Raw genomic sequence first — 110,854 nt, 5'->3', positions numbered from 1 at the left:
GGCCTTGACCTCCTCCCAGAGGTGATGGCCGCCCTCGGCCCGGTCGCCGAAGATATGCGGGTGGCGACGCTCCATCTTGTCACTGATCGCGGCGGCCACGTCGGCCAGCGCGAAGGCACCGTCCTCCTCGGCGATACGGCTGTGGAACACCACCTGGAGCAGCAGGTCGCCAAGTTCGTCGCGCAGTTCGTCGACCGCGCCGCGCGCGATCGCGTCGGCGACCTCATAGGCCTCCTCAATCGTATAGGGTGCGATCGACGCGAAGGTCTGCGCGCGGTCCCACTCGCAGCCGCCGGGGCCGCGCAGCTTTGCCATGATCGCCACCAGCCGATCGATCTCGGCGCTCGTTCGCTGCTCGCTCATGCCGACGCGGCTAGCAGCGGATGGCGTCCGGGGCCAGCGTCAGCGCGGCGGGCGGTCGGCGGCGTCGTTGACCTCTACCCAATAGCCGTCGGGATCCTGCGTGAAGATCTGGCGGACGCCGTCGGTGCGCGTGCGCTTGATCGCCCCCACCTTGCCGGCATAGTCGGTCCAGGTGCGGCCGGTGTTTCGGAGATAGGCGAGGACGGGATCGAGGTCCTTCACCGTCAGCGCGAAGTGGATGATCCGCGGGGGCGGAGTGAAGGGCACCTTGATCGCCTGAATGTGCAGCTCGACCCCGTTGCCCAGCCGCAACCAGCGCGGGCCGCCCGGCGCCGCGTCGAGCGGCGCTGGGATCTCGCTGAGCCCGAACGCTTCCTCATAATAAGCGACACTGCGCGCCTGATCGGTGACGTTGATCGCGACGTGGTTCATCGTCGCCTGTGCCGCCGCCATGCTCGGCACCAGGCCTGCGACCGCGACGAGCACGGCCAACGACACTCGCATCATCCTCTCCTCTGTCTTCCGAACATCGCGCTCCTGCGCGCGCACGAGCCGAGAGCAACAAGCGTGGCGGCTAGCGCCCGAAGGCTCCTGCCTCGACAGGAGCCTATGATCCCCTCACGCCCCGCTCGCCTGACCTGGCTTGAGCAGGTCGAGCACCGCGGCCGTCATCGCGGTGGCACCGGTGGTCACCACGGCGCGCGGGTCGACCTTGAACAGGGGCGAGTGATGCGAGGGCACGGGTGGGCCGCCGTTGGCAGCGGCGTCGAACGCCGCCTGCTGGGTGCCACCGACCGCGAAATAATAGCCCTTCACGCCGAGCTCGGGCTGGACGAAGGCAGCGAAATCCTCCGCGCCCATGCCTTTCTGCTGGAACGGGATAACCTTGTCGGCGCCGAGCGTCGCCGCCATCACGCCGTTGAGCCGGCGCGCCAGCGCGGCGTCGTTGATCGTCGTCGGCGTGCCCTCGATCACCTTGACCACCGGCATCTTGTCGGCGGGCATGCCGTTGAGCTCGCCGATCCCGTGCGCGACCCGCTCGATCCCGGTGAGCAGCTGCTTGCGCGTCGCCTCGTCGTTGGCGCGGACGGTGACCTGGAGCTTGGCCTCGTCCGAGATGATGTTGTGCTTGAGCCCCGCGTGGAAGCTGCCGACGGTGATCACGCCGGGGCGCAGCGGCTGGCGCTCGCGGCTGATCAGCCCCTGCAGCGCGATGACGAGCTGGCTCGCCATATAGACCGGGTCCTTGCCGGTATGCGGACTGGCGCCGTGCGCACCGATCCCCGGCACGGTGATGTCGACGCTGTCGGACGAGCTGTACTGGATGTCCTCGGACGCCGAGACGGTGCCCGCCAGTCCCTCCGAGTTGGAGTGATAGGCCAGTGCGTACTGCGGCTTGGGAAAGCGCGTGTAGAGCCCGTCGCGCAGCATCGCCGTCGCGCCGCCGACGCGCTCCTCGGCGGGCTGGACGACGAACACCACCGTTCCCGTCCAGCGCTCCTTGAGCGCGGCGAGGCGTCGCGCGGTGGCGAGCAGCCCGACGATATGCGTGTCGTGCCCGCATGCGTGCATCACCGGCGCTTCGACCCCGTCGACGCCGACCTGGCGCACCGTGCTCGCGTTCGGCAGCCCCGATTTTTCCGCGACGGGTAGCCCGTCCATGTCGGCGCGGACCAGCACCACCGGCCCCGCGCCGTTGCGCAGCACGCCGACCACGCCGGTGCCGCCGACCTTCTCGGTCACCTGCATGCCAGCGACCGCGCGCAGCGCCGCCGCCATCCTCGCCGCGGTGCGCACCTCCTTGAACGACAGCTCGGGATTGCGGTGGAAGTCGTCCCACATCGCACCGAGCGACTTGTCATAATCAGCGTCGATCGCCGCCGCATAGTCGGGCGCGGCGATCGCGGGCGTGGTGACGAGCGACAGCGCGGTCGCGGCGAGCAGGTAGCGCATGTGATTTCCCCTTCGCGCCCAGCGTAGCGACCGCGCGGTGCGACGCAACGCCGCTCAGCGCCCGGCGGGCCGCGGCGCCAGCCAGCCGCCGTCGGCGAGCCAGTCGTACAGCCGGTCGGGCCAATGAAGGACCGAGAGCCGCTCGGACTCGTCGAGATTGAAGGCGTGGCCGCTGTCGGCGTACATGTGCAGCTCGGCCGAGATGCCCGCGCGGCGCAGCTGCTCGTACAAGGCGACGGTCGGCGCGGCGCAGCACGCGTCGCGGCTGCCGGCGACGAGGAAGGCGGGCGGCGCGGTCGCGATCGCCGGCGCCGGTACGCCGCGCGGACCGGGGAAGACGAGCACCTGGAAGTCGGGTCGGGCGGACAGTGAGTCGATCGCGTCGGTGTGCGGCCGCCCCGCGGGTTCGGGATGATCGGCGACCTGCGTGACGAGTTCACCTCCCGCGGAGAAGCCCATCGCGCCGACCCGCGCCGAGTCGATCCCGTATTCGGCGGCGTGCGCGCGCACCCAGCGGATCGAGCGACGCGCGTCGTCGGCGGCGTCTCCCTCGACGGTGTAGGTCGAGCCGGACTCGTTCGCGAGGCGGTATTTTAGCACGAAGGCGGTGATGCCGGCGCGGTTCAGCGCGGTCGCCACCCTGGTGCCCTCGTTCGTCCACACGAGTAACTTGTGGCCGCCGCCCGGCAGGATCACGATCGCGGCACCGTTGCGCTTGGCGGCGGGCGCGGGGAAGGGGATCAGCGACGGATCGTGGATGTTGCGCACCCAATAGTCGCGCGCGACCTCGGGCTCGACGCGGCGGCGCCCGACGCCCGGCGCGCCGTTCGGCCACAGCGGGATCCGGTCATAATGCGCCGTTTGCTCGGGCAGCGGATCCTGCGCAGCGGCGCCACCGACCGTCACCATAACCAGCGTGGCCGCCGCCAGCAGGACTCTCCCGTTCCGCCACCGCATCTTTATTCCTTGGTAAGTGACAATTACTTATCAAGCATGGCTGGGGAAAAGTGGCAATCCGATCCGGGAACCCTAGCGCATCACGCTGAGCAGATCGTCGACGCTCCCGGTGGCGAAAGCGGTATGCTCGTCACCGATCGCATAGGGCAGCAGGATGCGGCGGCGGTGCAGCAACGCGCCGCAACTATAGGTGACGTTGGGGACATAGCCGCCGCGCTGCTCGGCGCTGGGGAAGAGCAGCGGGGAGGGGGTGCGCGCCAGCACCCTGCTCGGATCCTCGCGGTCGAGCAGGCAGGCGCCGACGCAATAGCCGCGCACGAGCCCGACGCCGTGGGTGAACACCAGCCAGCCCTCGTCGAGCTCGATCGGTGAGCCGCAATTGCCGATCTGGACGAACTCCCACGGATATTCCGGGCGCATGATGATCTCGCCACGCTCCCAATGGTGCAGGTCGTCGGAGCGGAGCAGCCAGATATTCTCGTTGTCCTGCCGCCCGAGCATCACGAAGTCATCGCCGATCCGACGCGGGAACAGCGCCATGCCCTTATAGCCCGCCATCGCGCCGGTGAGCGGGCGCATCTCATAGGTACGCAGGTCGATGCCGCGCAGCAGCTCGGCGCGCGCGACTTTCCCGTCGAAGGCGGTGTAGGTGCCGATCACGCTCTGCGTGCCGTCGTGATCGGTGAAGCGCACCAGCCGCAGATCCTCCACGCCGCTGCGCTGGCTCGGCAGGATCGGAAAGATCACAGTCTCGGAGATGTCCTCGCTGTCGTCGGAGCGGAGCCGCACCCAGCCGGCATCGTCGTCGCGCTCGATCCGCGGCGGCACGCCCTGCGCGCTCGGCGGATCGACGGTGAGCCGGGTGCCGCCGTCCCAGCTGCCGGAGCGGAACGTCACCGAGGAGATATGGCCCTCGCCGACGCCGCGCAGCGACAAAAGGAAGGAGAGGCGGTCGTCGTCCGGATCCTGGTCCGGCACCGCCACGATCGAGGGATTGAACAGGGCCGCGCTCTCGAACGCATATTCCTGGCTGAAATAGGCGCCGATCAGCAGCCGATCGCGCTCGGCGGTGACGTCAATGCCGATCGCCTCGCGCACCTCGTCGAAGCGGCGCAGGAAAGCCTGGTCTACGTTGCGGTGACGCGGCCGCATCGCCTCGTGGAGCAGGCCGAGCATACGCTCGCGCATCGGTTCGCCCAGCGCCATCAGCCGCGCCGCCACCGCGCCCGCCCGGCTCGGCTTGCCCGCGGCGAACGCCTCCGGATAGTCGAAGCTGAACGGCCGAACCACCGTTCGCGCGGGATCGGGTTTGAGCTCGAGATCGAGCGTGGTGAAGACCTCGGCGGCGTCCATATCAGCCCTCATGCTGGTTGCGCAGCCGATAGCGCGCAGGAGGTTGCTAATATCCATTAGGAATGATTGCCGACGTGTTCCGCTCCGCGATCCATTGTTGCCGCCAGTTAGAAAAGACACATTCTCCGCTAGATAGAAATGACACCGCCTCGTGGCAGCGGGGGCAGCGTGGAGCCCCCCAAGCAGCGCAGCGCTGCCCCCGCTAAGGCGGTGGACTCTCGGCTCTTGCGCCCCTGGACCCGCTGCGACAGCAGCGGGCTCGGTCACGCGGTGGACGGCCGGAAGCGCCCCGAACTAGACCTTCACCTGCGATCGGGTTCGTACGCGATCCGGACACCGGAGACCTCGCTCTCTCGCTTGAAGAACCTCGATCCAGCGGAGAATCGAACGAGCAATTGGCGAGGTCCAACCCACTTCATGTCGGCCCAAGGGCCGCCCCATTCGCCCGCCCGCGCGACGCCATGATCGTCATCAGCGATAAGGGTGTTCCCGCTGCCCGAGAGCTCCTCCGCGTCGTTCAAAACCGAGACCTGAGTGGAGAAACTCGTGGTAGCTCCGCAATCACGTTGGAACAGCACCGCCTTGTGCCGCCCGTCTGGAGCTGCGGCCTGGCTCAAAACTTCGTTAGCGCAGCCGTCAGAACACGCGGTTTGCACTAGGAGGGCGAGCATTGGCGATATGATCTTCAGCATGAGCAAAGGGTACCCTCGCGCTACCGCCCGTCAACGCGAGCCTGGCTCCACATGCGTCGTCGCAGCGAAGCCAACAATCGCCGCAGTCCTCCAGCGAAGATGTCCGCTACCGCCCATTTGCAGACATCCCGAGATTCGTTACTCCCGCCTACATGGACGCTTGGTACGTCGCTGATGCGCTTCTGCGCGGGAGCGACATCCCCTCTGAGAAGCTGCGCACGATCGCGAGAAACGGCGACCACGCTGACGCGCTCTACGTCCTTCTTTTCAAGGAGGTTTCGGGACGTTCGTCGGTAGCCGACGTCCGGAAGGCAGTTTCAGAGACTTGCCCAGTTGAGCTCGTGGAATCATGGGTTCGCGTCATTAAGTATATAAGAGCACCTAACCGACGCAGCCTCGCCAGTTTGGTCGATGCTATACATGCCTGCAACCCAACATCCGGGATCGTTATGCGCCTTTCGAGGCTTGCCATCGTTGGAAGCCATAGGCGGACGTTCGCCAACGTGATTGAAAGCGCAGCTATCGACAATCCATTTTTGGCGGCCGGGCTGGGCGCTGTCTTGTCGGATCTGAGGTCGCAAGTTGGGCCGACGCGGCTGATAGCGAAACGCGATAGACGCCGCCATCGCCGCCACACGTACGTCCGCTAACCTGCCAATCGGGCCAGCGGGACCGCTGCGCGGAGCTCCCGGAAGGCTCGAGCGGCGTGATGAACGGACGGCCGGAGTTGGGAAGCGGGTAGGGGTCGCTGAATGACTGCTTCTGGGTCTCGGCTCGCAAGGAGAGGGAGCCGCAAGCGCCTAATTGCGAATAGCGCCCGGGCGTGGAACTGTGGGCACGTGAAGCCGCCCTTACTGTCGCTCCGGACCGATTAGTGCGGCTTCGATCGATCCGTTCTACCATGAAAGGTCGACCATGAGATTGTTAGCCGTCGCACTCGCCGTGTGCATGACGTGGGAGGCGCCCGTGGTCACAGCTCAGACCACGGCTCTGCCGGAATGGGCGGTGCCGACCGATTACCCAGTTGAACAGCGCGCGATTGTCTTTGAAAACCGTGGTGCCCGCCTGGCTGGAACCCTCTTTATCCCCACGGGCACCAAGCCGCGCGCCGCCGTGATCGCCCTGCATGGTGCACAGGTACCGCTCCGAAGCGATCCCTTGTACCGCCACCTGACGGAGGCGTTGCCACGTCTCGGCATTGCGGTTCTGCTCTACGATCGACGTGGATCAGGCGCATCGACCAGCGGTGGCGCAGCGCCGGGCAACTTCGACTTGCTGGCCGACGATGCAGTCGCCGCTTTTGCCCGATTAAGCGGGGAACGCGACATCGATCCGCGGCGCATCGGCTTCTGGGGCCTGTCACAGGGCGGCTGGCTGACCATCCTCGCAGCGCGCAAGGAGCAACGCGCGGCTTTCGCCGTCGCTGTGTCCGGTCCGATAGCGGCCGCTGACGTTCAGATGAATTATGCGGTGTCCAATATCCTCCGCATACAAGGCAAACCTCAGGCGGTCGTCGACCGTGCGATCGCGGCGCGCACGGCCGTCGATGACTATGTGCGCGGCAAGGGGGCACGCGCTTCCGCCGAGCGCGCTGAGGCAGGCATTCGGAGCGAGCCTTGGTACGCTGACACTTGGATCAAGGGAAACATCGACGACCCTGAGTGGCGGCAGCAGATTGGCAACGACCCCATGCGAGCCTTGGTCGGCTCTCGTGTCCCGACACTGGTGATGTTCGGCCAAGCCGATCCATGGGTGCCAGTGGCAGCGTCACTCGCAGCTCTGCGAGCCCACTCGGCCGAGCTGCCACAGGTCACGGTGCGTGTGATCGACGGCGCGGACCATGCGATGATGCTGGGCGTGCCGCCCGCCCGCCAAGTCGATGCGCAGTTCGCCACTTTAGCGGCGCCTGACGCGCCGGCCTATTTCGCTCTTCTGGGAGCCTGGCTGCAGAAGACCATCAATCCCTGATCGTCCATCCGCGGCAGGTCGCTTCGATAACGTGGTCCCGTAGCTGCACGTGTGATCCACTCTCAGCCGGCGAGCCCAGCCGCTCTCCGAAACGCTCAAAGGCCTCAAATGCCGAGATGAATGAGCGGCCGGAGTTGGGAAGAGGGTAGGGGTTCCTTATTGACCGACTCTGGGTCCTCGGCACAAGGGGGCAGGGGGCCGCGAGCGCCCACAGTCAGTCACATCGGAGCCAATGGCTCTTTACCGCTTTCGGTCGCTCGTTAAGTTGTCTCTAATGCAACCCGGCCCCACTCCCGTATGACCGCCGACATAACCTCTGCGGTGATGTCCTCGTTGATCCTGGCAGCTCTGCTGCTCGAGCTGTTTGGGCAGGCTGAGGCGTGGCGCCGCGTGCGGTTCGCATGGCTGCCGTTGGCTCTGGCCAAGGTGGCTGGCGTAAAGATAATCGCTCCCATTACACCAAGCTTCGTCGACACCGTTGATTGGGCGCTGCTCGTGGCCAGTGGCATCGCGGCAGTTTCGCTGGTTGGCCGATGGCTTCTAAGACGAAGCAGGTTCAGCCGATTTGCAGAAGCTCGCTAGCCGATCGACGCCGGTCGGCCCTGCAGTCCTGGTGGGGGCTGCCTACCAAAGCGGCCCTTCCGCTAATGGCAGGAAAGCGGACATTGTTTAGATCGGCACTGCTGCTACAAAGGAGTATGAAAGCTACCGTACCCGTGATCGCTCTAGGAGCGGCCCTCTTTTGCGGGAGCGCAGGAGCGCAACTTAGAACTGAAGAAGAGTGTGCCCGCTTGCATCCAGAGATCACATCGCCAGTCGAATATGCAAGCTGCATGTACGACAGTGCGCAAGCCGACAACGCCTTAAAGGCTGCGTTTTCAAAGCTTTGGTCTCAGGTCCACGGTGAGTCACGTGGCCTTTTGTTGAAAGCAGAGCAGGCTCGGGTGAAAAATCGCGATGCTCAATGCGCGTATGAAGCAGATGGCTCTCCCCACAACACCGCTTTCGACGCCTCGGTAATGGCGTGCGTGGCTGAGGCGAACCGAGCAAGGGCAAAGTATTTAGAGGACGACCTCAAGCGCTGGTAGCTTTGGACGTGGCTGGGTGCCCATGTCCGCTAATGGGCGCTTTCGGACGCTAGAGGGCGTACTCACCAAGGCCGCGCGCAACCAACTCCTCGTTGGAGAGGCGTGGACCTCGCTTGAGCCTTCTGTTGCCCAGCGTTCGGCGGTCCAGCTTCTGACCGGAAGAAGCCGGCGAGGGCGCCTTGAACGGCCCGACGGGCTGCGCGGTGCGCGCCGGCTCGTTGTTGTTGCGCTTTGCATGGTGTGGCTGAGCCTGCTGTATCGCGCGGGCAAGCGCCAGCGCGGCATCGAGGTGCTTGTTGTCGACCACCGCGGCTTGGTTCACCCGGCGCATCTTGTCGAACATGCGATAGGGCAGGACCGTGCCCTCGTGCTGGATCTCGAGCCGGCCATCCGGGTATTCGCACACGTCCACCTTCTTGCGCGCGAGCGCCTGCGAGGCAGGGGAGAGCTCGAGGATGAACATGGCCTTGTTGTAGTGCAAGGTAAGGGCGCCGGTGACGGTGCGCTGCTCGCGCCACACCAGCTCCGCCTCAAGGTTCTCGTGAATGGCCAGCGCGCGATGCAGATCGCGCGGATCGAACGGCGTCTTGGCGAACCGTTGATTGTGCTGCGCCATATAGGAGGGGAGGAAGGCGTTGGCTTGGTCGATGGTGGAGATGCGATGTAGCCGCATCGCCTTGACCAGGCGGTCCTGCAGCGTCGCATTGACCCGCTCGACGCGTCCCTTCGCCTGCGGCGAGTTCGCGCAGATGAGCTCGATGTTGAGGCGGTCCAGCGCACGCCCGAGGTGGGTCATGCCGTCGCCCTTTGCCGAGGCCGTGTTGTTGCGAAAGGCGCTGTGCTTGTCGGTGTAGAAGGCCACCGGCTTGCCATGCCGCTCGAGGTAGGTCCGGGTGGCGCGCATGTAGGAGAAGGTGCTCTCGCTCTCGACCATCTCGACGTGCATAAGCTCGCTGGTGGCATCGTCGATGAAGACCAGGAGCGTGCATTGCGGACCGCGGCCCTCGAACCACCAGTGCTTGGAGCCGTCGACCTGGACGAGCTCGCCGCGGCAGTCGCGCCGGTAGCGCGGCTGGTACGGGCGAGGGCGCTTGGCCGCACGGTCCTGCCACAGTCCCGCCTCCAGCATGATGCGGCGCAGGGTCTCGCACGACAGGCCGATGCCATGGCGCTCGGCGAGGTACTCGCGCGCGAGCGTCGGTCCGAAGTCGGCGTAGTGCTCGCGTACCAGCGCGACCACTTGGGCGCGGAAGGCGTCGCTGTAGCGCCGGTTGCTCGGGCGTCCTCGCTTGCGCGACATCAGGCCGCTGGCGCCGTCCTCTCGCAGGCGGCCCAGCAGCCGGTACACCTGCCGCCTCGCAAGGCCGAGCAGCTCCATCGCGTCCGTGACCCGGATCTCGCCGCGGTCGAGCCGCATCAGCGTGTCGAAGCGGGTGATCTCAGCAGCACTCATCGCCAGCACCGTCATACAATGCGCGTCCTCGTTGCCGAGAACGGCTATGACACCGGCGACCCGCTGAGAGCACCGCAGAGTGCCATTTCTATCTAGCGGGCTGGTGTCATTTGTACTTAGCGCTGCGGTTTCAAGCCGAAGTGCGACACACTTTGTGGCAGCGGGGGCAGCGTGGAGCCTCCCAAGCAGCGCAGCGCTGCCCCCGCTGAGGCGATCACTTCTCGGCTCTTGCGCCCTTGGACCCGCTGCGACAGCGGCGGGCTCGGTCACACCGCGCGCGCTTTCCCACGAGGATCGTTAGATGGAAACGCGCAGGCGTTCCCAAATCCCATCTCGAAGCCGATTTTGAGAAATCTGAAACTGGCTCAATCCAACCGAACAGGTAGCGCGGAACCATATATCTGCTATGCTGGATATATGGAAAAGGATTTGGCTATAGCTGCGCTTGGTGCGCTGGCGCAGGGAACGCGCCTTGATGTGTTTCGCCTGTTGGTGCGGCACGAGCCGGACGGCATGGCTGCGGGTGATATTGCCCGTCAGCTCGACGTGCCGCAGAACACCATGTCCTCGCATCTCAGCATTCTCGCCCGCGCGGGCTTGGTCCGCTCCGAACGCCATAGCCGATCGATCATCTATCGCGCCGATCTAGACGGCCTGCGCGCGCTGACGCTGTTCCTCGTCAAGGATTGCTGCGCGGGCAACGCGGAGCTGTGCGCGCCGCTCATAGCCGAACTCGCCCCCTGCTGCTGAAAGGACGCCCCGTGGCCGTTGATATCGTCATCTATCACAACCCTGAGTGCGGCACGTCGCGCAACACCCTCGCCATGATCCGTAATGCCGGCATTGAGCCGCATGTGGTCGAGTACCTGAAAACTTCGCCCTCGCGCGGGCTGCTGGTCGAGTTGATCGATCGCGCCGGCATGACGCCCCGCGAGCTGCTGCGCGAGAAGGGGACGCCCTATGCGGAGTTGGGCCTGGGCGACACGTCGCTGTCCGATGACGTGTTGGTGGACGCGATGATGGCGCATCCCATCCTCATCAACCGACCGCTGGTCGTCTCGCCGCTCGGCGTGAAGCTGTGCCGCCCGTCCGAAGCCGTCCTCGATCTGCTGCCGAGCGGCCAGCTCGGCGCGTTCGCGAAGGAAGACGGCGAACAGGTGGTTGATGCTTCGGGCCAGCGCGTCGCCTGATGCTTCTTGCCGTCCTGATCTTCGTCGCGACGATCACGCTCGTCATCTGGCAACCCAAAGGCCTCGGCATCGGGTGGAGCGCGATGGGCGGGGCCGTCGTGGCGCTGCTCGCGGGCGTCGTCACGCTGTCCGACGTGCCGGTGGTGTGGGGCATCGTCTGGAACGCGACTGCCGCGTTCGTTGCGATCATCGTCATTAGCCTGCTGCTGGATGAAGCCGGGTTCTTCGAATGGGCGGCGCTGCACGTCGCGCGCTGGGGCGGGGGACATGGTCGCCGGCTGTTCGTCCTTATCGTGCTGCTCGGCGCGGCGGTGTCCGCGCTGTTCGCCAATGACGGCGCGGCGCTGATCCTGACGCCGATCGTCATCGCCATGCTGCGGGCGCTGGGGTTCAAGGACAAGGCGACGCTGGCGTTCGTCATGGCGGCGGGGTTCATCGCCGACACCGCCAGCCTGCCGCTGGTCGTGTCGAACCTCGTTAACATCGTGTCGGCCGATTTCTTCAGGATCGGGTTTGGCGAATACGCGGCCGTCATGGTGCTGGTCGATCTCGTGTCGATCGCCGCGACGCTGGGTGCGCTGCTGCTGTTCTTCCGGCGCGACATACCGGCAGACTATGACGTGAGCGCTCTGCGCGCGCCGCGCGAGGCGATCCGCGATGCCGCGACGTTCCGCGCCGGATGGATCGTTCTCGCGCTATTGCTCGCCGGCTTCTTCCTGCTCGAACCGCTCGGCGTGCCGGTCAGCGCCGTGGCCGCAGCCGGCGCGATCCTGCTGCTGGTGATCGCGGGGCGGGGCCATGTGATTCAGACCGGCAAGGTGCTGCGCGGCGCGCCCTGGCAGGTCGTGATATTCTCCCTCGGCATGTATCTCGTCGTCTATGGCCTGCGGAACGCCGGCCTGACCGACCATCTGGCGGCGCTGCTCGATCGTACCGCGCAAGGCGGCGTATGGGGTGCGGCGCTGGGTACGGGCGTCATCGCGGCGGTCCTGTCGTCGGTGATGAACAACATGCCGACCGTGCTGGTGGGCGCGCTCTCGATCGACGCCACCCACGCCACGGGCGCGATCAAGGAAGCGATGATCTACGCCAACGTGATCGGCTGCGATCTCGGCCCCAAGCTGACGCCGATCGGGTCGCTCGCGACGCTGCTCTGGCTCCACGTCCTCGGGCAGAAGGGCGTTCGGATCGGATGGGGCTATTACTTCCGGGTGGGCGTCACGCTTACCGTGCCGGTGCTGCTCGTCACGCTCGCGGCGCTCGCGATCCGGATCAGCCTCGGGTGACGGGACTGACCATCACGGCGCTTGAACCCGCCGAGCTGGTCGGGCTGGCATGGTTCCTCGATGCCGCCAGCCTTCCGAGCGCCGATCTCGCCGATCCCGGCCGCCTGTTCTTCCGGTTCGAGGCCGATAGCCTAGTCGGTTATGGCGGCTTGGAGGGGGAAGGGGCCGACCGCCTGCTCCGCTCGATCGTCGTCCTCGCCAATCGTCGGGGGCATGGCCTAGGGCGGGCATTGGTCGCCACCCTCGAACGACAGGCGCGCGACCTCGGGGTGCGGCACCTCCATCTACTGACGACCACGGCCGCACCATTCTTCCGGACGCTCGACTATGCCGACGCCGATCGCGGCACGGCTCCCCCGGCCATCGCCGCATCGCGCGAGTTCATCGCGCTGTGCCCCGCGTCGGCCGCCTATCTCGTGAAAGCCCTCTGATGCCGCTCCGCACGCTCGCCGATCCCGATGCCCTGCCGGCACTCGATCCCGCCTATGCCATCCAGCGGCCGGCACTGGGGCTTGGCCCGCTCGATCCCGCGCCGCGTATCCTTCTGCTCTATGGTTCGCTGCGCGAACGATCCTTCTCCCGGCTGTGTGTCGAGGAAGCGGCGCGCCTGCTCCGCTTCTTCGGGTGCGAGACGCGCATCTTCGATCCATCGACCCTGCCGCTGCCCGACCAACATGCCGGCGACGATCATCCCGCCGTCCACGAGCTGCGTGAGCTGTCTTTATGGTCGGAGGGTCAGGTGTGGTGCAGCCCGGAACGTCACGGCCAGATCACCGGCATCATGAAGCTGCAGATCGACCATCTGCCACTGTCGATGGGCGGGATGCGTCCGACGCAGGGACGCACGCTGGCGGTCATGCAGGTGTCGGCCGGATCGCAGTCGTTCAACAGCGTCAACACGCTGCGCGTTCTGGGTCGCTGGATGCGAATGGTGTCGATCCCGAACCAGTCGAGCGTCGCCAAGGCGTTCAGCGAGTTCGATGACGCCGGGCGCATGAAGGCGTCGAGCTATTACGACCGGATTGTGGACGTGATGGAGGAACTCGTGCGCTTCACGGTGCTACTGCGCCCGCACACTGCTCAACTCGTAAATCGCTATTCGGAGCGCAAGGAAGCCGGGGTGCCGATCGACACCGCTAAGGACCTCTCCAGCATCGCGACAGTGCCGCAGTCCTGACGGGCTTCGCCAGGAGTTGCGTACATGTAGCCTAGACCCGCCTTCCGCGGTCCAAATCGGGCGGCGACGTGATCGCTTCCATAACCCGGCAATCGGCGATCCTGCCGCCTTCACAATCCCGTGTCGCATCCGCCAACGCGTCCCTAAGCGCCATTAGGCGGGCAATGCGGTCTTCCACGCTCGCAAGGTGCCGGCGAGCGAGCGAGCCTGCTTCCTTACAATCCTGATCGGGGTTGGCCGACAAAGCGATCAAAGATCGAATTTCGTCAGTCGAGAACCCCAGATCACGGGCATGCCGGATAAAGGCGAGCTGGCGAACCTCCGCATCACCATAGGTGCGGCGCCCGCCTGCCGTTCGCGCAGCCTCCGGCATCAAGCCAATATCTTCGTAGAAACGGATCGTGTTGACCTTTGTCCCGGTCCGTTTCGCTATGTCGCCAATCATCAGCACCCTGCGACCCTCGCATTTTTGCGCTTGCTCCTACAGTGACTGTAGATCGTAACGGAGCGGGATGAGCGCAAGCGAATCCTCCACGTGCGGCTGCACGGGCGATACGAAACGTGCGGAGCGCGACCCTGCTTATCGGCGTGCCCTATGGATCGTGGTCCTCCTGAACCTCGGCTTCGGGCTGATCGAAATCGTCGGTGGGTACATCGCCGACAGCCAGGCGCTCAAGGCCGATGCCCTCGACTTCATCGGCGACGGCACCATCTCGTTGTTCGGCCTCATCGCGCTGCGCTGGACTGCGGCAGCCCGCTCAAGGGTCGCTCTCGCCCAAGGCTTGTTCCTCGGAACATTGGGGCTGGGTGTCATCGGCTTTGCGATCTGGCGCGCGATGAACGCCGTGGCACCCGACGCCGATCTGATGGGCGGCATCGGGATCGTCGCCCTTATCGTCAACGTCAGTGCGGCGCTCGTCCTGTCGCGGTTTCGTGAAGGCGACGCCAATGTACGGGCTATCTGGCTGTTCAGCCGGAACGATGCGCTCGCCAACATCGCCGTCATCATTGCCGCCGGCCTGGTGGCGTGGACCGAAAAGGCATGGCCCGACCTCGCGGTCGCCGGCGTCATCGCGATCCTGTTCCTGCACTCCGCTTGGGAGATCACCCGCGGTGCGTTGGCAGAATTGAGTGGCCGCTCATGAAGGTCGAAAGCAACGCTAGCCCGGTAGCGTCCGATGATCGCGGGTTACGCAGTGCTCATGGAATGATAAGGAGCAAGCTCATGCGCAAGCTGCTGCCCTTTCTCGCCTGTCTGATGCTGGTCCTGACCGGCTGGGCGGGCATGGCGCAGGCTACGGAAAGCGCCGGGTGCATCGAGACCTCTCAGGTCAACACGATCATGCACATGGCCGGCGACTGCGACGAGGTGCCCGCCGATGCGGACAAGGGCTATCCTCATCATCACACCGTCTGTCACGGCCACCATGTCGCCGCACCGGCTGAGCATAGTGTCGACGTCGCCCTGATCGACAATTGGGCCGAATTCGCGAGCCACAAGGCTCCGCTCTGGCTTGCGCATCAGAGCGACCCGGCGCTTCGACCGCCACAGGCCTGACGACGCATCGGGCGCCTTCCGGCGCCTGAGACTGGTTCGTCAGGAGCATCTAAAATGAAGCGCATGATAGCGGCCGTGCTGGTCGCGACAGCCTGTGCGTCGAGCAACTCGGCACAGGCACAGGACACGGAGGCGTCGGCACCGCCGCTGACCCTTGATGAAGCACTTACCGCGGCCGGCGCGGTGTCGCCGGCGGTCGAGGTCTCCCGATCGGGCATTCAGGCGGCGCAAGCGCAACGCTCGATCGCCGGATTGCGGCCTAATCCGTCGCTCGACGCGATGAGCGAGAACGTCGCCGGCACCGGTATCTACAAGGGGCTGCGCTCGGCCGAAACGACGGTCGGCGTATCCTTGCCGCTCGAACTCGGCGGCAAGCGGTCGGCGCGCGTCGCGGTCGCCAATGCGCAACTCGACCGCGCGTCGCTCGAAGCGGCGATCATACAGGCCGATCTCCGGTTACGGGTCACGCAGGCCTATAACGATGCCGCGGCGTCGCAACGCCGGGTAGTCACCGCCCGCGAACAGGTCGGGATCGCGAATGAGGTACTGCGTGCAGCGCGGGTCCGCGTGGCAGCCGGTCGCGCCTCACCGCTCGAAGAGCAACGCGCCGACGTCGCCCGGCTGAATGCGGAAGGCGCGGCCGAGCGCGCGGAGCGATCCGCACAAGTGGCGCTCGGCAATCTTGCCCGGCTGATCGGGCGCGGCGCCGGCTCGCTGGATACAGCCTGGTTCGCCCGGATCGAAGGCGCAGGGCCACGGTTGCCGGTGCGCAGTGAAGGCACGCTGACGGCCGCGGCGGTTCAGGCCGATCTCACCACGGCGACGGCGCAGGTCCGCCTTGCCCGAAGCCAGCGGATTCCGGACGTGACGATCAGCGCGTCCGCACGCAGGCTTGCGATGACCAACGATACGGCTGCGGTGTTCGGCGTATCGGTGCCGTTGCCGCTGTTCAACAATGGCCGCGCGGCCGTTGATCTGGCTTCTGCCCAACGCACCCAGGCGGACGCCCAGCGCCGCCTCGCGCTGCTCGATGCGGAACAGGCCATCGCCTCGGCGCAGGGGGACGTAGCGAATGCGGCGACGACAGCCCGCAATGCGACCGGACCGACGCTTGCCGCGGCGCAGGAAGCCGCCCGAATCGCGCGTATCGGCTACCGTGAGGGCAAGTTCGGACAGTTGGATCTCCTGGAGGCTGAGCGCACGCTTGCCGACACCCGAACGGCCGCGATCGACGCGCTGGCCGCTTATCATGACGCACAGGCCCGGCTGGAACGGCTCGCCGCCCCGGCGCCTACCGATGCGAAGGATGCACGATGAAAACCAATCATGCGCGGACCCTGCTGTCCGCCTTGCTTCCGCTCGCGCTCGTTGCGTGCGGCGGGGCCGAGAAGAAGACCGACGACATGGCCGGTATGGAGGGCATGGAGAAGGGCGAGGGGGCCGAGAAGAAGGCCGACAAGGATGCGGTGACGCTCACGGCGCGGCAGATCGCCGATGCCGGCATTGAGGTCGCCCGCCCGACGGTGGGCGGGGTCGCCGGCGCGATCGAGTTGCCCGCGCTCGTCCAGGGCGATCCGCAAGGCGTTCAGGTCGTCTCCGCGACCATCGGCGGTCGCTTGGTCGCGCTCACGCGCAACCTCGGCCAGCCTGTCCGGCAGGGTGACCCGCTGGCGGTGATCGAGAGCCGCGAGGCCGCTTCGCTGAAGGCCGAAGTCGAGGCGGCTCGCGCCCGCGCCGCATTGGCGCAGTCGAACCTTCGGCGCGAACAGCGTCTGTTTGCCGAGCGTGTCTCGCCCGAACAGGACCTGGTGGCGGCGCGGACCGCGGCGACGGAGGCGGGGATCGCGCTGCGTCTCGCGCAGCAACAGCTCGGTGCCACGGGGGGCGGTGGTGGTGCCCTCAACCGCATCGCCATGCGCTCGCCGATCTCAGGTCAGATCATCGCCCGTCCGGCCGTCCTTGGCCAGACCGTCGATGCGAACGCCGAACTCTACCGGGTCGCAAACCTCTCGCGGGTGACGGTCACCGCCTCGGTCTCGCCCGCGGATGCAGGCCGTATCCGGCCGGGTACGCGGGTTGAGGTAACCGCAGCTGGTCGTAGACAGGAAGGACGGGTGTCGTTCGTGTCCCCGGCGCTCGATGACAGCACGCGCCTCGTGCCTGTCATCGCCACGCTCGACAATGCGGGGAATACCTGGCGGGTGGGCGAGCCGGTGACGGCGAGCTTCATGCTGCCCGGGAGCGGCGATCGTAGCGTCTCGGTCCCATCCACCGCGGTGCAAAGCATCGAGAACCGTACCGTCGTTTTCGTCCGCACCCCGACCGGCTTCCACGCGACCCCGGTCACGGCCGGTCGCCGCAACGGTGATCAGGTCATCATCAGCTCCGGCCTCAATGGCCAGGAGCGGATCGCCACCACGAACTCGTTCACCCTGAAAGCCGAACTCGGCAAGGGTGGCGGGATGGACATGGACTGAGCCCATGATCTCCCGCCTTGTCACCTTCTCGGTCGAGCGGCGCTGGCTGGTCCTGCTGCTGACCCTTGTCGCCGCGCTCGCGGGCGTCTTCGCCCTCCAGCGTCTCCCCATCGATGCCGTCCCGGACATCACCAACAATCAGGTGCAGGTGAACGTCCTCGCACCCTCGCTGTCGCCCGACCAGATCGAGCGGCAGGTCTCGTTCACGATCGAAACGTCACTCAAGGGTATTCCGGGTCTTGCCTATACCCGGTCGCTCAACCGCAACGGCTTTGCCCAGATCACGGCCGTCTTCACCGACGCGACCGACATCTACTTTGCCCGCCAACAGGTCGCCGAGCGGATGCGGATGGCCGAGGAACGGCTGCCGCAGGGCGTCATGCCCGAGATGGGGCCGATCGCGACAGGTCTCGGCGACATCTTCATGTGGACCGTCGAGTTTCAGGAACTGAACCGCGTGAAGCATCGGGATGGCGAACCCGGGCTCCAGCGCGACGGCAGCTACATCACCCCCGAAGGCGAACACCTCGTCAGCGAACGCGACAAGGCGACCTATCTCCACACCGTTCAGGAGTGGATCGTGTCGCCGCAGCTCCGCGGGACCGAAGGTGTCGCCGGCGTAGACTCGCTGGGTGGGTTCGACCGCGAATATCTGGTCATTCCCGACCTCCAACGCCTGGCATCGATGCGGCTGACGGTCCAGGACCTCGCTACCGCGCTCGAGCGCAGCAACACCAGCATTGGCGCAGGCACGGTCGATCGGAACGGCGAAGGGCTGTTCGTCCGCTCGGACGCGCGCGTTCGCACCGCTGATGAGCTGTCACGCACCGTCGTCGCGAGCCGCGAGGGCGTACCGATCGTGCTCAATCAGGTGGCGACCGTGAAAGCTGGGCAAGGCATCCGCACCGGCTCGGCATCCGAGAACGGTCACGAAGTCGTCGTCGGCACAGCCGTGATGCGCATCGGCGAGAACAGCCGCACCGTCGCGACCGACGTCGGTGAACGGCTTCAGGCCATCGGCCGATCGCTACCTACCGATGTCGTGGTCAAGCCGGTCCTGGATCGTACCAAGCTCGTGAATTCCACGATCGCGACGGTTGCCCGCAACCTCGCTGAAGGCGCGGTGCTGGTCATCGTGGTGCTGTTCGTGCTGCTCGGCAACTTCCGCGCGGCGCTGATCGCCGCGATGGTAATTCCGATCACCATGCTGCTCACCGCTACGGGGATGCTACGTGCCGGCGTTTCGGCCAATCTGATGAGCCTCGGCGCATTGGACTTCGGTCTCATCGTCGATGGTGCGGTCATCATCGTCGAGAACGCGCTGCGCCACCTCGGCACGCGCCAGCACGAAACCGGGGGTGTCCTCCCTCTGAAGGAACGCCTCGCCATCGTGGCGGCGTCCGCCCGCGAGATGATCCGGCCATCGGTCTATGGGCAGGCGATCATCATCCTCGTCTACGCACCGTTGCTCACCTTTAGCGGCGTGGAGGGCAAGATGTTCGAGCCGATGGCGCTCACCGTCATCATCGCGCTCGTCCTTGCCTTCGTGCTGTCCCTGACCTTCGTTCCGGCGGCCATCGCCGCCTTCCTCGCCGGCAAGGTCGAGGAGAAGGAAAGCCGGATCGTGGTTTGGCTCAAGCGCCGCTACGAACCCGGCCTCGATGCCGCGATGCGGCGTCCGAGCGTCACCATCGGCGGGGCGCTTGCCGGCGTCTTGGTGGCGGCACTCGCTTTCACGACGCTGGGTCAGGAGTTCCTGCCGCAGCTCGATGAGGGCGACATCCTCGTCCAAGCCTGGCGACCGCCCGGCACGTCGGTCGAGCAGAGCCAGCGTATGCAGTTCGCGGTCGAGAAGACGATCAGTCGTGAGCCCGAAGTGCAATATGCCTTCTCGCGGACGGGCACGTCTGAGATCGCCAGCGATCCGATGCCGCCCAACGCGACCGACACGTTTGTGATGCTGAAACCTCGCAAGGAATGGCCGGACCCCAGCCTCCCCAAGGAGGAGCTGGTCGAGCGTATCGAGAAGAAGGTCTCGACCATCCCGGGGAACGGCTACGAGATTACGCAGCCGATCCAGATGCGCTTCAATGAACTTGTGGCCGGCGTGCGCGGGGATATCGCGGTCAAGGTGTTCGGCGACGACTTTGCCAGCATGAATGCGACCGCGGTCCAGATAGCGGACGTGATACGCAAGGTGCCTGGTGCAGCGGATGTCCGGGTGGAGCAGACCGAAGGACTGCCGCTTCTCGACATTCGTCCCAACCGGGACGCGATGGCGCGGGTCGGTGTTTCTGCCGGCGATGTCCAGGACGTCGTTGCGGCAACCGTAGGTGGCAAGCAGGCCGGCGTGATCTTCGAAGGCGACGCCCGCTTCCCGGTCGTGATCCGTCTCAGCGAGACGGCACGCGCCGATTTGCAGACCCTTGGGCAGATTCCGGTGCCAACGGCGAGCGGATCGTTCGTGCCGCTCGCCAGCGTTGCGGACATCGGGCTCGGCGATGGGCCGAACCAGATCAGCCGGGAGAACGGCAAGCGGCGTGTCGTCGTCCAGGCCAATGTGCGTGGGCGAGACGTTGCAGGGGTCGTCGAGGAGGCGCAGGCCAGGATAGCGCAGCAGGTTGCCTTACCGGCCGGCACCTATCTGACCTGGGGCGGCCAGTTCGAGAACCTCGCAAGCGCCCGGGCACGCCTGACGATCGTGGTGCCGATATGCTTCGCCGTCATCATGCTGCTGCTTTACGGTGCGCTCGGATCGGTGCGCGACGCGGCTCTGGTCTTCACCGGCGTGCCGCTGGCGTTGGTCGGCGGTATCCTCGCGCTCCTGCTCCGCGATTTGCCTTTCTCCATCTCGGCCGCGGTCGGGTTCATCGCACTGTCCGGCGTAGCGGTGCTCAACGGACTGGTGATGGTGTCCTCCATCCACGACCTTATGCGGGAGGGAATGGACCGGGCGCGTGCCGCCCGCGAGGGGGCTCTGCTCCGGCTTCGCCCCGTTGCGATGACTGCGCTCGTCGCCAGTCTTGGCTTCGTGCCGATGGCGCTGGGGCACGGCGCAGGGGCCGAGGTTCAAAAGCCGCTCGCGACCGTGGTGATCGGGGGACTTATCTCAGCGACCCTGCTCACCTTGTTCGTTCTGCCGACGCTATACGCGCGGTTCGGTTCGATGGTCACGGCGTCGCAACACACCGAGACACACGACAAACAGGAGACGCTTCATGGCGCGTGACTGCGAGGATCGATCACCCCTGCATCGATGATGCAGGGGTACGGAAAGCTCAGGCTAGCCGTTCCCGATTGGGAACGGCCAACGAGACGGCCGGCACAGTCTCGTTTGGGATGGTATTTCGGGATTATGGAAGTAGATCGGTTAGCCGGTTCCACCTGAGACATCAGGAGCCACTTTGGGGTCCGGGTCCTGCGCCTTGCCGATCGCGGGTGCCACCTTCTGGCTCGGCATAGCGGTGAGATAAGCAACGATCGCATCGACGTCCTTCTCGGCCACTGGCGCCTTATACACCTCACGCATCTTGGTGACGGTCGCCTTCCACTGATCCGCCGATAGCGCAGGCTGGGTCAGCGCCATGCTGGCTGAGTGGCACGAGGTGCAATTGGCATTGATGACGTCGGCGTGCGGACCGTCGGGGTAGGTCGCGTCGTCGGCCGGCAGGTCGACGCTGGTCGAGGCAAGCGAGAAGCCGCGCGCTGACACGCTGGCGGCCGGTGCCGGCTCAGACATCTCGGAGATCGGAACGGGCGCCTTGCGGCTGCTCGGCGCGCCGATCAAGACGAGGATGATGCCGGTCAGGCCGATCAGGCCAGCAGCCATCATGCCGGGAGACGGAGTCTTCATGATTTGCTCGCTCCTCAGGCCGCGATGATGGTGGTGGTTTCAATGTTGCCGCGCATGAACCCGCCGGGATTCCAGATCGGCTTCATCGGCTGAGCGACACCGTTGGTGTTCCAGCAGCGCACCATGATGGGGTTAGGCCCGCGTCTCAGCGGCACCCGCCCGTCCCAGCGCCGGAAGCTGTACCTGCCCTCGTCCGCTCCGAGCGTCGTCCTGTACCAGGTGCGGCCACCGTCCGACGACACATCGACCTTGGCGACGCCGCAATCGCCGCCCATTGCGATGCCGCCGACCGGGATCGACGCTTCATAGGCGATCGCCTGACCATCGGGCAGGCTGGTCATCCAGCTACGCGGGATCATGCGATTGATCGGTACGGTCGGGAAGTCCTTGGCACCGGGCGCGACATTCGCGCCGGGTGTCGCGGGGATCTTGTAGGCCTTGGCCATCCAATACTGGTCGTCAGGGCCGGGCAGTACCTCGATCGCGTTCAGCATCTTGACCCAATAGGTCGAGTACCAGCCCGGCACGATCAGCCGGCAGGGAAAGCCGTTGAGGAGCGGCAGTTGCTCGCCGTTCATGCCGAAGGCGATCATGACCTCGCCGTCGCGGGCATGGTCGATGTCGAGTGCCTTCTCGAAGTCAGGAGCGCCCGCCACGACCGGCTGATCGAGAGCGCCGAAGCGCACCTGCACCGCGCCTGCCTTGACCCCGGCGAGGTCGAGCACGTCGCGCAGGCGAACGCCGAGCCACTTGGCGTTGCCCATCGCGCCATTGCCCCATTGCGCGCCGGCGACGCGCGGCTGGAACAGCCCGCGGCTGTTGCCCGAGCACTGGTTCACCGCCGCCATCTCGACCCGTGGAAGGCGCAGCAGCTGAGCGAGGCTGATCGACAGCGGCCGATTGACGTGGCCGAAGACGTTGAGGCGGAAACTTTCGACGTCGATCGAGGTCGGTATGTCGGCCCAGTGCCAGCGGACGAAGAACTGGTCGTTGGGCGTGAACACCGACTTGTCGAAGACCTCCATCGGCGTCTCCAGCAAGGGTGGATGGACGCGCTGGAGGATCATGCTGCCCTTGCCGGGAAAGGCGCTGGTCATCGGCCGCTCGGCATTGCCGCCGGGCAGCTTCAGGTCGACGAGCTGCTGCGCCAGTGCCGGCGCGGCGGCAAGGCCGGCGGTGCCGAGCGCGGCATGGCTGAGGAAGCGGCGACGGCTGGTCTCACTCGCCAGCCCGGCGTCGAAATTGTCCATGACAAGGCTCTCCTGTGGCCAGTCACGCTGGCGGATCGAAGGGGCATTCTGCAAGTGATCGGACCGACTGATCCGATCATCATGGCGGATCAGTTCGGGGTGGCGATGCAGGGCGAGACGAACAGGTTGCCCCGCCATGCACCGGCTAGCGTCTTGGCACCGACCAGCAGCCACATCGCCGCGAGCGCAACCGTCAGCACCGTGCCGACGATACCGAAAAACATAAGGTTCAGCGTCGTGCCGAGGCGGAAGGTGGCGACGGTGTAGACGCCGAGCGGGAAGGTGTAGCCCCACCAGCCGAGGTTGAACGGCACGCCCGCGCGCCAGTAGCGGATGGTGATAAGCGTCGCGAGCGCCAGCCACCACAGGCCGAAACCCCAAAGGCAGAGCCCGGCGACAACGCCGATCCCCTGCGCGACGGTGCCGACGCCGGCTAGCCCGTGCGCGGTGAGGATCGCCGGCGCATCCGCGCCGAGCACCAGCATGCCCAGAGCACCCGTGCCGATCGGCCCCAGCGCCAGCCAGGAAGATGCCGCCATGCTTTCATGCGGCAACTTGTGGAGTGCCATGCGCAGGATGAGGATGGCGAGGATGCCAAACGCGACCGGCACCGAATAGGCCCACAGCACATAGGAGGTCGCGAGCGTCACTATCTGCGCGTGGGGATCGGTTAGATGCGGCGCGAGCAGCCCGCCGCTGGCGCCCGCCACTTCGGCAGCGACGACCGGCAGCAGCCATACGGCGGTCATGCCGTCCAGGCTGTGCTCGTGGCGGGTAAACATCAGGTAGGGGATCAGCACGCCGCAGGCGAGCGACATGGCGACGTCGATCCACCACAGGATATGCGCGACCGGCACGATGCCATTTCCGAACCGCGCGATGCCGAAGGCGAGACAGCCGTTGATGATCGTCGCCAGCCCCATCGGAATGGTCCCGATGAACATCGACACGGTGTTGTGCCCGAAGATGCGCCGCGCCTCGTGCCCGAACATCACCCAGCGCGCGCCATAGAGGCCGGCGAACAGCGCGAAGAGCGCGATATTGAAGAACCACAACACCTCGCCGACAGGTTTAAGCGAAGGCCCGATGCCGGGCACCTGCGGCAGCGCGAGGGCAAGGATGCCCGTGCCCATCGTCGCGGCGAACCAGTTGGGCGTGAACTGGCGGATCATCTCGCGGGGGTGATCGAGCCGGCTGAGCGGCTTGAGGCCGCTGAGAACGGAGTGCGTGTCGGCAGTCATGCGACCTGCTCCTTGATGAGATCCGTCAGCGCGTCGGCCGCGCGGGTGCGATAGCGTTCCTTGTGGCGCAGCGCGTGAAAGGCGCGGTCGGGCAGCCCGAGCGGCAGCTCGACGAGATCGCCAGCCTTGAGCGCGCGCGCGACGACCAATCGCGACAAGACGGCAACGCCGGCACCGGCCTCAACGGCGGTGCGCACCGCCTCGTTGGACGGCAGCGTCATCGCTATCGTCAGCTGGGCCGGATCAAACCCGCGCGTTCGCAGCACGTCCTCGAAAGTCGAGCGCGTACCCGATCCCTGCTCACGGACGATCCAGCGTGTAGTGCGCAGCCAGGCCTCGTCGATGCGTTCGGCTTCCTCGCGGCCGACCAGCACCATTGGGTCATGCCCGACATTCCAGTGGGCAAGCGCCGGTTCGTCCACCTCGCCCTCGACAAAGCCGAGTTCCGCCGCGCCGCTCAACACCTGCGCTGCCGCGCCTTCGGTGTTGTCGATCGCCAGCTCGACCGCGATCTGTGGGTGGCGTTCGTGGAAGGCGGCGAGCTTTGCCGGCAACCAATAGCTCGCGATCGTCTGGCTGGCGACGATCCGCAACGAACCACGCGCGAGCCCGGCATAGTCCGCGAGCATCGTCTCGGCATGCGCTGCCCGCCCCAGCACCGCGCGCGCTTCCTCCAGAAAGCCGCGGCCTGCCTCGGTAAGCTGGATGCCACGCCCGACGCGGTGGAACAGCGGAACGCCGTAGCGCGCTTCGAGGGCCGCAACCGCCCCGGAGGCAGCAGACTGCGTGACGTTCAGCGCCTCCGCTGCCTTGGTGACGTGTTCGCGCTCCGCGACACCGACGAATATTCTGAGCTGCTCCAAAGTCATGCAGCATATATCGCGTACTTAGATCGATACGACCAACCGTTTGATATGGTCATTCCAATCTGGATATCGGAATGGTCGGCAGCCTTTCGTCTGCGATGGTCTCGAAGACTTGAAGCGTTACGCGTGCCCGCGACGTTTGATCGTCCATGACCGATATGATCGAGCGCAGTTCTGATCCCTACAATGCCGAGCCGACGCCCGGTGCGTTGATCGAGCGGTTTCTGACGCCGCAGGCGCTGTTCTACGTGCGCAGCCACGGGCCGGTGCCGGATCTGCCCGCCAATCATCGGATCGAGGTGAGCGGGAGGGGCATGGCGAGCCGCTTCTTCTCGGTGCAGGAACTGAAGAGCACGTTTGCCACGCGCACGGTAACGGCGGTTCTCCAGTGCGCCGGCAACCGGCGTACCGATCTCCAGCAGGTCGCCAACACCTCCGGCGATCCGTGGGACGTAGGCGCGATCGGCAATGCGGAGTGGACCGGCGTACGCTTGGCCGATGTGCTCGATGCGGTCGGCGCGCCGGATGCGTCCGAGCTGTTCGTGGCGTTCACCGGCGCGGACGAGGTGGACGTGGAGGGTGAAGAAGCCTTGTTCGGGGTATCGATCGCCATGAGCAAGGCGCGGGAGCCCGACGTACTCCTCGCCTGGGCGATGAATGGCGAGCCGCTGACGCCCGAACATGGCGCCCCGCTCCGCATGGTGGTGCCTGGCTATGCCGGGGTCCGCAGCGCCAAATGGCTGACACGGATCGAGGTGCGTGAAACGCCCTCCGAGGCACCGATCCAGGCGCACGACTACAAGCTCTTCCCCGCCGCTGTGACGAGCGACACCGTCGACTGGAGCCAGGGTCTGACGATCAATGCCATGCCGCTCAACGCCGCGATCTGCTCGCCCGGTGCGGGCGAGAGTTTGGCCGCCGGAGAGGTGCGGATTGAGGGATATGCCATTGCCTATGACCGCCGTATTTCTCGGATCGAAGTGTCGGTGAACGGCGGTCGCGACTGGCAACAGGCGACCTTCGCCGATGATCCGGAGACGCGCTGGGGCTGGCGGCGCTGGATCCTTGACGCCACACTTGCCAAGGGACGCCAGCACCTTGTCGCCCGTGCCTTCGACGAGACCGGGCAGGGACAGCCCGAGCGGCCGGATACGATGTGGAATTTCGCCGGCTATCTGTGCACCGCCTGGCATCACGTTCACGTGCTGGTCGAATGATCGAAGCATCAGCGGCACCGGACGTCGCTTTCTGGATCGATGCGATTGGCCGGCTGGTGGTGGCGACCGCGGCCGGGATGGTGCTCGGCTGGGAACGCTCGCGTGAGAACCGGCAGATCATGGGCCTGCGGACGCTGGGTCTGGTCGGTCTGGCGAGTTGCATCGCCGTTCAGGCGATCGTGCATAGTGGCTTGCCGAACGTGAACGCCGATGCCGCAGGACGGGCGATGCAGGGCATTCTGTCCGGCGTCGGCTTCATCGGTGCCGGTGCGGTGCTGCGGGTCGGCCAGGGTCAGGAAGTGCATGGATTGGCGACCGCCGCGTGCATCTGGGTGACAGCCACGATCGGCGCGGCAGCAGGGTTGGCGGTGTGGCCGCTCATCATCGGCGGGGTGAGCCTTGCAATGCTCGTCCTGTTCGTCGGCGCGCCGCTGGAACGCCGCATCCGCGAGCGAGCCCGTCTGACGCCGGCCGAGACCGACAGGAAGGATGTCGAGCGCAAGCCGTGATCGCGCTGGACCGCCCGGTGCCCGTCGGCGCCGGGAGGCGGCAAGGCGCTATCAGGACACAAGCGCGGCATCTGCCTGACGCCGGACTTCATCGGCGATCGGATGCAGTTCGGCCGCGGGTCGCTCGCCCACCACACTATAGCCGATCCCGTCGACCGCCCATGTGACCCGGCCCATGGTCCCGCTGGACGTGCTGGTCATGCTCGCGGTCTTGTCGATCTGCATGGGCCTCGTCAGCACCGCAAGTTTCGACGCTTGCGGTCCGTCGTAGAGGAGCAGTGCCGCAGGGCCGTGGGGCGTCGCGACCAGTCGCCCCCCGCCATAGCGATAGCCGGCCGTGCTGAGGTCCGGGATCGTGACGCGCTCACCCAATCGAGCGGAGGTCCATCGGATCAGCATGGCGCGCTGGTCGGGGCCGATCTCCGCCGGTCGTATCCGGTCGGCGGCATAGACACGGAAATTATCACTCGCCTCGTTGGCCAGCGCCGCGATGCCCGCGCGGGGTTCGCCGCTCCACCGCGCGCTCGACCAGCCACCGCCAAACCCCAACGCCAGCAGAAGTGACGCGGCGATGGCGAGCTGCCAACGCGGTTGCCGTTGCCGTCCCCTGATCGCTGCCACGCGCATCGTCGCCGGGATCGGTTCATCCGCGACGGGGGCGAACAGGGATGCAAGGGCTCGCGCCTGCTCCGCCTGCTCTCGCACACGGGCATGCACGTCCGGCTGGCCTTCAAGATAGGCGTCGACCAGGCGCTGCCGCTCGGGCGACAGCCTGCCATCGATCCATGCGGCCAGATCGTCCTCGCCGATCGGGCTGGTCATTGCACGCTCCTCAATCGCGGCCGTTCACCCTCCCGGAGGAGGGTCGCCAGACGGTCGCGCCCCCGCGATATGCGCGACATTACCGTGCCCAGCGGCACGCCGACTACGGCAGCGACCTCCGCATAGGGCAGGCCCTCGACCGAGACCAGGAGCAGCACCGTTCGCTGTTCTTCAGGCAACGCATCAAGCGCGCGCAGCAGGTCGCGGTGGTGCAGGCCTGTGTCCTGATCGGCCGGGCGGCCGAGCGCGGCGTCGTCCACGAGGTGGAGCGGAACCGCCGTACCTCGCCGGCTATGCTGCCGCTGATGATCGACCAACAAATTGTGCAGGATCGCATAGACCCACGGGCGGACCTCCGCACCCCGTCGCTGTCGCCAGCGCCCGACCGCGCGCTCCAGGCAATCCTGCACCACGTCATCCGCCATCACCCGGTCGCGCAACCACGACCGGGCATAGCGGCGCAGCCCGGGGATCAGCGGTTCGATCGCGGCGGCAAGCGGGTCCATCTCAGTCGCGCTGCACCTGCACGATGCGCCCCGGCGCGCCGTTCACCACCTCCGCAACCGCCAGAAAGCGCCGGGGTGTCGCGGTGCTGCCCTGAACGATCTGGCGGATCGGACCCGATGCGTTGACGATCGCCGCACCTGCCGGGTTGCTCATGAAGTTCGCAAGCGGCTCTACAGCGCCGCTGCCGTCCGCATTGGCGGTCAGTACGAGCATGTAAGGCTTCTTGGGCTGCAAACCGGTAACGGCACTCTGCACGACCTGAATGATGCCCTGGTCGAAGAGGGTGATGCTGCTTGCCGTACCTTTGCCGCCAATCGGCCCCATGGTCAGATGCAGCGCCTTGCCCGCTGTGCCGAGCGGCTGGAGATTGTCGGTGCCGGGGCCTGTCGGAACTGCGTTCGACACATAGGCGATCGCCTGCGGTGCCTGTCCGACCGGCACGGTAGCGACGACCGTGTTGCCGGCAGTGTCGATCGCGGCCAGCTCATCGGAATTCTCTAGCCCGACATAAACGCGCCGGCCGTCGCCCGATGGCCAAACACCGTGCGGCATCTTGCCGACCGGAATTGTTGCCACCGGCGTGAAGTCGGACGTGCGGAACACCTTGACCACATTCTCTCCGCCGACCGTCACATACGCGAACTGCCCCTTGGCCGTGCGGGCGAAATTGACATGGTTCGTGATAGGCCCGGTATCCAGCACCTTCAGGATCGCGAAGGGTGGCCGAGCATCGAATGCGACCGTCTTGCCGATGTCCTTCAGCGTAAACCACACTTGCTTGCCGTCCGGCGTCGCGGCGATGTTGGGGCAGAAGGGGCTTGGCTGCGCCACCTGTCCGACCTGCGCGTGGGTCGCGACATCGAACACAGCCAATACCGGATTGAACGAAGAGCAGACATAGCCGTACCGGCCATCGGGAGAGAAGATCGTCATGCCCGGACCACCGGGCGTCTTGATGCGCCCCGTCTCCTTGTACGTCGTGGGGTCGAGCACGGCGATATAATCCTCGCCGCGGACCGTGACCCACACCTCCTTGCCGTCCGGCGTGAAGAACGCCTCGTGCGGACTGCGCCCGACATAGGTCGTGTGCTTGACGGTGTTGGTGGCGGTGTCGATCCACGACACGGCGTTTGATCCGATCGACACGACCGCCAAGGTCTTCCCGTCCGGCGAGAAGCCCAGGCCGTGAACCAGCACCTGTCCCTTGTAGAGCGGGGAGAAGTTCATCGGCTGGGGATCGCCAAGTTTGATGACGCCGAGCAGCCGGTTGTCGGCCGGGTCGGTCACCGACACCGTGTTGGAGAATTGTTCAGACGCATAGACGCGGTCGCGGTGGCTGACGGGCATGTCCTTAGCGTTCCACGGCGCCTGCTGGGCCATGGCGAGGCCCGGTGCGGCGCTCATCAGCAAGGCGGCCGAGCGCAGGATGGTCCGGATCATGTCAGTGCTCCATAGGGCTATGGTGGTCGCCGCCCTGCGTCGGGGCTGGCGTCGAAGGCGGTAGCGGCTGGCCGATCGCCAGCTTCATGGCGGCGATCTCCTGCTGCTGATCGATGATGATTTCCTGCGCGATGCGCTTGAGCTGCTCGTTATGGCCGTAGCGCAGCTCCGCCACCGCCATATCGATGGCACCCTGATGATGCGGAAGCATCATCGCCACGAAGTCGCGGTCGACGTCACCGGACGGCTTGACCATCATGCCCGCCATCATCCGGTCCATCGCGACAGACATCATGGTAGCGTAGCCATCGGCGGGGGCGGCCGCGACTGCGCCGGTAAGTAGGGCCGAAGCCGTCAGACCCAGCATCCAATCTCGTCTACGCATAAGCCTCCAGCGCATCGGTCTCGAAAGCGTAGACGATGCTCGTCGGGGTTTATTCCGTGGCCAAAGCCATTTTATCGGTCCTCACCAAAACGATAGTCTCATGCTTCTGCGGTTGGTTGACCGGGTCGCGGTCGGACAGCATATGCGCAGGCACGGCGATGGATTTCCGCCGGGCCATTCGGTCGAACCGCCCTCGCAAGGGCCGATGATTCCTACCAGGCGCCGCAAGGCAGCAAGGAGGAATCGTGCGCGCGACATTTCGCAATCTCTATGACCAGTTCAACATGGCAGCGTTCATTCGCGATCGCCGCACCCATGCCACGTCGGTACTGCGGTGGGCTTTGATCCTGGTCCCGATGGCCGCAGCGGTGGGAACGCTCTGCGCGGCCTTCCTGCGGAGCCTCGACGCCGTAACCCGGCTTCGCTTCGCCTTTCCCTGGCTGCTCTACCTGCTGCCGATCGGCGGGTTCGTGGTCGGACTGCTCTACCATCTGACAGGGCGCTCGGTCGAAGGCGGCAACAACCTCATCGTCGAGCAAATCCACGAACCGGGGGGCGGCGTGCCGCTGCGCATGGCTCCGCTCATCTTCTTCGGCACGGTCGTGACACATCTGTTCGGGGGATCGGCGGGACGTGAAGGCACCGCCGTGCAGTTGGGCGGCAGTCTTGCCAGCGGGTTTGGACGCGCGCTCAGATTGGATGCGGAAGCGACACGCACCCTCCTTATGACCGGGATCGCGGCTGGGTTCGGCGCGGTCTTCGGGACGCCGATTGCGGGCGCGGTCTTTGCACTGGAGGTGCTGGCGATCGGTCGGGTCGAGTATCGCGCGCTGGTGCCATGCCTGGTCGCGGCGCTGGTCGGTGACTGGACCTGTCTTGCCTGGGGCATTCATCACGGCGTCTACCATGTCGATGCGCTGGTGCCGGTCGACGCGCTGCTCGTCGCCAAGGCCGGTGTCGCCGGCATTGCCTTCGGTCTGACCGGGCTGACCTTTGCCGAGGCCAATCACGCGCTGGGCGGATGGTTGAAGCGCGTGATCCCCTATGGCCCACTACGACCCGTTATCGGCGGGCTGGCCGTGATTGCGCTGGTCTGGCTGCTCGGAACCCGCGACTATCTTGGCCTGGGTACGCTCGCCGCGACACCGGACAGCCTGACCATCGCCAGCTTCTTTGGTCCCGATACGCACTCGTGGAGCTGGGCGCTGAAGCTGCTCTTTACCGTCGTGACCCTGAGCGCGGGCTTCAAGGGGGGCGAGGTCACGCCGCTGTTCTTTATCGGCGCGGCGCTCGGCAATGCGCTCGCGCCGATGTTCGGAGTACCGTCGGGGCTATTCGCAGCGATCGGCTTCGTCGCGCTGTTCGCGGGCGCGGCCAACACACCGCTGGCTTGCACGTTCATGGGGATCGAGTTGTTCGGCGCGGCCTATACGGTGCCGATCGCAGTCGCGTGCTTCGTCGCCTACCTCTGCTCAGGCCACAACGGCATCTACCTGTCGCAGCGCGTCGCTGTGCCAAAGGTACCTGCCGCACACCTCACACCCGACGCGACCCTGCGCGATGCCCGCACGCACCGCGCTTCTCGCCGGCGCACGCGCGCCTGATCCTGTTTCCTGTCGAAAGCCCGTCATGCCCAATCGTTTCACCGTCCATCACCGCGAAGTCGGGATGCTGCGCATCTATCTGAAACCGTCCGACAAGATCGGCCCGCGTCGCTTCTGGGGGGCAAAGCCGCTCTATCGCGAGCTGATTCGCACCGCGAAGGCGGACGGCATCATCAACGCCGTCGCGCAAAATACCCATTACGGCTTCAGCAATCACGAACCGATCCGGGAGAACGGCTCGGAAATTGCCGATCCGCATCTGACGATCTGTGTCGAACTGGTCGGCGATCGCGATCAGCTCGACCTCTTCTGTCGCCGGCATGGAGATCTGATCGGCGACAAGGTGATCGTCTACAAACGACTGGAGCATTGGACTATCACGCGCAAAACTGAGCTAACCAGAGCCTGATCGGCGTTCCCGTAAAGGAACCCGTAGCGGGAAGGCGGCACTGCCGATCGCGCCGAAAGGCGTCCGAGACGTCCGCTTTCCCAGAAGCTGTTCCCGATTGCTCTTTCCCGAAACTAGCCGTTGAGGATGGGGAAACGGGAATGATCGCGCTGAACGAATGGCTGCTTGCGGGAAGCGAGTTAGCCCGCCTGAGCGTCCGGGTCTGGCAGGAAAGCGGACGGTCCGCTTCGGGCCATGCGCCTGTGATTATCAGCCGCTTGCTCTCCTAACCTCTGTTTGAAACGCTGGCGCATGCCGCTAGGTACGACCCACCGGCCGGGAGCGGGTTGGCGATAATCAAGGTCGAGGAAGCGACGGCGGGGATGGTGAGCAACGGTGAGGGCGACGCCGGAGGCCACGTGCATGACGCACCGCAGGCATCCGACATGCTGTCGACGGTCGACTGGAACACGACGGCCCTTGGGCCGCGCAGCGATTGGCCAGCTTCGTTGCGCACAGCGGTCGACATTATGATGGCGTCGGGACATGCCATGTGTCTGGCATGGGGGCCGGAGCGCACGTTCCTCTACAACGACGCCTATGCTCCAATCCTCGGCAAGCGGCATCCGTTCGCGTTCGGCGTGACGTTCGCAGAGGCATGGCCTGACGTGTGGGACGAGATCAAACCGCTCGTCGAGAGGACGTTCGCCGGAGAAACCTCAACATTCCGCGACATGCCGCTGCTGATGACGCGCAACGGCTACCCCGAGGAGACGTGGTGGAGCTTTTCGTATTCGCCAGTTCGCGGTGAGAACGGCGAGGTAGCCGGCCTGCTCAACGTGACGCTAGAGACGACCGACCGCGTCAAGGCGGAGCGCGAGCGCGATGCCGCCACTGCCGAACTACAGCGCAGCGAGCTCAAGTGGCGTCATCTGTTCGAGACGCTTGAAGAGGGCTTCATCCTCGGCAAGGTCGTGCGCGATGCCGCAGGCCACATCATCGACTGGTGCTACGAAGAGGTGAACGACGCCTGGTACGATCTGGTGGGGATCGAACGAGGCTGCGCGGTCGGTCGGACGATCCGCGAGGTCTTTCCCGGCATCGAGGACGAATGGGTGCTGGAGTTCGCCCGCGTCGTGGAGACTGGTCAGGCGATTCGCTTCACTCGACAGGTCGGCAATCTTCAGCGCTGGTATGATGGCGTGTGTCAGCCCGCGGGCGGCGACCTATTCACGGTTCTGTTTTTGGAAGTCACCGATCGCGTTCAATCGGACCAGCGCCGAGAAGCCTTGGCCGAACTCGGCCGGGTCCTGACGGCCATCGATGATCCCGAGGACATCGTTCGCGCAGCGACCGGCATCATCGGCCGAACGTTGTGCGTCGGCCGTGTCGGCTATGGCACGGTGGGAGAGGACGGCGAGACGTTCGTCGTGCCGAACGACTGGACGGCAGAAGGTTACGCAAGCCTGGCCGGCACCTACCGCATGGACGATTACGGCGGCTACGCGGAAGACCTGCGGGAGGGTCGCATGGTCGTCATTCCGGACGTTCGCCTTGATCCCCGCACGGCGGAGGACACCGGGCCGCTAGAATCGGTTGCGGTGCGCAGCCTCGTCAACCGCCCGATCAAGGAGAGAGGGCGCACGGTCGCTATCCTGTACGTCAACGACAGCGTGCCGCGCGAGTGGACGTCGGAGGAGCTTCAGCTCATCGCGGACGCCGGCAATCGCACCTGGACCGCGCTCGAGCGGCGTCGCGCGGAGAAGGAGGCCAGGGAGACGGCTACGTTCCTGAGCAGCGTGCTTGCCGCCTCGACCGACTGCATCAAGGTCGTCGAGCTTGATGGCCGCCTCTCGTTCATGAGCGAGGGCGGCATGAAGGTCATGGATATCAGCGACTTCAACGCCGTGAAGGGTTGCCCGTGGCCCGACCTCCTGAAGGAGAACGGTCCCGCATACGTCAGAGAGGCGATCCAAGCTGCCAAGCTCGGGGAAACTCGGCACTTCGAGGCGCCGGCGGATACCTTCATCGGCACACCCAAGCACTGGTCGATATCGGTGTCGCCAATCCCCGGCCCCAATGGCGAGGTCGCGCGCATCCTGTCCGTCTCACGAGACATCACCGAGCTGCACCAAGCGCGAGAGCAGCAGCTGCTCCTCAACGGCGAGCTGGCCCACCGTATCAAGAACACGATGAGCGTCGTGCAAGCTATCGCGCATCAGACGCTTGGCAGAGCAGAGGACCAAAAGGCCGTCGAAGCGTTCGGCAAGCGGCTCGGCGCGCTTGCCTCGGCCAACGACGTGCTGACGCGCGACAACTGGTCGAGCGCCAAGCTAGAGGAGGTTGCGCACGGAGCGCTATCTACATTTGGCGAAGATCGCTTCGTTCTGACCGGCCCCGATGTAACGATTGGCCCGCGTGCCACGCTGGCGCTCTCGCTCATGCTTCATGAACTTGCGACTAACGCCGCGAAGTACGGCGCGCTCAGCACGCCCGAGGGAACGGTGTCGGTCACCTGGGCTGTGCGTAGCGACGGCGGAAAGGATGCGCTCGATCTCAGCTGGATCGAGCGTGGCGGGCCACCGGCACTCGAACCGACACGCAAGGGCTTCGGCTCGCGTATCATTCGCATGGGTCTAAGCGGGTCTGGCGGCGTTGAGCTTCGGTATGAAACGGAGGGTCTGACAATGCGGGCAACGGCACCGCTCTATCAGATCCAAGAGGCGTAAGCGTAGAACATGGGACAGTCTCAACCCCTTAAGCGATGGCCGGTGCTGGTGGTCGAGGACGAGCCGATCCTGCGGCTCGACGCTATCGACATGGTCGAAGAGGCAGGGTTCGAGGCGGTAGAAGCGCTAAGCAGCGCCGACGCCATTCAGCTGCTGGAAGAGCGCCTGGACATTCGCCTCGTGTACATGGACCTGGACATGCCGCGTAGCCGCAGCGGCATCGAAATAGCAGCCGCCATTCGAAAGCGCTGGCCGCCGATCGAGATCATTTTAACGGCAGCGTACTTCACTCGCGACAGCGTCAGACTGCCAGAGCGCGCGGAATTTTATGCGAAACCTATCAATCGGTTTGAAATCATAGAGGCAATGCGTCGTTTGACCGAGGGTGAGCCCGAAGCGTCCGCCTGAACAAACGGCAGCTTACGGCGGTCGACGTGGTCAATCTCGCGTCCGCGAATTGGGCGGTTCCGGACGCTAGCGAGCGTACTCACTAAGGCCCCGCGCAACCAGGTCCTCGTTGGAGAGACGCGGCCCACGCTTGAGCCTGCCGTTGCCGAGCGTACGACGGTCGAGCTTCTGGGCGGATGAAGCCGGGGAGGGCGCCTTGAACGGTCCGACGGGCTGCGCGGTGCGCGCCGGCTCGTTGTTGTTGCGCTTGGCATGGTGTGGCTGAGCTTGCTGTATCACGCGGGCGAGCGCCAGCGCCGCGTCGAGATGCTTGTTGTCGACCACGGCGGCCTGGTTCACCCGGCGCATCTTGTCGAACATGCGATAGGGCAGGACCGTGCCCTCGTGCTGGATCTCGAGCCGGCCATCCGGGTACTCGCACACGTCGACCTTCTTCCGCGCGAGCGCCTGCGACGCAGGGGAGGGCTCGAGGATGAACATGGCCTTGTTGTAGTGCAAGGTGAGGGCACCGGTGACGGTGCGCTGCTCGCGCCACACCAGCTCCGCCTCAAGGTTCTCGTGAATGGCCAGCGCGCGATGCAGATCGCGCGGATCGAACGGCGTCTTGGCGAACCGTTGATTGTGCTGCGCCATATAGGAGGGGAGGAAGGCGTTGGCTTGGTCGATGGTGGAGATGCGATGTAGCCGCATCGCCTTGACCAGGCGGTCCTGCAGCGTCGCATTGACCCGCTCGACGCGTCCCTTCGCCTGCGGCGAGTTCGCGCAGATGAGCTCGATGTTGAGGCGGTCCAGCGCACGCCCGAGGTGGGTCATGCCGTCGCCCTTTGCCGAGGCCGTGTTGTTGCGAAAGGCGCTGTGCTTGTCGGTGTAGAAGGCCACCGGCTTGCCATGCCGCTCGAGGTAGGTCCGGGTGGCGCGCATGTAGGAGAAGGTGCTCTCGCTCTCGACCATCTCGACGTGCATAAGCTCGCTGGTGGCATCGTCGATGAAGACCAGGAGCGTGCATTGCGGACCGCGGCCCTCGAACCACCAGTGCTTGGAGCCGTCGACCTGGACGAGCTCGCCGCGGCAGTCGCGCCGGTAGCGCGGCTGGTACGGGCGAGGGCGCTTGGCCGCACGGTCCTGCCACAGTCCCGCCTCCAGCATGATGCGGCGCAGGGTCTCGCACGACAGGCCGATGCCATGGCGCTCGGCGAGGTACTCGCGCGCGAGCGTCGGTCCGAAGTCGGCGTAGTGCTCGCGTACCAGCGCGACCACTTGGGCGCGGAAGGCGTCGCTGTAGCGCCGGTTGCTCGGGCGTCCTCGCTTGCGCGACACCAGGCCGCTGGCGCCGTCCTCTCGCAGGCGGCCCAGCAGTCGGTACACCTGCCGTCTGGCCAAGCCGAGCAGCTCCATTGCGTCCGTGACCCGGATCTCGCCGCGGTCGAGCCGCATCAGCGTGTCGAAGCGGGTGATCTCAGCAGCACTCATTGCCAGCACCGTCATACAATGCGCGTCCTCGTTGCCGAGAACGGCTATGACACCGGCGACCCGCTGAGAGCACCGCAGAGTGCCATTTCTATCTAGCGGGCTGGTGCCATTTGTACGTTGCGTCTACATCCATGCCGAGCGATAATACGTATTATGTAAAATAGGTGGCGACCAGGATGAGCGCGATGAAGACCCCGCCCCAGACCAACGTGTAGCGGAGCATCGTCCGCGCCGGCATGCGTCGTGCGACCAGCGCCGCGAGTGCCAGCACCAGCACCAGCAGCAGGATCACCGCGTTGCCGAGACGCTCGCTCACGGCGTGACCTTCCAGCCGTCATAGCCCGGCTCGACGCCGCCGGGCAGCTCGGCACGCAGGCCCGCATAGTCCATCGACTGGTCCATATGCACCAGCACCGTCCGAGTAGGACGCAGATCCTCGACCCAGCCCAGCACGGTGGCGAGATCGGGATGCGTCGGGTGCGGCCGGCGCCGCAGCGCGTCGACGATCCAGACGTCCACGCCGCGGTACAGCTCGCGCATCGCCGCCGTCATGCCGCTGATATCGGTGGCATAGCCCACCGAGCGCCCGGCGGCGGTAAAGCGCAGTCCGGCGGAGCTGATCGACCCGTGCGGCTGATCGACGACGTCGATCGTCAGACCGCCGAGCGCGAGCCGATCGGGCAGCGGTGCGAGTTCGACCGTCGGTGGATAGCCGTCCGCACCTTTGAAGACGTAGGCGAACTGTTGCCGGAGCGCCGCCGCGCAGCCCTCCCGCGCATAGCCTGGCACGGGATGGCCGAGCGCGTGATAGACCTGGCGCAGATCGTCGATGCCGAAGACGTGATCGGCGTGCTGGTGCGTCCAGATCACCGCGTCGACCTGCCCGATCCCGGCGGCGAGCAGCTGCTCGCGCATGTCCGGGCTGGTGTCGACCAGGATCCGCACGCCGTCATGCTCGACCAGCAGCGAGGAGCGCGTTCGGCGGTTGCGCGGCTCGGCCGGGTCGCACTCGCCCCAGTCGCCGCCGATGCGCGGCACCCCCGAGGACGTGCCCGAGCCGAGGATTCGAACCTTCACGCGGGCCGTGTCTTGCTGAAGAGCGCGTGAAAGTTATCGGCCGTATAACTCTGCAATGCCGCGATTTCTTCACCGCGGAGCTGCGCCAGGAAGGCGGCGGTATCGGCGACGAAGCTCGGCTCGCCCGTCTTTCCCCGGTGCGGCACCGGCGCGAGGAAGGGCGCGTCGGTCTCGATCAGCAATCGCTCTCGCGGTATGCGTGCCGCCGTCGCGCGCAGGGCCTCGGCGTTGCGGAAGGTGACGATGCCGCTGATGGAGATGTACATCCCGATCTCGAGCGCTTGATCGGCGAAACTGTCGCTCGCCGTGAAGCAGTGTATCACCCCCGTGAAGGCACCCTGCTCCATCTCCTCGCGCAGGATCGCGGCGGTATCCTCCTCGGCGTCGCGCGTGTGGACGATGATCGGTGTGCCGCTCTCGCGCGCGGCGGCGATATGCGCGCGGAAACTCGCCTGCTGCCGCTGGCGGTCGGAATGGTCGTAATGATAGTCGAGGCCGCTCTCGCCGATCGCGACCACGCGCGGGTGGCGCGCGCGCTGGACCAGCGTGGCGGTGTCGACATGTGGATGCTGGTCGGCCTCGTGCGGGTGGATGCCCACGCTGGCCCAGACGTCGGGCTCGCGCTCGGCGGTGGCGAGCACCGCGTCCCACTCGCGCTCGCGCGTGGCGATGTTGAGCATCGCGGTGACGCCGCGCGCGCGTGCGCGATCGAGCACCGCGGCCTGCTGCTCGAACACGCCCTCATAATTGAGGTGGCAGTGGCTGTCGGCGAGCATCAGGCGGGCTCCGTCTCGGCGGGCAGCTCCAGCCGCGGGAAGGCCGGCGTCGGCGGCGCGATCGTGGCGCGCGCGTCGGCGCGGCGCTGGTACCAGCCGTCGTCGTCGATCGCGGCATGGTCGCGCTCGTCGGCGCCGATCTGATCGAGCACCCTGCCCGCACCCTCTGGCACCACCGGCAGGATCGCGATCGCGAGCATACGGATCGCGCGCACCAGCGTGCCGAGCACCGCGTGCATCCGCTCGGGATCGGTCTTGCGCAATGTCCAGGGCGCCTGCGCGTCGATATATTGGTTGCACGCGAACACGCCGCGGAGCCACGCCTCGACGCCCTGGCTCAGCAGCAGGTCGGTGAAGCCCGCGCGCAGCCCGGCGCAAGCCACGACGACCTCCTCGATCAGCTGCGCGTCCGCTTCCTCGGCTCGACCCGCGTTCGGGAAGGCGCCGCCGAGGTTCTTGGCGATGAACGACAGCGTCCGCTGCGCCAGATTGCCGAAGGCGTTGGCCAGCTCGGCGTTGACTCTCGTGACGATCGCCTCGGCCGAGTAGCTGCCGTCCTGACCGAAGCTCACCTCGCGCAGCAGGAAGTAGCGCAGCCCGTCGACCCCGAACGCCTCGGCGAGATCGAGCGGGTCGACCACGTTGCCGAGACTCTTCGACATCTTCTCGCCGCGGTGGAGCAGGAAGCCGTGACCGAACACTGTCTGGGGCAGCGCGATCCCGGCCGACATCAGGAACGCGGGCCAGTAGACCGCGTGAAAGCGGACGATGTCCTTGCCGATCAGGTGCAGGTCGGCCGGCCAGTAGCGCAGCTCGCCGTCGGGATAGCCGGCGCCGGTGAGGTAGTTGGTCAGCGCGTCGACCCAGACGTACATGACGTGGCCTGGGCTGCCCGGGACCGCCACGCCCCAGTCGAAGCTGGTCCGCGACACCGACAGGTCGGACAGGCCGCCCTCGACGAAGCGCAGGATCTCGTTGCGCCGCGCCTCGGGGCGGATGAAATCGGGCTCGGCGGCGTAGAAGTCGAGCAGCGGCTGCTGATACTTGGAGAGGCGGAAGAACCAGGTCTCCTCCGCGGTCCAGGTCACCGGCGTGCCCTGCGGCGACAGCTTGGCGCCCCCTTCCCCGTCGACCAGCTCCTTCTCGTCGTAGAAGGCCTCGTCGCGCACCGAGTACCAGCCCTCGTAGCGGTCGAGGTAGAGGTCGCCGGCGTCCGCCATCGCCTGCCAGATCGCCCGGCTGGCGCGGTGGTGATCCGCGTCTGTAGTGCGGATGAAGCGATCGTAGCTGATCGCAAGTCTGTCGCACATCTCTTTGAAATAACTCGACATTTCATCAGCGAGCGCGCGCACCTCGACGCCGCGCTCGCGCGCCGTCTGGACCATCTTGAGCCCGTGCTCGTCGGTGCCGGTCTGGAAGCGGACGTCGCGCCCGGCCTGGCGCTGGAAGCGCGCGATCGCGTCGGCCGCGATCGCCTCATAGGCATGGCCGATGTGCGGGCGGCCGTTGGGGTAGCTGATCGCGGTGGTGATGTAGAAGGGATGGCCCATGCCGCGCCTCCTAACGCTCTCCCTCGCGGGATGCCAGCCGCGCGACGATGCCGGCGAGCTCGTACACCGTGCCCTGCTGGTCGAGCGACAGCGCGCGCGCCGCGGCGGCGACCGAGCGCGCCTCGTCATAGCCGTCGAGCGCGGCGCGCAGGTCGGCCCCGACGCGCGTCGCGGCGGCGCGCGCGATCAGCGTCGGCACGCGGTCGAGGAAGGCCTCGTAGCGCGGCTGCGCCGCCTTGAGCGCGAGCGCTTTAGCGAGCGCGGCGCGACGCGTCAGCGTCGGGTCGCCGTCGCGCGCGATGCCGGCGAGCGCCTGCTCGATCGCGCCGAGGTCGAGGCCGGCATAGCCGAGCGCGCGCCCCGGCGAGCCGTCTCCCGCGGTTACCAGCGACGCGATCTCCTCGGGCTCGGCCTCGGGCAGCGACCCGCGCAGCACCGCGGTCATGTCATCGTCACCGAGCGGCTCGAACCGCAGCACGCGGCAGCGCGAGCGGATCGTGGCGAGCAGCCGACCCGGCGCGTGGCTGACGAGCAGGAACACCGTTCCCGCGGGCGGCTCCTCCAGGCTCTTGAGCAACGCGTTGGAGGCGCCGGGGCGCTCGAGATCGTCGGCGGCGTCGATCACGATCGCGCGGCGCGGCGAGAGCGACGGCATCGTGCCGAGGAACGGGCCGAGCGCGCGCACCTGGTCGACCGTGATCGAGCGTGCCAGCTCGTCGTCCTTGTCCTTCTTCGGCAGCCGGCGCAGCTCGCGATAGTCGGGGTGCGAGCCGGCGGCGAGCAGCGTGGCGGCGCGATGGTCGGGGGGCACTGCCAGGCCGGGGGCGAGCGCGGCCGGAGTCATCCCCTCTGCGAGCAGCCGCGCCGCCGCGGCACGCGCGAACATGGCCTTGCCGACCCCCTCGGGACCGGTCAGCAGCCAGGCATGGTGGACGTTGCCGCCGCGCAGCGCCGCGGTGAAGGCATCGACCGCGGCGCGGTGGCCGCGCAGGATCGTCACGGCAGCCAGTCCGCCAGCTCGGCGAGCATCGCGGCGGTCACTGCCTCGGGCGCCTGCGCGGCGTCGATGCGGCGGAAGCGCTCGGGCTCGCCCTCCGCAAGCCGGTCGAATGTCGCGAAGGCCGCGGCGACGGCGACGTGGAATGCGTCGTCGCGCGACGCGAAGCGATCGGTCGCCCCGCGATCTCGCTCGGCGGCCCGCGCCGCTCCGATGTCGGGCGCGACGGTCAGCAGGAAGGTGCGCTCCGGGAACAGTCCCTTACTCCCGAAGGCGTGGAGCGCGAGCACGTCGGCGTCGGCGATGCCGCCCGCCACACCCTGATAGGCGCGCGTCGAGTCGACGTAGCGATCACAGATCACCCAGCGACCCGCGTCCAGCGCCGGCCCGATCACCTTCTCGACGTGATCGGCGCGCGCCGCAGCGAACAGCAACGTCTCCGCGCGAGCGCTCCACCGCCCGGCCTCGCCCTCGAGCAGCAGCGCGCGGATCGCCTCGGCGCCCGCACTGCCGCCGGGCTCGCGCGTCACCACTGTCTCCACGCCGCGCTCGCGCAGCGCAGCGGCGAGCGCGCGCGCCTGGGTCGATTTGCCGGCCCCTTCCCCGCCCTCCAGGCTGAGGAAGCGCCCCCGCGGCATCAGAACAGGCCGCGCAGGCCCGCCATGGCGCGCCCGAAGAAGCCCGCCTGACCGACGTCGCGCGCCGCCACCAGCGGCATGCGCTGCTCGGGCAGGCCGGGCGCGGAGACGACGAGATCCGCGATATGCGCGCCCTGCTTGATCGGTGCCTTCACCGGACCATCATAGACGATCTTGCCGGAGAGCTGCGGGCGCGTTCCCGAGGGGACCGTCACCGCCAGCGCCTTGGGCGCGACCAGCTCGACCTCATTCGAGTCACCCAGCTGCACCGCCGCGGTGCCGACGGTCTTGCCCGCCTTCACCACCGGACGTGCCTGCCAGGCACGGAAGCCCCATTCCATGAAGCGGATGGATTCCTGCGCGCGCTGGTTGAAGCTGGTCAGCCCCGCCACGACCATCACCAGCCGACGCCCGTTCTGCTCGGCCGAGCCAGTGAAGCCATAGCCCGCCTCGTCGGTGTGGCCGGTCTTGAGGCCGTCCGCGCCGGCGACGCGGCCCAGCAGCGGGTCGCGGTTGGCCTGGGTGATGGCCTGGCCCGCGCCCATGGTCTTGCCCCAGGTGAAATCGCGACGCGAGTAGAACTGCTTGTAGAGCTGCGGGAACTCGGTGATCGTCGCGGCGGCGAGCTTAGCGAGATCGCGCGCGGTGACATAGGTCACGCCGCCGTCGGGCCAGCCGTTCGAGGTGCCGAAATGGCTGTTGGTGAGCCCGAGCTTCTGCGCGTTCTCGTTCATGCGCTCGGTGAAGGCCTGCTCGGTCCCCGAGGCACCCTCCGCCAGGACGACGCAGGCGTCGTTCCCTGAGAGCGTGACGATCCCGTACAGCAGGTTCGCGACCGAGACGCGCTCGCCGACCGAGAGGAACATGGTCGATCCCGCCGCGGGGCCGTGCCAGCGCTGCCACGTCTCGGGACGGACCTCGTACTCGGTCGACAGCTTGAGGTCGCCCGACTTGATCATCTGGAAGGCGGTATAGACCGTCATCATCTTCGCCATCGACGCCGGCGGCATGCGGCGGTCGGCGTCCTTGGCGTAGAGCACCGCGCCCGAGGAAAGGTCCTCCATGAAGGCGACCGGCGCGGGCGTGTCGAACTGCGGCGCCGCGGCCAGGGCGGGATAGGCGACCGCGAGGACGGCGGCGGGCAGCGCGAGGACGGTCAGCAGCTTGGTCATGGGTCGGGATCCGGTTCGATGGCAGGCGTGGGGAGAAGCGTGGAGGCGCGTCGAGGTTCGCGCCCTAGCGCGCGATCGCGTCGGCGAGCAAGCCCACCGACAGAGCGTAGAAGTTGGAGCAATTATAGTCGAGGATGACGCGATAGTTGCTGGTCAGCAGATAAGCGGTGGCGCCGGGGCCGTCGGGCTCGATCAGCACCGCCTGCACCTGGTCGCCGGGCCAGCGCCCGTCGAGCGGCGCCAGCCCCATCGCGCGCCACTCCGACATCGTGCGCCAGCCGCTGTGGCGCTCGAACACGCGCGGGCATCGCGGCGAGACGAGGCGGTTGGCGACGCTCGCGCGCGAGAAACCCGCGGGCACGCTGACCGCGACGCCCCAAGGCTCGCCCGCGCGCCAGCCCGCCTGGGTGAAATAATTGCCGATCGACGCGAGCGTGTCGGCGGACGAGTTCCAGATGTCGATGCGCCCGTCGCCGTCGCCGTCGCGCGCGAGGCGGAGGTAGACCGAGGGCAGGAACTGCGGGTTGCCCATCGCGCCCGCCCAGCTGCCGGTCAGCTGCGCGCGCGGCACGCCGCGGTCGATCATCTTAAGCGCGGCGATCAGCTCTCCCTCGAACAGCGGCCGGCGCCGTCCCTCATAGGCGAGGCTGGCGAGGCTGCGCAGCAGGTCGAAGTTACCGGTGTAGGAGCCGTAGTTGGTCTCATGCCCCCAGATCGCCACCATGATCTGCTCGGGCACGCCGGTCTCGGCCTCGACGCGCGCCAGCCTGGCGCGATTGGCGGTGTAGGCGGCGCGCCCGCGCGAGATCCGCGCGGCGTCGACGTGAGCGGTGCGATAGGGCGCGAACAGCGGCACCGGCGCGTTCGGGCGCGCCTCGGGCTGCTGCTGGTCGAGCGCGACCACGCGCGGGTTGAAGCTGAGCCCCGCGAGCGCGCTGCCGGCGGTGGCGGGGCGGACACCCGCGGCGACGGCGCGGGCGCGAACCTCGGCGAGATAGGCCTGGAAGCCCGACCCCTCTGCGTCGACCGCGGCCGTCGTGACGTCCTGCGCCGAGGCGGCGGGGGTTGCTAGCAGGAGAAAGGCGGCGGCGATGCCGCGGGCGAGCGTTGCGACCGCTGTCATGGTCGGGGCGTTCTGGCACAGCGGAACGGCGCACGGAACCGCAAATCGCGCGAGCGCTTGCACTCGCCGCCGGGTCGCGTTTAAGCGGGTGGCCTGCGGAGAGGTGGCCGAGTGGTTTAAGGCAGCGGTCTTGAAAACCGCCGTGGGTTCACGCTCACCGTGGGTTCGAATCCCACCCTCTCCGCCACTCCTCGACCTCACACAGCCACGCTGCGACCCGATCGAGGTTGCCGAGCTAAGTCACTGTATTTGCTCGATACTGCCTTTGCTGCGTCGACGTTCGTCGGGCGACAAACCAAGGAGACAGGTGTTGGCACAGAAGGGCGATGGCGGTAATTCGGGGGCGGTGACCACCGAGGGCGGCGATCGCGCGCGCGGCAGCCTCGGAACGGGGCGCGGCGGCAGGACGGGGACGGGCGCGAAGAAGGCCGCGACGAAGAAGACGCCGGGCGAGTCCGACGACAGCGGACAGAAGATCAGCGGCGCGTGACGCCACGCCGATGGAGTGGCCCAGAGCCGCGACACATGGCCCGGCTACGGCGGCCGAACGAGAATAAGCGATGGCGCGCCCGGAACGATTCGAACGTCCGACCCTCAGATTCGTAGTCTGATGCTCTATCCAGCTGAGCTACGGGCGCATCGCGGTGCGGCGTGATGCCGTCCGTCTGCCCCACCTGGCGGTGGGTAACCATTGGCGCGCCCGGAACGATTCGAACGTCCGACCCTCAGATTCGTAGTCTGATGCTCTATCCAGCTGAGCTACGGGCGCGCAATGGAGCGGCGCTGTTAGACGCCGCCGTGCGGGGGCGCAAGAGCGTTGCGGTAAGTTTTTCGCCCCTCTACGCAGATCGCATGCCACGCCCACCGCGCGCCCCGTCGCCGCTCGCCACCCTCCCGCTGACCGTCGCCGCCCTGCTGTCACTGGCCGGCTGCGGCGCCGACATGAGCGGCTATCCCTCGCTCGCGCCGCGACCCGTCGAGAAGCTGGGCTTCGAGGAGCCGGCGACGCCGCCGCCCGCCCCGGTCGCCGCGGATCCGGCGCTCGACGCGCGGCTCGCCGCGATCGCGACGGCGCGTGCCACCGCGGCGCGCGACTTCGACGCCGCGGCCGTACGCGCCACCGCCCGCGCCACCGCGGCACGCGGCGCGGCGGCGGGCAGCGAGCGCTGGCTCGATGCGCAGAGCGCGATCGCCGAGCTCGACTCGCTGCGCTCGACCCATGCCGACTCGCTCAACCAGCTCGAGGAGCTCGCCGCCGCGCGCGCGCAGGCGCTACAACCCGACTATCCCGCGCTCGAGCAGGCGCTGGACGCGGCGCGCGACACTGCCGCGAGGCAGACGAGCCGCATCGACACGCTCGCGGCCTCGCTGCCGAGCGGCTGAGCCGGGGGCGTCGCCTGCCCTTTCCAGGACAGACGCTCGATCCAGGACCACGTGGCGGAATGGAGACGCGCGATGCATGTGCCAAGGGCTTCGCGGTCGTGACCCCGTCTATCTTCGCTGACCGCGCGCCCGACTACGTTCGTTTCCTCGAGGCAGCATTCGGCGCGCGCGAGATCGGCCGCAGCATCGCGCCGGACGGTCGCCTCGCCGATTGTCAGCCTCACTTCGACACGACGACGATCATGGTGAGCGAGGCCTCGGACGCCTACCCCGCGACGCGCGCGGCCTCTTATCGCCACGTCGCCGACGCGGACGCCGCGATGGTCCGCGCCGAGAAGGCCGGTGCCGAGCCGATCATGCCCGTCGCCGACATGCCCTAAGGTGACCGGCAAGGCGGCGTGCGGGATCCCGCCGGCACCATCTGGTGGGTGTCACAGCGGCTCAGCGACGAGCCTTATCTTTGACTGGTCGCTGCTCCTCCGCCGTCGTCCTCCGAGGGTCCAAAGCGCCGCCCCGTCAGAACCGCAGCAGCGGCAGGATCGACGCGTAATCGTCGGTCCAGGGCGCGAAGCCATGGCGGCGGCGCAGCACGTGCCAGTCCCCGTCGTCCCCGGCCAGCAGCGCCTGGGTCCAGGGATCGCGCGTCAGCACGATCCAGGACGATGCCGTCCCCTCCTCTTCCCCGTCCGCCGGGACATGATTGAGGATGAGCGCGCGCCACCCGCCACCGCGCGCTGCCGCGGCCACGACGGGTCCGAGATCGATGAAGCGGTTGGAGATATGCACCGCCAGCACGCCGTTGTGTGCCAACACGCGCGCGTAGACCGCGAACGCCTCTCGCGTCAGCAGGTGCATCGGCACCGCGTCCGAGGAGAACGCGTCGAGCGCGAGCAGGTCGAGGCTCGTCGTCGGGGCGCGCTCGAGCGACACGCGCGCGTCGCCAAGTTCGATCGCGGCGCCGGGCGCGCAGGCGGCGACGAAGGTGAAGCGGTGGGCGCGGCTGAGCGCGGCCATGGCGGGGTCGATCTCGTAGAAGCGCCAGCGCTGGCCCGGCCGGGCGTAGCAGGCGAGCGTCCCAGTCCCGAGACCGACCACCCCGATCCGCGCTCGATCCCCGAACAGCAGCGGCGCGGCGCGCATGGCGCGGCCGATGCCGCTCGCGGGCGTGTAATAGCTCGTCGGCATGCGCTCGCGCGCGGGCGAGCCGGTGAGCTGCACGCCGTGCAGCGTGGTGCCGTGGACCAGGGTGCGTCGGCGCGGCTCCTCCACCAGCGTGTAGACGCCGAAATAGCTGCGCAGCCGGGCCCCCGGCTCGAGCGAGAGCGACAGCGAGCGGAAGCCGCCGAACAGCAGCAGCGCGCTCGTCAGCACCATCAGATAGGGCGCACGCGCGCCGAGCGTCAGCAGCCCGACCGCGGCGACCACCGCGAAGGTCGCGCCGGTGTGGCGTACCGCGCGCAGCCCGCCCGCCTCGTGCGCGAACACGCCCGCGATCACCGCCAGCGCGAGCGCGATCGCGGCGACGGCGGCCCAGCGCGCCCCGCGCCGGGCCCAGAGCCCGCGCAGCCCGGCGGCGAGCGGCGCCTGGGGCACCAGCGCGCCCGCGGCTAGGATCAGGATGGGATACTCCCAAGTCCAGTCGAACAAGGTCGGCGCCACCAGACCGGCGAATACCCCGCCCAAAGCGCCGCCGACGGAGGTGGCGAGATAGAAGCCGGTCAGGCGCGCCGGCTCGGGACGCAGCCGGTACAACCGCGTGTGCAGCGCGACCGAGATCATGAAGAGCAGCAGCAGTGCCATCAGCGTGCTCGCGGTCGCCATGTCGGCGAAGCCCCCCATCATGATGCCGCCGAACAGCAGGATCGTCACCGGTGCCGCGCGCGTCAGCGAGTCCGCCGGCCAGCGCCGCGCGGCGAAGGCGATGGAGAAGCTCAGCAGGTAGAGCGCGAGCGGGATCACCCACAGCAGCGGCATCGCCACCAGGTCGGTGCTGATGAAGGTCGAGGTCGCCAGCATCATGCCCGATGGCACCAGGCCGAGCACCACCCACAGCAGCACGCGCGATCGCGGCGGCGCGGGCGCGCTCGGCGCGACGTCGGCGGCGGAAGTGGCACGCGACGGCAGCCGCGTCGCACACAGTACGACGAGCGCGACCAGCACCAGATAGCCCCCGCTCCACAGCCAGCGCTGCTGCGTCACCGGCAGCAGCGGCTCGACCAGCAGCGGGAACGCGATCAGCCCGGCGAAGCTGCCGAGATTGGAGGCGGCGTAGAGCGGATACGGGTCGGTGCCCGGCCGCGCCAGCTCGTACCAGCGCTGCATCAGCGGCGCCTGCGACGACACCGCGAAGAAGAGCGGCCCGATCGAGAGCGCGAAGAGATAGGGTACCCAGAGCGCCGGCTCGGCGCCCGCGGGGAGCACGCGGTCGCTGAGCCCGATCGGCAGGAAGGCACAGGCGACGAGCAGCAGCGTGAGGTGGATCGCGCGCTGCCGCCGCGGCGCGAGCCGGCTGATCAGATGCGCATAGCCGTAGCCGCCGAGCAGCAGCGCCTGATAGACCAGCATCGCCGAATTCCACACCGCCGGCGCGCCACCGAGCCGCGGCAACGCCAGCCGCGCGATCATCGGCTGCACCAGGAACAGCAGGAACGAGCCCGTCAGCATGGTCGCGACGAACAGCGGCGCCACGCCGCCGCGCCGCGACCGCGGCTCAGTCACGCGTCGGCCGGGCGATGCGATACAGCAGGTGGCGCCGCAGCGGGTCGCCCGGGTCGAGTTCGGGATGGTCGAAGTCGCCGCCGATCACGCGAGACATGCCGAGCCGCTCCATCAGCATGCGGCTGCGCGTGTTGCCGGGCACGGTCACCGCCGCGATCGTCGGCACGTCGAGATGCTCCCACGCCCATTCGAGACAGGCCGAGGCCGCCTCATGCGCATAGCCCCGCCCCCAGTGCGCGCGGCCGAGCCGCCAGCCGATCTCGACCTCGCCCGCGACCGGACGCGGCAGCGGCAGCAGCCCGCACAGGCCGATGAACGTTCGGTCGGCGCGGCGCTCCACCGCCCAGAAGCAATGGCCGTAGCGCGCCTGCGCCGCCGCCATGCGCCGCCACGCGCGGCGGCTCTCACGCCGCGTCTCGGATGGGCCGATATGGCGCATCACCTCGGCATCTTGTGCGATCGCGTGGAAGGACGCGACGTCCTCGGCGCGCCAGCCGCGCAGCGTGAGCCGCTCGGTCTCGATCATCGCGGCCGGTCGATCGCGTAGGTCACCGTGGCGCGGCGCGGGTCGTCGACGGCGAAGTCGGGATGGTCGAAGCCGCCGTCGGCGAGCCGGCGCATGCCGAGCCGCTCCATCAGCCGCTGGCTCGCGGCGTTCGCCGCCGCGGTGATCGCGACGACGCGCGGCTCGGCGCGGTGCGCCCAGGCCCAGTCGAGCCAGGCCGCGGCGGCCTCGCGCGCATAGCCCTGCCCCCAGGCGGCCTGCGCGAGCATCCAGCCGATCTCGAGCTCGCCGCGGATCGGCGTCGTCGGCGCGCCCGGCTTGAGCCCGCAGAAGCCGATCACCTCGCCCGCGTCGCGCCGCTCGACGACGCCGAAGCCCAGCCCATGGCCGGCACGGTAGCCGGCATGGCGCTCGATCGCGGCATCGCTCGCGGCCGCGTCTTTCACCGGGCCGAGCTCGACCATCACGCGCGGGTCGGCCCACATCGCGTGGAGCGCGGCGCGGTCGCGCGGCTCGGCCGCGCGCAGGATCAGGCGCTCCGTGACGATCACGCGCCGAGCAGCCGCGCCGCGTGCACCGCATGATAGGTCAGCACGCCCGCGCAGCCGGCGCGCTTGAACGCGAGCAGCGTCTCGAGCACCATCGCGTCGCGGTCGGCGGCGCCGGCGGCCACCGCCGCCTCGATCATCGCGTACTCGCCCGACACCTGGTAGGCGAACACCGGTACCGCGAAGGCGTCCTTCACCGCGCGGACGATGTCGAGATAGGGCAGGCCGGGCTTGACCATCACGCTGTCCGCGCCCTCGGCGAGATCCAGCGCGACCTCGCGCAACGCTTCCTCGCGATTGGACGGATCCATCTGATAGGTCGTCTTGTCGCCCTTGAGCAGCCCGCGCGTGCCGACCGCGTCGCGGAACGGGCCGTAATAGGCCGACGCATATTTGGCGGCGTAGGCCATGATCTGGACGTTGACGTGCGAGTCCCGCTCCAGCGCGGCGCGGATCGCGCCGACACGCCCGTCCATCATGTCGCTCGGCGCGATGATGTCCGCGCCGGCGCGCGCCTGGTTGAGGCTCTGGCCGACCAGCAGCTCCACCGTAGCGTCGTTGCGGACATAGCCCGCCGTGTCGATCACCCCATCATGGCCGTGCGCGGTATAGGGATCGAGCGCGACGTCGGTGAGGATGCCGATGTCGGGCACCGCGTCCTTGATCGCGCGGGTGGCGCGGCAGATCAGATTGTCAGGATTGAGCGCTTCCGCACCGTCGTCGCTGCGGCGGTCGCGCGGCGTGTTGGGGAAGAGCGCGAGGCACGGGATGCCGAGGTCGTGCGCCTCTCTGGCGCGCGCCACCGCGAGGTCGATCGACCAGCGCGACACGCCCGGTAAGGTCGCGATCGGCTCTTCCGTCTGCGCGCCGTCCGTCACGAACATCGGCCAGATCAGGTCGGCCGGGGTGAGGATGTGCTCGGCGTGGAGGCGGCGGCTCCAGCCGGCGGCGCGGGTGCGGCGCAGGCGCAGCGCGGGATAGGCAGCGTGCATGCCAGCGGCTTTCCCGCAATCGGACGCGCCATGCAAGCGTTACGGCAGCGGAACTGCCGCTCGCGCGTTGGCCCGCGTATGAGAGAGATCCGCTCCGCCGCGCTCGTCGTCAATGCCAAGTCGCGGCGCGGGCGCAAGCTGTTCCGCCGCGCCTGCCGCCGCCTGCGCGAGCTGCCGTTCAAGGTGGAGCCGCACGCGGTGAAGGATCCCAAGCACCTCGACCGCACCGTGCGCAAGGCGCTCGAGAAGAAGCCGGACCTGCTGATCCTCGGGGGCGGTGACGGTACCATCAGCGGGCTGGTCGACCTGATGGTCGGCCACGACGTCGTGCTCGGCGTGCTGCCGCTCGGCACCGCCAACAGCTTCGCGCGCACGCTCGGCCTGCCGCTCGACATCGACGGCGCGATCGAAGTGTTCCGCACCGGCGCGCCGCGACGGATCGACCTCGGCATGATCGACGACGATTATTTCGCCAACTGCGCCGCGATGGGGCTGAGCCCGCAGATCGCCGAGACGGTGCCGCACCGGCTCAAGAAGGTGGCGGGGCGGCTCGGCTATCTCGGCTGGGCGGGCTACCAGCTGACCCGCTTTCGGCCCTTCACGCTCTACGTCGACGCGGGCGATGGTCAGGGCGAGCAGAAGCTGAAGGCGGTCGAGGTGCGGATCTCCAACGGCCCGTATCACGGCGGCACCTGGCTGGTCGACGAGGCCGCGGTCGACTCGGGCAAGATCGTCGTCCAGGTGGTGAAGGGACATTACAAGCGCCGTTTGGTGACCAACTGGGCGGCGAGCTGGCTCGGCCGCGACGAGCGCCACCACGAGGTGGTGACCTTCTCGGGCACGTCGATCCGCGTGCGCAGCGACCCGCCGCTGCCGATCTCGATCGACGGCGAGGTGCTGGCGCACACGCCCGTCACCGCGCACGTCGCCGCCGGGGTGATCGAGGTGATGGCGCCGCGCGAGTCGTCCTCGGCAGGACGCTGAACCTCATCAAAGGATCGATCGTGCCCCGCGCCGCGAGGGGTGGGCGCTCGCGCGACAGCGGCCGCTGGCCCATCCGACAGTGACCGCTCGCGATGAACGCTCCTCGCGGCCCTCAACGTCGCGCGAACAGCTTCTCGATGTCGGGGAAGTCGAGCTTCACCCAGGTCGGGCGGCCGTGGTTGCACTGGCCCGAATGCGGCGTCGCCTCCATCTCGCGCAGCAGCGCGTTCATCTCCGCCAACGACAGCGAGCGCCCCGCCCGGACCGAGCCGTGACACGCCATCGTCCCCGCCACCGCGTCGAGCCGCTCGCGCAGCGACAATGCCTCGTCATAGGCGGCGAGCTCGTCGGCGAGGTCGGTGACGAGCGCGCTCGGGTCGCCGCTGCCGAGCAGCGCGGGCGTGGCGCGGACCAGCATGGCGCGCGCGCCGAACCGCTCCAGCTCGAGCCCGAAGTCGGCGAGCTCGGCGGCACGCGCCTCGAGCCGGTCGCAGGCGGGTTCATCCAGCTCGACCACCTCCGGGATCAGCAGGGCCTGGCTCGCGACGCGCCCGCCGGCGAGCGCGGCACGCATCCGCTCCAGCACCAGTCGCTCGTGCGCGGCATGCTGGTCGACCAGCACCAGCCCGTCCTGCGCCTCGGCGACGATATAGGTCTTGTTCACTTGTCCGCGCGCCGCGCCGAGCGGGAAATCGTCGCGCTCGGGCGGCGGCGCCCAGCTCGCCTCCGCGCGCGCCTGCGGCGGTGGCGTCAGGAAGGTGGTGCGATGCTCACGCAGCAGCGTGCCGCCGAGCGCCGCCGCGGCCGATGACGTGGCACCGAGGCCGGACGGCGGTGCCGCGAAGGCGGCGACCGGCTCGGGCCGCCACAACGCGCCGATGTCGGCCGGCGCCGAGTGCGCGACGCGGTGGCCGGCGGCGTCGAGCGCGCGGCGCAGTCCCGAGACGATCATGCCGCGCACCAGCGCCGGGTCACGGAAGCGCACCTCGGTCTTCGCGGGGTGGACGTTGACGTCGACCTCACTCGCGGGGACGTCGAGGAACAGGGCCACCACGGCGTGGCGATCGCGCGGCATCATCTCGGCATAGGCCCCCCGGATCGCGCCGATCAGCAGCCGGTCGCGCACCGGCCGCCCATTGACGAAGAGATATTGGTGATCGGCGACCCCGCGGTGGAAGGTCGGCAGCCCCGCCACCCCACCGAGCACATGGCCCTCCCGCGCCAGGTCGACCGCGACCGAATTGTCGGCCAGCGCGCGGTCGGTCAGCGCGGCGACTCGCGCCGGCCGCCCCTCTGCCGCGACCACCCCCATCACCCGACGGCCGTCATGCTCGACCGCGAAGGCGATGTCGGGCCGTGCCATCGCGAGCCGTTTCACCACATCGAGGCAGCTGGCATATTCGGAACGCGGCGACCGCAGGAACTTGCGGCGTGCCGGCACCCGCGCGAACAGCCCCTCCACCACCACGCGGGTGCCGGGCGGCAGCGCCGCGGGCCCGTCGCGCTCGACCGCGCCATTGTCGACGGTGCGGGCCCAACCCTCGGCGCCGCGCGGGCGGCTCTCGATCGTGAGCCGTGCCACCGAGGCGATCGACGGCAGCGCCTCGCCACGGAAGCCGAGCGTCCGCACCGCCTCGATCGCGTCGTCGGGCAGCTTGGAAGTGGCGTGGCGCTCGAGCGCGAGCGCGATCTCTTCGGGGGTCATGCCGCAGCCGTCGTCGGCCACCTCGATGCGCTCGACGCCCCCGGCAGCGAGCACCACCGCGACCCGAGTGGCGCCGGCGTCGATCGCGTTCTCGACCAGCTCCTTCAACGCGCTGGCCGGTCTTTCCACCACTTCGCCCGCGGCGATGCGATTGACCAGATGCGAGGGGAGCCGGCGTATTGACACAGCGCAGCACCTAGCCCAAGCCGCCGCTTCCCGCGACCCCGCAGATAGAATTGCACGCATGATTCACGGCGGCGGCGCGCGGATCGGATATAGACGAACATGGCCGGTCGTCCCGCCCGGCGCGCACAGCAACGGACCACAACCTCAATGGTATTCTCGCGCTTGTTCAAGATGACCTCGCACGACATGGCGATCGATCTCGGCACCGCGAACACGGTGGTGTACGTGCGCGGACGCGGCATCGTGCTGAACGAGCCGTCGGTGGTCGCGGTCGAGACGATCAACGGGCAGAAGCGGGTCAAGGCCGTCGGCGAAGACGCCAAGCTGATGATGGGCAAGACGCCCGGCTCGATCGAGGCGATCCGCCCGTTACGTGACGGCGTCATCGCCGACATCGACGTCGCCGAGCAGATGATCAAGTATTTCATCGAGAAGGTGCACGGCCGCCGCCGCTTCATGCGCTGGCCCGAGATCGTGATCTGCGTGCCCTCGGGCTCGACCAAGGTGGAGCGCCGCGCGATCCGCGACGCCGCGCAGAACGCGGGCGCGAGCGCGGTCTATCTGATCGAGGAACCGATGGCGGCGGCGATCGGCGCCGACATGCCCGTGACCGAGCCAGTCGGCTCGATGGTCGTCGATATCGGCGGCGGCACCACCGAGGTGGCGGTGCTGTCGCTCCGCGGCCTCGCCTACACCACCTCGGTGCGCGTCGGTGGCGACAAGATGGACGACGCGATCGTCAGCTATGTCCGCCGCAATCACAACCTGCTGATCGGCGAGGCTACCGCCGAGCGGATCAAGCAGGAGCTGGGCTGCGCCAAGCCGCCGATCGACGGCATCGGCAAGACAGTCCACATCAAGGGCCGCGACCTGGTCAACGGCGTGCCCAAGGAGATCCAGATCAACCAGGCGCAGATCGCCGAGGCGGTGAGCGAGCCGGTCGCCGCGATCGTCGACGGCGTGCGTATCGCGCTGGAGAATACCGCGCCCGAGCTCGCCGCCGACATCGTCGACCAGGGCATCGTCCTCACCGGCGGCGGCGCGCTGCTCCAGGGGCTCGATGAGGTGCTGCGCGACGAGACCGGGCTACCGGTCACGGTCGCCGACGACCCGCTGATCTGCGTCGCGATCGGCACGGGCCGCGCGCTCGAGGATCCGATGTTCCGCGCTGTTCTTCAGAACGGGTAAGCTCGAGGCGAGGAGATGGCGGCAATGGCGCCGTCACGGGATCGGCGTCCGGGCTTCTCGCGGCGCGCGCAATATAGTCTGTTCCTCACCTACATCCTCGGCATCGCCGGGGCGGTGGTCGGCGGGGTGTTGCTCGCGCTGTCGACCTTCAATCCGGTCGCCTTCAACGCGCTGCGCGCCGCGGTGGCGGAGCTGACCGCGCCGCCGGCGGCGCTGCTGGCGGGCGCGGGCAGCCAGCTCGCCTCGGTCCCCGACGCGATCGCCAGCCACTTCCAGGTGCGCAGTGAGAACCGGCAGCTGCGCGCGCGGCTCAACCAGGCGCGCGGCGCGCTGCTCGCCGGGCGTCAGGCGCAGATCGAGAACGCGCGGCTGCGGCGCCTTCTCGTGCTGCGCGACCGGCTACCCGAGACGATCGCCGCGGCGCGGATCGTCAGCACCAGCGCGTCGAGCACGCGCCGCTTCGGGCTGCTCAACGCGGGCAGCTTCCAGGGCGTGGCGGACGGCCAGCCGGTGACGGGGCCGGAGGGGCTGATCGGCCGCGTGCTGTACGTCGGCCCCGACACCGCGCGCGTGCTGCTGATCACCGATCCGGAGAGCGTCGTTCCGGTGCGCCGCACGCGCGACGGTCGGCCCGCGCTGGCGGCGGGCCGCGGCGACGGGCTGGTGGACGTGCGCACGATCGACACCGCGGACGGGCGGTTCCGCCCCGGCGACCTGTTCGTCACCTCGGGCACGGGAGGTATCTTCGTCCCCGGCGTGCCGGTCGCGCGCGTCCTGCGTGCCGGCACTGACAGCGCGCCGGCGCGGCCCTTCGCCCGCCCCGACTCGCTCGACGTCGCGCTGGTGCACCGCGCCTTCATGCCGCCGCCCCCCGCCCCGCCCGCCCCCGCGCCCGAGCCCTCGCCTACGCCCACGCCCGAGCCGTGACGCTCCCCGCGCGCCCGCTATTCCAGGAGCCGCTGCCACCCGGCCGCGCGCGCCTCCTCCCTTGGGCGAGCGTGCTCGCGGGCTCGCTGGCGACGACGCTGCCGTGGAACGCCTCGCTGGGGCTGCTGCCCCCGCTGGGGCTGCTCCTGATGCTGGCGTGGCGGCTGCTCGCGCCGCTGTCGCTGCGCGTCTGGGCACCGGCGTTGCTCGGCCTGTTCGACGATCTCGTCTCCGGCCAGCCGCTCGGCAGCGCGATGCTGCTGTGGACGCTGGCCTTCTTCCTGGTCGAGGCGCTGGAGGCGCGCTCGGGCATGCGCGACTTCGCGCAGAGCTGGGCGATCGCCGCGGTGGCGATCGCGCTCGTGCTGGCGGGAGGACGGCTGTTCGCGAGCCCGCTCTCCGCCTATGTCGACGGCGTGCTCGTGCTCCAGATCATCCTCTCCGTCCTGCTCTTCCCCGCCGCCGCCCGGCTGGTGGCGTGGATCGACCTCAAGCGGGCACGCTGATGGCGCGGCCGCCGCGCGTCATGACCGAGGCCGCGCAGGCCTACAGCTTCTCGCGCCGCGCCTGGCTGCTCGGCGCTGGCCAGATCGGGCTGGGCGGGCTGCTGATCTCTCGGATGGGCTATCTCGCGATCACGCAGAACGAACATTACAACCTGCTGTCCGAGCGCAACCGCGTGAGCATGACGATGATCCCGCCGCGGCGCGGCTGGATCGTCGACCGCAACGGCCAGCCGATCGCGAGCAACCGCACCGACTTCCGCGTCGACGTGATCCCCGACCGGCTGGAGGACAAGGACCGCACGCTCGCGCGGCTGCGCGCGCTGCTCGGGCTCGACGACGAGGAGATGGCGCAGATCGAGGCCGAGCTGAAACACTCGCCCGGCTTCCGCCCGGTCGAGATCGCCGAGAACATCGACTGGGACCGTTTCGCCGCGGTGCAGGTGCGCCAGCCCGAACTGCCCGGCGTCGCGCCGTCGCGCGGCTTCGCGCGCCACTATCCGCAGGGCGCCGCGGTGGCACATCTGATCGGTTATGTCGGCGCCGCCACGGCGGAGCAGTATAAGAAGGTACGCGACCCGCTCTATCTCACTCCCGGCTTCAAGCTCGGCAAGGACGGGCTGGAGAAGACGATGGAGCCGCTGCTGCGCGGCACCGCCGGCGCCAAAAGGGTCGAGGTCACCGCGCGCGGCAAGCTCGTCAAGGAGCTCGCCACCCGCCCCGACGTGCCCGGGCGCACGCTGCGGCTCACGATCGACGCCGGGCTGCAGGAATATGCGGCGCGGCGGCTCGGCACCAACTCGGGGTCGTGCGTGGTGTTCGACTGCACCAACGGCGAGATGCTCGCGATGGTGTCGATGCCCGCCTATGATCCCAACAGCTTCTCCGAGGGGATCAGCCAGCTCGAGTGGAAGATGCTCAGCGAGAACGACCACGTCCCGCTGATGAACAAGGTGACCCAGGGGCTGTACCCGCCGGGCTCGACGGTGAAGCCGATGAACGGGCTGGCGCTGCTCGCCGCTGGCGTCGACCCCAATGACCGCGTGTTCTGCTCGGGCGCGTTCCAGGTCGGCAACGGCGTGTGGCACTGCCACAAGCGCCACGGCCACGGCCCGCTCGATCTCAAGAACGCGATCATGCAGAGCTGCGACATCTATTTCTACGAGATGGCGCGGCGCGTCGGCTACGACAAGATCGCGCCGGTGGCGCGCGCGCTCGGGCTGGGGCAGAAGTTCGACCTGCCCTTCTCCACGCAGCGCTACGGCACCGTTCCCGACAGCGAGTGGAAGCGGCGCAAGTACAAGACCGAGTGGAAAGTCGCCGACGCGATCAACGCCTCGATCGGTCAGGGTTATGTCCTCGCCAACCCGCTCCAGCTCGCGGTGATGGCGAGCCGGCTCGGCTCGGGGCTGGAGTTGCAGCCGACGCTGATCCGCGACCCGTTCAAGCCGCGCGCCCAGCCGATGGCGATCGACCCCGAGCATTTCCGGCTCATCCGCGAGGCCATGTACGGCGTGGTCAACGCCGGCGGCACCGGCGGCCTGGCGCGGATGCAGGTGCCCGGGGTCGCGATCGCGGGCAAGACCGGCACCGCGCAGGTGCGCCACATCAGCACCGCGGAGCGGCGCAGCGGCGTGCTCAAGAACGGGCAGCTGCCGTTCAAGCTGCGCGACCACGCCTTGTTCGTCTGCTTCGCGCCCTATGACAATCCGCGCTACGCCGCGGCGGTGGTGCTGGAGCATAACGGCCATACCGTGCGCAACCTCGACACGCCGATGATCGGGCGCGACATCATGACCTATCTGTTCGACCGCGAGCGCGCGCTGAAGAGCCTCGCCGAGGTCGAGCCGTCCTGGGGCGGCGACATCCGCACGCGGATGGCGGCGGAGGCCGCGGCCTATCGCGCCGCGCATGCCCCTCCCCCGCCGCGCCCAGACCTCGACGATGTCGCGGCGACGGGCTCGGACGCGGTCGCCGCGGCGACCGATGCCTCCAACGCCACTGCCGAGGCGCAGGCGGCCGACACTGCCGCGGGCAACGGCCCGGCGCGCACCGGATCGCCTGAGCCCGACAGCGAGGGTGGTCGCGGCGACGGCGGGACCGGGCGCGAGTGAGCGGCTTCGTCCCCGCCCCACTCGCGGCGCTGCCGTGGCGCGTGCTGTTGCTGGTCGCCGGCATCGGCGGCTTCGGGCTGGTGGTGCTCTACTCGGCCGCGGGCGGCAGCATGACTCCCTGGGTGGTGCCGCAGGGTCTGCGCTTCGTCGTGTTCCTCGCGGGCGCGGTCGTGCTGTCGCGCGTGCCGCTCGACTGGTGGAAGCGCTCGGCCTTCTGGATCTACGCGATCATGCTGGTGCTGCTGGTGCTGGTCGAGCTGCTCGGCGCGGTGCGCGGCGGCAGCCAGCGCTGGCTCGGCTTCGGCCCGATCCGGATCCAGCCGTCCGAGCTGATGAAGCTGGCGATCGTGCTGGCCTGCGCGCGCTTCTACGCTCTGTTGCCCGCGACCGAGACGCGGCGCTTCGCCGCGCTGTGGCCCGCGGCGGTGCTGATCGGCCTGCCGGCGATGATCGTGATGGCGCAGCCTGACCTCGGCACCGGGCTGATGATCTGCGCGGGCGGCGCCACCGTGATGTTCCTCGCCGGCATCCCGCTTCGGCTGTTCGTCGGCGGTGCGCTGGCGGTCGCGGTCGCTATCCCGGTCGCCTTCGAATATGTGCTCCACGACTATCAGCGCCACCGCGTGCTGATCTTCCTCGATCCCGAGAGCGATCCCCTGGGCACCGGCTACCACATCAGCCAGTCCAAGATCGCGATCGGCTCCGGCGGGATCTTCGGCAAGGGCTTCCTCAACGGCACGCAGAGCCATCTCGACTATCTGCCCGAGGGCCATACCGACTTCGTCTTCGCCACCATGGCGGAGGAATGGGGCCTGGCGGGCGGCGCTTTCCTGATCATCGCCTTCCTGCTGGTGATCCGCTGGGGCATCAACGTCGGCGTCCGCGCCGAGGACCGCTTCGCCAAGCTGGCCGCGGCGGGGCTCGCGACGACCATGTTCTTCTACATGGCGATCAACCTTATGATGGTGATGGGGCTGGCCCCCGTGGTCGGCATCCCGCTGCCCCTGGTGAGCTTCGGCGGCTCGGCGCAGATGACGGTGCTGATCTCGCTGGGCATTCTGATGGGGATCGATCGCTCCTCGAAATTGCGGCAGCGTTGGTGAGCGGCTTTTCTCGCCGCGGCGCGAAAAAAGGGGTTTGCAAAGCTGAGGCGCGTTGGTAGAGGCGCGCTTCCCGATCGCGGGGCGGCACCAACCGCTTTCTTCCCGCCGGTCACGGACGCATAGCTCAGTTGGTAGAGCAGCTGACTCTTAATCAGCGGGTCCTTGGTTCGAGCCCAAGTGCGTCCACCAGTTTTTTCAACGGCTCCGCAGCGATGCGGGGCCGTTGTGCTATGGGCCGGAACATCACCGGCCCCTTCGAACGGAGACGACTCAGGCATGGCAGGCTTCAAAGCCCCCGATTTCAACGACCGCGCGCAGGCGGCACGCGACGCCAAGCAGAAGGCGCTCGAGCTGCTGAAGAACCGGCCCGCGCCCGATCCCGAGCAGGTGGCGGCGCGCGCCGCCGCGCGCGCGGCCAAGGAGGCGGCCGAGGAGGAGAAGCGCGCCGCGCACCGCGCCGCGATCGAGGCCAAGAAGGCCGCCAAGGAAGAAGCGCGCGCTCAGGCCGAGGCCGAGGCGGCCGCGGCCGAACAGGCCGCCGTCGAGGCCGCCGCCAAGCGCGCGGTGTCGCTGCCGACGGCGGCCGAGCTCAAGGCGGCGCGCGACGCGCGCTACGCCGCCCGCAAGGCGCGTCAGCGCAAGTGATCCAGCGCGAGCTGGTCGGGATCGCGGAGGTCCCGGGCGGCGCGCCGCTGCGGCTTTTCCGGCGCGGCGCCGATCACATGATCGTGCTCGACCGCAACGAGCTGATGAGCACGCGCATGAGCGGCTCGGAAGAGGCGCTCGGCACGATGACATGCGAGCGGCTCGGTGGCCGTCCGTCGCCCCGGCTGCTGGTCGGCGGCTATGGCATGGGCTTCACGCTCCGCGCCCTGCTCGGCCGGCTCGGGGAGGACGCCGAGATCCTCGTCGCCGAGCTGGTCCCTGGGATCATCGACTGGGCGCGCGGGCCGATGGCCGCGCTCACCGCCGGGTGCCTCGACGATCCGCGCGTGACGCTCGAGATCGGCGACGTCGGCGCGGTGATCAGGCGGGCGAAGCGCCGCTACGACGCGATCCTGCTCGACGTCGACAATGGCCCCGACGGGCTGACGCGCGAGGCGAACGATTCGCTCTATCACGCGCGCGGCCTCGACGACGCGCGCGCCGCCCTGGCCCCGAATGGCGTGCTCGCGATCTGGTCGGCCGCGCCCGATCCCGCCTTCGCACGGCGGCTCGCGCGCGCCGGGTTCGCCGTGGAGGAGGTTAAGGTGCGCGCGCGGTCGAACGGCAAGGGCGCCACGCACGTCATCTGGTTCGCGCGCTGACCCGTTCGTGCGCTCAGCGCGGAACACCCGGGCCGGCTACAGCTTTATCGCTCTTCTGTAGCCGCCGCATCAAAGGGAGACGTCATGGCCGCGAATGAGCTGGAGATCGATAACAACTCGCTGCTCGACAATATCGACGAGCGCCAGGTGGAATTCACCGGCGAGGTCGATGGCGACGAGTACGAGTTCGCGGTGCAATATGACGTGCTCGAGGCGCTGAGCGGCGATTCGCCCGATGGCGACGCGATCGACATGTTCAACCGCTTCGTCGATGCGGTCAGCGAGGCGACCCTCGCTGCCCTGTCGCGCGGGAACGGCAGCGGGGTCATCGTCGTCAGTGAGAACGACCTGGAATAATTCGGAAAGTCCTTCGGGCGGGTGGCGCAACAAGACCATTGCGCGGCCCGCCGACTCGCGTCACTCTCCTGTCACAACGAGAGCCGCAAAGCGGCAGGGAGAGGTTCATGGACGTACCCAGCGCACTGGTAGTGGCCGTCGGCGGGATCGGCGCCTTGGCAACGCTCGGGATGGTGGTGGTGTTCGCGCGCCGCGCGCCGGACACGCCGCGGCGCTGAGAGTGCCCTGACAGGCCACGTCGCAGAGGCCGACGGTCCTTGTACCGACCGACGTGACTGAAGTACTTCCCCTGCAAAAGAGGTGCTCCGCAGAGAGCCGGTGGGCCTCCCTCAGCGGCGGTGGACCGACCCCCGGGGGGGGGGTGGCAGCCCATCGTCAGGCATCGAGCCCGCCTTCTCTCCTGCGACGAGGTGTCTGTCCTATGACGAGGCTCGCGACACCGGATCGCGAGAGCGCCGCCTTGGTCTCCCGACGCGGCGCCCCCGACCGCTCACGTCACCCCGCAGCGACCTCGAAGCGGCGACCCACCTCGTCCCAGTTCACCACGTCCCACCATGCCTTCAGATAGCCCGGCCGGTCGTTCTTGTAGGTGAGGTAATAAGCGTGCTCCCACACGTCGTTCCCCAGGATCGGCGTGCCGCGGTCGCTGACCACGTCCATCAGCGGATTGTCCTGGTTCGGCGTCGAGGTCACCTTGAGCTGACCGCTCTGGTCGACGATCACCCAGGCCCAGCCCGAGCCGAACTGGCCCGCACCTTTGGTGTTGAAATCCTCCTTGAGCTTATCGAGCCCGCCATAGGCGTCGATGGCCTCAGCCAGCTTGCCGCTCGGGCCGCTGGTGCTGCCGGGCTTGCCCATGATCTTCCAGAAGAAGTCGTGGTTCCAATAGCCGCCGCCATTGTTACGCAGGAGCGGCGGCAGCGACGAGATCTGGCCGAGGATCTGCTCGATCGACTGGCCCTCCAGCTTCGCGTCCGCCGCGACGCCCTCGTTGAGCTTGTCGGTATAGGCCTTGTGGTGCTTGTCGTGGTGGAAGGTCATCGTCTCCTTGGAGATGACCGGCTCCAGCGCGTCATAGTCGTACGGCAGCGGCGGGAGATCGAATGCCATGGAATCCTCCTGTGGGTTCGCGTGCGCAACGCGACGATCGCCCAAATGGCTCCCAACTGATCGTTACGCAACCGCCCCGATCAGGTCGTGGCGACGCAGCGCGTGGCGCAATTGATCGTAGCTCAGCCCCAGCGCCTCGGCGGTCGCGCGCTGGTTGAAGCGATGGTCGGCGAGCGCCTTGGCGAGCAGCTCGCGCTCGAAGCGGGCGACCCGGCTCTTGAAGTCGGACGGACCGACCTCGCAGGCGGCGACCTGCTCGTCGTCGGCCTCGGCGCTCGCTTCACGCGTCGGCTCGTTCGCGAGCGTATCCGCCGTCCCGGTCGGTGATGGTGACGGGCTCGATGACGCCGGGCGCGGGGCGCCGGGGCGATAAGGCGAATCAAAGGGATCGAACTCGATCTCGCCGATCGCGCCGCCGCGCTCCCAGCGATAGACCGCGCGCTCGACGACGTTGCGCAGCTCGCGCACGTTGCCGGGCCAGCGATAGGAGCGCATCAGCTCCATCGCCTCGTGGGTGAACCCCTCCCACTCGTCGCGGCCGAGCTCGGCGGCCATGCGGCGGCCGAAGAAGTCGGCGAGCACCGCGATGTCGCTGCGCCGCGCGCGCAGCGGCGGCAGCGTCACAACCTCGAACGAGAGCCGGTCGAGCAGGTCCGCGCGGAACGTGCCGGCGTCCACCCGGTCGGGCAGATGCTCGTTGGTCGCGGCGACGATGCGGACGTCGACGCGACGCGGGCGCGAGGCGCCGATGCGGGTCACCTCGCCGTACTCGACCGCGCGTAGCAAACGCTCCTGCGCGCCCATCGACAAGGTACCGAGTTCGTCGAGGAACAAGGTGCCGCCGTCCGCCTCCTCGAAGCGGCCGACACGCGCCTTGGTCGCGCCGGTGAAGGACCCGGCCTCATGGCCGAACAACTCGGCCTCGATCAAAGTCTCCGGCAGCGCGGCGCAGTTCATCGTCACCAGCGGATGGTCCCAGCGCTGGCTGAGATGATGGAGCCGCTCGGCGACCAGCTCCTTGCCCGTGCCGCGCTCGCCGATCACCAGCACCGGTCGGTCGAGCGCGGCAGCACGGCTCGCGCGCTCGAGCGCGTCGAGGAAGACGCCGGACTGTCCGATGACCTGGGTCGTTCGCTCCATTCGCCAACTTCTGGCGCAGATTGCCAAGCGCTGGCAACCGTCGAAATCTTCCAAGACACAACTTACGGCGCGGCATGTCCGGGAATGGCGGAAATGCTGGGGTTGAGAGCGGCCGCCGGCGATTGGCACGCCTCCTGCAATGCTCTGGGCAACTCAGGACCAAGGAGACACACCATGACCCGCACCGATCGCACCAGCAAGCTCGCCGCTCTCGCCCTCACCCTCGTCGTCAGCGCCACGATGGTGCTCGGCGCCATCGGTCCGGCGACCGCGCTGGGCAGCACGCCGATCCACCGGGTGGCGTGACGCGCCGCGCGGCACGGCACCCTCCCCGCCGCCCGCGCGATCCGCTACAAGGGACCGACTGACGCAGGAGTCCTTATCGAGATGGGCATTTTCTCCCGCACCCGCGACATCGTCGCCGCCAACATGGCCGAGCTGCTCGAGCGAGCGGACGACCCGGCGAAGATGGTCCGCATGATCATCCTCGAGATGGAGGAGACGCTGGTCGAGGTGCGCGCGTCCGCCGCCCGCACCATCGCCGATCAGAAGGAGATGCGGCGGCATATTCAGAAGCTGGCCGAGATCGAGGCGAGCTGGACCGAGAAGGCCGAGCTGGCGCTGTCGAAGGATCGTGAGGACCTCGCCAAGGCGGCGCTGGTCGAGCGCGGCAAGGCGGCCGAGATGGGGGCGCAGCTCCGCGACGAGGTCGCCGTGCTCGACGAGGCGCTGCGCTCGTCCGAGGAGGATATCGCCAAGCTGCAGAACAAGCTGCGCGAGGCGCGCGCCAAGCAGAACGCGATCGCGACCCGGCTGGAGAGCGCCAACACCAAGGCGAAGCTGCGCGAGATGTGGAACGGGCCCAAGACGCACGATGCCTTCAGCCGCTTCGAGGTGCTGGAGCGCCGCGCCGACGAGGCCGAGGGTCGCGCCGAGGCCATGGGTCTCACCCCGCGCACGCTCGAGGACGAGTTCGACGCGCTGCGCTCGAGCGACAAGATCGACGCCGAACTCGCCGCGCTCAAGGCCAAGCTGAACCGGGAGAATTGAGGTGGAAGACGTATTTGTCCCAATGATCGCGATCACCTCGCTCTTCATCGGTTTACCGTGGCTGATCCTCCATTACGTCACGCGCTGGAAAACCGCGCCGCGGATGACCGACGAGGACGAGCGGCTGCTCGACGAGATGTACAATCTCGCGCGCCGCCTGGAGGACCGTGTCAACACCGTCGAGCGGATCGTCGCCGCCGACAACCCCGATTTCCGGCCGGGCATGGCGGATTACCGCAGCCAGCCCGACTATCGCCTCGACCAGCCGACGGCGCGCTCGATCGATCGGAGGAACTGATGTCCGACAGTCGTACCAAATTCTACCTCGATCCGCAGAACGGCCAGTGGAAGGGCGTCTGTGCAGGGATCGCCGACTATACGGGGATCGACGTCGTGTGGGTGCGCGTGATCACCGTGCTGCTCACGCTGGCGAGCGGCTTCTGGTGGACGATCCTCGCCTATGTGCTGATCGCCTGGATGGCCGAGACCAAGCCCGCCGGCCTGTATCAGGACCGCGAGGACCAGAAATTCTGGCAGGGCGTGCGCTCCAATCCTAAGCGCTCCACCGCTGAGGTGCGCGCCAAGTTCCGCGAGATCGACCGGCGGCTCGCCGACATCGAGCTCCATTACACCAGCCGCAACAGCGCGCTCGCGCGCGAGATCGACAGCCTGCGCTGACACCGCGCGAGAGGGAGGCACGGAGATGGACATGGGTTGGATGGTGCCGGTCGGGATCGTCACCGCGGTGAGCGCCTCGCACGCCTTCCGCACCTGGGTGCGGGCGCGGCACGGCTATCCGCTCGACGACGACCGGCGCGGACGACGACGTCACGGCGCGCACGCACTCGCGGGCGACGCGATCGGCCCCGATCGCGGCGTCTTGCTGCTGGAGGCAGAGAACGAGCGGCTTACCGGCCAGGTCGGCCGACTGGAGGAGCGGATCGCGGTGCTCGAGCGGATCGCCACCGATCCCGCGGTGCGCACCGCGCGCGAGATCGAGGCGCTGCGCGACCGCTGACGCCAAACCGGAGGAGACACGCCATGTCGTTCGAACAGCTCAACGGCTTCACGCTCTTCATGATCACCTTCGTGGTCATCGGACTGCCGGTGATCCTGGGTGTCGGCGGCGAGATGTTCCGGCGCTGGCTGATCCACAAGGAGCGGATGGCGCAGGTGCTGACCGAGGCCACGGCGGAGAAGGCGGCGCAATATGCGGCGCACACCGAGCGGCTCGAGGCACGCGTCCGCGTGCTCGAGCGGATCGCCACCGACCGCGGCGCCGATGTCGCCGCCCAGATCGAACAATTGCGCGACGACCGGCTCAACTGAGCGGCGTCGCTTTTAACGGAGAGAGTAGATGGGTCCGTTCTCGATGGTGGTCGCCATCATCTTCATCCTGATGGTCGGACGCGTGCTGCAGGAGCGCTACCGCGCGATCGGCCGGACGCGCGGCGCTGACGGCGCCGGCTACCCGAGCGTCGACGCTGGCCGCGCGAACGACGAGGTGCGCCAGCTCAAGGAGCGCGTCGCGGTGCTTGAGCGCCTGATCACCGACAGCCACGGTCGCGCCGATCTGGAACGCCAGATCGAGCAGCTGCGCGACCGCTGACATCAACCCGCCACGGAGACGACAGCCATGTCAGATCCCACCTTCTATCTCAGCATGGCCGCGACCGGCCTCGCCGGTCTGGCGATGCTGATCTACGCCGCGCTCAACGGCTGGCGCGGCTGGCTTCAGCTCAAGCACCAGCAGCTCGGGCTCGACCGCCCCGAGCATCCCGCGGCGGTGCCCAGCGCGGGGGCGCGCATCGAGATCGCCGACCTGAAGGAGCGTATCCGCAAGCTCGAGGCGATCGCGGCGGGAGTGGACCTCTGAGCGGTTGCGGCGCGGGCGTGCGGCGGCTAGCCCGCGCGTGATGACCGACACTTTGCCCACGCTCGACGCGATCCGCGAGGAATATGAGTTCGTCGAGGGCGACGATCGCTACCGCCTGCTGGTCGAGCTGGGCCGCACGCTGGAGCCGATGCCCGCGGCGCTCAAGACCGAGGCGACGCTGGTGCGGGGCTGCTCCGCCTCGGTATGGGTCTATCCGACACGGGCGGAGGATGGCACGCTCCACTTCCTCGCCGACAGCAACGCCGCGATCACCAAGGGGATCATCGCTCTGGTGCTGCTGACGGTGCAGGACCGCGCGCCGGACGAGATCCTCGCGACCGACATCGAAGGCGCGCTGGCGCCGTTCGAGCTCAAGGCGCAGCTGAGTTCGAACCGGACCCAGGGCATTCCGAACATGATCGCGCTGATCCGCGAGACCGCGCGGCGGTACGCGGGCTGAGGTGCCGCGCGTCGCGTTGATTTGATCAGAAGGCGGTCGCGCCATGTACGAGCGGCTCTCCCCCTCCTTTCCTCGTTCCCGCGCAGGCGAGGATCCATACACGCTGCCGGCAGCGACGGAGCCCCAACGTTAGCGCGTCTGGACACCCGCCTGCGCGGGAATGGCGAGGAGAGTGGCGGCAAGCGTGCCTCCCACACGACGTGGTCCGCCCCCCTCAGTCCTGCGAGCGGAGCCCCGCCGCCAGTGTCGCGACATCAGCCCCTGGCTCGACAAGTCGCCAGCGATCGGGCGCGCGCGTGTCGACCAATGTCACCGCCCCGCGCGGGCACACGCCGAGACAGCGCACCTCGACCACGCCGAGGGCCACCTTTCGACCCTTGCCCAGCCCGGGTTCATCACGGAGCGCCTTGACGAGCGACGTCTTCCCCTTGCGGCCGAAGCCGCCGCCGAGCTTCTTCGAACATTTGCCGCACACCAGCAGCGCGCCGCCCCAGCGCGCGCGGAGCTCGTCCCTCACGCCTCGGCCCGCGGCTTCCAGGTGCGGGCGTCCTCGGCCGCGCGCAGCACCTCATAGGCCGCCTGGATCGCCTGGAAGCGCTTGGCCGCCTCGGCGTCACCGGGCCGCACGTCGGGGTGATTCGACTTGGCGAGCCGGCGCCACGCCAGCCGGACGTCGTCGAAGGAGGCGTCGACCTCGAGCTCGAGCATTTCGAGCGCGCGCATCTCGTCGCGCGAGCGCGTGCCATCGCCGGGTCCGGCCCAGGCCTGGTGGCGCGACTGCTGGTAACCACCCGCGTCGCGACGCTCGTCCGCCTCGCGCGCCGCCGCCTCCTCCGCCGACAAGCCCTCGAAGTAATTCCAGCCGCGATTATACTCGGCCGCGTGCGTCTGGCAGAAATACCAGCGATCAGGGCTGTTGGGCGATTTGGGCGCGGGGCAGTCGCCGCGCTCCTCGCAGCCGTGACGGTCGCACAGCCGCACGCTCGCCGCGTCGCGGCCCGCGCCGTAGCCGCGCCAGCGCGGGAAACCCCAGTCGTTCGAGCGGGTAGGAATACGTGCCATGCGTCCCGGCACATAGGGTCCGCCGCCGCGCGCGCCAAGCGAGCGCGGCGGCGAAAATGCCAGGGGGCCTGTAAGCCGGGTTCTGTCCATCCCTCACATCGCTGCGCGGGACTGGGCGACCATTCCTCTCGGCGCGCCGTCGCCGACGCGCTCCAGCGACCAACCCGGGCGGCGAGCGGGAACACGCCCCGGACGCGCGAACGCGCCCCTGCCGCCCCTATTCGGTCTTGCTCCCGGTGGGGTTTACCGTGCCACGACCGTTGCCGGCCGCGCGGTGCGCTCTTACCGCACCCTTTCACCATGGCCCGGCCGAAGCCGTGGCCGTCTGCTCTCTGTTGCACTGTCCCTGACCGCGGGCTCGCGCCCTTGGCCGGCGGGCGTTACCCGCCACCGTCGTTCCGTGGAGCCCGGACTTTCCTCGGCACGCTGACGCGTGACGCGGCCGCCCGGCCCCCTGGCGCCGCCGCCCTAGCGGCTGCGGCGGCGCGTGGGAAGCGTCAGTCGTCGCCGCGCGGTCGCGGCAGCAGCAGCGCGAGCAGGATCATGCGGCACTCGGCGTCGATCTCGCCGTCGATCAACTCGGGGCGGAAACGCCGCTGGAACGCCATGATCGCTGCCATCCGGTCGGTGACGTCATAGCCGAAACGCTCGAGCGCGAGGCAGAAGGCGGGCTCGCTCCAGAACGGGTCCATCAGGTTCTTGGTCGGCCGCGGCAGCGCCAGCCGCAGCCGCGCCAGCCGGTGCCACGGGAACAGCTCGCCCGGATCGCGCTTGCGCGCGGGCGCGATATCGGAATGGCCGACGATATTGCCGCGCGTGATCTCGTAGCGGTCTTTCAGATGCGCGACGAGCCGGATCACCGCGTCGACCTGCGGTTCGGGGAAGGCGCGATAGCCGAACTCATGCCCGGGGTTGACGATCTCGATCCCGAGCGAGGCCGAGTTGACGTCGTCGACGTCGCGCCAGTGCGAGGCGCCGGCGTGCCAGGCGCGTTTGTCGTCGTCGACCAGCCGCAGCAACGTCCCGTCCTCGTCGACGACATAGTGGCTCGACACCGCGGCGGCGGGGTCGCGCAGCCTCGCGATCGCCTCCTCGGCGCTGTGCATCCCCGTATAATGGAGCACGATCATCGAGATCGGCAGCTCGCGCTCGTTGAAATTGGGCGACGGCGCCTCGACACATCTCATGCTCGTCGCTCACCCTTCGCCGCCGTCCTGATCGTCACGATCGCCACCCCCAGCATCGCCACCGCGCCCCCGGCCATCATCGGCCAGGTCAGCGGCGTGCCGAACCAATAGGATGCCGCGGCGACGCTGACCACCGGCGCGGCGAGCGTCAGCGGCGTGACGGTCGAGACAGGGTGTCGCTGGAGCAGCCACATCATCGAGCCGTGGCCGAGTACGGTCGAGCCGATGCCGGAGAAAGCGATCGGCAGCAGCGCCGCGATCGGCGTCCGGGGCAGCCGCTCGATCGCGCCCGGCTCGAACCACCATGACGTCGCCGCCAGCGTCAGCGTCCCGAGCAGACCGATCCAGGCGTAGATCGTCAGCACCGGCACGCCGACCAGACGGCGCTGGATCAGCGAGCAGACCGCCCAGACCAGGCTGCTCGCCGCGGTCAGCGCCAGCCCCAGCCCCTCTCGCGCCGCGGCGGGATCGAACACCAGCAGTCCCACACCGGTGAAGGCGAGCAGGATCCCGATCGCGCGCGGCGCGTGGATCCGCTCGCGCAGCACCGCGATCGCGAGCAGCAGCGAGAAGGGCACGCCGAGCTGCCCCGCGATCGCCAGGGCGCCAACGTTGTCGGACACCGCGAGGCTGAGATTGATGAAGACGTAGAACAGCCCGCCCGAGAGCGCGCCCAGCGCGAGCAGCGGCACCATCTTGCCCTGCACGACCCGCAGCGCGCTGGCGCAGACCAGCAGCACGATCAGCTGGCGCAGCATCCCCGCGGTGATCGGCGGGACCAGCGCGACCGCCTCCTTCACCGCGACGATGTTGAGGCCCCACAGCAGGTTCATCATGACCACCACGGCGAGATCGCGCGCGCCGAAGGTGCTGGTGGTGGTCGGGGCGGCGCTGCTCACGCCTCGCCGAATCGCGGACTTAGCGCGCGGTGTAAAGCCGCTCCGGCGTGTCGGGGGCACCGACCCGCTCGTAGAAGCCACGTGCGCGGCGGCACGGCCGCAGCCGCTCGGACTGGCCGATCACGGTCTCGCCCGCGCCGAGCAGCAGCACGCCGCTGGGCTTGAGCGCGGCGGCGAGCCGCTCCAGCACCTGCTCGCGCAGGTGCGGCGCCAGGTAGAACAGCACGTTGCGGCAGAGGATCAGGTCGAACAGCCCGGCCGGCGCCGGGTCGGTCACGAGATTGTGACGGCGATAGGCGATCGTCGCGAGCAGCTTGGGCTGCGCCACCCACTGATCGTTCGGCGCGCTCTCGAACCACTGCATCATGCGCCGGATCGGCAGGCCGCGCTGGATCTCGAACTGGCTGTAACTACCGGCGCGCGCGCGCACGATCGCCGCGGCGGAGACGTCGGTGGCCACGATCTCGGGCATCGGCCCGCCCGCCTCGGCGAACAGCATGGCGAGCGACAATGGCTCCTGCCCCGTGGCGCAGGCGGCACACCACACGCGCGCGGGCGCTGGCTGCTCGTGGACGAGCTTGGCGGCGGTCTCGATCACGCCCGCGTCGCGGTAGAAGCTGGTCTCCTGGTTGAGCAGCGAGTCGACGATCCGGTCGGCCAGTGCGGTGTCGTGACGTTCCATCAGCCTCGCCGTGAGTTGTTCGACCCGATCGAGCCCGAGCGACTGGAGCAAGGGCTTCAGCGCGGCGTCGAATTTCCAGCTGCGGGCGGCCGCGATACGCTGGCCGGTGCGCGCCTCGAGCAGCGCGGCGAAGACCTGTGCCGAGCCCGCGTCGATCGTCGGCTGTCCGTGCGCCGCCGCGCTCATCGGCCACCACCGGCGGCGATCGTCGCGCCGAGCTCGGCGGGCGACATCACGCCCTGCGCGAGGCCGGCCTTGGCGACCGCGCCGGGCATGCCCCACACCACGGAGCTGCCGCGGTCCTGCACCAGCACGGTGCCCCCGGCGTCGCGCACCGCGCGCGCGCCCTCGAGGCCGTCGCGGCCCATGCCGCTCAGCACGATCGCGAGCAGGCGCGGGCCATAGACCGCCGCGAGGCTCGCGAACATCGGATCGACCGAGGGCAGGTTGCCCGTCGGCGCGGGCGTCTGCGACAGCCGCGTCGCCGCGCCGCCGTCGGGAAGCGCGTGCGCGACGAGGTGCGCGTTGCCCGGCGCGATCACCACCTCACCGGCGCGAACGCGGCCATGATCCTGCGCGATGACGCTCGGGCGCTTGGCCGAGACGCCGACCTGCGCGGCGAAATAGGGCGAGAAGGACGGCGGCAGGTGCTGCGTCACCAGGATCGGCTGGATCACCTCCGCTGGCACCCCGGCGAGGAGCGAGGCGAGCGCGTGGATGCCGCCGGTGGAGGCACCGATCGCGATCGCATCGAACGCCGGCGCAGCGGAAACGAGCGGCGCGGGAGCGAGCCCACGGCGCGCCGGCTCGATCACAGCCAACGGGCCGACCGACGCCGCGGGAGCCGCGAGCACGTCGAGCCGCGCGAGCAAGGTGTCCCCGAAGCGGCTGGCGAAGGCGCCCGCGAGCGGCTTGACCAACGTATCCGCCGCGCCGAGCGCGAGCGCGCGCATCGTCACCTCGGCGCCCTCGGCGGCAGTGCTCGACACGATCAGCACGCGCGCGCCCGCGCCGGCGACGAGCAGCTGCGGCAGCGCGTCGATCCCACTCTGCCGCGGCATCTCTAGGTCGAGCAGGATCACGTCGACGCGCTGCGTCGCCAGGAAGGCGAGCGCGCGCGAGGCGTCGCCGACCGCGCCCGCCAGTTCGAACCGCCCGCTCGCCTCGACGTAGCGGCCGAGCGCCGCACGCGCGACCGCCGAGTCGTCGACGATCAGCACGCGTGGCAGTGCGCCGCGCGGCGGGGCCAGGGAGGACGCGGACTGCGGCATGGCAGCGATCGGCCGGGGCGCGGGGGGCGCTGGCGTCAGGCCACGCCGACGATCTGGAGCTTGCTCTGCAGCGTCTCGCGATCGAACGGCTTCATGACATATTCGTCGGCGCCGGCCTCGATCGCCGCGCGGATGTGCGCCATGCCGTTCTCGGTGGTGCAGAACACCACCTTGGGGCGCGCGGGCAACGGTTCGCCGCCGAGCGCGCGAAGGAACTCCATCCCGCTCATCACGGGCATGTTCCAGTCGAGCAGGATGACGTCGGGGCAGGACGCGCGGCAGGCGGTGAGCGCCTCGCGGCCGTCACCCGCCTCGGAAACGGTGAAGTCGAGCGTCTCCAGGATATGGCGGGCGACCTTGCGGATCACCTTGGAGTCGTCGACGATAAGGCAAGTCTTCATGGGGCGATCCTGCGATACCAAGCGTGGCCTGCTTGTGGCGGACGAGGGGTAAGTTTGACGTTAACGGCGATGCGGAAGTTGTTAGGGGCGAAGGGCTCGTCCTTCTCGAAGCTGTTCCGAAATCAACCGCGCCGCACAGCCGGCAAAGGCGATGCGCGCGGCCGAGGAGATCGCGGAACTTGTCCGGGGTGATTAAGGCCGCGGGCCCACGCCTGCTTGTCGGAAGGTCAGGCCAGCCCGCTGGCGCGCGCCACGAGCCGGTCGACGTCGAGGGCGAGCAGCGTCTCCTGCTCGCCCTCGCCGATACCGGTGACGAAGTCCCACTCGCCCGCGGTGTCGAGGCTCGCCGGGGCCGCGCCGAGCTGGAAGGTGGAGACGTCCTCGAGCGAGTCGACCGCGATGGCGTAGAGATGGCCGTCGACGATCGTCGCCACCGCGCGCCCGCCCTCGCGGCGCTTCTCCTCGGGACAGCGCGCGACGCCGAGCAGCGTGCGCACGTCGAGCACGGTGGCGACGCGGCTCCGCATCGCCGCCAGCCCGATCACCGCGGCGGCGGCGCCCGGCGCCGGCACGACCGTGCCGACCTCGACGACCGAGTCGACCCGCTCGGCGTCGAACAGCACGCCGCAGCCGCCGATCCGCGCCACCAGTTGCAGCGAGCCGATCATGCGCGATGCTCCTTCAGGGCGGCGATCAAGGCGCCGCGATCGTAACGGTAGAGGGGCTGGCCACGCGAGCGGCTGAGGCGTAGCGCCGGAACTGGCGCACTGTCGGCCTCGTCGTCGATCGCGAGCGCGATGGCGGGACGCTCGCCCGCGGTGACCGAGCGGACGACCCGATAGCCGGCCTGCTCGATCGTCGGCTTGAGAAAGGCCTCCATCCAGGCGCCCTCGCTGCCGTGGAGCAGGCAGAGCGGCCGCTCGGCGGCGACCGGCGACGCGTTGAACAGTGCGAGCGAGTCGACCAGCTCGATCGGCTCGCCCGCGATCACCGCCAGCCCGGCGATCACGCCGTGCGGGTCGGCGGCGGGGGCGAGCTCGTCCGGCAGCGGGACGATCTCGATCGCCTCCTCGACGGGGTAAGCCAGCTCCAGACCATCGGCCTGGAGTCGGAGCACGGTGCGGACGGTGTCGGCGACGACCTCCTGCCCCGCCCAGACCGGCACCGAGCGACCGTCGATGGTCAGCCAGGTGCCGCCCGCGAGCGAGCGCACCGCCCCAGCGGCGACCTTCTCGATCCGGTCGACCGCGTCGGAGACGATCAGGCGGCGCTCGCCGTCGACGTCGAGGAACAGCAAGGCGCGGACCGCCTCGACCGCGGCGGTGGCGGAGGCCTGCGCCTGCACCTGCTCGAAGGTCAGCCCTGCCTTGGCGGCGATGCCGGAACAGTCGAGCAGGAGGATCGGCAGGCCGTCGTCGGGGAGCATCTGGCCGGCGTAGATCCCGGCGCGCATCACCGCGGGCGCGGCGGGCTTGACCACCAGCTCCTGCGTGTCGAGGACGCCGTCGAGCGCGAGCGCGAAGCGTCCCTCGCGCAGCGACACGATCGCGAGATAGCGCGGCGGCCCGGCGGGGGCGCGATCGAGCAGGTCGCCGAGCTCGACCATCGGCAGACGTTGGCCGCGCAGCAGCACGACCGACCCGGTGCCGACGCGATCCACCCGCACCGCGCCGCCGTCTACCGCGACGATCTCGTCGACCGACTGGCGCGGCACCGCGAAGCGCGTCCCCGCGGCGTCGACCAGCACCGCGTTGAGGATGGCGAGCGTGAGCGGCACCTCGAGCGAGACGGTGAGTCCCTGCCCCGGCCGGTTGACCAATGAGATACGACCGCCGGCCTGCTCGACATTGGCCTTGACCACGTCCATCCCGACGCCGCGGCCCGACAGCGCGGTGACCTCGTCGCGCGACGACAGGCCGGGCTCGAAGATCAGCCGCAGCCGCGCCTCCTCGTCGAGGCCGCGCAGCTCGGCGGCGCGCGACGGCTGGTCGCGCAGGATCTTGGCGACGAGCCGGTCGGTATCGACGCCGCGGCCGTCGTCGACGATGTCGATGATGATGAGGTTGCCTGCCTGGCGCGCGACGACGCGCAGCTCGCCGGTGCCGGGCTTGCCCGCGAGGATCCGGTCGGCGCGGTCCTCCAGCCCGTGATCGACCGCGTTGCGGACGATATGGACGAGCGGGTCGCGCAGCAGCTCGATCATCTCGCGGTCGAGCTCGACGTCCCCGCCCTCGATCACCAGCGTCACCGACTTGCCGAGCGAGGCGGCGGAGTCGCGCGCCAACCGCGGCAGCGCCGAGAACAGCGCCTCGACGCGCTGCATGCGGGTGCGCGTGACGGTGTCGCGCAGCTCGTCGACCGAGAGGCTGAGCCGCTCGAGCATCGCCTCGAGCCGCGGGTCCTCGATCAGGCGCAGGTGGCGCGCGAGCTGGTTGCGCGCGAGCACCATGTCGGAGACGCCGCTCATCATGCGGTCGAGCAGGTCGACCGAGAGCCGCACCGAGCGCTTATGCCCGGCGCGTTGCGCGGCGGTGCCGAGCGCGGTGGGATCCGGCGAGGTCGGCGCGTTCGGTATCGTGGCGACGGCACTGCCGACGGTCGGGGCGGCGTCGAGCGCGGCGATCAGCAGCGCCTCACCGCCGTCGTCGACCGACTCGCCCGCGTCGATCGCCTCGACCAGGTCGCCGATCCGGTCGATGATCGCGAGGATCGCGCTGACCAGGGCGCTGTCCGGCACGCGATCCCCGCCGCGCACCGCGGCGAGCGCGTCCTCGGCGGCGTGACTCAGCCGCGCGAGCCGCGGCAGGTCGAGGAAGCCGCAGCTGCCCTTGATGGTATGGACGAAGCGGAAGATCGAATCGAGCCGCGTGCGGTCGTTCGGATCGGCCTCCCAGCCGACGATCTCGCCCGAGAGCGCCTCGAGCGTCTCGCGCGTCTCGGCGATGAATTCCTGCAGCAGATCGTCCATGCGGCCCCGTCGCGTCCTGTCGGCGAGCGGCATGGCATGGCGCCGGTTAAAAGGGTGTTTACTGAGGGAGTGACGGCGCCGCTGCGGGAGCGGCGCCGCGATCGTGCGCTTACTGCTTGAGGGCGCCAGTCAGGGTAGAATACCAATAGGTCCCATCTGAACGCTTGATCGCCACGACTCCAGCGAGCTCCTTGCCGCCAGCGCCATATGGCCGCCCGTGAAACTCACCAGTAACCGTGCCGTCCGCACTTTTGAGCGTGCCGCTCACGTGCTTCAAGCCGTCGATCGTGCCGGAGAGGTTGAAGTCACTGGCTTTGCCGTCCGCGTCAACCACTGGGATAGTGCCGGACACGGTATTTTTGGCAAGATCAATGGTAAGCAATTGTGCTGTAGCGGGAGTCTTGCCGCTTGCATCAGCCTTGTTCTTGATCTCGCCGACGAGCGCAAAATAGGTCAATATGACCGGCTGGTTTACTTCGGCTGGGTTGGTTGGTGAACCGATCACGTAAACGCGATGTGTTTTCGCATCGATGTATTCGGCGAGCGCGAAGAAGCTATACTTGGACAGCTCTGACGGCATTCCAAGGTAGACATCACTTCCGTCCTTACCGATTTCGACCTGTGTTTCGGCCGTTATCGTGCCGTTCCCTTCGAACGACGAAAAGACACCGCCGTTCGGCAGGTCGGTGGCGTCTGCAAGCGTTACCTTACCGCCTTGTGTCGATTATGACGTAACAGCAGTTTCCGATGACGAGAACTCGGCGGACGCGCTTTTTCCGTCCGCGACGCTTCCCGACACACGATCATAGCCGATGAAGCGGCGATCGAATCTGAAGGCGGCTGCCGTCTCGTACGTATAGGTCCTCGCCGTGGCGGTTGGTGTTGGCGTCGGTGTCGGAGTCGGCGCGGGATTGGTGCTGGCGGTAATCGTCTTCCTGTTTAATCCGGCGTTCTTACCGTCGTCGCCGCAGGCGCTTAGCATCAGTGTTAATGCCAGCGCCGTCATCGTCCGTCGCATCATAGTCTTACCCCAAGGTAATCTCGCACCCGCAGGATCGGAAGCAGGATTATCTTAGGAGAACGGGCATTCGCGCGTTGTTCCCGTATCGTCCCCGTGAGCCAAATGATCTAACCGCCGGCACAGCGACCTACCCCAGAGGCTCGCCGCCCTGAGCCGCTGCATCCCGGATCAGCGATTCGGCAGCGCCGCGCCGAACAGCAACGTCCCGTCGACCGCGTCGCTCACCATCACCGAGCCGCCCGCCTCGGCCGCGATCGTGTTGACCAGGAACGCCGCCGCCGCACGCGGCGTGATCGCCGCACCGTTCGCGCCGTCGGTCAGCGTCGCGCGCAGCTCGGGGTCGAGCACCAACCGCGGGCCCTCGGCACGCAGCACGATCTCGGTGGTCTCGGCGCCCTCCTCCACCCCGATCGTCACCGAGCCGCCACGTACCAGCGTGTCGCCCGCGATCAGCGCGAGGTTGAGCAGCACCTTGACCGCCGCCTTGGGCAGCTCGACCCCGGTGATCAGCCAGTGCAGCTGGAGGCGCTTGTTGTCGCCGAGCAGTCCCTCGACCGCCTGGCGCGCCTCGCGCACGTCGACGCGCTCGCCGAAGCCGCCCGCCGCACCGAACGCCAGCCGGAAGAACTTGAGCTTGTTGGCGGACACGCGCGCACTCTCGTTGAGCAGCTCGAGGCAGCGCGCGCGCATCTCAGGGTCGGTCTCGTCGTTGAGCAGCTCCAGCCCGTTGTTGAGCGCGCCGACCGGCGAGAGCAGGTCGTGGCACAGGCGCGAGCACAACAGGGAGGCGAAGTCGACCGGGCTGATCGTCATGTCGGGAATACACTCCGCGCGGGGGAATCGCCGCCTTGTGGCGGCTCGTGCCCGGCTCCGCAACCGCCGTCGCGCATCGCCACCGCGTCGAAGCGGCCGTGGAGCGTGCCGTCGACGATCGCGCGCCACGCGCTCACGGCGCCTCCCGCCACGATGAGCCACAGGCTGCCGTCGGGCGCTGCGTCGGCGGCGTCGCGCGCTGACGGGCGGGCGTCGCCGCTCGGGTGCGAGTGATAGTGACCGAGCACCGCGGGGCCGCCGGCGCGCGCCGCGCGATGCGCCGCGAGCAGCGCCGCCGGGTCGAGCTCGAAGCGGGTAGCGGGCGTGGCCGCGACGTTGCGGCACGGCAGGACGCGCTCCACGCGCTCGCCGCGGCCGAGCAGCAGGCCGCACACCTCGTCGACACTGCCGCGCGCGGCGGCGACGAGTTCATCACGGAGGCGGATTGAAATATCGATCATCATCGCCACATAGCAGGAACGAATGGACCGGGGGGTTAGCATCATCGAGGCGACGATCGCGCCGGCCGCGGACGGCTGGCGGCTCGATCGCGCACTGGCCGAGGCGGTGCCGACTCTGTCACGCGAGCGGCTCAAGGTGCTGATCAACGCCGGCCAGGTGAGCCAGGCAGGCGCGGCGGTGCGCGATCCCTCGCGCAAGTCGCGTGCCGGGGAGGCCTTCGCGGTGGCCGTGCCCACCCCGGCCCCCGCGCACAACGAGGCGCAGGACATCCCGCTCGTGGTCGCGTTCGAGGACGACCACCTCATCGTGATCGACAAGCCCGCCGGGCTGGTCGTCCACCCCGCGGCGGGGAACCTCGACGGCACGCTGGTCAACGCGCTGCTTCACCATTGCGGGGGCTCGCTGTCGGGGATCGGCGGCGTGGCGCGACCCGGGATCGTCCACCGCATCGACAAGGACACCTCGGGGCTGATGGTCGCGGCCAAGACAGACCGCGCGCACGAGGGCCTCGCCAAGCAGTTCGCCGCGCACACGATCGACCGGCGTTACCGCGCGATCGTCAACGGGCGGCCGATGCCGGCGTCGGGCAGCGTCGACGCGCCGCTCGCGCGCTCCGCCGCCAACCGCAAGAAGGTGGCGATCGTCGCCGGCGGCAAGCGCGCGGTGACGCATTACTCGCTGCTCCAGCCGCTGCGCGAGGCGGCACTGGTCGAGTGCCGGCTCGAGACCGGGCGGACCCACCAGGTGCGCGTTCATATGGCCTCGCTCGGCCACGCCTTGCTGGGCGACCCGGTCTATGGTAGAACGAAGCATGCACATCGCGGCGTGATCGAAACGCTCGGTTTTCGCCGCCAGGCCTTGCACGCCGCTCGCCTCGGGTTCATCCACCCGATCACTGGCGACGCGCTGTCGTTCGATAGTGCGATGCCGCGGGACATGCAGGAACTGTTCAGTCAGCTCGTCGTATAGGCTCGAAGCGCGCACCGTTCGGCACTTGTCCGGGCCTCGCCGCGTTTCCCGCCAGGAAGGGAGATCAAGGATCATGGCAGCACGCAGCAACGTCCCGGCGACGATCCCTGCGCTCGGCGGGGAGCAGAGCCTCAACCGCTATCTCGCCGAGATCAAGAAATTTCCGATCCTGGCGCCCGAGCAGGAATATATGCTTGCCAAGCGCTTCCAGGAGCATGGCGACACCGAGGCGGCGGCGCAGCTGGTCACCAGCCACCTGCGCCTCGTCGCCAAGATCGCGATGGGCTATCGCGGCTACGGCCTGCCCGTCAGCGAGCTGATCTCCGAGGGTAACATCGGGCTGATGCAGGGCGTGAAGAAGTTCGAGCCCGACCGCGGCTTCCGCCTCGCCACCTATGCGATGTGGTGGATCCGCGCCTCGATCCAGGAATTTATCCTGCGCTCGTGGAGCCTGGTGAAGATGGGCACCACCGCGGCGCAGAAGAAATTGTTCTTCAACCTGCGCCGCATGAAGGCCCGGCTCGACGCCTTCGAGGACGGCGACCTGCGTCCCGAGGACGTGCAGAAGATCGCGACCGATCTCGGCGTGACCGAGGCCGACGTGGTCAGCATGAACCGTCGCATGGCGATGGGCGGCGATACCTCGCTGAACGTCTCGATGCGCGAGGATGGCGAGGGTCAGTGGCAGGACTGGTTGCAGGACGACGCCCCGCTGCAGGACAAGATCGTCGCCGACCAGCAGGAGGCGGACGTCCGCCACGACATGCTGGTCAACGCGATGAGCGACCTCAACGACCGCGAGAAGCATATCCTCACGGAGCGCCGGCTGACGGACGATCCCAAGACGCTCGAGGAGTTGAGCCAGGTCTATGGCGTCAGCCGCGAGCGCGTCCGCCAGATCGAGGTGCGCGCGTTCGAGAAGCTGCAGCGCGCGATGATGCGGCTGGCGGGCGAGAAGCGTCTGCTGACCGCCTGACATGAGCGGCGGGGCCGACGCGGTGGTCGTCGGCGGCGGTGCCGCAGGGATCGCCGCGGCCCGCCATCTCCATGACGCCGGCCGCGACGTGCTGCTGCTCGAGGCGGGCGACCGGCTCGGCGGTCGCGCGCGCAGCATCGCTATCGGTGCGGCGACGGTCGATCTCGGCTGCGGCTGGCTCCACTCCGCGCAGCGCAATCCCTGGACCGATATTGCGGGCGCACGTGGCTTCACCGTCGCTACCGACACCGCGCGGTGGGGCGAGCAGTGGCGCGACCTCGGCTTCCCGCGCGACGACCATCGTGACGCGAACGCGGCGCGCGAGCGGATGACCGAGGCGGCGCACGCGCTGGCGGCAGCGCCCGATCGCCCGCTCGGCGCCGCGGTGCCCCGCGACGAACGCTGGCGACCGCTGCTCGACGCGATCTCGCGATTCAGCAACGGCGCCGCGATCGACCATGTCTCGCTGCACGACTGGCTCGCCTATGAGGATGCCGCGACCGAGGACAATTGGGCCGTGCGCGAGGGCTATGGCACGCTCATCGCGGATCACGCGCGCGGCCTGTCGGTGCGGCTCGGCTGCGCGGTGACGCGGGTCGACCATCGCGGCGCGCGCGTGCGCGTCGAGAGCGCGGCCGGTACGATCGAGACCGACGCGGTGGTCGTGGCGGTGCCGACACCCGTCCTTGCGCGCGGTGCGATCGCCTTCGACCCGCCGCTGCCCGAGAAGATCGACGCCGCGACCAGGCTGCCGCTCGGCGTGGCGGACAAGGTGATGCTGCGGGTCGACCGCCCCGAGTGGCCCGCCGACTCGCACCTTCTCGGCAACCCCTTCTCGGCCGATACCGCGAGCCACCGCCTGTCGCCCTTCGGCTACCCGCTCATCGAGAGCTTTCTTGGCGGCCCGACCGCGGACGGGCTGGAGAACACGGACTCTGCCGCTGCCTTTGTCGTCGACGAGCTAGTCGCGCTGCTCGGCAGCGAGTGGCGCGCGCGCTTGTATCCGGTCACCGCGACGTGCTGGCGTCACGAGCCGTGGATCGGCGGCAGCTACTCGCACGCCGCCGTCGGTCACGCCGGCGCGCGCGCAGTGTTGGCCGCGCCGATCGACGTCCGGCTGTATTTCGCCGGAGAGGCCTGTTCGCCGCACGATTTCTCGACGGCTCACGGGGCCTATGAGACCGGGATCGCGGCGGCGCGGGCGGTGCTCGGCGAGGGCTGAGGAAGACCAGCGGCAGGGGAGCCCGACACCGATCTCGCACGATCCAGGCCGGCTGACGTGCGACAGGGAGTGTCGCGCCCGCCCTTCTCACCGCCCCTGGCGCCCGCTACCTAGCGCCGCATGATCCGCGCTTCATGGTTCCTGCTCAAGCTCCTGCTCGGCTTCGTCGTGATCTCGGTGGCCTGGGTGCTGCTCTACGCGATCGTGCCAGTGCCGTTCACGCTCACCATGGCGGGTGATCTCATCGAGGGCCGCGGCGTCACCAAGGAATGGCGCGCGCTCTCGTCGATCGACCCCGACATGCCCCGCGCGGCGATCGCGGGCGAGGATAGCAAGTTCTGCACGCATCACGGATTCGACTGGGGTGCGATCGCTGGCGCGGCGATGCACAATGCCGAGGGCAGGCGCATCCGCGGCGGCTCGACGATCAGCCAGCAGACGGCCAAGAACGTCTTCCTGGTTCAGGGCGGCGGCTACGTCCGCAAGGCGCTCGAGGCGTGGTTCACGCTGCTGATCGAGACGATCTGGGGCAAGCGTCGGATCATGGAAGTCTATCTCAACGTCGCCGAGACCGGGATAGGCACTTATGGCGTCGAGGCCGGATCGATCCGCTACTTCCGCCACTCGGCCGAGCGGCTCAGCCCGATCGAGGCGGGCCGGATCGCGGCGGTGCTGCCGCTGCCCAAGAAGCGCGCCGCGATCGATCCGAGCGGCTTCGTCCGCCGACACGGGGACCGGCTGGCGCGCTACGTCGGAGTGGTGAGACGCAACGGGCTAGACGCCTGCCTGCGGTGAGGCGGGGCGTGGAGGCTCAGGCGCAACGTCTCCGCCTGCACTGCCGTCATCCCGGACTTGGTCCGGGATCCACCGCGCCGCCGCGGGGACGCCGAGGCTTGGGCGGCGAAGTAGATCCTGTACCGAGTTCAGGATGACGCCAGTAAATGGGGCGCGGGTCCCTTCTCAGGGCCGACACCGATCGATCACTTCGCGGCGCGATCTACCGCGGCGCCCGCCTTGTCGGCAGTGTCGCCGACGCTCTTCGCCGCCGAGGTGATCGCGTTGTTCTTGGCGACCTCGCTATCGTTGCGGACGAGCAAGAGATAGGCCGCGACGATTACCGCCAGCAGCACCGCCAGCCCGATCAACACGCCACCGCCGCCGCCGCGGCGCTCGATCACCGTGGTATGCGGGGTCTGGGTCACACGGTCGTCGCTCAAGGCATCCTCCTCTGATCGTATCGAGGGGGGGGAAATCCCAGCGGCGGGCGCTTGTTCCCGCCGCGCAACGATCCGGCTGTCCCGTCTCAGAACGGCAGCTTGAACCCAGGCGGCAGCGGCAGCCCGCTGGTCATCTTGGACATCTCGGTCGAGGAGACCGCGTCCGCCTTGGTCCGCGCGTCGTTGAAGGCGGCGGCGACGAGATCCTCGAGCATCTGCTTCTCCGAGGGCACGATCAACGAATCGTCGATCGCGACGCCGATGATGCGCCCCTTGGCGGAGGCGCGGACCTTGACCAGACCGCCGCCGGCGACGCCCTCCACCTCGATCGTGTCGAGACTCTCCTGCGCCTTCTGCAGCTCATTCTGGACGTTCTGGGCCATCGCCAGGATGTCGTTGAGATCCTTCACGTGATACTCCGCTTGGCTGGTTTGGGGTCGATCAGTTCGGCCTCAGGGAAGGCCTCGAACGCGGCCGCGACGATCGGGTGCGCGCGCGCGGCGTCGTGGCGCGCCTGTACCGCGTCCTGCTCGGCCTCGAACATCGTCGGCGCCCCCGGCGCGTCGGCCACCGCGATCTTCCACGGCATGTCGGTCGCCGCGCGCAGCACCGCGGCGAGCTCGGTCAGCGTGTCGGTGGAGAGCGGACGCGATCCGCTCAGCACGATCTCGGGCGGAGCATAGCGGACGACGCTGGCGCCGCGCTTGAGCCGGACGAGCAGCTCGAGCTTGTTGAGCTCGTCGAGCAGCGCGAGCACGCCCGCGAACTCGCTCGGCACGCGGTCCGCCGGGGACGGCGGCGGGGGCGGTGGCGACGGCGCGGCCGCGACGGGCGCTGGCATCGTCCCGCCCGCGAGTCGGCGCGCCAGCTCGCCCGGGTCGGGCAGCGTCGAGGCGTGGATCGCGCGCAGCAGCGCCATCTCGGCGGTCTCGATCGGCAGGGCCGCGCGCTGCACCTCCTCGTGACCCTTGAGGAACAGCTGCCACAGTCGGTGGAGCAGCGGGAAGGACAGCTTGTCGGCCCAGTCGCGATAGGCGGCGCGCTCCTCGGCGGGCTGCGCGGCGTCGTCGGGCGCGCCGACCTTGACCTGGGTGACGCCGTGCACCGCCTCGAGCAGCGCGCGGATGACGCCGAGCGGGTCGACGCCGAGATCATACTGGCGGCGCAGCGCGGTGAGTGCGCCCGGCGCATCGCCCGCCAGGACAAGCCCGAGCAGGTCGCGCACCGCGCTGCGGTCGGACAGGCCGAGCATCTCGCGCACCGCATCGGCACTCACCCCGCCACCGGCAAGGTCGGCGTGCGCGATCGCCTGGTCGAGGATCGACAGCCCGTCGCGCGCCGAGCCCTCCGCGGCGCGAGCGATCAGCGCCAGCGCCTCGGGCTCGGCCTGCGTGCCCTCGGCCTGGACCACGCGCGCGAAATGATCGGCCAGCAGGGTCGCGGGGATGCGGCGCAGATCGAATCGCTGGCAGCGCGACAGCACGGTGACCGGCACCTTGTTCACCTCGGTCGTGGCGAACAGGAACTTGACGTGCGCGGGCGGCTCCTCGAGCGTCTTGAGCAGGCCGTTGAAGGCCGCCTTCGACAGCATGTGGACCTCGTCGACGATATAGATCTTGTAGCGCGCCGAGACCGCGGCATAGCGCGACGCCTCGATGATCTCGCGCACGTCGTCGATGCCGGTGTGGCTGGCGGCGTCCATCTCGAGCACGTCGATGTGACGGCCTTCCGCGATGGCGCGGCATGGCTCGCATACGCCGCACGGGTCGATCGTCGCGCCGCCCTGCCCGTCCGGTCCGATGCAGTTGAGCGCCTTGGCGATCAGCCGCGCGGTCGAGGTCTTGCCGACGCCGCGCACCCCGGTGAGCAGGAAGGCATGCGCGATACGCTCGCGCTTGATCGCGTTGGCGAGGGTCTGCACCATCGCGTCCTGCCCGATCAGCGCCTTGAACGACTGCGGGCGATATTTGCGCGCGAGCACACGATAGGGCTGCGCGCCCGCTGGCGGCGGCGGGGTCTCGAGATCGAGGGATTCGGCCATCGCCGCACGATATAGGATGCGGGGGGGCGCTTGTCGAAGGATGCGGGCGGAATGAGGGCGATGCGTCGAAGCTGCACGAGTCATGGAGATGGTCGAAGCTGCACGAGTCATGGAGATGAAGGTGTCGACCGCTTTCCACCCGGGGCGTCATCCTGAACTCGTCTCAGGATCCACGGCACCATCGACCTCGGCGCGTGCGGCTCTGCCCCGTCCTCGCCCCCGCGCGCCGACGGGCTGCCGGACCCGTTCCGAGATCCTCGGTATCCCGCGCGATCAGAGCGCCGCTCCCGCGGCACGGTGGATCCTGAGACAAGCTCGGGATGACGCCAGTAGGTGGGGACGATCGCTCGCCGCAGCGCCGCGACAAAGCCGGATTACCGGTCGGTGCGGGGCGCTGCCGGCCGCGCTTGCCGCCGTGGGGCGACGATGCCGCCCTCTGGGCGGCGGCGCGGTGGGAGCCGGAACGACCCGCGGCGAAATCGTTGTGGCTGCTTCCGTCAGGACCTGACCAGGTTGGCGACGACCACGTCCGCCCGACTCCCGTGCGCCCTATGGCGGAGCCGGGCGGCGCGATCAAGCCCGCGTCAGCCGCGGACGCGGAAACACCGCTTCACCGGGCCGTAATAGCCGTCCTGCCAGCGGCAGACCGTCCGGCCCCGGTCCCAGCCGCGATCGCGGCCATAGCCGTTCCAACCGTAACGCCGGCCGTCACCGCGCCAGCGACGATCGTCGCGCCCGCGGTGCTCGCGGTCCCAGCGGCGGCGGTCGTCGCGATCATAGCCGCGGTGTCGGCCATTGTCGTGCCAGCCGCGATCGTCGTCGCGCCAGCGCTGGGCCTCCGCCGCCGGCACCAGTGAGGTCGCCGCGAGTACGCCGGCGAGGCTCATCGTCATCCACTTCATGTGCAATACTCCTCACATGTCCCTGTTCGAGGACATTGGCGGAGTCGCGCTGCACTTATGCTGAACTCTCTGGTAAGCGTACGGAAAGCTTGTCGAGTGCGGGGGTTAGCACGATCTGGCAGGCGAGCCGGCTGGTACGTCGCGCGCTCGGCGCGAGGTCGAGCATGTCCTCCTCCTCCTCGCTCGCGGGCGGCAACCGGTCGAAGTCCTCGGCGCCGACGATGACGTGACAGGTGGCGCAGGCGAGTGCGCCGTCGCACGTGCCCTCCAGCGGCTGTCCGTCACGGCGGGCGACATCGAGCAGCCGCTCGCCCGGCGCGGCCTCGACCTCGCGGACCGCGGCCCCGTCGGTGAAGCGCACCCTCATGCCGCGATCCGCTGCGCGCGCGCCGCGGCGTCGAGCCGGTCGAGCGCCGCGCCGAGCTCGTCCTCGCGCGTGTAGCGGCCGAAGCCGAACCGGATCGTGCCGCGCGCCTCCGCCTCGCTCAGCCCGAGCGCACGCAGCACGTGGCTGCTTCGACCCGAGCCGCTGGCGCAGGCCGAGCCCGCCGAGAAGGCCACGTCGCGCACGTCGCTCATCAGCCGAGCGACGTCGACGCCGTCGCGCCGCACGCTGAGATTGCCGCGGTAGCGCGCGTCGATGGCGCCGTTGACAGTCCAGCCCTGCAGCCGCTCGCGCGCCACGTGCCACAGCCGCTCGACGTGGCCGGTATCGGCCTCGTGCCGTTCCGCGAGCAGCAGCGCCGCCGCCCCGAAACCGGCGCACAAAGCGGGCGAGAGCGTACCGGAACGGCCGCGCTCCTGGTCGCCGCCGTGGAGCAGCGGCGCGAGCGTCACGCCGTCGCGGATCCACAGCGCGCCGACGCCCTTGGGTCCGTACACCTTGTGCGCCGACACCGCGACCAGGTCGGCGCCATCGGGGATCGACACGCGGCCATAGCCCTGCACCGCGTCGCACAGCAGCAGCGCGCCGACGCGCCTGGCCAGCGCGGCGAGCGCGTCGAGCGGCTGGATCACGCCCACCTCGTTGTTGACCAGCATCGCCGCGACCAGCGCCACGCCCGGCACGATCGCGCGCTCGGCGGCGGCGAGATCGACCAGGCCGTCGCGTCCGACCGGCAGCACGATCGAGTCGCCGCGCGCCGCGACGCTGTCGAGCACCGCGGCATGTTCGGTCGCGATCGTCACCACCCGACCCGCGGGCGCGCCCTTGATCGCCCAGTTGAGCGCCTCGGTCGCCCCGCTCGTGAAGGCGACCCGCCCGCCCGACGGCAGCAGCGCCGCGACGCGGTCGCGCGCCAGCTCCACCGCGGCGCGCGCGGCGCGGCCCGGACGGTGCGGCGAGTGCGGGTTGGCGTGCTGGTCGCGCAGCCACGGCAGCATCGCCTCCAAAGCCTCGGGCGCGAGCGGCGTGGTCGCCTGATAGTCGAGATAGGTCATGCTGCGAACCGCCGTGTCCGCGCCACCGCGCGCCAGGCCGCCGCGAAGCGCTCCACCTCGGCGGCGGTGGTGGTGCGACCGAAGCTCACGCGCACCACCTCGCGCGCCGCCTCCTCGCCCCAGCCCATCGCACGCAGCACGTGGCTGGACTTGAGGCTGCCGCTCGCGCAGGCGCTGCCGGCGGAGACCGCGATCCGCTCGAGGTCGAAGCGGATCAGCTGCGCCGCCGCGGCGACTCCAGGCATGCGGTACGCGCCGATCGCGGGATGGCGCTCGGTGCCCTCGCCGACCACCTCCCCGCCCGAGCGGCGGATCAGGTCGTCCAGCCGCGCGCGCAGCCCGGCATGGTCGGGCTCGGGCTCGGCGAGCGCGGCGGCATAGCCGAGCGCGCCGGGCAGGTTCTCGGTCCCGGGGCGGTAGCCGCGTTCCTGGCCCCCTGTCGGGTGGAGCAGCGCCAGGTCGCGCACGAGCAGCGCGCCGATGCCCGGCGGGCCGCCGCGCTTGTGCGACGAGAGTGCGATCATATCGGCGTGTGCGGCGAGCTCGTCGGTGGCGGGCATCTGCGCGGCGTCGACCAGCAGGATCCCGCCGCGCGCGTGGACCGCCTCGGCGATCGCGGCGATCGGCTGGTGTACCCCGGTCTCGCTGTTGCACCATTGCACCGCGACGACCGCGCCCGCGACACCGCCGATCGCCGCGGGGTCGACGCGGCCGAACGAGTCGACCGGCAGCACCTCGGCCGCGCCGGCCGCGCGCAGCGCCGCGTCATGCTCCACCGCGCTCACCACACGCCGCCCCGCCACCGCTCGGCCCAAAGCGATCGCGAGCGACTCGCTGGCGCCGCTCGTGAACAGGGTCTCGTTCGGCCAGCCATAGGCAGCCGCGACCGCGTCACGCGCGCGCTCCAGTGCGGCGCGCGCGGCGCGCCCCGCGGCATGCGGCGACGACGGGTTGGCCCAGTGCGTCATCCCGTCGATCATGGCCGCCCGCGCCGCCGCCGTCAGCGGCGACGTCGCGGCGTGATCGAGGTAGACCGGCGCATGCGGGGTAGATGCCTCGGGCAAGGCCGTGTCGCTGAGGGATGGAGTCTCGGTCAACCAGTCGTTCCATTATCGGGCGCGCGGCCTATATAGCGCGCTTCTCGCCGGGCCCAACGCCCCGCCTCCAGACGAGTGACCATGCCCGAAGTCATCTTCCCCGGACCCGAAGGCCGCATCGAGGGCCGCTTCGCCCCTGCGCCGCGCCCGCGCGCGCCCGTCGCGATGATCCTCCACCCGCATCCCAACGCGGGCGGCACGATGAACAACCGCATCGTGCAGGAGCTGTATAAGACCTTCCAGCGCCGCGGCTTTGCCACGCTCCGCTTCAATTTTCGCGGCGTTGGCAAGAGCCAGGGCGTGTTCGACAACGGTGTCGGGGAGCTCTCCGACGCGGCCGCCGCGCTCGACTGGGTGCAGAGCTTCCACGCCGAGGCGCAGACCACCTGGGTGGCGGGCTTCGGCTTCGGCGCATGGATCGGCATGCAGCTGCTGATGCGCCGGCCCGAGATCCGCGGCTTCATCTCGATCGCGCCGCCCGCCAACATGTTCGACTTCAGCTTCCTGGCGCCGTGTCCCTCGTCGGGCATCATCATCCAGGGCGCCGAGGACGAGGTAGTGACACCGCTCGCCTCGCAGAAGCTGGTCGACAAGCTGCGCACGCAGAAGCACATCACGATCCACCACGACGTGATCCCGCGCGCCAACCACTTCTTCGAGCACGAGATGGACGACCTGATGCGCTCGGTGGACACTTATCTCGACATGCGGCTGGATCCCAACTCGCCGATCAAGTGACTCGCGAGCGGTCCTCCTAGCTCCTCCCCGCTCGCGGGGAGGGGGACCATGCGCAGTATGGTGCAGGGGGTGCTCCGCTAGCGCCGCGCTGCAAGTTGAGCCCCCTCCACCACACCGTGCGGGCGCGCTCCCGTCCCCGTGCCGGGGAGGCGGACCATGCGCACCATGGTGCAGGGGGCGCTGTCCTACATGAGCGCCACAGCGATAAGCATCGCTCATGCGCCCCGCTTTCACCTCACACACGCGCCGACTCAACATACGCCGCGCGCTCCAACGCGCAGCGGCTCAACATTCGCAACATTCGCGCGCCACCGCCGCGCTCACGTCACCCAGATCAGCACGTTGCCGAGCAGGACCGCGGCCATCACCAGCATCAGCGCGCCCTTGGTGCGGTCGCGCCCCGTCGCGATCAGATAGCCCCCGCCGATCAGACACGCGAGCGCGCCCAGCATCGCCAGCGCCGGCGCGGCCGCGGCGATGCTGCCGAATGCGGGTGTCATACCGGCTCTACCGATCCGGGCGCCGCCGCGACCTCGACCGGTTCGCCGGCGAGCACCGCGGCATAGGCCGACGCGTCGACGTTGCCGCCCGAGAGGATCGCGAGCGTGCCCGGCTCGGCCGCGATTCGTCCCGCGAGCAGCGCGGCCAGCGCCACCGCGCCGCCGGGCTCGAGCACCAGCCGCAGCTGCGCCGCGGCCCAGCGCTGCGCGTCGCGGATCTCGCGCTCGCTCACCGCCACGCCGGTCGCGTCGCGGCGCGACAGCACGTCGAAGGTCAGCGGCGAGACCTGCTGCGTCTGGAGCGAGTCGCACGCGGTCGGCGGCGGGTTCGTGCCGACCGGCTCGATCCAGCTCGCCTCGAGGCTGCGGCGCATGTCGTCCCAGCCCTCGGGCTCGACCACGGTGATCGCCGCCTCGGGCAGCGCCAGCGCGATGCCCGCGGCGAGCCCCCCGCCCCCGCACGGCACCACGACACGCCGCGGTGCGGCGAGGCCGAGCGCCTCGACCTGCCGCGCCGCCTCGATCCCGACGCTGCCCTGCCCCTCGATCACCCAGGGATCGTCGAAGCTCGGCACCAGCGTGGCGCCGCGCGCCTCCGCGAGCCGCGCCGCGATCGCCTCGCGGCGCTGCGTCGCGCGGTCATAGTCGACCACCTCGGCGCCGAGCGCGAGCGTCGACTCGCGCTTCGTGCGCGGGGCGTCGGCGGGCATCACGATCGTCGCGGCGATGCCGAGCCGGCGCGCCGCCCAAGCGATCCCCTGCGCGTGATTGCCCGAGGAGAACGCCACGACGCCCCTGCGCCTCGCCTCGTCGTCCAAAGCGGTCAATCGATGCCACGCGCCGCGTACCTTGAAGGCGCCGACCGGCTGCAAGGACTCGGCCTTCAGTGCTACATCTACTCCGTTGATTTGCCTAACAAAAATCGGTGTCGGCGGGAGCAGGGCGGCGATCTTGGCGGCGGCGTCGCGCACCCCGGCGCGGGTCGGTTGTCGCACAAACGTCACATTTGAACCTTTCGTCCACCGAACCACTTTACAAGCCGGTCCGGCGATCCTACTTCGCGCCTCCGCTGCCCCATGGGACTTCCAACCGCAAGGCAGCTTTTGTCACCGTATGCCGCGAGGCAATTGGAGGTCCCTTGAGTTGCACCAGCATCATCGCGCGCTGGGGTTAGCGCCCCTCTCGACCGTTCCCGCCGACACCGTCGTCGGGGCCCTCGACATTGCCGCCCGTCACCCGGTTCAGCCGGTGACGATCGTTCGTCCGCATGCCGCGGCACGGGCCGCCCGCTTCTTCACGGAGAAGTTTCCGGGCCGGACCATGTATGCGGTCAAGGCGAACCCGAGCCCGGAGCTGCTACGCACGCTCTATGACAACGGCGTGACGTCGTACGACGTCGCCTCGATCGCCGAAGTGCGTCTGGTCGCCCGGACGCTGCCGCAGGCGACGTTGTGCTTCATGCACCCGGTGAAGGCCGAGGAGGCCATCGCCGAGGCGTATTTCACGCACGGCGTGCGCACCTTCTCGCTCGACAGCATGGAAGAGCTGGCGAAGATCGTGCGCGCCACGCGCGGCGCCGCGGACCTCACGCTCTGCGTGCGGCTGCGCGTGTCGTCGGAGCATTCGAAGCTGAGCCTCGCCTCGAAGTTCGGCGTCGCGCCGGACGAGGCGCGCGAGCTGCTGCTGGCGACCCGCCAGGTGGCGGACGCGCTCGGCATCTGCTTCCACGTCGGCTCGCAGGCGATGACGCCCGAGGCGTATAGCAACGCGATGGAGCGCGTGCGCCAGGCGATCGTCGGCGCGGCGGTGACGGTCGACGTCATCGACGTCGGCGGCGGTTTCCCCTCGGCCTATCCGGGGATGACCCCGCCCCCGCTGGAGCGCTATTTCGAGACGATCCACCGCGCGTTCGAGAGCCTGCCGATCAGCTATTCGGCGGAGCTCTGGGCCGAGCCGGGCCGCGCGCTGTGCGCCGAGTATAGCTCGGTGGTGGTGCGCGTCGAGCGGCGCCGCGGCGAGGAGCTGTACATCAACGACGGCGCCTATGGCGCGCTGTTCGACGCGGCGCACATCGGGTGGCGCTACCCGGTCGCGCTGCTGCGTGAGCCGGAGTCGTCCGTCCGCGACCATCCGTTCAGCTTCTGGGGTCCGACCTGCGACGACCTCGACCATATGCCCGGCCCGTTCCCGCTCCCCGCGGACATCACGGTCGGCGATTATGTCGAGATCGGCATGCTGGGCGCCTATGGCGCGGCGATGCGCACTGCGTTCAACGGCTTCGGCTCGGACGAGACGGTGATCGCGACCGACGAGCCGATGCAATCGCTCTACACCGTGGTGGAACCCGCGGTCGCGAGCAACGTCGTTAAGCTGTAACTTTACGACTTCAAGGAATCGACGGCGGCGCGCGGTGGCGTGCCGCCGTCATATGGGTTTCCGCGTCCCCGTGAACGACGTGTACCCCAGTGGGAGCACCCCATGACCGACACCCTCGCCCCCTCGCACGACCAGGCGACGATCAACGACACGCGCAAGGCGGAGCTGCTCTCGAAGCAGGTCAAGCACGTCGACATCAAGAGCTTCGACGCGCGCCCGATCATCGACGCGATGAGCGACATGAGCTTCACGAGCCGCGACCTCGGCCGCGCCACCAAGATCTACAACCAGATGCTGGCCGACAAGGACTGCACGGTGTGCCTGGTGATCGCGGGCTCGACCTCGGCCGGCGGCTGCATGGACCTGTATGCCGAGCTGGTGCGCAACAATATGGTCGACGTGATCGTCGCCACCGGCGCGACCATCGTCGACATGGATTTCTTCGAGGGCCTCGGCCACAAGCATTATCAGGCGCTCGAGATCCCCGACGACGACACGCTGCGCTCGCTCTACATCGACCGCATCTATGACACGTACATCGACGAGGAGGCGCTCCAGAACGTCGATCACACGATCTTCGAGATCGCGGAGTCGCTGGAGCCCAAGGCCTATTCCAGCCGCGCCTTCATCCGCGAGATGGGCAAGTACCTCGTCGAGCATGGCAAGAAGGAGAACAGCCTGGTCAAGCTCGCCTACGAGCATGACGTGCCGATCTTCTGCCCCGCGTTCGTCGACTCGTCGGCGGGCTTCGGGCTGGTCAAGCACCAGGTCGACTCGGCCAAGGCGGGCAAGCCCTATCTGATGATCGACGCGGTCGCGGACTTCCGCGAGCTCACCGAGATCAAGATCAAGGCGGGCACGACGGGCCTGCTGATGATCGGCGGCGGCGTGCCGAAGAACTTCATCCAGGACACGGTGGTGTGCGCCGAGATCCTCGGCCACGAGGACGTCGCGGTGCACAAATATGCCGTGCAGATCACCGTGGCCGACGTGCGCGACGGCGCCTGCTCGTCCTCGACGCTGCAGGAGGCGGCGAGCTGGGGCAAGGTCAACACCGGCATCGAGCAGATGGTGTTCGCCGAGGCCGGCTCGGTGATGCCGCTGCTGGCCTCGGACGCCTACCACCGCGGTCTGTGGAAGGATCGCGACACGCGCGCCTGGGCGAAGCTGTTCGCCTGAGGCGGTAAGGCACGCGCAGGGTTGGGCCCCGTCGGAGCGATCCGGCGGGGTTTTTCCTTGAGCGGTCTAGGAGATGGTTCGCGCGGAGACGCGGAGGCGCCGAGAGGGAATGCCCGGCCCGCGGCGCCTCTCTTCTTGCGACGCTTGATGTCTCCCGCTCGCTGCCCCCGACGAGACCTCGCTGCGCCGCCGCGTCTCTGCGCGAACAACAATTCGCGACATTCGCCTGCGCCGAACCGCCGCTTGCCTACACACGTCCTCATCCCATAGGTCCGTGCGAACGATAAGGCGGCGGGAGCGGGCAGATGCGGATCGATCGGCGCACGATGATGAGCGCTTCCGCCGGGCTGGCGACGCTCGCCGCCGCGCCGCGCACCCTGGCACAGGAGGCGGGAGGGGACACCGTCTGGCCACCGGCCGAGAGCTTCCGGCTCTGGCCCAGGCAGCCGCCCAATGCGCCGCGTCGCCTGCCCACGCCCGACAATCGCATGGAGGGCACCGCGCCGCGCCGCGAGCTGCACCTGCGCGGCGTGGCCGAGCCGGTGGTCGGGGTCTATCGCGCGCCGCGGCCCGACGGTCGCGCGCTGCTGTCGATGCCAGGCGGCGGCTATCGCTTCCTCTCCATCGAGAACGAGGGGATCAACGTCGCGCGGACCTTCAACCCGCTCGGCGTGACCGTCTTCGTGCTGGCCTATCGCCTGCCCGGTGAGGGCTGGCTGGAGAGCGAGGACGTCCCGCTCCAGGACGCGCAGCGGGCGATCCGGCTGATCCGAGCCGGGGCGTCACGCTACGGTATGGATCCGGCCAAGCTGGGGACGGTCGGCTTCTCCGCGGGCGGGCTGCTCGCCGCCAGCCTCGCCACCGCGTCGATGGATCCGGTGTATCAGCGGGTCGACGCCGCCGACGCGGTCGACGCGCGCCCCGCCTTCGCCGGGTTGGTCTATCCCGTGATCACCGGCGATCGGATGCGGATCGGCGCGCGTGCGGCGGCGCGGTTCGACACCGACCGGCGGGTGCGTCGCGACACGCCGCCGATCTTCATCGCGCACGCGCTCGACGACACCACCGTGCCAGTGAGCGAGCCGATGACGATGCTGGCCGCGTGCCAGGCCGCGCAGGTACCCGTCGAGGCGCACTTTTTCCAGCAGGGCGGCCACGGCTTCGGCCCCTCCTACCTACCGCCCGAGTTACCGGGATCGCATTGGCCGCAGCTGTTCGACGCCTGGACCAAGCGCGTGCTGGCGGGGTGACGCGGAGCCGGCCGCGGGCGAGGCTCAGCCGATCACGATCTCGGCGGGCGCCGGATGGCCGAGAAAGGCGCTCGGGCTCGCCGTGAGGCCATAGGCACCGGCGAGGAAGACCGCCACGACGTCGCCCACGTCGGCTTGCGGCAGGAGCACGCGGTCGCCGAGCCGGTCGAGCGGGGTGCACAGGCACCCGACCACGCTCACCTCCTCCTCGCCGTGCGCGCCCATGCGCCCGGCCACCGCGATCGGGTAGTTGCGCCGCACCACCGTCCCGAAATTGCCCGAGGCGGCGAGCTGGTGGTGCAACCCGCCGTCGACGACGAGGAAGGTCTCGCCGCGGCTCACCTTCCGGTCGACCACGCGGGTGAGGTACACGCCTGCCTCCGCGACCAGCCAGCGGCCGAGTTCGAGCGCGAAGTCGCTCCCTGCGAGCACGTCCGCGCGGCGATCGAGCGCCGCGCCGAGTGCCACGCCGACTCGCTCGACGTCGAGCGCCACGTCGCCGGCGAAATAGGGCACGCCGAAGCCGCCGCCGAGGTTGACCAGCGGCGGCGCGGCGCCGACCTCCTCGGCGAGCCGCGCCGCGAGCGCGAGCGTCGCTGCCTGGGTCTCGATCAGCGCGGCCGCGTCGAGCGCTTGGCTCCCCGCGAAGAGATGGAAGCCGCGCCACACCGCCCCGCCCTCGATCAGCAGCCGCACCACCGCGGCGGCCTGCTCGGCGTCGACCCCGAACGGCGAGGCGCGTCCGCCCATCTTCATCCCCGAGCCGCGCAGCTCGAGGTCGGGATTGACCCGCACGGCGGCGCGCGGCGCCACGCCGATACGCGCGCCGACCGCGAGCGCGCGCCGCGCCTCACCCACCGACTCGACGTTGAGCGTCGCCCCCGCCGCGATCGCCGCCGCCAGCTCCTCGTCGCGTTTGCCCGGCCCGGCGAAGCTCACCGCGGCGGCGGGCTTGACCGCGAGCGCGCGCTCGAGCTCACCGCCCGAGGCGACGTCGAGCCCGTCGACCAGCGGCGCGATCGCCGAGAGCAGCGGAGTGAACGGGTTGGCCTTGATCGCATAGTGCAGCCCGACGGCCTCGGGCATCGTCGCGCGGAAGCGCGCCACCCGCGCCGCCACCGCGTCCGCATCGTAGACGAACAGCGGCGAGCCATGCGTGCCTACCAGTGCCGCGGCGTCGGCGCCCGCGATCATCAGCGCGCCGCGCTGCCGCGCGAAGGCGGGCGGCAGCGGGCCGGTCGGCTTCACGCCACCTCCCCGCGCAGCGCCGCGCGATCGAGCTTGCCGTTGGCGTTGCGCGGCAGCTCGGCGCGCCAGACATAGCGCGCGGGCTGCATGAAGCCCGGCAGCCCGCGCTTCAGCCGCTCGCGCAGCGCTGTCTCGCCGCTGCCATCGCCGCGCGCGACCACCAGGATCGCTTGGCCGAGCCGCGCGTCCGGCACGCCGATCGCGACCGCCTCGCTCGTCTCGTCACCGGCGGTCACCGCCTCTTCCACGTCCTGCGGGCTGACGCGGTTGCCCGCGGTCTTGATCATCTCGTCGGCACGCGCCACGAAGCGGAGCAGCCCGTCGGCGCCCTCCACCACCGTGTCGCCCGACCAGACCGCCGTGCCGCCCACGCGCGCGAAGGCCGGTGCGGGGCGGAAGCGCGCCGCGGTGCGCTCGGCATCCTGCCAGTAACCCTGCGCCACCAGCGGACCGGCGTGGACCAGCTCGCCCGGCTCGTCCGCCGCCGCGCGAGTCCCGTCGGGGCGAACCACCAGCACCTCGGCGAAGGGGATCGCGCGGCCGATCGACTCGGGGTAATCGTCGACCAGCGCCGGATCGAGATATGTAGAGCGGAAGGCCTCGGTCAGCCCGTACATCGCGAAGAGGCGTGCGTCCGGGAAGCGCGTACGCAGCCCTCGCACCAGCGCCAGCGTGAGCGCGCCGCCCGAGTTGGTCAGGCGCCGCAGCCGCGTCGCGGTCGGCTTCGGCCAGTCCGTCTCGAGCAGCTGCACCCAGAGCGGCGGCACGCCGGCGAGCGTGGTGATCTCGAGCCGCTCGACCGCCTTCACCACGTCGCGTGGCGTGAGATAATCGAGCGGCGCGACGCTCGCCCCCGCGGCCCAGGTCGAGAGCAGCTGGTTCTGGCCATAATCGAAGCTGAGCGGCAGCACGCCGAGCACACGATCGTCAGGGGTGAGCGCGAGATAATGCGCCACGCTGATCGCGCCGAGCCACAGATTGGCGTGGCTCAGCATCACGCCCTTGGGGCGCCCGGTCGAGCCCGAGGTGTAGAGCAGCGCCGCGAGCGCGTCCGCGTCGGCGCGCGAGCGCGGCAGCGCGTCGCCCTGCCCAGCCGCGACGTGGAGCGCGCACGCCCCGGGCAGGTCGCCCTCCTCCAGCGTGGCGGCGCGAGGGGCGTGGGTGAGCAGCAGCGCGGCGCCGCTGTCGGCGAGAATGTGTGCCACCTGCGCGCGCTTGAGCAGCGGGTTGATGGGCACATGGACCAGCCCGGCCCGCGCAGCGGCGAGCGGCATCCAGCACGCCTCGCGAGTCTTGGGCAGCCAGGTGGCGACGCGCGCGCCGCGCGCGAGGCTCTGTCCGGCGAGCCAGCCGGCGAGCCGCGCCACCGCCTCTTCCGCCGCGGCGTAGCGAACGACGCCGGCGCGATCCACCAGTGCGACCGTGTCGGGTTCGCCGCGCAGGACGTGGTCGATCGGCAGCGGGACGGGATCGAGCGGCACCATGATCTCAGCCCTTAGAGCGGATCGCGCGCGGACAGTAGCGCCCACGTCGTCGCGCGGGGAGGAAAGCGCTTCGGTTGCACTCCGCCGCGCCGCCGCCTAACGCCGCGCGCATCGCCGCTCGCCGCGGCGCGAGCGAGGAGGCAGCGTGATCCCGGAAGGCATGAGTGAGGTCGAGGTGACGGTGCGCGCGGTACTCGCCGACGTGCTGGCGCTCGCCCCCGAGCGGGTCGACACCTTCCGCGCCGACACGCCGCTGTTCGGTGCGCTCCCGGAGCTCGATTCGATGGCGGTGGCGGGCGTGCTCACCGAGCTCGAGGATCGGCTCGGCATCGTCATCGAGGACGACGAGGTCGACGGCGAGATGCTCGAGACCTTCGGCGCGCTCACCCGCTTCGCGGCGAACAAGGCGCTGCTCTGAGCCTTACTCCGCCGCCTCGCTGATCTCGGCGAACTCGGCCGCGGCGAGGAAGCGTTCGGCGTCGAGCGCGGCCATGCAGCCCGTACCCGCCGCGGTGACGGCCTGGCGATAGACCTTGTCCATCACGTCGCCGCACGCGAACACGCCGGGCACGCTGGTGCGCGTCGACCCGGTCTCGACCGCGATATAGCCGTCCTCGTCGAGCGCGAGATGCCCGCGGAACAGCTCGGTCGCGGGATGGTGGCCGATCGCGACGAAGCCGCCGTCGACGTCGATCCGCGAATGCTCGCCGGTGCGGGTGTCCTCGAGGTCGAGCGCGACGAGGCCGGCATTCCCACCGCCGTCGATGAATTCGCGCACCTCCTTGTTCCACAACACCTTCACATTGGGGTGCGCGAACAGGCGCTGCTGCAAGATGCGCTCGGCACGCAACGAGTCGCGGCGGTGGATCAGCGTGACGTCGTCGGAATGGTTGGTGAGGTACAGCGCCTCCTCGACCGCGGTGTTGCCCCCGCCGATCACCGCCACCTTCTTGCCGCGATAGAAGAAGCCGTCGCAGGTGGCACAGGCGCTGACGCCCTTGCCTTTCATCGCATCCTCGCTGTCGAGCCCGAGCCACTTGGCCTGCGCGCCGGTGGCGATCACCAGCACCTCGCCCTCGTAGACGTCACCGCCGTCACCGATCAGCCGGAACGGGCGGCGCGTCAGGTCGACCTCGACGATCGTGTCCCACATCAGCCGCGTTCCGACATGCTCGGCCTGCGCCTGCATCTGCTCCATCAGCCAGGGACCTTGGATCACCTCGCGGAAGCCGGGGTAGTTCTCGACGTCGGTGGTGGTGGTGAGCTGGCCGCCGGGCTGGATCCCCTGAACGACGATCGGCGCCATGCCGGCGCGCGCGCCGTAGATGGCCGCCGAGAGCCCGGCCGGGCCCGAGCCGAGGATCAGCATGCGAGTCGTGTGCGTGGTCATGCCGGCGATGTAAGGTGCCCGTCGCGCGAAGGGAACCGCGCGTTGCGCGCAGGCCCGAGTCCTGCTTTTGTCCCGCGATGACCGACTTCTCCGCGCTCCTCCAGCCCGACCGCGGCCAGCCCGCGCGGCTGCTCCACGTCGTCCACCCGGACGCTTATGACGGCTGGCTCGCTACCCAGCCGGCGCGCGCGCGCGTCGCCGCGACGGTCGCGCGGGTGACGGGCAAGGCGGGCGACCGCGCGATCCTGCCCGGCGACGACGCGGCGGACTGGGCGGCGCTGCTCGTGTGCGACGAGGAGCCGTCGTCGCCGTGGCGGATCGCCTCGCTCGGCGAGGCCCTGCCTGAAGGGACGTATCGGCTCGCCGGCGAGGTGCCACTCGGCGCGGCGGGGCTCGGCTGGCTGCTCGCACAGCATCGCTTCGCGCGCTACCGCAAGCCCGAGCCGGTGCGGCCGCGCGTGCTGCTCACACCCGTCGTCGGCGCGATCGACGAGACGGTGCGGGTCGCCGCGGCGACCGCGCGCGTCCGCGACCTGGTCGATACCGGCGCGAGCGATCTCGGCCCGGCGGAGCTGGAGGCCGAGGCGGACGCGCTGGCGCGGGCGCACGGCGCGACCGTCACGGTCACGCGCGGCGACGCGCTAGCCGCCGGCTACCCGATGATCCACGCCGTCGGTCAGGCGGCGACGCGCGAGCGCGCGCCGCGGCTGATCGAGCTGCTGTGGGGCGATCCGGCGCACCCGCGCGTGGCGCTGGTCGGCAAGGGCGTGTGCTTCGACTCGGGCGGGCTCGACATCAAGCCGTCTGCGGGGATGCGCCTGATGAAGAAGGACATGGGCGGCGCCGCGCACGCGCTGGCGCTGGCCGGGCTGGTGATGCAGGCGCGGCTCAAGGTGCGGCTCCACGTGCTGATCCCGGCGGTGGAGAATGCGATCTCGGGCAGTGCCTTCCGCCCCGGCGACGTGCTCCAGACGCGGATCGGGCTCACGGTGGAGAACACCAACACCGATGCCGAGGGCCGGCTGATCCTGGGCGACGCGCTGGCGCGCGCGGCGGAGGAGTCTCCCGCCCTGCTGATCGACTTCGCGACGCTGACCGGCGCGGCCCGGGTCGCGCTCGGCCCTGATCTGCCCGCCACCTTCGTGCAGAACGAGGCGCTCGCCGCCGAGCTGCTCGGCGCGGCGGAGGCGGTGCGCGACCCGCTGTGGCGGCTGCCGCTGTGGAGCGGCTATGACGAGATGCTCAAGTCGGACGTCGCCGACCTGGTCAACGCGCCCGATGGCGGCTTCGCGGGAGCGATCACTGCGGCCCTGTTCCTGCGCCGCTTCGTGCCCGCGACGCTGCCCTGGGCGCACCTCGATACCTTCGCCTGGCGCCCCACCGCCAAGCCGGCGCGTCCGCGCGGCGGCGAGGCCTATGGCCTCCGCGCGGCCTACGCGCTGCTGAAGGCGCGGTTCGGCTGAGATCAGCGGGCGGAGGCGCACCACCTCCAAGCCGCTCTCGCCCTCGAATTGCGTCATCCGGGAGTTGGTCCGGGATCCACCGTGCCGCACGGCCAGGCAGCGTCGCTCCCGCGGACGGCTGGGTCCCGGACCAAGTCCGAGATGACGGGATGGGGAAGAGCGTTCCGGTGTTCTCGCAGAAGAGTCCTTTAGCGTCGGGGCAGCACGTCGCGGCTCCGCTACACCGCGGCCGCGGCGGCGATGATCGGCACGAACTTGGCCGCGGTGAGGCTGGCGCCGCCGACCAGCGCGCCGTCGACGTCGGGCGTCTCCAGGATCGCGCGCGCGTTGTCGCCCGTGACCGAGCCGCCGTAGAGGATCCGCACGCCAGTCGCCGCGTCGCCGATCAGCTTGCGCATCTTGGCGCGCGCGATCGCGTGGATGGCGGCGATGTCCTCCAGCGTCGGGGTCGCGCCGGTGCCGATCGCCCAGCGCGGCTCATAGGCAAGCGTGAGCCAGTCGCCCGCGGCATTCTCGGGCAGCGATTTCTCGATCTGCGCCTGCACCACGCGCTCGGCGCGGCCCGCGTCGCGCTCCGCCCCCGTCTCGCCGAAGCACAGGATCACCTGCAGGCCCTGGCGATGCGCCGCGGCGGCCTTGGCCCAGGCGTCCTGGCTGGTCTCGTGCTGGTCGTGGCGCCGCTCGGAATGACCCACGATGGTGAAGCGAGCCCCCGCCTCGCGCACCATCGCCGCCGAGACACAGCCGGTATGCGCGCCACTGTCGGCCTCGTGCACGTCCTCGGCGCCGATCAGCAGCGCGGGCACCCGCTCCGCCGCGGGCGCGATCAGCGTGAACGGCACCGCCACCATCACGTCCACCGCCGGGGTCGCGGCCGCCGCCGCGACGATCGCCTCCAGCTCGCCCAGCGCGGCGCGGCTGCCGTTCATCTTCCAGTTGCCGGCGACCAGCTTGCGACGCGTCATCCCGCTCCCCCATCCCGTTTCGGACCCGCGATAACCGGCCTCGCGGCTTGATGCCACCTCGGCTTGTCCCTAGGACGCGGCGTTCCCCTTCATCCGGTCCCCGCTCGCTTATGCTCACCTTCTTCCGCGGCCTCATCCACTCCAAGGTCGGCGTGATCGTCACCTTCGGCGTCCTGATCGTCATCGCGCTCGCCTTCGCGGCCGGTGACGTGACCGGGCTGGCGAGCAGCACCGGGCTGGTCGGCCACCCGATCGCGAGCGTCGGCGGCGAGAGCGTCACCGCCGCGGAGATCCGTCAGCAGGCGCGCGACGAGCTCACCCAGGCGCGGCAGGAGCAGCCGACGCTCGACATGGCGCAGTTCGTCCAGCTCGGCGGACTCGACGCGGTGATCAACCGCAACGTCAGCGCGCTCGCGCTCGAGACCTTCGGACGCGATCAGGGCATGCGCGTCAGCCGTGCGCTGATCGGTAGCGAGCTCAAGGCGATCCCGGCCTTCGCCGGCGCGACCGGCCAATTCGACCAGCAGGCCTATGAGCGGCTGATCGCGCAGCGCGGCTTCACCGACGCGCAGGTGCAGGCGCAGTTCGCGCGCCAGATCATGGTACAGTTCCTCACGCAGCCGACGATCGGCGCGCACCAGGTGCCGCAGCAGCTGGCGCTCACCTACGCCTCGCTGCTGCTCGAGCGCCGCACCGGCCAGGTCGCGTTCGTGCCGGCGGCACCGAGCGGCGCCGCGCCGAGCGATGCCGAGGTGCAGCAATGGTATCGGCGCAACGTCGCGCGCTACACCACGCCCGAGCGGCGCGTGATCCGCTACGCGGTCGTCGGCCCGCAGCAGGTCGCCGGCCAGGTGACGCCGAGCGACGCCGAGGTGCAGAAGGCCTATGACGCCGCCAAGGCGACCTACGCGCCCAAGACGCTGCGCGACGTCACGCTGGTGACCGTGCTCGACGAGAAGGCCGCGGGCGCGCTCGCCGCCAAGGTCAAGGCGGGCACCCCGCTCGCCGCCGCGGCACGTGCCGCGGGGCTGGAGCCGCGCACCATCACGGGGGTGGACCAGGGTGTGCTCGCCACGCAGACCTCGCCCGCGGTCGCGCAGGCGATCGCGGCGGCGGCGAGCGGCGCGGTGGTCGGCCCGGTGCGCGGCGCGATCGGCCTCGTCGTCGCGCGCGTCGACAAGGTCACGAACGATCCCGGCAAGACGCTGGCGCAGGCTCGGGACGAACTCGTAGGCCAGCTGCGCGCGAGCAAGACCAAGGCGGCGATCGGCGCGATCCGCGACAAGGTCGACGACTCGCTCGCCGACAATGCGAACATCAGCGAGGTGGTGAACGACCAGAAGCTCAGCGCGCAGACCACGCCGGCGCTGCTGCAGAACGGCACCAACCCCGACCAGCCGCAGACAGCCGCCGATCCGGGTATGGCACCGATCGTCGCCGCCGCCTTCGCCGCCGAGGAGGGCGACACGCCGACCACGGTCAACCTCGGCGAGGACGGCAGCTTCGCGGTGGTCGCGCTCGACCGCACGGTGCAGCCGACACCGTTGCCGCTCGCCGCGGCGCGCGCGCGCGTCGTCGCCGACCTCACCGCCGACCGCGCCGCCAAGGCGGCGCAGCAGGCCGCGAGCGCGCTCGTGACGAGGGTCAACGCCGGTGCCGCGCTGCCCGCGGCGCTGTCGGCGGCGGGGGTGAAGGCGCCTCCAGTGCAGCCGATCAGCGCGTCGCGCGGCGAGATCACCGCGCGCGGCCAGGTCAACCCGGTGCTCGCGGCGCTGTTCAGCATGGCGCCGGGCAGCGCGCGCGCGGTGCCGTCGCCCGACGGCAAGGGCTGGCTGGTGCTCAAGCTCGACCAGGTCGTGCCGGGTGACGCGCGCAAGCAGCCGCCACTGATCCAGGCCACCCGCGTCGACCTCGGCCGCGCGATCGGCCCAGAGTACGCGCAGCAATTCGCCGATGCGGTGGCGAAGCTGCAGGGGGCCAAGCGCTTCGACGACGCGATCGCGCAGCTCAAGCAGGATCTGGTCGGTGGCGGGGCACAATAGCGCCGCGGCGGCGCGCGCCGCGCTGACGGAGAGTCGCCCCGCGCTGGTGTGGCGGCGCCGGATCGCCGACACCGAGACGCCCGTCGCCGCCGCGCTCAAGCTGATCGAGCCGGGCCGCGGCGACTTCCTGCTCGAGTCGGTGGAGGGCGGAGCGGTGCGCGGGCGCTACAGCCTGATCGGGCTCGCCCCCGACCTCGTGCTGCGCGCCCAGGGCGAGCGAGCGGAGATCAACCGCTACTGGCTCGACGATCGCACCGCCTTCGCGCCCTGCCCCGAGCCGACGCTGGCGGCGCTGCGCGCGCTGGTGGCGAGCATCCGCATGGACGTGCCCGCCGATCTGCCCGGCGCGCTCGCCTGCCTCGTCGGCTATTTCGGCTATGAGACGGTCGGGCTGGTCGAGAAGCTGCCCGCCGCGCCGGTCGACTCGCTCGAACTGCCCGACCTGATGTTCGTGCGTCCGACGGTGGTGCTGGTGTTCGATCGGCTCGCCGACGCGCTGTTCCTCGTCGCGCCGGTATGGCCCGGGACGGACGCGCCCGACGCGATGGTAGCGCGCGCCGAGGAGCGGCTCGACGCGGTCGAGGCGCGGCTGGCGCGAGGCGCCCTGCCGGCGGCGGCGCGCACCGACGCGGCCGACCTCGCGCTCTCTCCGGTGCTGCCGGCGGGGCGCTACGGCGAGATGGTCGCGGCGGCGAAGGAGTATATCGCCGCGGGCGACATCTTCCAGGTGGTGCTGGCGCAGCGCTTCACCGCACCCTTCCCGCTCCCCGCGTTCGAGCTTTACCGCGCGCTGCGACGAATCAACCCGTCGCCCTTCCTCTACCATCTCGATCTGCCCGGCTTCGCGCTGACCGGCTCCTCCCCCGAGATCCTCGTGCGCGCGCGCGACGGTGAGGTGACGATCCGCCCGATCGCGGGCACGCGCCCGCGCGGCCGCACCGCGGCGGAGGACGCCGCCCACCGCGACAGCCTGCTCGCCGACCCGAAGGAACGCGCCGAGCATCTCATGCTGCTCGACCTCGGCCGCAACGACGTCGGCCGTGTCGCCGCAGCGGGGACGGTGCAGGTCACCGACAGCTACGGGATCGAGTTCTACAGCCACGTCATGCACATCGTCTCCAACGTCGTGGGCCGGCTCGATCCCCGGCACGACGCGATCGACGCGCTGTTCGCGGGCTTCCCCGCGGGAACCGTGAGCGGCGCGCCCAAGGTACGCGCTTGCCAGATCATCGCCGAGCTCGAGCCGGAGAAGCGCGGCGCCTACGCGGGCGGCGTGGGCTATTTCTCGCCCGACGGCTCGATGGACTCGTGTATCGTCCTGCGCACCGCGGTGGTGAAGGACGGCTTGATCCATGTCCAGGCGGGCGCGGGAATCGTCGCGGACAGTGACCCCGCCTCCGAGCAGCGCGAGTGCGAGGCCAAGTCGGGCGCGCTGCTCGCGGCCGCGCGCGAGGCGATCCGCCAGGCGAGCGAGCCGGGGTTCGGTCAGTAACGGGCCGCGGAGCAGTTGTGGCCTAGATCTCTTGCGTCATCCCGGACTTGGTCCGGGATCTACCCCAACGCGGGAGCAGAGGGTCCTGAGCACGTCGGGCCGTGAATACCAGCCCCGGTCAACCCTGACGGCGTTCCGCAGAGCCGACGTCACCGACCGCCGGGGATCATCGAGTCGTTCTTTTCCGCGGCGCGCTTCTCGGCGGCGAAGGCGTTGTTGATCGCGAGCGCGCAGCCGGACTGACCAGCGGCGCCGACCGGCGAGCAGCTGTCCGGCACGCCACCGTTGACTCGGCTGGCGCGGTCCGCGACCGCGACGCGATTGGTCCACGCCTGGTTCTTCGCGGCGGGCTCGGCGGTGTTGCGCAATTCCTTGGGGATGCGGAACTGCTCCTCGGGGTTGAGGGTCGTGCACACCACCACCTCGTCGCCCTGCGCCTTGGGGCATTGCTCTTTCCCCGAGAGCGTCACGCTCCGCACGCGCTGCGGCGCCCGCCTCGTATCTCCCACACTCTCGGTCTGCGCCGCGGCGGTGAGCGGCAGCGCGAGACCGGCGACCATCACGACTAGCGTACGCAGCATCGACTTTCTCCTCGCTGACCACAACGCCTGCCATAGCCGCTGGCTCCGCGCGAGTGGTGGCCCCGCTATGTCGAATGTTTGCCGCCGCGCAAGAAACCTTTCGCCACCGCGGCGCAGCGGCGTGTTGCGATGCGCCCCGCATCGGTTATGGCGGTCGGCATGATCCTGGTGGTCGACAATTACGATAGCTTCACCTGGAACCTGGTCCATTACGTGATGGAGCTGGGCGCCGAGGTGCGCGTGGTCCGCAACGACGAGCTGACCGCGGCCGAGGCGCTGGCGAGCGGCGCGCGCGCGATCCTGATCTCGCCCGGGCCGTGCACGCCCAATGAGGCGGGCATCAGCCTCGAGCTGGTCGCGGCCTGCGCGGAGGCGCGCCGGCCGCTATTGGGCGTATGCCTCGGCCATCAGGCGATCGGGCAGCATTTCGGCGGCCAGGTCGTGCGCGGCGGCCTGATGCACGGCAAGACCTGCCCGGTCGAGCATGACGGCACCGGCGTGTTCGAAGGCCTGCCCTCGCCCTTCATCGCGACACGCTACCACTCGCTGATCGTCACCGACGTGCCGGACGTGCTCGCGGTCAACGCCACCGCGGCGGACGCGTCGGTGATGGGGCTGCGCCACCGCGAGCTGCCGATCCACGGCGTGCAGTTCCACCCGGAGAGCATCGCCACCGAGCACGGCCACGCGCTGATCGCCAATTTCCTCCGGCTCGCAGGTATCGAGCATGTCGCGCGGGCGGCGGCGTGACCACCGTCGCGCTGCTGCCCGACCCGGCCTCGCCGCTGTCGCGCGAGAGCGCGGCCCAGGCCTTCGCCGATATTCTCGACGCGCGAGCGAGCGAGGAGGCGGTCGCCGACTTCCTGCTCGAGCTGGCGCTGCGCGGCGAGACGAGCGTCGAGATCGCCGAGGCGGCGCGCGCGCTGCGTGATCGGATGATCCCGATCACCGCGCCGGCGGGCGCGATCGACGTCTGCGGCACCGGCGGCGACGGCCAGCACACGCTCAACGTCTCGACCGCGGTGAGCCTCGTCGTCGCGGCGTGCGGCGTGCCCGTCGCCAAGCACGGCAATCGCGCCGCCTCGTCCAAGGCGGGCGCGGCCGACACGCTCGAGGCGCTCGGGCTCGACATGGAGCGCGCCGGCGCGCAGGCCGAGGCCACGCTGCGCGACCTCGGCATCTGCTTCCTGTTCGCGGGCAACCATCACCCCGCGATGCGGCGCATCACACCGATCCGCCGCAGGGTCGGGCGCCGCACGATCTTCAACCTGATGGGCCCGCTCGCCAACCCGGCGCATGTCACGCGCCAGCTGATCGGCATCGCGCGGCCGGATTATGCCCCGATCTACGCCGAGGCGCTCGAGCAGCTCGGCAGCGAGGCGGCGCTGGTCGTCGCCGGCGAGGAGGGACTCGACGAGATCTCCGGCGCCGGTCCGACGCAGGTGGTATCGATCGGCGCGGTGGCGCTGCCGGCGCGGATCACGCCCGAGGACGCCGGTGTCGCGCGCCACCCGACGCTGGCGATCCGCGGCGGCGACCCGGCCTATAACGCGCTCGCGCTGCACCAACTGCTCGGCGGCCAGCGCGGCGCCTATCGCGACGCGGTGCTCGTCAACGCCGCCGCCGCACTGGTGCTCGCCGCCCGCGACACCTCCCTCACCGAGGGTGCCGCGCGCGCCGCCGAGGCGCTCGATCGCGGCGACGCGGGTGCGCTGCTCGACCGCTGGATCGCCTACGCATGACCATCCTCGCCGAGATCTGCGCCGCCAAGCGCGACGACGTACGCGCGCGCCGCGCCGCCGCGAGCGACAGTGCGCTGCACGCACGCGCCGCGGCCCAGACCGCCCCCCGCGGCTTCCGCGCGGCGCTGGAGCGCAGCGTCGCCGCCGGGCGGCACGCTCTGATCGCCGAGATCAAGAAGGCCAGCCCCTCCAAAGGGCTGATCCGCGAGGACTTCGACCCGCCGGCGCACGCGCGCGCTTACGCCGCGGGAGGTGCCTCCTGCCTCTCGGTGCTGACCGACGCGCCCTATTTCCAGGGGCACGAGGAGTATCTGATCGCGGCGCGCGCCGCCTGTGACCTGCCCGTGCTGCGCAAGGACTTTACCGTCGACCCGTGGCAGGCGCTGGAGGCGCGCAGCGTCGGCGCCGACGCGATCCTGCTGATCGTTGCCGCGCTCGACGACACGCTGCTCGCCGAGTGCGAGGCCGCCGCGATCGAGCAGGGGCTCGACGTGCTGGTCGAAGTGCACGACGCCGCCGAGCTCGAGCGCGCGGCGCGTCTGCGCTCGCGGTTGATCGGGGTCAACAACCGCGACCTGCGCAGCTTCGAGGTCGACGTGCGGCGCAGCTGGGAGCTGGCCGGGCGTGCACCCGAGGGCTCGCTGCTGGTCGCGGAGAGCGGCCTGAGCACGCGCGACGACCTCGACTCGCTCGCGGACCACGGCGTCCGCTGCTTCCTGATCGGCGAGGCGCTGATGCGCCAGCCCGACGTCGCCGCGGCGACTCGCGCGCTGGTGGGCTGAGGTGGCCGGGCTTACCCACCTCGACGACGCCGGTGCCGCCCACATGGTCGACGTCGGCGGCAAGCAGGTGACGCGGCGCGAGGCAACGGCCACGGGGCGGATCCACATGGCGCCGGACGCGGCCGCGGCGATCCGCGACGGCGCTGTCGCCAAGGGCGATGTCCTGGCCGTGGCGCGCGTCGCCGGGATCATGGCCGCCAAGCGTACCAGCGAGCTCGTCCCGCTCTGCCACCCGCTGCCGATCAGCCGCGTCGTGCTCGACCTGGCGGTGGATGAGGGCGGGGTCACGGCCGCGGCGACGGTCGCGACCGACGGCAAGACCGGGGTGGAGATGGAGGCGCTCACCGCGGTCTCGGTGGCGCTGCTCACCGTCTACGACATGGCCAAAGCGCTCGACAAAGCCATGGTGATCGGCGGGGTGCGCCTGCTCGCCAAGAGCGGCGGTCGCTCGGGCGACTGGCGCGCCTGATGACGCCGGCGCCGCGATCCGCGCTGCTGCCCGTTGCCGAGGCGCAGGCGCGTGTGCTGGCGCTGGGCACGCCGGTCGACACGATCGACGTGCCGCTGTTCGAGGCGCTCGGGCGCTGGGCCGCGGCGCCGGTGGTGGCGCGGCGCACCCAGCCCGCGCGCGACGTCTCGGCGATGGACGGCTATGCGCTGCGCTACGCCGACCTGCCCGGCCCGCTGCGCGTCGTCGGCGAGAGCGCCGCGGGCGCACCTTACGCGGGCGAGCTGGCGTCCGGCGAGGCGGTGCGGATCTTCACGGGCGCGGTCATGCCCGCGGGGAGCGACACCGTGCTCGTCCAAGAGGAGGCGCGGCTCGAGGGCGACCGCGTCGCGCTCGACGGCGAGGGCCCGGCGCGGCGGGGCCGCAACGTGCGCGCGCGCGGACTCGACTTCGCCGAGGGCGACGTGCTGGTCGCGCGCGGCGAGCGTTTCACCCCCGCGCGGCTCGCCGTCGCGGCGACCGGCGGTGTCGGCCGCGTGGCGGTGGCGCGGCCGGTGCGGGTCGCGCTCGCCGCGACCGGCGACGAGCTGGTCGAGCCCGGCACGCCGGGGGGGGCGCTGCCCGAATCCAACCGGCTGCTGCTGCGCGCGCTGCTCGCCGACACCGGCGCGGAGATCGTCGACCTCGGCATCCTGCCCGACCGGCTCGACGTGCTCACCGAGGCCTTCGCCGGGGTCGACGCCGACGTGCTGGTCACCACCGGCGGCGCGTCGGTCGGCGACCATGACCTGGTACGACCCGCGCTGGCGGCGGCGGGCGTAACGCTCGATTTCTGGCGCATCGCGCTGCGCCCCGGCAAGCCGATGCTGGCGGGGCGGCGCGGCGGGCTGGCGGTTGTCGGCCTGCCGGGCAACCCGGTCTCGGCCTTCGTCACCGCACTCCTCTTCGTTCGCCCGCTCGTGGCGCACCTCGCTGGCGCGGCTGAGCCCTTTCCCGCCGCGACGAGCGCGATCCTCGGCGAGGACCTGCCCGCCAACGGCGAGCGCAGCGACTATCTGCGCGCCGAGCTGCGCGAGGGGCGAGCTTACGCCTCGACCATCCAGGACAGTTCGATGCTGCGCACGCTGGCGCGCTCGACCTGCCTCATCGTTCGGCCGCCGCACGCCCCCGCGGCGCGCGCAGACGACTCGGCGGAAATCCTCGTCATCGCTTGACGAGGCCCGTCGTGTTCCATAAAGGTTCCGCATCCGTTCGCGAATGGGGAGTGTGGACATGCTGACGCGCAAACAGCACGAGCTGATCTGCTTCATCGAGGATCGGCTCGCCGAGAGCGGCGTGTCGCCCTCGTTCGAGGAGATGAAGGATGCGCTCGAGCTGAAGAGTAAGTCGGGTGTTCACCGGCTGATCAGCGCGCTCGAGGAGCGCGGCTACCTCCGCCGCCTGCCCAATCGCGCGCGCGCGCTGGAGGTGCTCAAGGCGCCCGAGCGCGGCGAGCCCAAGCGCGCCGCCGTACCGGCCAAGCGCGCCGCTGTCGCGCCGGCGCTACCTGCCAATGATATCGTCGAGATCCCGCTCCACGGTCGTATCGCCGCAGGCGTGCCGATCGAGGCGTTCGAGGGCGCGACCACCCTTCCCGTTCCCGCCGCGCTGCTCGGCAGCGGCGAGCATTTCGCGCTGGAGGTGGCGGGTGACTCGATGGTCGACGCCGCCATCCTCGACGGCGACTATGCGCTGATCCGCCGCCAGGAGGTGGCACGCGACGGCGAGATCGTGGTGGCGCTGATCGACGAGAGCGAGGCGACGCTGAAGTACTTCCGCCGCGAGGGCGCGATGATCCGGCTCGACCCGGCGAACCGCTCCTATGACCCGCAGCGCTACGCGCCGACCCAGGTGCGCGTGCAGGGCAAGCTGGCAGGCATCCTGCGCCGCTACGACTGAGTGGGGGGCTCGCTTGCCGGTGCACCTAGCGAGCGGCGGTGATCGCCTGAGCGCGCGCGAACGCCTCGGCACCGCATAGCCAGGTCAAGGAACGGCAGATCCTGTCTGGCGCGCCTTCGCGCAGACAGCAGCCGAGCTTCGCCATCGGCAGCGCTCATCGTTCCGGCCTCCGGCGGTCGCCTGTGGACTCGACGGCACTTCCGCCGCCAGCACCCATGGGTGCTCGTCCCGCTCCACTCGCACCGTCACCACGCGCGCGCGCGCGCGCGGAAAGGTGACGGCAACGCCGCCGGTGTGGGCCAGCGCGGCACGATCTAGCGTGAGCCAGCGTGCGCGGCACCGGCGCGGCAGCCGGCGCTCACTCACGACCACGTCCGCCGCGGCACACAGCGTCGCCAGCCGCTCCAGCGGCACGGTGTAGCCGCTGCGTGTCGCCAGCACGCGCCACCAGCGCCCGTCGACGCGGCGCTGCCACCAGCAGAGGTCGCGGTTGCAGCGCGCCTCGCGCGACTCGCTGAGCAGCCCCGGCACGCCGTCGATCCCGCCGTTCTGGGCGAGCACATCGCGGACATAGCCGCCGGCGCGATCCCGGAGCAGCGCCAACCCACCGTCCGCCTGTCGCACCGCGAGATGGCGCCCGTCGCCCGTGACGAGGAGGTCCGGCGCGGGCGTCAGCAATGTCCACGCGGCGCCGACCGCGAGCGGCACCAGCCCGAGGTAGCGCCACCGCGTGCGCCACAGCGCGAGCCAGATCCCGCCCGTCACCATCGTCGCGAAGGCGCCGAGCGGCATCGCCGGGATCGCGCGAACGGCGCCGGGCAGCGCGGCCACGCCGTGCGCGATCCACAGCAGGAGCGCGATCGCGCGTCCCGCCACCCACCAGGCCGGCGCGCCCCAGCCGATCGCATCGAGCAGCAGCGCCAGCGCGACAGCGGGCATGATCGCGAAGGTGGTCAGCGGGATCGCGACGATATTGGCGATCGCGCCATAGGCGCCGGCCTGGTGGAAATAGAAGACCGCGATCGGCATCAGCGCGAGCTCGACCACCGCCCCGGTCACCAGCAACGACACGCCCTCGCGCAGCCATTTTCGCGGCCAAGGCTCGTCGCGAGCGAGCAGCGCGGCGCGGACCCGCGGGTGTTCGTGCAACGCGACGATCGAGGCGACCGCGGCGAAGGAGAGCTGGAAGCTCGGTCCCACCACCGCCTCGGGCCAGGCGAGCAGCACGACCAAGGCGCCCATCGCCACCAGCCGCAGCGTCAGTGCCTCGCGCCCCAGCGCCAGCGCCGCGAGCACCATCAGCGCGGCGACGCAGCTGCGGATCGTCGGCACCTGCGATCCGGTCAGCCAGGTATAGCCGATCGCCGCGCCCGCGCCCGCCCCGGCCGCGACGAGCGGGAGCACCCCGGTGAGCGCCAGCCGTCGCGAGAGTGCGAGCAGCCGCAGCACCGCCGCCATCACGATCCCGACCGTTGCCGTGATGTGCAACCCGCTGACGGAGAGCAGGTGCGCCAGTCCAGCGCGGCGCATCGCGAGCGAGTCGGTGTCGTCGATCGCGCCCATGTCGCCCGTCACCAGCGCGGCCGCGATGCCCCCGGCGCTGCCCGCGAGCGCCGTCGTGATGTGCGCGGTGAGCCGATCGCGCACGCCCGGCGCGCCGCGACCCCGTAGCGCGACGGGCTCGAAGCCGCGCCCGCTCGCCCCTACGCCGTCGAACCAGGCCGCGCGCGCGGCGTCATAGGCGCCGGGGACAGTCGGGAGCGCCGGCGGCATCAGCCGCGCCCGCAAGGTCATCACCGCCCCCGCCCCGAGTGTCGGCGGCACAGTGCGTTGCGGCAGGCTGACGCGGACGCGCAGCGGCGCGCGGCGCGGCGGCCGCTCCCATCGCAGCCTACCCAGGGTCACCCGCACGAGTCCGCGCGCGGGCAGCGGCTCGACCTTCTCGACCGAGCCGGCGAGGCGCTCCACCGCAGGCCGATCGAGCGTCGGCGCGGCGACTCGCGCCGCGCGCGCCCAGGCCAGCCCGGTCCCCGTGGCGACCGCCAGCCCCAGTATCGCCGCGAACGGCGCCGCGCGCCCGCCACGCCAGGTCGCCGCCGCGGCGCTTGCCACGCCGAGCGCGAGCAGCATCAGCGCCAGCCACTCGCGTCGCCCCGGCAGCACGAACCACGCGGCGGCGCCCGTGCCCAACGCCACCGGCAGCCACAGAAATGTCTGATCGCGCTCCGCCTCCAGCCAACGTTCCAAAGCGTTGCGCGCGCGGGACGCGATTTGATGCGGGACAGAGGCTTTGCTAGGGGCGAGCGCGGCCGACCGAGCCATCCGATCATCCAGCCTGGGAGCACGCGCGCTTGAGCGCAACCGAGATCAACGAGCGCGCCGTCGTCACGCGCTTCGCCCCGTCACCGACCGGGTTCCTTCACCTGGGCGGCGCGCGCACCGCGCTGTTCAACCTCCTCTACGCGCGCCACCACGGCGGCACCTTCCGGCTGCGGATCGAGGACACCGATCGCGCCCGCTCGACCCAGCCCGCGATCGACGCCATCCTGAACGGCATGCGCTGGCTCGGGCTCGATTGGGACGGCGAGGAAGTCTATCAGTTCGCCCGCGCCGACCGCCACGCCGCGGTCGCCCATCGGATGATCGAGGCCGGTCACGCCTACCGCTGTTACCTCACCAGCGAGGAGCTCGACTCGATGCGCGCCGCCGCGCAGGCGGCGAAGCAGCCGCTGCGGATCCGCTCGCCGTGGCGTGACCGCACCGACTGGCCCGCTGACCAGAGCTACGTCGTCCGCCTGCGCGCGCCGACCGAGGGCGCGACGACGATCCACGACCGAGTTCAGGGGGAGGTGACGGTGCAGAACGCCGAGCTCGACGACCTCGTCCTGCTCCGGTCGGACGGCACGCCGACCT

General features: G+C 69.4%; 118 protein-coding genes, 4 tRNA genes, 2 other RNA genes and 1 riboswitch (2 of these 125 only partly in view). Of the genes, 61 read left to right on the top strand and 63 right to left on the bottom strand.

The window, feature by feature from the left end; all coding sequences use genetic code 11:
- The 5 genes from mazG to K7957_RS03020 form a co-directional block, all read right to left on the bottom strand.
- Positions 1-363, bottom strand: the 5' end (the start) of a protein-coding gene (mazG, locus tag K7957_RS03040; RefSeq protein ID WP_223010483.1) for a nucleoside triphosphate pyrophosphohydrolase. 456 nt of this gene lie to the left of the window's left edge; the window shows 363 of its 819 coding nt (coding positions 1-363); its start codon is at positions 361-363; the stop codon falls past the left edge of the window.
- 39 nt (positions 364-402) lie between these two features.
- Positions 403-867: a VOC family protein gene (locus K7957_RS03035; protein ID WP_223010482.1), complete on the bottom strand. Its 465-nt coding sequence runs from the start codon at positions 865-867 to the stop codon at positions 403-405.
- Positions 868-981: 114 nt separating this feature from the next.
- Complete coding sequence (locus K7957_RS03030; RefSeq protein WP_223010481.1) at positions 982-2,316, bottom strand: amidohydrolase; 1,335 nt, start codon at positions 2,314-2,316, stop codon at positions 982-984.
- Positions 2,317-2,370: 54 nt separating this feature from the next.
- Positions 2,371-3,273, bottom strand: coding sequence for an alpha/beta hydrolase (locus K7957_RS03025; protein WP_223010480.1), 903 nt, complete (start codon positions 3,271-3,273; stop codon positions 2,371-2,373).
- A 72-nt stretch (positions 3,274-3,345) separates the two neighbouring features.
- Entirely contained in the window at positions 3,346-4,626 is a 1,281-nt protein-coding gene (locus tag K7957_RS03020) for a glycoside hydrolase family 130 protein (protein ID WP_223010479.1), read from the bottom strand.
- Positions 4,627-6,233: 1,607 nt separating this feature from the next.
- Between K7957_RS03020 and K7957_RS03015 the strand changes: the two genes are divergently transcribed.
- The 3 genes from K7957_RS03015 (at position 6,234) to K7957_RS20635 (ending at position 8,374) form a co-directional block, all read left to right on the top strand.
- Entirely contained in the window at positions 6,234-7,286 is a 1,053-nt protein-coding gene (locus K7957_RS03015; RefSeq protein ID WP_223010478.1) for an alpha/beta hydrolase family protein, read from the top strand.
- Between the two features lie 297 nt (positions 7,287-7,583).
- Entirely contained in the window at positions 7,584-7,868 is a 285-nt protein-coding gene (locus tag K7957_RS03010; RefSeq protein WP_223010477.1) for a hypothetical protein, read from the top strand.
- Positions 7,820-8,374, top strand: a complete 555-nt coding sequence (locus tag K7957_RS20635; protein ID WP_343228281.1) for a lysozyme inhibitor LprI family protein — start codon at positions 7,820-7,822, stop codon at positions 8,372-8,374. The genes K7957_RS03010 and K7957_RS20635 overlap by 49 nt, the downstream gene beginning before the upstream one ends.
- A gap of 49 nt (positions 8,375-8,423) precedes the next feature.
- Here K7957_RS20635 and K7957_RS03000 read toward each other — a convergent pair whose 3' ends face one another.
- Positions 8,424-9,842, bottom strand: coding sequence for an ISNCY family transposase (locus K7957_RS03000; RefSeq protein ID WP_223010475.1), 1,419 nt, complete (start codon positions 9,840-9,842; stop codon positions 8,424-8,426).
- Positions 9,843-10,244: 402 nt separating this feature from the next.
- Between K7957_RS03000 and K7957_RS02995 the strand changes: the two genes are divergently transcribed.
- Genes K7957_RS02995 through arsH form a run of 5 tightly spaced genes read left to right on the top strand, consistent with a single transcriptional unit; the run spans position 10,245 to position 13,480 of the window.
- Positions 10,245-10,577, top strand: coding sequence for an ArsR/SmtB family transcription factor (locus K7957_RS02995; RefSeq protein WP_223010474.1), 333 nt, complete (start codon positions 10,245-10,247; stop codon positions 10,575-10,577).
- Between the two features lie 11 nt (positions 10,578-10,588).
- Entirely contained in the window at positions 10,589-11,017 is a 429-nt protein-coding gene (arsC, locus tag K7957_RS02990) for an arsenate reductase (glutaredoxin) (protein ID WP_223010473.1), read from the top strand.
- Entirely contained in the window at positions 11,017-12,303 is a 1,287-nt protein-coding gene (locus K7957_RS02985; RefSeq protein ID WP_223010472.1) for an arsenic transporter, read from the top strand. The genes arsC and K7957_RS02985 overlap by 1 nt, the downstream gene beginning before the upstream one ends.
- Complete coding sequence (gene arsN2 / locus K7957_RS02980) at positions 12,300-12,734, top strand: arsenic resistance N-acetyltransferase ArsN2 (protein WP_223010471.1); 435 nt, start codon at positions 12,300-12,302, stop codon at positions 12,732-12,734. Before K7957_RS02985 ends, arsN2 begins: the two co-directional genes overlap by 4 nt.
- Positions 12,734-13,480, top strand: coding sequence for an arsenical resistance protein ArsH (gene arsH, locus K7957_RS02975; RefSeq protein WP_223010470.1), 747 nt, complete (start codon positions 12,734-12,736; stop codon positions 13,478-13,480). The genes arsN2 and arsH overlap by 1 nt, the downstream gene beginning before the upstream one ends.
- A gap of 31 nt (positions 13,481-13,511) precedes the next feature.
- Here the strand turns inward: arsH and K7957_RS02970 are convergent, their stop codons facing one another.
- A complete protein-coding gene (locus K7957_RS02970; RefSeq protein WP_223011093.1) occupies positions 13,512-13,925 on the bottom strand; it encodes a MerR family transcriptional regulator in 414 nt (137 codons plus the stop codon).
- A gap of 67 nt (positions 13,926-13,992) precedes the next feature.
- Between K7957_RS02970 and K7957_RS02965 the strand changes: the two genes are divergently transcribed.
- From K7957_RS02965 to K7957_RS02945, 5 genes are all read left to right on the top strand, one after another.
- Entirely contained in the window at positions 13,993-14,625 is a 633-nt protein-coding gene (locus K7957_RS02965) for a cation diffusion facilitator family transporter (protein WP_223010469.1), read from the top strand.
- A gap of 80 nt (positions 14,626-14,705) precedes the next feature.
- The gene (locus K7957_RS02960; RefSeq protein ID WP_223010468.1) at positions 14,706-15,038 is read left to right on the top strand and encodes a hypothetical protein; all 333 of its coding nucleotides are present in this window, start codon (positions 14,706-14,708) and stop codon (positions 15,036-15,038) included.
- Between the two features lie 54 nt (positions 15,039-15,092).
- Complete coding sequence (locus K7957_RS02955; RefSeq protein ID WP_223010467.1) at positions 15,093-16,355, top strand: TolC family protein; 1,263 nt, start codon at positions 15,093-15,095, stop codon at positions 16,353-16,355.
- Positions 16,352-17,515, top strand: coding sequence for an efflux RND transporter periplasmic adaptor subunit (locus K7957_RS02950; RefSeq protein ID WP_223010466.1), 1,164 nt, complete (start codon positions 16,352-16,354; stop codon positions 17,513-17,515). The genes K7957_RS02955 and K7957_RS02950 overlap by 4 nt, the downstream gene beginning before the upstream one ends.
- Positions 17,516-17,519: 4 nt before the next feature.
- On the top strand, positions 17,520-20,744 hold the full coding sequence (locus K7957_RS02945) for an efflux RND transporter permease subunit (protein ID WP_223010465.1): 3,225 nt from the start codon (positions 17,520-17,522) through the stop codon (positions 20,742-20,744).
- A 141-nt stretch (positions 20,745-20,885) separates the two neighbouring features.
- On the opposite strand, the gene K7957_RS02940 is transcribed toward K7957_RS02945, so the two are convergent.
- The 4 genes from K7957_RS02940 to K7957_RS02925 form a co-directional block, all read right to left on the bottom strand.
- On the bottom strand, positions 20,886-21,347 hold the full coding sequence (locus K7957_RS02940) for a c-type cytochrome (protein ID WP_246616623.1): 462 nt from the start codon (positions 21,345-21,347) through the stop codon (positions 20,886-20,888).
- Between the two features lie 35 nt (positions 21,348-21,382).
- Positions 21,383-22,618 (bottom strand): molybdopterin-dependent oxidoreductase, encoded by a 1,236-nt coding sequence (locus K7957_RS02935; RefSeq protein WP_007406293.1) that lies wholly within the window; start codon positions 22,616-22,618, stop codon positions 21,383-21,385.
- Between the two features lie 89 nt (positions 22,619-22,707).
- Positions 22,708-23,859, bottom strand: a complete 1,152-nt coding sequence (locus K7957_RS02930) for a TDT family transporter (RefSeq protein ID WP_007406242.1) — start codon at positions 23,857-23,859, stop codon at positions 22,708-22,710.
- On the bottom strand, positions 23,856-24,728 hold the full coding sequence (locus K7957_RS02925; RefSeq protein ID WP_007406272.1) for a LysR family transcriptional regulator: 873 nt from the start codon (positions 24,726-24,728) through the stop codon (positions 23,856-23,858). Before K7957_RS02925 ends, K7957_RS02930 begins: the two co-directional genes overlap by 4 nt.
- Before the next feature lie 146 nt (positions 24,729-24,874).
- On the opposite strand from K7957_RS02925, the gene K7957_RS02920 reads away from it, so the two are divergent.
- Both K7957_RS02920 and K7957_RS02915 read left to right on the top strand, forming a co-directional pair.
- Positions 24,875-25,942, top strand: coding sequence for a molybdopterin-dependent oxidoreductase (locus K7957_RS02920; RefSeq protein ID WP_007406227.1), 1,068 nt, complete (start codon positions 24,875-24,877; stop codon positions 25,940-25,942).
- Positions 25,939-26,451, top strand: coding sequence for an MgtC/SapB family protein (locus tag K7957_RS02915; RefSeq protein WP_007406274.1), 513 nt, complete (start codon positions 25,939-25,941; stop codon positions 26,449-26,451). Before K7957_RS02920 ends, K7957_RS02915 begins: the two co-directional genes overlap by 4 nt.
- A 51-nt stretch (positions 26,452-26,502) precedes the next feature.
- Here K7957_RS02915 and K7957_RS02910 read toward each other — a convergent pair whose 3' ends face one another.
- The 4 genes from K7957_RS02910 to K7957_RS02895 are packed head-to-tail and all read right to left on the bottom strand — an operon-like array spanning position 26,503 to position 29,587.
- Positions 26,503-27,273 carry an anti-sigma factor family protein gene (locus K7957_RS02910; RefSeq protein ID WP_007406229.1) on the bottom strand — a complete coding sequence of 257 codons (771 nt, stop codon included), beginning with the start codon at positions 27,271-27,273 and terminating at the stop codon, positions 26,503-26,505.
- A complete protein-coding gene (locus tag K7957_RS02905) occupies positions 27,270-27,779 on the bottom strand; it encodes an RNA polymerase sigma factor (protein ID WP_007406239.1) in 510 nt (169 codons plus the stop codon). The genes K7957_RS02910 and K7957_RS02905 overlap by 4 nt, the downstream gene beginning before the upstream one ends.
- Before the next feature lies 1 nt (position 27,780).
- Positions 27,781-29,220, bottom strand: coding sequence for a YncE family protein (locus tag K7957_RS02900; RefSeq protein ID WP_007406255.1), 1,440 nt, complete (start codon positions 29,218-29,220; stop codon positions 27,781-27,783).
- A 1-nt stretch (position 29,221) separates the two neighbouring features.
- Positions 29,222-29,587 (bottom strand): DUF305 domain-containing protein, encoded by a 366-nt coding sequence (locus K7957_RS02895; protein WP_219994278.1) that lies wholly within the window; start codon positions 29,585-29,587, stop codon positions 29,222-29,224.
- Positions 29,588-29,750: 163 nt separating this feature from the next.
- A riboswitch (Fluoride riboswitch) is annotated at positions 29,751-29,827 on the top strand.
- Positions 29,828-29,850: 23 nt separating this feature from the next.
- Here K7957_RS02895 and K7957_RS02890 point away from each other — a divergent pair.
- The 4 genes from K7957_RS02890 (at position 29,851) to K7957_RS02875 (ending at position 34,734) form a co-directional block, all read left to right on the top strand.
- Positions 29,851-31,209: a voltage-gated chloride channel family protein gene (locus K7957_RS02890; RefSeq protein ID WP_007406263.1), complete on the top strand. Its 1,359-nt coding sequence runs from the start codon at positions 29,851-29,853 to the stop codon at positions 31,207-31,209.
- On the top strand, positions 31,166-31,618 hold the full coding sequence (locus K7957_RS02885; RefSeq protein WP_204200589.1) for a DUF190 domain-containing protein: 453 nt from the start codon (positions 31,166-31,168) through the stop codon (positions 31,616-31,618). Before K7957_RS02890 ends, K7957_RS02885 begins: the two co-directional genes overlap by 44 nt.
- Positions 31,619-31,944: 326 nt before the next feature.
- Positions 31,945-34,326 (top strand): PAS domain-containing sensor histidine kinase, encoded by a 2,382-nt coding sequence (locus K7957_RS02880; protein WP_246616622.1) that lies wholly within the window; start codon positions 31,945-31,947, stop codon positions 34,324-34,326.
- Between the two features lie 42 nt (positions 34,327-34,368).
- Positions 34,369-34,734 (top strand): response regulator, encoded by a 366-nt coding sequence (locus K7957_RS02875; protein WP_343228280.1) that lies wholly within the window; start codon positions 34,369-34,371, stop codon positions 34,732-34,734.
- Positions 34,735-34,800: 66 nt separating this feature from the next.
- Here K7957_RS02875 and K7957_RS02870 read toward each other — a convergent pair whose 3' ends face one another.
- The 9 genes from K7957_RS02870 to K7957_RS02830 form a co-directional block, all read right to left on the bottom strand.
- Complete coding sequence (locus K7957_RS02870) at positions 34,801-36,219, bottom strand: ISNCY family transposase (protein ID WP_223010462.1); 1,419 nt, start codon at positions 36,217-36,219, stop codon at positions 34,801-34,803.
- A 136-nt stretch (positions 36,220-36,355) separates the two neighbouring features.
- Positions 36,356-36,520, bottom strand: a complete 165-nt coding sequence (locus tag K7957_RS02865) for a hypothetical protein (RefSeq protein ID WP_223010461.1) — start codon at positions 36,518-36,520, stop codon at positions 36,356-36,358.
- Entirely contained in the window at positions 36,517-37,281 is a 765-nt protein-coding gene (locus tag K7957_RS02860) for an MBL fold metallo-hydrolase (protein WP_223010460.1), read from the bottom strand. Before K7957_RS02860 ends, K7957_RS02865 begins: the two co-directional genes overlap by 4 nt.
- A complete protein-coding gene (locus tag K7957_RS02855) occupies positions 37,278-38,057 on the bottom strand; it encodes a TatD family hydrolase (RefSeq protein ID WP_223010459.1) in 780 nt (259 codons plus the stop codon). The genes K7957_RS02860 and K7957_RS02855 overlap by 4 nt, the downstream gene beginning before the upstream one ends.
- Positions 38,057-39,607, bottom strand: coding sequence for a methionine--tRNA ligase (gene metG / locus K7957_RS02850; protein ID WP_223010458.1), 1,551 nt, complete (start codon positions 39,605-39,607; stop codon positions 38,057-38,059). The genes K7957_RS02855 and metG overlap by 1 nt, the downstream gene beginning before the upstream one ends.
- A 10-nt stretch (positions 39,608-39,617) precedes the next feature.
- Complete coding sequence (locus K7957_RS02845; protein WP_223010457.1) at positions 39,618-40,607, bottom strand: DNA polymerase III subunit delta'; 990 nt, start codon at positions 40,605-40,607, stop codon at positions 39,618-39,620.
- The gene (gene tmk / locus K7957_RS02840; protein ID WP_223010456.1) at positions 40,604-41,242 is read right to left on the bottom strand and encodes a dTMP kinase; all 639 of its coding nucleotides are present in this window, start codon (positions 41,240-41,242) and stop codon (positions 40,604-40,606) included. The genes K7957_RS02845 and tmk overlap by 4 nt, the downstream gene beginning before the upstream one ends.
- On the bottom strand, positions 41,242-42,414 hold the full coding sequence (locus K7957_RS02835; RefSeq protein ID WP_223010455.1) for a D-alanyl-D-alanine carboxypeptidase family protein: 1,173 nt from the start codon (positions 42,412-42,414) through the stop codon (positions 41,242-41,244). The genes tmk and K7957_RS02835 overlap by 1 nt, the downstream gene beginning before the upstream one ends.
- Positions 42,415-42,478: 64 nt before the next feature.
- Positions 42,479-43,537 carry a lytic murein transglycosylase gene (locus K7957_RS02830; protein WP_223010454.1) on the bottom strand — a complete coding sequence of 353 codons (1,059 nt, stop codon included), beginning with the start codon at positions 43,535-43,537 and terminating at the stop codon, positions 42,479-42,481.
- Positions 43,538-43,634: 97 nt separating this feature from the next.
- Here K7957_RS02830 and K7957_RS02825 point away from each other — a divergent pair.
- Both K7957_RS02825 and K7957_RS02820 read left to right on the top strand, forming a co-directional pair.
- Positions 43,635-43,724 (top strand) — tRNA-Ser (locus tag K7957_RS02825).
- 123 nt (positions 43,725-43,847) lie between these two features.
- On the top strand, positions 43,848-44,027 hold the full coding sequence (locus tag K7957_RS02820) for a hypothetical protein (RefSeq protein WP_223010453.1): 180 nt from the start codon (positions 43,848-43,850) through the stop codon (positions 44,025-44,027).
- Between the two features lie 71 nt (positions 44,028-44,098).
- On the opposite strand, the gene K7957_RS02815 is transcribed toward K7957_RS02820, so the two are convergent.
- Together K7957_RS02815 and K7957_RS02810 are read right to left on the bottom strand one after the other, a co-directional pair.
- Positions 44,099-44,175 (bottom strand) — tRNA-Arg (locus tag K7957_RS02815).
- A 54-nt stretch (positions 44,176-44,229) separates the two neighbouring features.
- Positions 44,230-44,306 (bottom strand) — tRNA-Arg (locus K7957_RS02810).
- 83 nt (positions 44,307-44,389) lie between these two features.
- On the opposite strand from K7957_RS02810, the gene K7957_RS02805 reads away from it, so the two are divergent.
- Positions 44,390-44,920 (top strand): hypothetical protein, encoded by a 531-nt coding sequence (locus tag K7957_RS02805; RefSeq protein ID WP_223010452.1) that lies wholly within the window; start codon positions 44,390-44,392, stop codon positions 44,918-44,920.
- A gap of 98 nt (positions 44,921-45,018) precedes the next feature.
- Positions 45,019-45,300 (top strand): VOC family protein, encoded by a 282-nt coding sequence (locus K7957_RS02800; RefSeq protein ID WP_223010451.1) that lies wholly within the window; start codon positions 45,019-45,021, stop codon positions 45,298-45,300.
- Between the two features lie 136 nt (positions 45,301-45,436).
- Here K7957_RS02800 and K7957_RS02795 read toward each other — a convergent pair whose 3' ends face one another.
- From K7957_RS02795 to hemB, 4 genes are read right to left on the bottom strand one after another with little or no spacing between them, the layout of a single operon-like run.
- Positions 45,437-47,584: a spermidine synthase gene (locus K7957_RS02795; protein WP_223011091.1), complete on the bottom strand. Its 2,148-nt coding sequence runs from the start codon at positions 47,582-47,584 to the stop codon at positions 45,437-45,439.
- Between the two features lie 46 nt (positions 47,585-47,630).
- On the bottom strand, positions 47,631-48,164 hold the full coding sequence (locus tag K7957_RS02790; RefSeq protein ID WP_223010450.1) for a GNAT family N-acetyltransferase: 534 nt from the start codon (positions 48,162-48,164) through the stop codon (positions 47,631-47,633).
- Complete coding sequence (locus K7957_RS02785) at positions 48,161-48,694, bottom strand: GNAT family N-acetyltransferase (protein ID WP_223010449.1); 534 nt, start codon at positions 48,692-48,694, stop codon at positions 48,161-48,163. Before K7957_RS02785 ends, K7957_RS02790 begins: the two co-directional genes overlap by 4 nt.
- Positions 48,691-49,683, bottom strand: a complete 993-nt coding sequence (gene hemB, locus K7957_RS02780) for a porphobilinogen synthase (RefSeq protein WP_223010448.1) — start codon at positions 49,681-49,683, stop codon at positions 48,691-48,693. The genes K7957_RS02785 and hemB overlap by 4 nt, the downstream gene beginning before the upstream one ends.
- Positions 49,684-49,761: 78 nt before the next feature.
- On the opposite strand from hemB, the gene K7957_RS02775 reads away from it, so the two are divergent.
- Positions 49,762-50,667, top strand: coding sequence for a diacylglycerol/lipid kinase family protein (locus K7957_RS02775; RefSeq protein ID WP_223010447.1), 906 nt, complete (start codon positions 49,762-49,764; stop codon positions 50,665-50,667).
- A 112-nt stretch (positions 50,668-50,779) separates the two neighbouring features.
- Here K7957_RS02775 and mutL read toward each other — a convergent pair whose 3' ends face one another.
- Entirely contained in the window at positions 50,780-52,558 is a 1,779-nt protein-coding gene (mutL, locus tag K7957_RS02770; RefSeq protein WP_223010446.1) for a DNA mismatch repair endonuclease MutL, read from the bottom strand.
- 147 nt (positions 52,559-52,705) lie between these two features.
- Between mutL and K7957_RS02765 the strand changes: the two genes are divergently transcribed.
- The 9 genes from K7957_RS02765 (at position 52,706) to K7957_RS02725 (ending at position 60,057) form a co-directional block, all read left to right on the top strand.
- Positions 52,706-53,746, top strand: coding sequence for a rod shape-determining protein (locus K7957_RS02765; RefSeq protein WP_246616620.1), 1,041 nt, complete (start codon positions 52,706-52,708; stop codon positions 53,744-53,746).
- A 24-nt stretch (positions 53,747-53,770) separates the two neighbouring features.
- Entirely contained in the window at positions 53,771-54,673 is a 903-nt protein-coding gene (mreC, locus tag K7957_RS02760) for a rod shape-determining protein MreC (protein WP_223010445.1), read from the top strand.
- Complete coding sequence (gene mreD / locus K7957_RS02755; protein ID WP_223010444.1) at positions 54,670-55,179, top strand: rod shape-determining protein MreD; 510 nt, start codon at positions 54,670-54,672, stop codon at positions 55,177-55,179. Before mreC ends, mreD begins: the two co-directional genes overlap by 4 nt.
- Positions 55,179-57,290 carry a penicillin-binding protein 2 gene (mrdA, locus tag K7957_RS02750; protein WP_223010443.1) on the top strand — a complete coding sequence of 704 codons (2,112 nt, stop codon included), beginning with the start codon at positions 55,179-55,181 and terminating at the stop codon, positions 57,288-57,290. The genes mreD and mrdA overlap by 1 nt, the downstream gene beginning before the upstream one ends.
- Positions 57,287-58,393 carry a rod shape-determining protein RodA gene (gene rodA / locus K7957_RS02745; RefSeq protein ID WP_223010442.1) on the top strand — a complete coding sequence of 369 codons (1,107 nt, stop codon included), beginning with the start codon at positions 57,287-57,289 and terminating at the stop codon, positions 58,391-58,393. The genes mrdA and rodA overlap by 4 nt, the downstream gene beginning before the upstream one ends.
- Positions 58,394-58,506: 113 nt before the next feature.
- Positions 58,507-58,582, top strand: a tRNA-Lys gene (locus K7957_RS02740).
- A gap of 87 nt (positions 58,583-58,669) precedes the next feature.
- Positions 58,670-59,038: a DUF6481 family protein gene (locus K7957_RS02735; protein ID WP_223010441.1), complete on the top strand. Its 369-nt coding sequence runs from the start codon at positions 58,670-58,672 to the stop codon at positions 59,036-59,038.
- Positions 59,035-59,700: a spermidine synthase gene (locus tag K7957_RS02730; protein WP_223010440.1), complete on the top strand. Its 666-nt coding sequence runs from the start codon at positions 59,035-59,037 to the stop codon at positions 59,698-59,700. Before K7957_RS02735 ends, K7957_RS02730 begins: the two co-directional genes overlap by 4 nt.
- Positions 59,701-59,784: 84 nt before the next feature.
- Positions 59,785-60,057, top strand: a complete 273-nt coding sequence (locus K7957_RS02725; protein WP_223010439.1) for a DUF1488 family protein — start codon at positions 59,785-59,787, stop codon at positions 60,055-60,057.
- 495 nt (positions 60,058-60,552) lie between these two features.
- Here the strand turns inward: K7957_RS02725 and K7957_RS02720 are convergent, their stop codons facing one another.
- Together K7957_RS02720 and pspF are read right to left on the bottom strand one after the other, a co-directional pair.
- Positions 60,553-61,167 (bottom strand): superoxide dismutase, encoded by a 615-nt coding sequence (locus K7957_RS02720; RefSeq protein WP_223010438.1) that lies wholly within the window; start codon positions 61,165-61,167, stop codon positions 60,553-60,555.
- 63 nt (positions 61,168-61,230) lie between these two features.
- Positions 61,231-62,307, bottom strand: a complete 1,077-nt coding sequence (pspF, locus tag K7957_RS02715) for a phage shock protein operon transcriptional activator (RefSeq protein ID WP_223010437.1) — start codon at positions 62,305-62,307, stop codon at positions 61,231-61,233.
- Between the two features lie 174 nt (positions 62,308-62,481).
- On the opposite strand from pspF, the gene K7957_RS20515 reads away from it, so the two are divergent.
- From K7957_RS20515 to K7957_RS02675, 9 genes are all read left to right on the top strand, one after another.
- The gene (locus K7957_RS20515; RefSeq protein WP_281422790.1) at positions 62,482-62,613 is read left to right on the top strand and encodes a hypothetical protein; all 132 of its coding nucleotides are present in this window, start codon (positions 62,482-62,484) and stop codon (positions 62,611-62,613) included.
- 81 nt (positions 62,614-62,694) lie between these two features.
- Positions 62,695-63,357, top strand: coding sequence for a phage shock protein PspA (pspA, locus tag K7957_RS02710; protein ID WP_223010436.1), 663 nt, complete (start codon positions 62,695-62,697; stop codon positions 63,355-63,357).
- Position 63,358: 1 nt separating this feature from the next.
- Complete coding sequence (gene pspB, locus K7957_RS02705) at positions 63,359-63,655, top strand: envelope stress response membrane protein PspB (protein WP_223010435.1); 297 nt, start codon at positions 63,359-63,361, stop codon at positions 63,653-63,655.
- On the top strand, positions 63,655-64,035 hold the full coding sequence (gene pspC, locus K7957_RS02700) for an envelope stress response membrane protein PspC (RefSeq protein ID WP_223010434.1): 381 nt from the start codon (positions 63,655-63,657) through the stop codon (positions 64,033-64,035). The genes pspB and pspC overlap by 1 nt, the downstream gene beginning before the upstream one ends.
- Before the next feature lie 31 nt (positions 64,036-64,066).
- On the top strand, positions 64,067-64,375 hold the full coding sequence (locus K7957_RS02695) for a hypothetical protein (protein ID WP_223011090.1): 309 nt from the start codon (positions 64,067-64,069) through the stop codon (positions 64,373-64,375).
- 23 nt (positions 64,376-64,398) lie between these two features.
- The gene (locus tag K7957_RS02690; RefSeq protein ID WP_246616619.1) at positions 64,399-64,686 is read left to right on the top strand and encodes a hypothetical protein; all 288 of its coding nucleotides are present in this window, start codon (positions 64,399-64,401) and stop codon (positions 64,684-64,686) included.
- Positions 64,687-64,714: 28 nt separating this feature from the next.
- Entirely contained in the window at positions 64,715-64,966 is a 252-nt protein-coding gene (locus tag K7957_RS02685; protein WP_223010433.1) for a hypothetical protein, read from the top strand.
- Positions 64,967-64,993: 27 nt separating this feature from the next.
- Positions 64,994-65,233, top strand: coding sequence for a hypothetical protein (locus tag K7957_RS02680; RefSeq protein ID WP_223010432.1), 240 nt, complete (start codon positions 64,994-64,996; stop codon positions 65,231-65,233).
- A gap of 40 nt (positions 65,234-65,273) precedes the next feature.
- A complete protein-coding gene (locus tag K7957_RS02675; RefSeq protein ID WP_223010431.1) occupies positions 65,274-65,693 on the top strand; it encodes a SufE family protein in 420 nt (139 codons plus the stop codon).
- 214 nt (positions 65,694-65,907) lie between these two features.
- Here K7957_RS02675 and K7957_RS02670 read toward each other — a convergent pair whose 3' ends face one another.
- From K7957_RS02670 to K7957_RS02605, 14 genes are all read right to left on the bottom strand, one after another.
- Positions 65,908-66,210 carry a thioredoxin domain-containing protein gene (locus K7957_RS02670; protein ID WP_223010430.1) on the bottom strand — a complete coding sequence of 101 codons (303 nt, stop codon included), beginning with the start codon at positions 66,208-66,210 and terminating at the stop codon, positions 65,908-65,910.
- Positions 66,207-66,755, bottom strand: a complete 549-nt coding sequence (locus K7957_RS02665) for a J domain-containing protein (protein ID WP_223010429.1) — start codon at positions 66,753-66,755, stop codon at positions 66,207-66,209. The genes K7957_RS02670 and K7957_RS02665 overlap by 4 nt, the downstream gene beginning before the upstream one ends.
- 55 nt (positions 66,756-66,810) lie before the next feature.
- Positions 66,811-67,213, bottom strand: an RNA gene (gene rnpB / locus K7957_RS02660) — RNase P RNA component class A.
- Between the two features lie 39 nt (positions 67,214-67,252).
- Complete coding sequence (locus K7957_RS02655) at positions 67,253-67,942, bottom strand: N-acetylmuramoyl-L-alanine amidase (protein WP_223010428.1); 690 nt, start codon at positions 67,940-67,942, stop codon at positions 67,253-67,255.
- On the bottom strand, positions 67,939-68,841 hold the full coding sequence (locus K7957_RS02650) for a DMT family transporter (protein WP_343228279.1): 903 nt from the start codon (positions 68,839-68,841) through the stop codon (positions 67,939-67,941). The genes K7957_RS02655 and K7957_RS02650 overlap by 4 nt, the downstream gene beginning before the upstream one ends.
- A gap of 19 nt (positions 68,842-68,860) precedes the next feature.
- A complete protein-coding gene (locus tag K7957_RS02645; protein WP_223010427.1) occupies positions 68,861-69,709 on the bottom strand; it encodes a CheR family methyltransferase in 849 nt (282 codons plus the stop codon).
- Positions 69,706-70,794, bottom strand: a complete 1,089-nt coding sequence (locus K7957_RS02640; protein WP_223010426.1) for a chemotaxis protein CheB — start codon at positions 70,792-70,794, stop codon at positions 69,706-69,708. Before K7957_RS02640 ends, K7957_RS02645 begins: the two co-directional genes overlap by 4 nt.
- Positions 70,795-70,829: 35 nt before the next feature.
- Positions 70,830-71,195 carry a response regulator gene (locus K7957_RS02635; RefSeq protein WP_223010425.1) on the bottom strand — a complete coding sequence of 122 codons (366 nt, stop codon included), beginning with the start codon at positions 71,193-71,195 and terminating at the stop codon, positions 70,830-70,832.
- 227 nt (positions 71,196-71,422) lie between these two features.
- Entirely contained in the window at positions 71,423-71,863 is a 441-nt protein-coding gene (locus K7957_RS02630) for a chemotaxis protein CheW (protein ID WP_223010424.1), read from the bottom strand.
- Positions 71,860-74,163: a chemotaxis protein CheA gene (locus tag K7957_RS02625; protein WP_223010423.1), complete on the bottom strand. Its 2,304-nt coding sequence runs from the start codon at positions 74,161-74,163 to the stop codon at positions 71,860-71,862. Before K7957_RS02625 ends, K7957_RS02630 begins: the two co-directional genes overlap by 4 nt.
- Before the next feature lie 109 nt (positions 74,164-74,272).
- Complete coding sequence (locus K7957_RS02620) at positions 74,273-74,743, bottom strand: transferrin-binding protein-like solute binding protein (RefSeq protein ID WP_223010422.1); 471 nt, start codon at positions 74,741-74,743, stop codon at positions 74,273-74,275.
- A 144-nt stretch (positions 74,744-74,887) separates the two neighbouring features.
- A complete protein-coding gene (locus tag K7957_RS02615; protein ID WP_223010421.1) occupies positions 74,888-75,169 on the bottom strand; it encodes a hypothetical protein in 282 nt (93 codons plus the stop codon).
- Between the two features lie 183 nt (positions 75,170-75,352).
- Positions 75,353-75,997: a histidine phosphotransferase family protein gene (locus K7957_RS02610; RefSeq protein ID WP_223010420.1), complete on the bottom strand. Its 645-nt coding sequence runs from the start codon at positions 75,995-75,997 to the stop codon at positions 75,353-75,355.
- Positions 75,994-76,461 carry a M67 family metallopeptidase gene (locus K7957_RS02605; RefSeq protein ID WP_223010419.1) on the bottom strand — a complete coding sequence of 156 codons (468 nt, stop codon included), beginning with the start codon at positions 76,459-76,461 and terminating at the stop codon, positions 75,994-75,996. Before K7957_RS02605 ends, K7957_RS02610 begins: the two co-directional genes overlap by 4 nt.
- 19 nt (positions 76,462-76,480) lie before the next feature.
- Between K7957_RS02605 and K7957_RS02600 the strand changes: the two genes are divergently transcribed.
- The 4 genes from K7957_RS02600 (at position 76,481) to mtgA (ending at position 80,421) form a co-directional block, all read left to right on the top strand.
- Entirely contained in the window at positions 76,481-77,428 is a 948-nt protein-coding gene (locus tag K7957_RS02600) for an RluA family pseudouridine synthase (protein ID WP_223010418.1), read from the top strand.
- 73 nt (positions 77,429-77,501) lie between these two features.
- Entirely contained in the window at positions 77,502-78,404 is a 903-nt protein-coding gene (rpoH, locus tag K7957_RS02595) for an RNA polymerase sigma factor RpoH (protein WP_223010417.1), read from the top strand.
- A gap of 1 nt (position 78,405) precedes the next feature.
- A complete protein-coding gene (locus K7957_RS02590; RefSeq protein ID WP_223010416.1) occupies positions 78,406-79,626 on the top strand; it encodes a flavin monoamine oxidase family protein in 1,221 nt (406 codons plus the stop codon).
- Between the two features lie 120 nt (positions 79,627-79,746).
- Complete coding sequence (gene mtgA / locus K7957_RS02585) at positions 79,747-80,421, top strand: monofunctional biosynthetic peptidoglycan transglycosylase (protein WP_223010415.1); 675 nt, start codon at positions 79,747-79,749, stop codon at positions 80,419-80,421.
- 185 nt (positions 80,422-80,606) lie between these two features.
- Here mtgA and K7957_RS02580 read toward each other — a convergent pair whose 3' ends face one another.
- The 8 genes from K7957_RS02580 to K7957_RS02545 all read right to left on the bottom strand — a co-directional run bounded on the left by K7957_RS02580 (position 80,607) and on the right by K7957_RS02545 (position 86,290).
- Positions 80,607-80,843 (bottom strand): hypothetical protein, encoded by a 237-nt coding sequence (locus K7957_RS02580; RefSeq protein ID WP_223010414.1) that lies wholly within the window; start codon positions 80,841-80,843, stop codon positions 80,607-80,609.
- An 86-nt stretch (positions 80,844-80,929) separates the two neighbouring features.
- The gene (locus K7957_RS02575) at positions 80,930-81,253 is read right to left on the bottom strand and encodes a YbaB/EbfC family nucleoid-associated protein (RefSeq protein WP_132907833.1); all 324 of its coding nucleotides are present in this window, start codon (positions 81,251-81,253) and stop codon (positions 80,930-80,932) included.
- Entirely contained in the window at positions 81,250-82,884 is a 1,635-nt protein-coding gene (locus K7957_RS02570) for a DNA polymerase III subunit gamma/tau (RefSeq protein WP_223010413.1), read from the bottom strand. The genes K7957_RS02575 and K7957_RS02570 overlap by 4 nt, the downstream gene beginning before the upstream one ends.
- A 447-nt stretch (positions 82,885-83,331) precedes the next feature.
- Positions 83,332-83,429, bottom strand: an RNA gene (ffs, locus tag K7957_RS02565) — signal recognition particle sRNA small type.
- A gap of 39 nt (positions 83,430-83,468) precedes the next feature.
- Positions 83,469-83,786, bottom strand: coding sequence for a hypothetical protein (locus tag K7957_RS02560; protein ID WP_223010412.1), 318 nt, complete (start codon positions 83,784-83,786; stop codon positions 83,469-83,471).
- A 55-nt stretch (positions 83,787-83,841) separates the two neighbouring features.
- Positions 83,842-84,153, bottom strand: a complete 312-nt coding sequence (locus tag K7957_RS02555) for a 2Fe-2S iron-sulfur cluster-binding protein (protein WP_223010411.1) — start codon at positions 84,151-84,153, stop codon at positions 83,842-83,844.
- Positions 84,150-85,226 (bottom strand): cysteine desulfurase family protein, encoded by a 1,077-nt coding sequence (locus tag K7957_RS02550; RefSeq protein WP_223010410.1) that lies wholly within the window; start codon positions 85,224-85,226, stop codon positions 84,150-84,152. The genes K7957_RS02555 and K7957_RS02550 overlap by 4 nt, the downstream gene beginning before the upstream one ends.
- The gene (locus K7957_RS02545) at positions 85,223-86,290 is read right to left on the bottom strand and encodes a cysteine desulfurase family protein (RefSeq protein ID WP_223011087.1); all 1,068 of its coding nucleotides are present in this window, start codon (positions 86,288-86,290) and stop codon (positions 85,223-85,225) included. The genes K7957_RS02550 and K7957_RS02545 overlap by 4 nt, the downstream gene beginning before the upstream one ends.
- A gap of 114 nt (positions 86,291-86,404) precedes the next feature.
- Between K7957_RS02545 and K7957_RS02540 the strand changes: the two genes are divergently transcribed.
- On the top strand, positions 86,405-87,061 hold the full coding sequence (locus K7957_RS02540) for an alpha/beta hydrolase (protein ID WP_132907843.1): 657 nt from the start codon (positions 86,405-86,407) through the stop codon (positions 87,059-87,061).
- A 320-nt stretch (positions 87,062-87,381) separates the two neighbouring features.
- On the opposite strand, the gene K7957_RS02535 is transcribed toward K7957_RS02540, so the two are convergent.
- Both K7957_RS02535 and K7957_RS02530 read right to left on the bottom strand, forming a co-directional pair.
- Positions 87,382-87,561: a hypothetical protein gene (locus K7957_RS02535; protein WP_223010409.1), complete on the bottom strand. Its 180-nt coding sequence runs from the start codon at positions 87,559-87,561 to the stop codon at positions 87,382-87,384.
- Positions 87,558-88,565, bottom strand: a complete 1,008-nt coding sequence (locus K7957_RS02530) for a threonine ammonia-lyase (protein WP_223010408.1) — start codon at positions 88,563-88,565, stop codon at positions 87,558-87,560. The genes K7957_RS02535 and K7957_RS02530 overlap by 4 nt, the downstream gene beginning before the upstream one ends.
- A 139-nt stretch (positions 88,566-88,704) precedes the next feature.
- Between K7957_RS02530 and K7957_RS02525 the strand changes: the two genes are divergently transcribed.
- The 3 genes from K7957_RS02525 to K7957_RS02515 all read left to right on the top strand — a co-directional run bounded on the left by K7957_RS02525 (position 88,705) and on the right by K7957_RS02515 (position 92,366).
- A complete protein-coding gene (locus K7957_RS02525) occupies positions 88,705-89,937 on the top strand; it encodes a type III PLP-dependent enzyme (RefSeq protein ID WP_223010407.1) in 1,233 nt (410 codons plus the stop codon).
- 102 nt (positions 89,938-90,039) lie between these two features.
- On the top strand, positions 90,040-91,116 hold the full coding sequence (locus tag K7957_RS02520) for a 1,9-bis(guanidino)-5-aza-nonane synthase (RefSeq protein WP_223010406.1): 1,077 nt from the start codon (positions 90,040-90,042) through the stop codon (positions 91,114-91,116).
- A 305-nt stretch (positions 91,117-91,421) separates the two neighbouring features.
- Positions 91,422-92,366 (top strand): alpha/beta hydrolase, encoded by a 945-nt coding sequence (locus K7957_RS02515; RefSeq protein WP_223010405.1) that lies wholly within the window; start codon positions 91,422-91,424, stop codon positions 92,364-92,366.
- Positions 92,367-92,390: 24 nt separating this feature from the next.
- Here K7957_RS02515 and K7957_RS02510 read toward each other — a convergent pair whose 3' ends face one another.
- Both K7957_RS02510 and K7957_RS02505 read right to left on the bottom strand, forming a co-directional pair.
- Entirely contained in the window at positions 92,391-93,614 is a 1,224-nt protein-coding gene (locus K7957_RS02510) for a pyridoxal-dependent decarboxylase, exosortase A system-associated (RefSeq protein ID WP_223010404.1), read from the bottom strand.
- Complete coding sequence (locus K7957_RS02505; protein WP_223010403.1) at positions 93,611-95,098, bottom strand: AMP-binding protein; 1,488 nt, start codon at positions 95,096-95,098, stop codon at positions 93,611-93,613. Before K7957_RS02505 ends, K7957_RS02510 begins: the two co-directional genes overlap by 4 nt.
- A 160-nt stretch (positions 95,099-95,258) precedes the next feature.
- On the opposite strand from K7957_RS02505, the gene K7957_RS02500 reads away from it, so the two are divergent.
- Positions 95,259-95,516, top strand: coding sequence for an acyl carrier protein (locus K7957_RS02500; RefSeq protein ID WP_223011086.1), 258 nt, complete (start codon positions 95,259-95,261; stop codon positions 95,514-95,516).
- Between the two features lie 3 nt (positions 95,517-95,519).
- On the opposite strand, the gene trxB is transcribed toward K7957_RS02500, so the two are convergent.
- Positions 95,520-96,488: a thioredoxin-disulfide reductase gene (gene trxB, locus K7957_RS02495; protein WP_223010402.1), complete on the bottom strand. Its 969-nt coding sequence runs from the start codon at positions 96,486-96,488 to the stop codon at positions 95,520-95,522.
- A 77-nt stretch (positions 96,489-96,565) separates the two neighbouring features.
- Between trxB and K7957_RS02490 the strand changes: the two genes are divergently transcribed.
- The gene (locus K7957_RS02490; RefSeq protein WP_223010401.1) at positions 96,566-97,951 is read left to right on the top strand and encodes a leucyl aminopeptidase family protein; all 1,386 of its coding nucleotides are present in this window, start codon (positions 96,566-96,568) and stop codon (positions 97,949-97,951) included.
- Positions 97,952-98,169: 218 nt separating this feature from the next.
- Here K7957_RS02490 and tpiA read toward each other — a convergent pair whose 3' ends face one another.
- Positions 98,170-98,916 (bottom strand): triose-phosphate isomerase, encoded by a 747-nt coding sequence (gene tpiA, locus K7957_RS02485; protein WP_223010400.1) that lies wholly within the window; start codon positions 98,914-98,916, stop codon positions 98,170-98,172.
- Between the two features lie 110 nt (positions 98,917-99,026).
- On the opposite strand from tpiA, the gene K7957_RS02480 reads away from it, so the two are divergent.
- Together K7957_RS02480 and trpE are read left to right on the top strand one after the other, a co-directional pair.
- Complete coding sequence (locus K7957_RS02480; protein WP_223010399.1) at positions 99,027-100,958, top strand: peptidylprolyl isomerase; 1,932 nt, start codon at positions 99,027-99,029, stop codon at positions 100,956-100,958.
- Complete coding sequence (gene trpE, locus K7957_RS02475; RefSeq protein ID WP_343228278.1) at positions 100,942-102,450, top strand: anthranilate synthase component I; 1,509 nt, start codon at positions 100,942-100,944, stop codon at positions 102,448-102,450. The genes K7957_RS02480 and trpE overlap by 17 nt, the downstream gene beginning before the upstream one ends.
- 149 nt (positions 102,451-102,599) lie before the next feature.
- On the opposite strand, the gene K7957_RS02470 is transcribed toward trpE, so the two are convergent.
- Entirely contained in the window at positions 102,600-103,031 is a 432-nt protein-coding gene (locus tag K7957_RS02470; RefSeq protein ID WP_223010397.1) for a hypothetical protein, read from the bottom strand.
- 159 nt (positions 103,032-103,190) lie between these two features.
- On the opposite strand from K7957_RS02470, the gene K7957_RS02465 reads away from it, so the two are divergent.
- The 6 genes from K7957_RS02465 to lexA are packed head-to-tail and all read left to right on the top strand — an operon-like array spanning position 103,191 to position 107,941.
- Positions 103,191-103,781 carry an anthranilate synthase component II gene (locus K7957_RS02465; protein ID WP_223010396.1) on the top strand — a complete coding sequence of 197 codons (591 nt, stop codon included), beginning with the start codon at positions 103,191-103,193 and terminating at the stop codon, positions 103,779-103,781.
- Positions 103,778-104,773 carry an anthranilate phosphoribosyltransferase gene (gene trpD, locus K7957_RS02460; RefSeq protein ID WP_223010395.1) on the top strand — a complete coding sequence of 332 codons (996 nt, stop codon included), beginning with the start codon at positions 103,778-103,780 and terminating at the stop codon, positions 104,771-104,773. The genes K7957_RS02465 and trpD overlap by 4 nt, the downstream gene beginning before the upstream one ends.
- Entirely contained in the window at positions 104,770-105,555 is a 786-nt protein-coding gene (gene trpC / locus K7957_RS02455; RefSeq protein WP_223010394.1) for an indole-3-glycerol phosphate synthase TrpC, read from the top strand. The genes trpD and trpC overlap by 4 nt, the downstream gene beginning before the upstream one ends.
- Position 105,556: 1 nt before the next feature.
- The gene (gene moaC / locus K7957_RS02450) at positions 105,557-106,024 is read left to right on the top strand and encodes a cyclic pyranopterin monophosphate synthase MoaC (RefSeq protein ID WP_223010393.1); all 468 of its coding nucleotides are present in this window, start codon (positions 105,557-105,559) and stop codon (positions 106,022-106,024) included.
- On the top strand, positions 106,024-107,217 hold the full coding sequence (locus K7957_RS02445) for a molybdopterin molybdotransferase MoeA (protein ID WP_223010392.1): 1,194 nt from the start codon (positions 106,024-106,026) through the stop codon (positions 107,215-107,217). The genes moaC and K7957_RS02445 overlap by 1 nt, the downstream gene beginning before the upstream one ends.
- Before the next feature lie 58 nt (positions 107,218-107,275).
- A complete protein-coding gene (gene lexA, locus K7957_RS02440) occupies positions 107,276-107,941 on the top strand; it encodes a transcriptional repressor LexA (protein WP_223010391.1) in 666 nt (221 codons plus the stop codon).
- An 84-nt stretch (positions 107,942-108,025) separates the two neighbouring features.
- Here the strand turns inward: lexA and K7957_RS02435 are convergent, their stop codons facing one another.
- The gene (locus K7957_RS02435; protein ID WP_246616618.1) at positions 108,026-110,188 is read right to left on the bottom strand and encodes a ComEC/Rec2 family competence protein; all 2,163 of its coding nucleotides are present in this window, start codon (positions 110,186-110,188) and stop codon (positions 108,026-108,028) included.
- A 104-nt stretch (positions 110,189-110,292) separates the two neighbouring features.
- Here K7957_RS02435 and gltX point away from each other — a divergent pair, with 104 nt between their 5' ends.
- A protein-coding gene (gltX, locus tag K7957_RS02430) for a glutamate--tRNA ligase (RefSeq protein ID WP_223010389.1) crosses the window boundary here: on the top strand, positions 110,293-110,854 show its start. 878 nt of this gene lie beyond the right edge of the window; only the first 562 of its 1,440 coding nucleotides appear in the window; the start codon lies at positions 110,293-110,295; its stop codon lies off the right edge, out of view.

This window comes from Sphingomonas yunnanensis, assembly GCF_019898765.1.
Lineage (GTDB): Bacteria > Pseudomonadota > Alphaproteobacteria > Sphingomonadales > Sphingomonadaceae > Sphingomonas > Sphingomonas yunnanensis.
Note: the sequence above shows the minus strand (reverse complement) of the source record. Positions and strands in the feature narration are given on the sequence as shown.

Coding starts and splice junctions, on each gene's coding strand:
- K7957_RS03035 (WP_223010482.1), bottom strand. CDS start 867: ATGCGAGTGTCGTTGGCCGTGCTCGTCGCGGTCGCAGGCCTGGTGCCG.
- K7957_RS03030 (WP_223010481.1), bottom strand. CDS start 2,316: ATGCGCTACCTGCTCGCCGCGACCGCGCTGTCGCTCGTCACCACGCCC.
- K7957_RS03025 (WP_223010480.1), bottom strand. CDS start 3,273: ATGCGGTGGCGGAACGGGAGAGTCCTGCTGGCGGCGGCCACGCTGGTT.
- K7957_RS03020 (WP_223010479.1), bottom strand. CDS start 4,626: ATGGACGCCGCCGAGGTCTTCACCACGCTCGATCTCGAGCTCAAACCC.
- K7957_RS03015 (WP_223010478.1), top strand. CDS start 6,234: ATGAGATTGTTAGCCGTCGCACTCGCCGTGTGCATGACGTGGGAGGCG.
- K7957_RS03010 (WP_223010477.1), top strand. CDS start 7,584: ATGACCGCCGACATAACCTCTGCGGTGATGTCCTCGTTGATCCTGGCA.
- K7957_RS20635 (WP_343228281.1), top strand. CDS start 7,820: ATGGCTTCTAAGACGAAGCAGGTTCAGCCGATTTGCAGAAGCTCGCTA.
- K7957_RS03000 (WP_223010475.1), bottom strand. CDS start 9,842: ATGACGGTGCTGGCGATGAGTGCTGCTGAGATCACCCGCTTCGACACG.
- K7957_RS02995 (WP_223010474.1), top strand. CDS start 10,245: ATGGAAAAGGATTTGGCTATAGCTGCGCTTGGTGCGCTGGCGCAGGGA.
- K7957_RS02985 (WP_223010472.1), top strand. CDS start 11,017: ATGCTTCTTGCCGTCCTGATCTTCGTCGCGACGATCACGCTCGTCATC.
- arsH (WP_223010470.1), top strand. CDS start 12,734: ATGCCGCTCCGCACGCTCGCCGATCCCGATGCCCTGCCGGCACTCGAT.
- K7957_RS02970 (WP_223011093.1), bottom strand. CDS start 13,925: ATGATTGGCGACATAGCGAAACGGACCGGGACAAAGGTCAACACGATC.
- K7957_RS02965 (WP_223010469.1), top strand. CDS start 13,993: ATGAGCGCAAGCGAATCCTCCACGTGCGGCTGCACGGGCGATACGAAA.
- K7957_RS02960 (WP_223010468.1), top strand. CDS start 14,706: ATGCGCAAGCTGCTGCCCTTTCTCGCCTGTCTGATGCTGGTCCTGACC.
- K7957_RS02955 (WP_223010467.1), top strand. CDS start 15,093: ATGAAGCGCATGATAGCGGCCGTGCTGGTCGCGACAGCCTGTGCGTCG.
- K7957_RS02950 (WP_223010466.1), top strand. CDS start 16,352: ATGAAAACCAATCATGCGCGGACCCTGCTGTCCGCCTTGCTTCCGCTC.
- K7957_RS02945 (WP_223010465.1), top strand. CDS start 17,520: ATGATCTCCCGCCTTGTCACCTTCTCGGTCGAGCGGCGCTGGCTGGTC.
- K7957_RS02940 (WP_246616623.1), bottom strand. CDS start 21,347: ATGATGGCTGCTGGCCTGATCGGCCTGACCGGCATCATCCTCGTCTTG.
- K7957_RS02935 (WP_007406293.1), bottom strand. CDS start 22,618: ATGGACAATTTCGACGCCGGGCTGGCGAGTGAGACCAGCCGTCGCCGC.
- K7957_RS02930 (WP_007406242.1), bottom strand. CDS start 23,859: ATGACTGCCGACACGCACTCCGTTCTCAGCGGCCTCAAGCCGCTCAGC.
- K7957_RS02925 (WP_007406272.1), bottom strand. CDS start 24,728: ATGACTTTGGAGCAGCTCAGAATATTCGTCGGTGTCGCGGAGCGCGAA.
- K7957_RS02920 (WP_007406227.1), top strand. CDS start 24,875: ATGACCGATATGATCGAGCGCAGTTCTGATCCCTACAATGCCGAGCCG.
- K7957_RS02915 (WP_007406274.1), top strand. CDS start 25,939: ATGATCGAAGCATCAGCGGCACCGGACGTCGCTTTCTGGATCGATGCG.
- K7957_RS02910 (WP_007406229.1), bottom strand. CDS start 27,273: ATGACCAGCCCGATCGGCGAGGACGATCTGGCCGCATGGATCGATGGC.
- K7957_RS02905 (WP_007406239.1), bottom strand. CDS start 27,779: ATGGACCCGCTTGCCGCCGCGATCGAACCGCTGATCCCCGGGCTGCGC.
- K7957_RS02900 (WP_007406255.1), bottom strand. CDS start 29,220: ATGATCCGGACCATCCTGCGCTCGGCCGCCTTGCTGATGAGCGCCGCA.
- K7957_RS02895 (WP_219994278.1), bottom strand. CDS start 29,587: ATGCTGGGTCTGACGGCTTCGGCCCTACTTACCGGCGCAGTCGCGGCC.
- K7957_RS02885 (WP_204200589.1), top strand. CDS start 31,166: ATGCCCGCACGCACCGCGCTTCTCGCCGGCGCACGCGCGCCTGATCCT.
- K7957_RS02870 (WP_223010462.1), bottom strand. CDS start 36,219: ATGACGGTGCTGGCAATGAGTGCTGCTGAGATCACCCGCTTCGACACG.
- K7957_RS02855 (WP_223010459.1), bottom strand. CDS start 38,057: ATGCTCGCCGACAGCCACTGCCACCTCAATTATGAGGGCGTGTTCGAG.
- metG (WP_223010458.1), bottom strand. CDS start 39,607: ATGGGCCATCCCTTCTACATCACCACCGCGATCAGCTACCCCAACGGC.
- tmk (WP_223010456.1), bottom strand. CDS start 41,242: ATGCCGCGGGGGCGCTTCCTCAGCCTGGAGGGCGGGGAAGGGGCCGGC.
- K7957_RS02835 (WP_223010455.1), bottom strand. CDS start 42,414: ATGACCAAGCTGCTGACCGTCCTCGCGCTGCCCGCCGCCGTCCTCGCG.
- K7957_RS02830 (WP_223010454.1), bottom strand. CDS start 43,537: ATGACAGCGGTCGCAACGCTCGCCCGCGGCATCGCCGCCGCCTTTCTC.
- K7957_RS02805 (WP_223010452.1), top strand. CDS start 44,390: ATGCCACGCCCACCGCGCGCCCCGTCGCCGCTCGCCACCCTCCCGCTG.
- K7957_RS02795 (WP_223011091.1), bottom strand. CDS start 47,584: ATGCTGACGGGCTCGTTCCTGCTGTTCCTGGTGCAGCCGATGATCGCG.
- K7957_RS02790 (WP_223010450.1), bottom strand. CDS start 48,164: ATGATCGAGACCGAGCGGCTCACGCTGCGCGGCTGGCGCGCCGAGGAC.
- hemB (WP_223010448.1), bottom strand. CDS start 49,683: ATGCACGCTGCCTATCCCGCGCTGCGCCTGCGCCGCACCCGCGCCGCC.
- K7957_RS02775 (WP_223010447.1), top strand. CDS start 49,762: ATGAGAGAGATCCGCTCCGCCGCGCTCGTCGTCAATGCCAAGTCGCGG.
- K7957_RS02765 (WP_246616620.1), top strand. CDS start 52,706: ATGGTATTCTCGCGCTTGTTCAAGATGACCTCGCACGACATGGCGATC.
- mreC (WP_223010445.1), top strand. CDS start 53,771: ATGGCGCCGTCACGGGATCGGCGTCCGGGCTTCTCGCGGCGCGCGCAA.
- mrdA (WP_223010443.1), top strand. CDS start 55,179: ATGGCGCGGCCGCCGCGCGTCATGACCGAGGCCGCGCAGGCCTACAGC.
- K7957_RS02735 (WP_223010441.1), top strand. CDS start 58,670: ATGGCAGGCTTCAAAGCCCCCGATTTCAACGACCGCGCGCAGGCGGCA.
- K7957_RS02725 (WP_223010439.1), top strand. CDS start 59,785: ATGGCCGCGAATGAGCTGGAGATCGATAACAACTCGCTGCTCGACAAT.
- K7957_RS02720 (WP_223010438.1), bottom strand. CDS start 61,167: ATGGCATTCGATCTCCCGCCGCTGCCGTACGACTATGACGCGCTGGAG.
- pspF (WP_223010437.1), bottom strand. CDS start 62,307: ATGGAGCGAACGACCCAGGTCATCGGACAGTCCGGCGTCTTCCTCGAC.
- K7957_RS20515 (WP_281422790.1), top strand. CDS start 62,482: ATGACCCGCACCGATCGCACCAGCAAGCTCGCCGCTCTCGCCCTCACC.
- pspA (WP_223010436.1), top strand. CDS start 62,695: ATGGGCATTTTCTCCCGCACCCGCGACATCGTCGCCGCCAACATGGCC.
- pspC (WP_223010434.1), top strand. CDS start 63,655: ATGTCCGACAGTCGTACCAAATTCTACCTCGATCCGCAGAACGGCCAG.
- K7957_RS02695 (WP_223011090.1), top strand. CDS start 64,067: ATGGGTTGGATGGTGCCGGTCGGGATCGTCACCGCGGTGAGCGCCTCG.
- K7957_RS02690 (WP_246616619.1), top strand. CDS start 64,399: ATGTCGTTCGAACAGCTCAACGGCTTCACGCTCTTCATGATCACCTTC.
- K7957_RS02685 (WP_223010433.1), top strand. CDS start 64,715: ATGGGTCCGTTCTCGATGGTGGTCGCCATCATCTTCATCCTGATGGTC.
- K7957_RS02680 (WP_223010432.1), top strand. CDS start 64,994: ATGTCAGATCCCACCTTCTATCTCAGCATGGCCGCGACCGGCCTCGCC.
- K7957_RS02675 (WP_223010431.1), top strand. CDS start 65,274: ATGACCGACACTTTGCCCACGCTCGACGCGATCCGCGAGGAATATGAG.
- K7957_RS02665 (WP_223010429.1), bottom strand. CDS start 66,755: ATGGCACGTATTCCTACCCGCTCGAACGACTGGGGTTTCCCGCGCTGG.
- K7957_RS02655 (WP_223010428.1), bottom strand. CDS start 67,942: ATGAGATGTGTCGAGGCGCCGTCGCCCAATTTCAACGAGCGCGAGCTG.
- K7957_RS02645 (WP_223010427.1), bottom strand. CDS start 69,709: ATGAGCGCGGCGGCGCACGGACAGCCGACGATCGACGCGGGCTCGGCA.
- K7957_RS02640 (WP_223010426.1), bottom strand. CDS start 70,794: ATGCCGCAGTCCGCGTCCTCCCTGGCCCCGCCGCGCGGCGCACTGCCA.
- K7957_RS02635 (WP_223010425.1), bottom strand. CDS start 71,195: ATGAAGACTTGCCTTATCGTCGACGACTCCAAGGTGATCCGCAAGGTC.
- K7957_RS02630 (WP_223010424.1), bottom strand. CDS start 71,863: ATGATCGGCTCGCTGCAACTGGTGGCGCGGATCGGCGGCTGCGGCGTG.
- K7957_RS02625 (WP_223010423.1), bottom strand. CDS start 74,163: ATGGACGATCTGCTGCAGGAATTCATCGCCGAGACGCGCGAGACGCTC.
- K7957_RS02620 (WP_223010422.1), bottom strand. CDS start 74,743: ATGCCGTCAGAGCTGTCCAAGTATAGCTTCTTCGCGCTCGCCGAATAC.
- K7957_RS02615 (WP_223010421.1), bottom strand. CDS start 75,169: ATGACGGCGCTGGCATTAACACTGATGCTAAGCGCCTGCGGCGACGAC.
- K7957_RS02610 (WP_223010420.1), bottom strand. CDS start 75,997: ATGACGATCAGCCCGGTCGACTTCGCCTCCCTGTTGTGCTCGCGCCTG.
- K7957_RS02605 (WP_223010419.1), bottom strand. CDS start 76,461: ATGATGATCGATATTTCAATCCGCCTCCGTGATGAACTCGTCGCCGCC.
- K7957_RS02600 (WP_223010418.1), top strand. CDS start 76,481: ATGGACCGGGGGGTTAGCATCATCGAGGCGACGATCGCGCCGGCCGCG.
- rpoH (WP_223010417.1), top strand. CDS start 77,502: ATGGCAGCACGCAGCAACGTCCCGGCGACGATCCCTGCGCTCGGCGGG.
- K7957_RS02590 (WP_223010416.1), top strand. CDS start 78,406: ATGAGCGGCGGGGCCGACGCGGTGGTCGTCGGCGGCGGTGCCGCAGGG.
- mtgA (WP_223010415.1), top strand. CDS start 79,747: ATGATCCGCGCTTCATGGTTCCTGCTCAAGCTCCTGCTCGGCTTCGTC.
- K7957_RS02570 (WP_223010413.1), bottom strand. CDS start 82,884: ATGGCCGAATCCCTCGATCTCGAGACCCCGCCGCCGCCAGCGGGCGCG.
- K7957_RS02560 (WP_223010412.1), bottom strand. CDS start 83,786: ATGAAGTGGATGACGATGAGCCTCGCCGGCGTACTCGCGGCGACCTCA.
- K7957_RS02555 (WP_223010411.1), bottom strand. CDS start 84,153: ATGAGGGTGCGCTTCACCGACGGGGCCGCGGTCCGCGAGGTCGAGGCC.
- K7957_RS02550 (WP_223010410.1), bottom strand. CDS start 85,226: ATGACCTATCTCGACTATCAGGCGACCACGCCGCTCGCGCCCGAGGCT.
- K7957_RS02540 (WP_132907843.1), top strand. CDS start 86,405: ATGCCCGAAGTCATCTTCCCCGGACCCGAAGGCCGCATCGAGGGCCGC.
- K7957_RS02535 (WP_223010409.1), bottom strand. CDS start 87,561: ATGACACCCGCATTCGGCAGCATCGCCGCGGCCGCGCCGGCGCTGGCG.
- K7957_RS02520 (WP_223010406.1), top strand. CDS start 90,040: ATGACCGACACCCTCGCCCCCTCGCACGACCAGGCGACGATCAACGAC.
- K7957_RS02515 (WP_223010405.1), top strand. CDS start 91,422: ATGCGGATCGATCGGCGCACGATGATGAGCGCTTCCGCCGGGCTGGCG.
- K7957_RS02505 (WP_223010403.1), bottom strand. CDS start 95,098: ATGGTGCCGCTCGATCCCGTCCCGCTGCCGATCGACCACGTCCTGCGC.
- K7957_RS02500 (WP_223011086.1), top strand. CDS start 95,259: ATGAGTGAGGTCGAGGTGACGGTGCGCGCGGTACTCGCCGACGTGCTG.
- trxB (WP_223010402.1), bottom strand. CDS start 96,488: ATGACCACGCACACGACTCGCATGCTGATCCTCGGCTCGGGCCCGGCC.
- K7957_RS02490 (WP_223010401.1), top strand. CDS start 96,566: ATGACCGACTTCTCCGCGCTCCTCCAGCCCGACCGCGGCCAGCCCGCG.
- tpiA (WP_223010400.1), bottom strand. CDS start 98,916: ATGACGCGTCGCAAGCTGGTCGCCGGCAACTGGAAGATGAACGGCAGC.
- K7957_RS02480 (WP_223010399.1), top strand. CDS start 99,027: ATGCTCACCTTCTTCCGCGGCCTCATCCACTCCAAGGTCGGCGTGATC.
- K7957_RS02470 (WP_223010397.1), bottom strand. CDS start 103,031: ATGCTGCGTACGCTAGTCGTGATGGTCGCCGGTCTCGCGCTGCCGCTC.
- K7957_RS02465 (WP_223010396.1), top strand. CDS start 103,191: ATGATCCTGGTGGTCGACAATTACGATAGCTTCACCTGGAACCTGGTC.
- trpC (WP_223010394.1), top strand. CDS start 104,770: ATGACCATCCTCGCCGAGATCTGCGCCGCCAAGCGCGACGACGTACGC.
- K7957_RS02445 (WP_223010392.1), top strand. CDS start 106,024: ATGACGCCGGCGCCGCGATCCGCGCTGCTGCCCGTTGCCGAGGCGCAG.
- lexA (WP_223010391.1), top strand. CDS start 107,276: ATGCTGACGCGCAAACAGCACGAGCTGATCTGCTTCATCGAGGATCGG.